The following is an 83,132-nucleotide window of genomic DNA, read 5'->3' on the forward strand; positions in this document are numbered from 1 at the left end:
TATTGATTTATAAAATCATTACCATCTAATATATTAATAGGCGGTTAGTCCTCCTGAAAAGGAGGGATTTGTATGCCCTCCAGAAAGGAGGGTGCTATGGTAACATATAGTGATTTGTTCCAACTGGGACTTTTAATTGTAGCTATCATCGGTCTTGTTTATAAGATTGCAAAAAAATAACCGCCCGAGCCTGGAAACTGAGCGGTTACTTTTTATAAACCATTAAGTTGAGGGCTAACCGTCTATCGGCATGCACCTTTTATGTCTTTATGATATCCCATATTCTAAATAATTTCAACTAGAAAGAATTTCTCCCATGTGCATTAACAGCCACCACTACAACTATTAGAGTACCAATTGCCTGAGAAGATCCTTGAACTAAAAAATGCCCTTATAAACTCTATAAACATTTTACACTTTGATTTCATTTCGAGAATGTTGAATTGATTACGTGATTTATTATCCTCAGTTCATAAGGTTTTTTAGGATATCAGGTTATTTGGGTCGCCTTAATTAAACCATAATTTTGTCGCTCTTGCTACGATTGCACTTCCAACAAAGTGTTTGCAAATTGTCTTCTACAGTATATCCGCCTTTGGCAACAGGGATGATATGATCTATCTCAAGCAAGAGATTTGGCTCTTTATGAGTGGAATTGCCACAGAACTTACAGGTGTAATTATCACGTTCCTTAATCTGCTGGCGTAGTTTGCTTGTCATTAAAGCTCGCTGTTCCTTTGCAAAAGATGCTGTTGTTAGTTTGCTTTACAGAGCATTTATCAATTCTATAATGGTTTCCTCGGTCATAGGAATGGTAAAGTTACGCTGTGCCATACCACCATTTGACGTATAGTTGAACTTATATTCAATGGTAAGTACGCTTTCGCTTATATTTGCAAATCCTAATCTTGAATAGAATCCATCCTCATCGTTTTGCATGACATATGAAGGGACATTTGTGATGTATTGCTGATAATCCTTCTTGTAGTTATTGATAATCTGTCTAGCATCCTTTAACGTTTCCAACTCTTCTATAAGCAACTGTAATTTCTGTATTTGCTCAGGATATTGGTCTTTATTGGGGTAAAAATACTTTATAACATACTCTATAGGGCTGTTTTCTGCACTTGCAAACACTTGTGCAGATACTTCAGCCGTGAATGGAGTGATGCTCTTCTTATAAGGTCGTAAATAGTTATATTCATCGTCTACAACTGTTTCGTTTCTTGTGATTCTTGAACCAAACAGTTTGGAGATGGACTGAGCTTTTTCATTGATGTAATCGTTAAATTCTCTTTGTGAATCCATCAAAGAGTCACAAGTTTGCTTGATTTTAGCAAAGTCAGAAGAGTTATAGTAATCTACAATCAGGTAATAATCAAGTCCCTGAAAACCGCAAAGGAACAGATCGATACCTGTCCTGATGACAGAGCAGAGCTTAAGCAGGAATATCAGTTCAGATATGACGTAATTAAGGAGTATGCTCCTGCCATGATGTCAGAGGATGAAATCAGAGCATTTATCAGCGAGAAATTTGCCGATGTAATCGCAACAAAGAATAAAGGTGCTATCATGAAGGAAATCATGCCGGTCTTGAAGAGCAAAGCTGATGGAAAGGCTATCAATATGATAGTTGCTGAGCTTTGCAAATAAAGAAAAGAATTTATTAGAGTCCTGCGAATTTCGCAGGACTCTTTTTTGAGTGCGCCTAGCGGCGCACGTTTCTAACGGGCATGGTGATCTAACCTTCTGGCCACAAAGGCAGAATCTATAAAGGTATTTATTGTTCCTCCAAGCACTGAACACATGACAGGAAGAAGAGCTTTATTATATTCTTTTGCAAGAAAACGGTTGTTTCGCTCCATAATAATATCAGCTTTTTCAAAAGTGACATCAAAGTCTGTTATTGGTGTATTCTTAATGCTGTAGCTTACTGAATGCACCATCTGAATCATAGGCGTCATCCTAAGCCACTATTTTCCATGCTTCCATTTTACCATCTGGCAAAAAAAACTGTTCCCAAAATGATAAACTTAATACTCCATTAACAATGATGAAGTGCAAGAAAATTTAAAGGACAAATATGATACAATAGTGATGCATCAAAATCATTATCGGCATTGATTGAAGGGAATTTTATCTAATGTATAGGCATATAAAATCTTTTCTTAAAATTGCGGGAATAACATTGATTTCTGCACCGGCAGTACTTATCGCATTATTCATTATTATGGAGGTCGTCGGAATTCACGTAAATCACTCAGCGACAGATAAGCAGACAGCTCAGTTAAAGGAATACGTTGAAACGCACATTGAGGATGCTGACATAATAGATGTCTATTCAGAAACCGGTAATACTACCGGTACCAGCAATCATGTTGACTGCTTATCACGTATCACCTTCGACACCGAGCTTCTGGAGCCGGCTCTTACCGAAATACTGGACGAGCAGTATAAGTATTATGAGCTTGACAGAACAGAGGATGCCTATACCCTTACTGTTGTCACAGAAGCACCCTTCTGGGATAATATAGAGGGTCATTGATAAAATATAACAGACGGCACACTCACGATACTCAGTGGAGGATAGAATAATATGAACAGAAAAGAAGATATCGTTGGCACATCCGGACCATATACAGAGATCCCTGTAACTGAAATAGGAGATATATGCATAGGCCAGACCGAGAATGCAGAAGCAGGGACAGGTCTTACTGTTTTTATCAGCAAAAATGGTATGCCCGCAGGACTTGATGTCCGTGGTGGCGGACCGGCTTCACGTGAATCTGAACTTCTGAAGCCCCTTGCAGTGGCGCAGGCGATCCATGCCATCGTACTGGCAGGAGGCAGTGCTTTCGGACTGGGGGCAGCCGATGGTGTCATGGAATATCTTGAGAAGAACGACATAGGCTATGATACCGTCTTCGCCAGGGTTCCTCTGGTGGTTCAGTCCGACTTATATGATCTCTCAGTAGGTGACAGTAAAGTGCGACCGGATTCCAAAATGGGCTATGAAGCTGCAAAGCTCGCATGTGAATCACCAAACTATAAAGACGGTAATTTCGGAGCAGGCTGCGGTGCCTCGGTAGGAAAGATGGCCGGCATGGACACCTCCATGAAATCCGGAATAGGAAGCTATGCGATTCAGATCGGAGAATTAAAGATAGGCGCTGTTGTCGCTGTCAATGCTCTTGGTGATATATATGACTGGAAGACCGGAGAAAAGCTTGCCGGACTTCTCACTGAAGACAAGAAGGGATTCCGGGATACTCTGGAATATATGGCTCAGGATATCTCATCGAAAGAAAATAAGTTCACAGGAAATACGACTATCGGTGTCGTGATCTGCAATGCCTCTTTCAATAAGACCCAACTCTGCAAAATTGCAGGAATGGCGCATGACGGTTATGCCCGTTCCATAAGACCGGTACACACAAGTGCAGATGGCGACAGTATCTATGCTGTTTCAGTAGGAAACCTATCAGCAGATCAGGATCTGGCAGGCTCCTTGGCCGCTTTAGTAATGAGCGAAGCTATAAAGAGAGCCGTAATGAATTCAGAATCCGCATATGGTCTGATCTCGGCAAGCGATCTCGAAAAGTAAAAAGTTTTGTGAAGCATATATAAGAACATAAAACATCAAAAAAGAGGTTAGTATATGAAAAAAATTCTCGGGATCATCTCGGCTATAGCGATGCTTTTAGTCTCCATTTTTGGCTACAGTTCAACTGTTATTGCTGAACCTGCTGCAAATGCGGAAACATTTCAGGCATCTGCCCCTTCTGCCAATGAAGGTGAGTTACGCGGAGTATGGTTTTCGTATCTTGACTGGACTGAGATGCCGGAAGTGCAGAAGGCATTCCAGGAGAAAACCGATGAAATCATGGAGGATATCGTAAAAAAAGGCATGAATGCGATTTTCTGTCATGTTCACAGTCATTCTGACAGTTACGGAAAAAAGCTCACTACATTTCCTGAGTCAAAATTCGTGAGCACCGGAAAATCCGCTCCTGAATTTGATGCTCTTTCATACATGATAGACAGCGCTCATAGACACGGTCTGTCTTTTCACGCATGGCTTAACCCGTACCGCGTAACAGGCTATATGAAAAAGTGGGAGGACGTACCTGACGGATCTTTCCTGAAGTCATGGCCGAATAACGGAAACATACTTCTTCACGATGGAGACTACTACCTGAATCCGTCCCGTAAAGAGGTTCAGGATCTTCTGGTGCAGGCGGTCACAGAAGTCGTGACAAACTATCCGGTGGACGGCGTACAGTTCGATGATTATTTCTATCCATCATTGACAGAGGGGCAGCCTTTCGACCTCGCAGATTACGAGGCATCCGGTTCTTCTCTTAGTCTCGTGAACTGGAGAAGGAATAATGTTTCCACCCTTATACATCGTGTTCACGAAGCAGTTCATGAAGCAGATCCATCTGCTGTTTTCGGAGTAAGTCCTGTGCCTCTTTTGTCCAGTCTGCGTCACGAAAGGGCATACTACGTAGATATCGATCTCTGGATGAGTTCAAACCAGTATGTGGACTACATACTGCCTCAGCTATACCATGGCTTTGAAGCGAGGACTGGAAAGGGCAATGTTTCGCCCAACGCATTTGCGGTCTGCCTTTCAGACTGGATAGAGCTGAAAAACCGACTGCAAAGCCCCGTGAAATTATATATCGGTCTTGCTCTATATAAATGCAGCACCGATACCTGGGACGGAAATCAGACACCGGAGTGGCTGCGCTACAACGATATCCTGGCACGTGAAGTCAGATATGCCCGGGCAACCGGTGCCGTAAGCGGATATGGCGTCTTTGCATACCAGAATTTCGACGATGAGGAAAAGCAGGAAGAACTGAACAATCTGACAAAGGCTTTTACAGCATAAAATTTTTTCAAAAATTTGTGACCTTCGAGACCTAAAGTCTGTCTATATGTATAGAGACAAATAAATGAAAAGGAGAAAACAATTATGAGAAAATTTAAAACCACAGTATTCGCAGGACTCGCAGCATTAACACTTACTTCAGCACTTCTTACCGGATGCGGAGATCAGTCCGTACCTGTCGCAGCAGGGCAGTCAAAGGACATCGCCAATGTTTCAGCTCCGGAAAACGGCAGCCAGATAACTGTAACCGAAAACGGAAATACAGTAACTGTATCCGCAGTTGGCAAGGTAAGCGTCGTTCCTGATATGGCAGAGATCTCCTTCGGTATAAGCACAGAGGATACGGATGTGAAGTCAGCACAGTCGAAAAACAGTCAGGACACGCAGAAGGTCATCGATAAGCTGAAGGAACTCGGCATCGACGAGAGCAGTATAAAGACTTCCTACTATGACATCTATCCGCAGTACGATTATGATGCCGACGGCGGAAACCAGATATCAGGTTACAATGTAAGCACAACCCTCACAGTAAGCGACCTGAAGATCTCCGATGCCGGAAATATCATCTCTCAGTGCGTAGACGCGGGCATCAATAACATGAACAACATAAGCTATTTTTGCTCTACCTATGATGATGCCTATAATGAAGCATTGACAGAAGCTGTAAAAGCAGCGGATAAAAAAGCTGAAATTCTCGCCGAAGCTTCAGGAAAAACTCTTGGCGGAACAAAGAGCATAACTGAGGGCTACCAGAACACTACATATGAGTACAGAAACACAAAATCAGCCTCTTTTGAAGCCGCAGCAGGAACTGATGCAGTTATCATGCCGGGAGAAACAGATGTTGAGGCAAATGTAACCGTAACATACACTTTAAACTAATGGATACTGATATGAATCTTAAATTATTTATGCCGAAATCAACCGATGCCGAAAAGATAGCCCCTTTTTACAGCATGAGACCCAACAAAGCTTGCGACAGCGGTGTTCTTGATACATTTCTATGGAGGGATTACTATGATATAAAGCTTTGTATAGCGGATGATAAAGCTCTGTTATTTCTGATGCAGAATAAGGGAGAATACTTTTCTGCCATGCCTTTTTGTAAAGAGGAAGACCTTCCGCACTACTTCGAAGTCATGGAAAAGTATTTTAACGATGTACTTAAGAAGCCATTTAAGATATATCTCGCTGATGAAGAAGCGGTAGAAGCATTGGCACTCAAAGAAAATCCGAGATATCTCGTAAAAGAGGAATTTGATCTCAAGGATTATCTCTATGATGGCGATGAACTAAGGACTCTTTCAGGCAAAAAGTTCCATAAGAAGAAAAATCTCGTAAACAAGTTCATGAGAGAATTCGAGGGAAGATGGGAATACAGAAGCCTCTGCTGCGGCGACAGGGAAGAAGTGCTTGGTTTTCTTGATGCATGGTACGAAAAGCGCAGTGATGAGGAAAAGGAGGCAGAAGATACCCTGGAATACGAAGTTATGGGTATCCACGAGATGCTGAAGGACTGTTTCCATCTTGATACTTTTAAATCAGGAGGAATATACATCGACGGAAAGCTGGAGGCTTTTACCATAGGTGCTCTGAATCCTCTTGAAGACATGGCCTGTATAGCTATCGAAAAGGGCAACTCGGAATTTCCCGGAATCTATCAGGTCATAAACCAGCAGTTCCTGATACATGAATTCCCTGATGCAAAGATCATAAACCGGGAGGATGACTGCGGACTTCCGGGACTGAGGAAAGCAAAAGAGAGCTATAATCCCATAGGTTACGAGCGAAAGTATATGGTTCTGCAGAAGGCTTTCGAAGGCTGGAAGGACGAGATCACTGACATATATGAAACTGAAATACAGCAGAAATCATGACGATGCAAGTGTAAAAACTATAAATCTTTCCTCTGTCCCTGACAGGGTACTGCTGAATGCGAAACAGAAAAGACCGGATCTTTATGAATGAACTTTATGTCTTAAACGAAATAAATCAAAAATGCGAAACCAAGGCTCTTTATGAGGAAGTATTTCCGGAGGATAAGGGGCCTTTCTCTGACTGGTACTATGAGGACCGATGCCGGGATAACATCATTGTATGCCTGAAAAAAGATGGTGAAGTTGCAGCCATGGCGCATCTTAATCCTTTTACAGTCTGTAACAGGAACGGACAATCAGCTGAAATATACTATATTTATGCTGTGGCAACCAGAAAAGAAGAGCGTAATAAAGGATATATGACTGAGGTTCTTAACAAAAGCTTTGAGATCATGAAGGATAAAGGTATTCCCTTTTGCTACCTTATTCCGGTGGATGAATCTATCTATACACCGTTCGGATTTCATACCGTTTCGAAGTTTACAATTAAACGGATCTTAGATTTTACTTTAGTCACTTCAAATTATGACATCTATCTCAGAGAAGATGAAAATTATATTAGGAGAGCTTTGATAGAGGATGAGTTATGTGAAAATATGGAAGAAGCCCTTCCGAAGGATCCCGTCATAATGGTCAAGCTCATTTCTCCTGATTCCTTTTCAAAGTTCAGCGGTCTTGCAGCAGATACCGAAGAATCTGAGAAGATCGAATGGCTTAAAAACCAGAGGATCTACATTTCAGAGTCCGTATAAATTCTATGTATGAGCCGGCTTCACCTCACATAGCCTGAGATTTGGAAAAATAATATGTTATTCACTTATTCCTTCTTCTAAGCTCGTCGAAAGTTTTTTTTAGAATCAAATTTTTTTATATGGAAGGAGTATTTAATATGAAAATCACAGGTTTTTGTCCACTGATCGTAACAAAGGACCCGGAAGCGGTAATGAAGGTTTTTGAAGAACTCGGCTTTGAAAGACGGCACACGAAGACGGATATCGAAGGCGGCACAGTCACCAATTTTTCCATGAAGGATGCAAATGGTTTCCGCATCAATATTGCAGCTTCACAAAACATGGAAAAAGACCTTACATCCATGAGTATGAATGTAGATAATTTCCAGGAGGCTTATGATTTTCTTATTTCCAAGGGCTACGTTAATCCTCGCGGAGATAAGGTAACAGATACAAGCTCCTCAAGAGCAACTATGCTTATTTCTCCTTCAGGCTTCCCGATCACGATTTCCGAGCACATAAAGAAGGATAAGGAATAATCGCCTTAAGAACATATGACTCCCTGCTGTTGAGACAGTAAAGTCATAAGATTTTTATAATAAAAACACTTCCCTGTATCATGCCATAACCGGCACGTTACAGGGATTTTTTTCACTATGGTTTACCGACGATGATATCAAATAATTTTTTATATTCATCGATGAGGTCATAGCTTCCGTCCTCGGAGGCCCATGAAATAGTGAGGCTTCTAAGAGCATGATAGAGTATAAATACAATTTCCTCAGGATCTTTCGGGTTCAGGATCTCCCCGGCTGACTGAGCCTTTTTCAGAAGCTGAACTGCCAGATCAAAAAGATACATTTGCTGCGGGAAGTGAACTCCCTGACTGTTCTGAATAGTCAGTATATAGACCTGCTTTACTATGTTAGGCCCATATTTCACGGCATTATCGCAGTATACCTTCATAAGCTGCCACAAAATACTTATATTCTTTTCTTCCGAAGCAAATGTATGGAGCAGGCGTTCCGCCTGAATGCCCCAATACTTTACAACTCCGCTCAGAAGTTCTGCTTTGGATTCATAATGATAGTAAAAGGTCCTCTTCGTGATCTCACATTTTCTGCAAATGTCCATGATAGTCACATTTTCATATCCCTGTTCCTTAAACAGATCTAGAGCAGTATCACGAATCAGATCTCTGGTTGATGTCATGTTTGGTGTCATATGTTTTTTCCTTTATATTCAGGTTCCTCCATAGTGTACCCATCCGAAGCAGAGATTTCAACGGTAGACATCCAATATCAGCTTTTGAAAAAAAATATCTGATCCGTAACTTCTTCTGACATATGATTCCGATTTATGTACTTCTATAGATACATACAGAAAAACATCTTTGATTCATATACGTTTACAGCATTTTGCACAAAACCAAGTGGATTCATTTGTGATTTATTGCGATTGACCACAAAAGCATACTTTGTTAAATTTTTGTTAAATGTGACCGCGGTAACACAAATATGTTGTACGAGTCACAATATTCATGTCTACATCAAAGAGGGGAGAAAAGAAATGAAAAAAGTTTTCAGAACATCTGCCGCACTTCTTATGGCGGCAACTCTGGCAGGTTGCGGAAGTACTGCAACACCTGAAGCAACCACCGCTGCATCTACAACAGCTGCTGCAACAGAAGCCGCAGCGGAAAATGGCGGTATCACAGGAGAATTCAGCGGCACAGGAAAGGGCTTTGAGGGTGATGTAACAGTTACTCTTAACTTAAAGGACAGTGCGCTTGAATCCGCAGAGATCACAGGAGACAAGGAAACTCCTAACGTGGGCGGTAAGGCCATCGAAAAGATTATGGCTGAGATGAATGAGCACCACACAGTCAATGTTGACTCTGTATCTGGTGCTACATACACAAGCAAGGGTATAGAAGAAGCTCTCGCAGCAGCACTTGCAGCTGCCGGTATGTCAAAGAGTGATTTCCCTGAGATCGAGAAAGCTGCAGCAACAACCATTGAAAAGGAGACCGATCTTCTTATCATCGGAGGCGGCGGAGCAGGTCTTACCTGTGGTAATGCAGCTCTTAATTCAGGACTCAAGAATGTAACTATACTTGAGAAGATGAGCTATACAGGCGGAGCCACATCAAACGCCGGAGGCATTGACGCAGGTCTCTCCAAGCTTCAGGAGGAGGTTGGTCTTACAGGGGACAGCGTACAGCTTATCCACGATGACATCATGGCTTCAGGCGAAGGCCACAATGAGGACCTTGTATGGATCATGGCTGAGAATCAGGGCAAGACCCTTGACTGGTTAAGAGATACAGAGAAGGTTCCGTTCAATGACCGTTACGGAAGTGACTTCCCTGAGCACACTGTTCAGAGATTCTTCGTATGTGACGGCGGTATGTCAAATGCCATGGAGATCCTCACAAACAACTTCACCAAAAAGGGCGGTGATCTGGAGCTTGAGACAAAGGCAGAAGAGCTCATCACTGACGATGAAGGCAAGGTCATCGGTGTTGTTGCCACAGACGCTGACGGTAACACCATTAACTGGAAGGCAGATGCTGTTGTCATCGCCACAGGCGGTTACGGTGCAAATGCCGAGATGATCTCAGAGAAGAAGGGTGACCTTCAGTACGCAGTATTCTACGGTGTTAAGTCTTCAATGGGTGACGGACAGAAGATGGGTGAAAAGGTCGGCGCAAAGATGCTCAACATGGGCTATGCAAAGATGTACCCTAACGGTATCTCAAAGGGTGAGGACACCATCGACGGTTACGCTACTCCGATGCCTACACTTACAACTGTAAATACAACAGGTGCTTTCTTCGTAAACAAGGATTCAAAGCGTTTTGTTGATGAGACACTTGCTTTCGCCGACATCAAGAATGCTACAACGAAGCAGCCTGACGAGATCATGTACATCGTTATGGATCAGACAGGCTATGACACATGGTCAGAGATGGTTTCAACAAACACTTCAGCAGTTGGTAATATCTCTATGGAGCAGCAGGAGGAGTTCTTCAACTCTGATTCAGACCATCCTACATTTGCAAGAGGCACACTTAAGGAAGCTGCTGAAAAGGCAGGTCTCGATCCTGAGGCACTTGAGGCTGAGCTTAAAAAGTGGAACGAGACTGTTGAATCAGGCAAGGATGCTGAATTCGGCCGTAAGGCTCTTACAAAGTTCGATGAGAACAGCACAGTTTACATCATCGAGCAGAGACTCCGTTTCGCAACAACACTTGGCGGTTTTGACATCACAAAGAACTTCGAGGCTCAGAAGGAAGACGGCACAGTTATCCCCGGTCTCTATGCTATAGGTGAGGTAACTGCCGGCTGCAACGGAACTGAGGCTATCCCGGGCTCTATGGCTGCATGGGCAGTAACATCAGGCTATACCTGCGGACAGTATCTCGGAGAGATGCTTGCTAAATAATGCTAATGTTTTAGGGAACCTTGTTTTTTCAGATATAACGTAATCCTATTTGACCATGCCTCATATTTTAATATAATGATGTGAGTATTTACATTTAACAAAACTAATTCGTACTTCGGAGGCAGTCATGAACAAGAAAATCCTGATAATAAATACAGGCGGAACCTTATCATCAGTTATGAAAGAAAGCGGGCTTGTTCCCGGCTTATCCATTCATGATATGCAGAAGGAACTCCACGTGGTTTCCGGCGATACCGAAATAGAAATAGAAGATTTCTGTTCTCTGGACAGTGCCAATATTTTTCCTGAGGACTGGAGTATTCTTGCACAGCATATAAGTGATAGAAGAAATGACTATGACGGTATCGTTGTGATACACGGAACAGATACCATGGCATACACTTCTTCCATGCTTTCCTTCATGCTTAGAAACATTAACATCCCTGTTGTCATAACCGGTTCCCAGCTTTCAATCACGAATCCTGTGGCTGATGCCATGGAGAACTGCCGCTGCGCTATACACATGGCTGCAAGTGGAATTCCTGGAGTCTTCGTTGCCTTCAACAGAAAGGTTATGCTTGGATGCAGAGTATCAAAGGTTCGTTCCCTTAGCTTTGATGCTTTCGAAAGCATTAATTATCCGAACATCGCCACCATCAGCTCTCTTGGCATGAAAATAGATAATTCCGCTGTTCCTGAAAGAAGCGGTATATTCCAGCTTTCCAACAAGTATTCAGATAAAGTGGCCATGATAAAGATGTTCCCGGGACTGCACAGAAGCCTGCTTGAGTCCATAGCAGAACAGGGCTACAAAGGGCTTTTCATAGAGGCATATGGTATCGGCGGCATGCCTTTTCTGAAGCACGACTTCATCAGTACCCTTGATAAGCTTATACAGGGCGGTATGACTGTTGTCGTTGGAACCCAGTGCAGATATGAGGGCTCAAAGATGGACGTATACGAGACCGGAAGAAAGACTCTGGAGATAGGTGCTCTTCAGGCCCATGATATGACCGCAGAGGCAGCATTGACAAAGCTCATGTGGATACTCGGCATAACTGAGAATCCTTCGGAGATAAGGGATTACTACTCCATGAGCATCGCAGGAGAGATAAGAAAAGCATAAAAAGATTTTTCATGTTAAAGGGGAATGAGTTCTGAAAGAATTCATTCCTCTTTTATTAATATTCACGCCCTCAGGACGAACACAAAAAAGGGAGCCGCCACACATGCGACAGCCCCATATAAATCAATCCACCTCAACACTATAATGCTGACCTCAGCAGCCTTTACCATCTATTCCGCAGGCGCCTGCATTTTCAACGACTTTTCCGCCATTGTCTACAACATATTTTTCCCAGTCAAGGATAACATCTCTGTCCTCGGTGACTAACGCCGGAATTCCGATCTTGCCTGTCCCCTTTATTTCATTGAAAACTTCATTGAGATCACGGATCTTCATAAAAACAGCAAGCTCCTTGAGAGATTCGCCGATGTCTCTGAAATCATATTCCAGACCGCTTTCATCGAAACTTTTCTTGCAGTGAACGCAGTCGATGCAGTCTTTTCTTCCGTATATCTTTATCATTTTAAGCTCCTTTCAAAAAAATTGTTTACAATCTATATAATGCTAGTATATGCATTATGAAATATATATCAAGTACAAATAGCGAGACAAAAAATCCCCCGTACCATATAATAATTTTAAGTATGCTCTTTACTGAACTTATCGTCCCGAATAAAGGAGGTTCTGATGCGACAGCTTCCCAAAAAAGGAAATATGAATGAACGTATCGATACAGTACTTCATAAATTCCGTTCAAGGATGACATCCTATCCACCGGGTATGTGTCCCCTTACCCTGTACCGTTCACTGCTTCATATCTCCATGAATCAGTCCTGCGGAAAGTGTATTCCCTGCAGAGACGGTCTCCATGAGGTGGACCGGCTTCTAAAAAGTATCATAAACGGCGAGGCTGCCCCGGATACCCTTAGTGAACTCGAAAAAAAGTGCCTCATGATAGAAGAGACATCAGATTGTGCTGTAGGGGCTTCCGGTGCAAGGCTTATACTTGATTCCCTGAAGGATTTTTCGGATGAATACGAAAGCCATATCAAAAATAAGCGCTGCATAGAAAATACAGTTCAGACCATCCCGTGTATCACTCTCTGTCCCGCCCATGTGGATGTGCCCGGCTATATCGCACACATAAAGGAAGGTCACCCTGAGGACGCCGTCAAAGTGATACGGGACCGGAATCCCTTTCCTACAGCCTGCGCCTACATCTGTGAACATCCCTGTGAAAACAAATGCAGAAGATCTCTGATAGATGCCCCCATAAACATAAGAGGGCTTAAAAAGTATGCTGTTGATAATGTCTCTGCCGACAGTGTCCCCACACCCCGAAGAAACGTAAGCACCGGAAAGAAGGTCGCCATCATAGGAGGCGGCCCCGGAGGACTTACTGCCGCATATTTTCTGGCTCTCATGGGTCATAAAGCTGACATCTACGAAGAACATGAAAAGCTGGGAGGGATGCTTAGATACGGAATTCCCGAATACAGACTTCCCAAGGAAATGCTGGACCGTGATATAAAGGCAATCCTTTCCTCCGGCGATATCGAAGTCTTCACAGACACCAAGATCGGAAGGGATATCCCCTTTTCCAAACTGAACAGTGAATATGATGCAGTCTATATAGGTATAGGAGCACAGCTTGGCAATCGCATGCCTATGGAAAACCATGATGCAGAGGGAGTCATACCGGCTGCTGATTTTCTCCAGAAAGTGGCAAGGGGAGAGTCAACGGATCTCAGTGGGAAAAAAGTGGTGATCATAGGCGGCGGAAATGTAGCTATGGACGCCGCAAGAACAGTTGTGAGACTACATGCGGAAACTGTACATGTATTTACCAGAAAAAGAGACGACTACACAGCACTTGAAAGTGAGCTGGAATCAGCCATGCAGGAAGGTGTCAGATTCCGTACTCTGCTGAGCTTCTTACATATAGAAACAAACAACGAAACAGGAACTGTTCAGGCTGTATGGCTGCAGCCTGAGATCGTTAATACCTATGATGACTTTGGATTTGTCACCACAGAACATTCCAGCAACTATCCTTATCGTTTTAAATGTGATCTCCTGATACTTGGAGTAGGGCAGAGAAGCGACAGCGAAGCCTTTTCGAAAGAGGGTGTCCCTGTGGAAAGAGGCAGGATACTGGCATCGGAAGCCTGCAGAGTAGATGGTATGGAGGGAGTATTCTCCGGAGGGGACTGTGTAACAGGTCCTTCCACAGCCATAAGAGCCATCGCAGCCGGTCAGGTTGCCGCCATAAACATTGACGAATATCTGGGATACCATCATAAGATAGCTCTTGAGACAGATATTCCTCCTGCGTATCCGAACCCATGTATTCCCACAGGAAGAGCAGAAATTGAAGAAAAAGATCCCTTTGAGAGAAGAACCAATTTTGATTTCGTAGAACTGCCTATGACTTATGAAGAAGCAATGAGAGAATCCGGAAGGTGTCTTCGATGCGATCATTATGGATGCGGTTCAATGGAAGGAGGCAGAGGCGATAAATGATCACTGTTACCATCAACGAAAAAATCTGCTCAGGTGCTGAAGGTTCAACCATACTTGAAATTGCCCGTGCCAACGGAATTTATATACCTACCCTTTGTTTCCTCGAAGGTGTAAGCGATATAGGCTCCTGCAGGATGTGCATGGTTGAATGCGAGGGCTACCAGATGCTCCTTGCCGCCTGCAGAACCAAAATAAAAGAGGGTATGATTATAAGGACCGAATCCGAAAAGCTCAGTTCCTACCGGAAAGCCATGCTTGAACTTATCCTGTCAAATCATAAGACAGAATGTATGAGCTGTCCTTCCAACGGAGCCTGTGAGCTTCAGACTCTGTGCAACAGATACGAGGTGTCTCATGGTCTTCCATATGGCACCAGGACTGAGATGGATCTGAAACTTCCTATACTCCATGACCATCCCTTCATAAGTTATGAACCGCAAAAGTGTATACACTGCCAGAGATGCATCAACGCCTGCCATCAGATCGCATGTAACGGAACCCTGAAAAGCGACAGGCTTGGAAGCTTCCATATTGTTAATGCTCCTTTCGGAAAAGCCTATAAGGAATCCGGCTGTGAATCCTGCGGAAATTGTGTGAGTGTATGTCCGACCGGCGCTCTTACTTTGAAAAAAGAAAATGCATATAGAAACTGGGAGATAAAAAGGGTTCTTTCCACCTGTCCTCACTGTGCCACAGGCTGTCAGTTATATCTCATAGTAAAGGACGGAAAGATCGTAAATGTAGAAGCCGCCTCGGGACCATCCAATCAGAAAAGGCTTTGCGTTAAGGGCAGAAGCGGAAGCATAGATTTTGTCCATTCAAAGGACAGACTCACTAAGCCGCTGATAAAGGCCCCTTCAACAGGAGCCTTCAGGGAGGTCTCATGGAAGGAGGCTATTTCCTATGTAGCTGAAAGATTCATGTCCATAAAGAAACAGTTTGGAAGCGAAGCCCTCGCCGGCTTTGCCTGCTCAAGATCTGCAAACGAAGACATTTACATGGTACAAAAGATGGTTCGTACCTGTTTTGGTACCAATAACACAGATAACTGTGCAAGAGTCTGTCATTCCGCCTCGGTCACCGGACTCGCCAGAACACTTGGATCAGGAGCCATGACAAATCCAATCGGAGATATCACTACTGACGTGGACTGCATCCTCCTTGTGGGTTCAAATCCCGAAGAAGCCCATCCTGTGGTGGGTATGCAGATAAGAAAAGCCGTTAAGAAGGGAACCAGACTTATAGTGGTGGATCCAAGAGATATAGGTCTTTCATCCCTTGCGGATATACATCTGAAGCTTCGTCCCGGCACAAATGTTGCCTTTGCCAATGGCATGATGCATGTGATGATAAAGGAAGACCTTATTGACCATGACTATATTAACGAGCATGTGGAGGGCTTCTCGGAGCTTAAGGCACTTGTGGAAAAATACACTCCTGAAAGGGTCGCTGAGATCTGCCATATAGATCCACACCAGCTCGTTGAAGCCGCAAGAATGTATGCCACCGCCGGAAAAGCCCCTATCATCTACTGTCTCGGAGTCACCGAACACTCCACCGGCACAGAAGGTGTCATGAGCATGTCAAATATGGCTGTTATCACAGGAAAGATAGGCCGAAGCGGCTGCGGTGTAAATCCTCTGAGAGGGCAGAACAATGTTCAGGGCGCCTGTGATATGGGTGCCATGCCAACAGACTATCCCGGTTATCAGAAGGTTGATAATGAAGATGTCCGGAAGAAATTTGAACATGCCTGGGGAGTGAGCCTTAATCCTGTTCCCGGTCTTAAGGCTACGGATGTTTTTCCTGCTGCCATCGAAGGAAGGATAAAGGGACTTTATATCTGCGGAGAAGATCCCGTGGTTTCAGATCCCGACACTCACCATATAGTAAAAGCTCTGGAGAGTCTTGATTTCCTGGTGGTTCAGGACCTCTTCATGACAAAGACCGCAGAGTACGCAGATGTGATACTTCCAGGAATAAGCTATGCAGAGAAGGAAGGAACATTTACAAACACTGAGCGCCGTGTACAGAGAATAAGAAAGGCCGTCACTCTTGATGGAGATATGCGCCCCGACACTGACATCATCATAGACCTTATGAATGCCATGGGATATAAGCAACCTTACCTTACTCCTAAAGAAATCATGGATGAAATAGCCTCTGTGACTCCCAGCTTCCATGGAATTTCCCATGAAAGACTGGACAGGGGTGAGAGCCTCCAGTGGCCATGCCCGGACAAGGACCACCCGGGAACTCCCATCATGCATGCAGGACATCCCGCAAGAGGAAAGGCCCTGCTTTACCCTGCGGAATTCAAGGAATCCCAGGAGCTTCCGGATGAGGAATATCCGTTTATACTCAGCACAGGCCGCATACTGTATCATTACAATGCTGCTGCCATGACCAAAAGGACCCCGGGTCTTATGGATATTTCCGGAGAAGGCTTCATAGAAGTAAACTACAAGGATGCCGAAAGGCTGGGAATAGGTAAAGGTGACAGGATAACCGTCAGGAGCAGAAGAGGCGAGATAACTGCTACAGCTCATGTGGGAAGAAAGGTTTCTGAAGGTGAGACCTGGATGCCATTCCATTTTCCGGACTCTCCGGTAAATATACTGACAAATGCCGCTCTTGACGAATTTGCAAGAATACCCGAATATAAGGTTTGTGCTATACAGCTTGTTCCAAATAAACACAAGGAGGTAAAAGTTTAATTTATGAAAGAAGGAATCATATTTCATGGAAAAGAGAAATTAAGAGCCTGCTTTAACCGTATTCAGGCTATAAAGCCCTTAGTATATGAATGCATATTTATGCTTCTTTTATGTGTTGCGGGAATTCTGGCAAAAAAAGCCATTAACCCGACAGCAAATATGATAACGGACTTTCTTCACATTCCCGGAGGAATCTCCACAGCTCTGTCACTGATGTTTCCGGTCATCGGCGCAGGAATCACAAAGGGCAGATGGAATGCGGGAATCATGGGACTCCTTCAGGGAATCAGTGCACTTATGATGGGGTCTGTAGGAAGCATGGGCGTTCTTATCCCTATGGCTTATTTCCTTCCGGGTGTTGCCATAGACTTAATGATGATGCTGCCATTTCATACTCCTTCAGGGATGAGAGTAAAGGCTTTCCTTGCAAATATCGCTTCTTCACTGACGGCTGCTGTATTTGCGGATATAATGGTCTTTCATCTGCCTGCAACGGTTCTTTCAGTCTATCTGCTTGTGGCAACTATGTCAGGAGCAATATGCGGTTATGCAGCAGGAGCAGTCATAAATCAAATTACAGGAAGTAAGGAAAATGAATAAAAAAGTAAAACTGATTCTTAGTGGGGTCATTCTTTGCCTCGCCCTTATAACATCAATCGTTTCAGCCACATATCTCAAGGGACGTAAAAGTACACCGGAGAATCAGATAGCTGTTTCCGTCAATGCTGAGGATAAGTTTATATCCCTTTCGGATTTCAAGCTTTCCAGTGTAAGTGAAGATATAAAAAACAAAAAGGGAGAAACTAAACACATAGAGGGTGACGGAGTACTCATCCGTGATATCATAGGTTCCGTTTCTTTCACTGAGATCACTGTCATATCAGATGACGAATACAGGGCAGCCCTCACTTCGGATGACATGGAAAATGCATGGCTTCTGTCGGATGAAGGAACTGCCAGACTGATCGTCAAAGGAGATGAGAATTCCAAACGGGATGTAAAGAATGTGGTAAGGATAGAAGTAAAATGATAGATTATTCCGCCATCATACTGGCAGGTGGAAAAAGCAGTCGAATGGGCAGAAAAAAGGCTGAGCTTTCTTTTTCGGGAAAAACCTTTCTGGAGATCCTTACAGATAAGCTGGAGGCTCTGGAAATAAGTGATATCCTTCTGTCAGGATACGAATGCAATGATAAAAGGTTAAGGAGTGTTAACGATATCTACAAAAACAAAGGTCCCCTTGGGGGCGTTCATGCCTGTCTCGGAGAAGTGAAATATCCTCATGCTCTGGTCCTTGCAGAGGATGCTCCTTTTATCCCTGATGAATTCCTGAAAGAGCTTATAAAGTGTCATAGTGAAGGACAACAGCAGATCACCGTTACTGTATGTAACGGAAATCTGCAGCCTCTTGTGGGAATTTACGACAAATCCCTTTACGAAGACTGTGAAAAGCTGCTTTCCGAAGAAAGAGCAAATCTCATGAAGCTGATCAAGTCGACCTGCCATGAAGAAGTCTCTTTTACCGGAGATGAACTGCTGATACGTGGCTGCAACACCCCGGAAGAGTTTGAGCGCATGTCAGGATCCTTTAAAATAATCTGAACTGTTTTCCGATAATTCATTTACGTTTTTTCTCAGTTAAATATCATGTCGAAAAATTGTCAATTTGGTGCTTTTTTACGTGAACTCACTATATTGTGACCTCGGTATATGTTAAAATTCACCTTGTATGGGTTTTGTTTGAGACTGTATGAAAGGAGACGTAATATATGAGTAATGAAAAGAAGATTTCAAGACGAGATTTTTTGAAGGGCGGTGCAGCACTGGCTGCAACCACAGCGATTCTCGATCTGGCTGCATGTGCCAACGGAGAGACACCACCTCCTGCCACAACAGCTGCTGCGGAGAAAGCTGCAGAGACTACTGCCGCTGTGACTGAGGCTGCAACAGAAGCCGCTAAGAGTGAGGAGGCTCCAAAGGCGGTTGAAACTGTAAAGGCCATAGTGTCAGAGCTCAATCCTCAGGACTATGATTTCAGAAGCACAGATTCTGATCTTTCTGCTGTATTCAGCCCATGGAAGTTCGGAGGTCTGAACCTCACACACCGTATGGTAAAGTCAGCCGCAGGTTCTGATACTCAGAGGGGCAGCGTAGAAGAGGCTGTTGAGTATTATTCAGCATTTGCAAAGGGCGGTGTTGAGATGGTATGGGTCGAGGATTTCCTTGCTTTCGGTGAGAACTTCCCAAGCGGAAGAGCTACAAAGATCGAGGATTCTCATGTAAAAGAGGTTATCGATGGTGTCCATGCAGCAGGCGGTTACATCGGCTACCAGCTCAGCTGTATGGGTAGATCCTTCAGCGGATTTGATGCTGCCACAGCACCTCAGTATGCATCTGCATTTGCCGAGCATCTTACTCTTGAGGAAGTAAAGAAGGTTCAGGAGGATTTCATCCAGGGTGCCAAGAAGATGAAGGATCTCGGTTTTGATGCCGTTGAGATCAACGCTGCCGGAAACAACATCGGTCAGGCTTTCTTCTCACGTCAGAGAAACCATCGTGATGATGAGTACGGTCCTCAGAGCTTTGAAAACCGCGCACGTTTCGTAGGTGAGATCATCAGTGGTATCAAGGAGCTCTGCGGAAAGGATTTCCCTGTTCAGATCCTTTTCAACGGTATCGAAGAGAACGATATCAACATCGGTGAGTCTGATCTTTCCACAACTGTTGAAGAGAACTGCAAGATCTGTAAGGCACTCGAGGATTTCGGAGCTGATGCTCTTCATGTAAGACTCGGAGTATTCCGTATGCATGTCTGCCAGTTCGCATCAGACCTTTACTTCACAGGAAACGGAATCATCGGTACTGCTGCAGACGGAACACGTTTCGACTTCTCACGTCATTTCGAAGGAAAGCTTCTTGCGAACCATGACGCTTACGGCATGATGCTTAACGTTGCAAAGGAGATCAAGCAGGCTGTATCTATCCCTGTAGGAACAGTTACATGTATGAATCCTGCGTATGCTCCTAAGTTCTTCAACGACGCCATCGCTGATGGAATGTGTGACTTCTTCATCATGAACCGTCCACTTACAGTTGATACAGAGTACGTTAACAAGCTCCGTGAGAAGCGTCTCGACGAGATCGCACCATGTACACGCTGTATGCATTGTCACTTCGATTATGATGAAGAGGGCAAGATGTACGAGCACTGTCGTGTCAATGCTGCAACCCAGAGAGCTTGGCACGAGGATATGCCTGAGGGCGCTATCCCTGTTATGGCATCCGAGAAAAAGAAGGTCATGGTCATCGGTGGAGGTCCTGCAGGACTCGAGGCCGCACGTATCGCAGCAGAGCGTGGTCATGATGTAACTCTTTACGAGAAGAACGGATTCCTCGGTGGACTTCTCATTTTTGCAGAAGCTATCAAGGGACCTCATGAGAACCTCGGAGATCTCAGAAATTACCTTATCCGCCAGCAGGAGCTCAAGGGCGTTACTGTCAAGACAGGAACTGAGGTTACAGCAGACCTCATCAAGTCAGAGGCTCCTGACTATGTGGTTCTCGCAGCAGGCGGCGCAAGACCTGAGCTTGAGCTGAGCTCTACAGGTGCTACCAATGTTATCTCCATCGACGATATCGCTTCCGCTGATATCGGTGACAAGGTAACCATCATCGGCGGCAATGCACAGGCTGTGGATGCTGCTCAGTATCTCATCGCTCTCGGAAAGCATGTAACCATGGTTTCTCCTGAAGGCAAGGATCGTCTCGATAAGGGACAGTCTGCATGGGTCAAGCAGTTCACCATCCCTATGCTTTACGCAAACGGTATGCGCTTATGGCCAAATGCTTCCATCAAGGAGGTTCAGGATGGCAAGGTAGTTATCGACGGCGAGACAGGATGCGACGTAGTCATCGACTGTAACACAGTTATCGATGCCCGTGATATGCTTCCTAACACATCACTCATCGACGGTCTCGACATCCCTTGCATCGCAGTTGGAGACTGCAACAAGCCTTTCAACATAGCTGAAGCTATAGCTGCAGGAAACATCGCTGCAAGAAAAATCTGATTTTTTATATACTCATGTGGGAGCTGCCGTACAGTGGCAGCTCCTTTTTATTTGTGATGAGATATAGAACTTTCATAGTTATTTAATTGAATACCGAAAGCCTTCATTGTATACTCTACTTGAATTTTACACCGTTGGTAATACCAGCGGTTTTATTACTGTATAAGTCTGTTGTCAGAGGCTTAAGGATGCCGGCATATGCTGCCGCCTTCATTTGAATCGACAAAACTAAACGATCTGACGATTCTATATTTGCCTTTGACACACAAATCATTTTATTATTTATCGGAATGGAAAATACACATATTACAGAAGAGATCCTGCCGGGAATATACAGAGTTGATCTGACAGACACTACTGTAGAGCAGGGCGTAAGCAGTATTCATATATTTATAATCAAGGGAAAGGAAGATGTTAATTCGGGAAGGAGCCTCATGATAGACACAGGCTTCAGAAATGACGACTGTCTCCGGAAGCTTTTATCCGCTCTGGAAGAGCTTCACATATCCACCGACTCCCTTGACATTTTTCTCACTCACAGGCATCATGACCACTGCGGTCTCGCAGGAACCTTTGCCGAAATGGGTGCCCGTCTTTTCATGAATCCGACAGAGGAACGCCATCCCTATGACTGTCTTGCCTACAGAGTAAGTAATGAGTCTCTTGATGCGCAGAAAAAGGTTCTGCATTCCGTTGGTATCACACCTGAGCGTACTCCCGAGGTATGGCATACCTTTATGAAGATATCCGACAAGGTACAGCACCACGGCGAATGGGTACTTGCCATCTGGGGATTCCCTTATACAGGGGTATATGAAGGCGACAGATTCTGTTACGGAGATTATGAATTTGAAGCCACCCCGCTGAAGGGGCACACATATGGCCAGATGGGACTGATGGATCATGAAAAGCAGATCTTCTTTACTGCCGACCAGATAATTCATGACATTTCACCCATAATTGCCACCACCTATCCTGACGAGGGCCTGCTGCTCAGCTTCTTTGATTCACTTCGCTATGTAAAGGAGCACTGTTCCACATGGACTGTCATCCCATCCCATGGGGAGATACTTTCCGATGTCCCTAAGGACGTTGATAAGACTGTTTTCAGCTATCTGAATAAAGCTACGGTGGTAAGGGATCTTTTGAAGGCGAAGGCTCTGAGAAAAAAAGAGACTGAAGCTTACGATCCTGACGCAACCTCAGAAATGACCATTCAGGAGGTTGCAGAGATAATTTACCATGTCAGCCACATGCCTGAAAATGAAGCTGAATTTTTCATCTATAAGATGTTTATGACAAAAACCTACAGCCTTCTCGAATATCTCTATGACCTCGGTTTTGTCAAAAGAGAAGAGAGAGAAGGTACATTCTATTGGAGTTACACTAACTGATTTATGGCACAGAACAATATCATAACTATCGAACATTTATCCAAGGTCTACACAGAAAGAAAGATCTTTGAGGATACGGATTTTTCCATGCTGGAGGGCGAGAAGGTAGCGCTCATAGGCATTAACGGAACAGGTAAATCAACCCTTTTAAGAATCGTTGCGGGGCTCGAGGAGCCTGACGAGGGAAGCATTGCCAAACGAAGGAATCTGGCGGTTCGTTTTCTTTCCCAGACCCCGGAATTTGATCCCGAGGATACCATAATTGAAGCTATCATACATGACAACGAGGGTCAGCAGCACGTCTGGGATCTGGAAGCAGAGGCTAAAAAGTTTCTTTCGAAGCTCGGGGAAGAGGATTTCACACAGAAGATAAAGAATCTTTCCGGCGGACAGAAAAAGAGAGTCGCTCTCGCCAGCACACTGCTTTCAACTGCGGATCTTCTCATTCTGGATGAGCCTACGAACCACCTGGACGGAGAAATGTCCGAGTGGCTTGAAGGATATCTCAAAAACTTCCGCGGTTCACTTCTCATGGTGACTCATGACAGATATTTCCTTGATTCTGTCTGCGACCGTATAGTGGAGCTGGATCAGGGGAAGCTTTACAGCTACAAGGCAAATTACGCCGGATATCTGGAGCTGAAGGCTGAGCGTATGGACATCGCGAGGGCTCAGGAACGCACCAGACAGAACATCCTCCGTAACGAGCTCAAGTGGGTAATGCGAGGCGCCAAGGCCCGTACCACCAAGCAGAAGGGACGTCTCCAGAGATACGAAAAGCTGTCGCAGATGCACGGTCCCACAGAGGAAGAGGAGCTTAAGTTAAGCTCCATAAAAACAAGGCTCGGTAAATCCACCATAGAGATCGATGATGTAAGCAAGGCCTATGATGAAAAAACTCTGATCCGGAATTTCAGCTACAATTTCCTCCGTAACGACCGCGTGGGAATCATCGGTCAGAACGGTGCAGGAAAGTCCACACTTATCAAGATGATAACCGGATGGGAGCAGCCTGACAGCGGTGAGATCCGCATCGGTCAGACAGTCCGTATAGGATATTTCTCTCAGGAGAACGAGGAACTGGATGGTAATCAGCGTGTAATCGATGCCATGACATCCATCGCGGAATATGTTCACACCACAGACGGTCTGGTCAGCGCCAGCAACATGCTGGACAAGTTCCTGTTCCCGCCTTCACAGCAGTTCATGAAGGTGGAAAAGCTGAGCGGAGGAGAAAAGCGAAGGCTCTATCTTCTTCGTGTCCTCATGTCAGCCCCCAATGTACTCATTCTGGACGAGCCTACCAACGATCTGGATATTCGCACCATGACCATACTCGAGAATTATCTGGATCATTTTGACGGAATCGTCATCGCGGTTTCTCATGACAGATATTTCCTTGACCGTGTGGTGAACCGTATTTTCTCTTTTGAAGGGAACGGAAGCATCTCACAGTATGAAGGCGGATACACCGACTATCAGGTAGAGTATCTTCGCCGCCATCCTGATATGGACAGTGTGTTCCAGAGTGCAGGCTCCATCTCGGGAGTCGGAAAGTCAGCTTCTTCCGGCAGCTCAGTTTCTTCAGGAAATACGGAGGAATCATCCGAAAATGAAGCTGTTGTCAAAAGCTCAGAGCTCACACGACGTGACCACAGTCGAAAGAGCCTCCGCATGAGCTACAAGGAAGCAAGAGAATGGGAGACCATTGAGTCCGATATCGAGACAGCGGAAAACAAGATCGCGGATATCGATGCTTCTATCCTCAAGTACTCCAACGATTTCATAAAGCTCAACGAGCTCACCAAGGAAAAGGAGGAGCTGGAAGCCTACCTTACAGAGAAGATGGAACGCTGGGAATACCTCTCAGACCTTAACGAGAGGATACAGGCTCAGGTGAAGTGAATATAGCTCGACTTCGGAGCGTGTTATTCAATAAACAAAAACCTCTTGACGAGCACCACTGCATTTGATATTATTATGAGGCTTTATGACGAGGTGTGATAATTGGTAGTCGGCCAGCCTGGAAAGTTGGTGCCCGTTTTACGGGTTGTGAGTTCGAGTCTCATCCTCGTCGCTCGAGAAACCGGTTCAAATGAACCGGTTTTTTTGTTATACTTAAATAGAATTTGAAGAAAGGAGGTTACGTTATGCTCGAACTTCTCAAACTCCGTATGGATGGATTCGGCGTAGGCGAGAGTTCCATCAACATATGGACTCAGAACGGCAAGTTACGCTACTCATATGACCGCTCTCCACTGGATACGGATCCGAGTATCATCGTAAAGGTTCCCAAACGCATAGCAGATGACTTTCTTTCCAAACTTCAGGATATTCATGTATATCGCTGGAAGGATCACTACGAAAAGACACAGGCGGATACAGGTAAACATTTTTCTCATATGAAAGCTCATTGGGGCCTCATTTATAAGGAAGTGGGTGGAGAAACCCTTTCCTTCAGCGGCAATGATGCTTATCCGAAAAACTGGAAGACCTTTATGGACCTCATCAACAATCTGGTGAATGAGTCCCAGTCAGTGCATCTCAACGGTCTCTCACACATGGACATAGATTTCCATGACACACATATTTTAGAGGGATATGATGCCATAAGCCAAAAGCCTGTAAAAAAAGCCGTACCCTACAAGGAGACACTTTCCCTTGACCGTAAAGAGGGCACACTCCTTTATGTACAGTTTCCGAACGATCACACTTCAGTGAAGCATGAGTATAGTGTACCTGAGATCATTGATTATCTATTGGGTAACTGTGAGAGATATTTTCATGATTTCGGAAAGCAGGCTTATGAGCATTCAGACCATCGGCATGCCTCCATTTCAGTACGATTATTCTATCGAAACGGAAGAAATGTGAGCTTCAAACGAAGCTATGACCGTTCGGGCATACCCGATGACTGGCGTGAGCTTCTGGATGACCTCCATGATACCATGGCGTTCTTCGGTCTTTACGGACCTCTTTTTGATGAGAACCTCTATAAGCATGGCGTAAAGAACGGCGAGTTCATCTACCTGTTCGTATCGGACACAAGAGGAAGAAACCATTATTTCCGTACCCTTGATGACACTCTCAATGTCGGAGACCTGGTCATCATCCCGGATCGGAATGTTTCGAAAAAAAAGATCGCCATGATTTCCGAAATCGTATATTGCACAGCGGAAAATGTTCCGAAACCTCTCGATGAGACGGGGTTTATCGTTGGCAGATACCGTCCGCGTGATTCCTTTGGATTCAACTACGAAGACGATGAATACGATCCATATGACGACATAGATGACGATGATTTCTAACCACTTCGAAAGTGCGGATACCGTACTTTCACAGATATACTAGTTAGAGGGCGTAAGCGCCCGGATTTACAGGAGAAATCTCGTGATTATTTTAGTTGATTTTGAAAACACCCATGTATCCGGTCTTGATGGATACGAGTACCTTAACGACAGTGACACCCTGGTGATGTATTACAGCGACGAGAACAGCGCAGTTACCAGGGGCATGGTCACAGACCTCAAAAAAAGAAATGTACATGTAAGCCTGGTCAAGCTTCTCAAGCAGCATAGCAATGCTCTCGATATGTACATTGCTTCCACCACCGGTATGTTCCTTGAGTCCGGTGAGAAGATATGCATAGTATCAAAGGACAAGGGCTATGCCGCAGTTCGTGATTTCTGGCACAGCCTGAGAGGTGCTGAGATACTGCTCGGCGAGACTATCAAGGAATGCTTCCTCAGCTCAGAAAAGAATGATGATGAGCGTATAAGCTTATGTAAGGAACGTGCCCAGAAGGCAACACTGGTGGAGTCCTTCGCCACTATGAACACTATCCCTACGAGACCTACACTCAGTAAGGCCAACCAGAGAAGAAGAAACAGAAACATTCACTTTACCGAGGTTTCAGAGCCGGCATCACTTATTCCGAATCCTTTGATGTTTGAAACACCTGCAGACCAGCTGGTGAAGCAGATGAAGGAGATGCCTTTCGGAAGAGTGCCTGAGGCACATTATTCAGAGGGACGCTTCCAGCAGAACAGAGATGCTGACAGAGCAGAGGCTTCCGAAGATTCAAAGAGAGAGAATAAAAAGGAACAGTCCGCAAGAGTCAGCGGTGATTCCGCTCAGACAGAAGACTCTCGTTCACAGGATAGAACCCGCCGTGAAGACCGCCGCAGAGACGGTTCCAGAAATCAGGGAGACAGAAACAGGAACAGACAGAGAAGAGATTTCGAGGATCCTTCCTCAGGAAATTCCCGTCAGGATATTTCAAAGGCAGAGAATGACCGTTCAGACAATCTCCGTAAGGATGCTAAGATCGAGAATTCCCGCTCGCTGAAAGCAAATCAGGAAAACTCCGGGAAAGAGGAAAAAGCAGTTTCAAAGAACTCTCTTGTAAAATCTGAACCTGAGAAAACAGCGATCATCATAAGACCCGAGCAAAAAACATCTTTGGCCAAGTCTGAACCTAAATACGATCCGAATCGTGTTCAGTTTGTATATGATCCTGTTTCACGTTCCATGAAGAAGGTAGGCGAGGATACAGATCCTGCAAAAATCAGGGTTGAAAACACAGAAAAAGCTGCTGCCGGTTCAGAGACTACAGTGAAGAATGACGAGGCTGCTGCAAAAATCCAAAAAGCTGAAAATACTGTCGCGGAAGAACTGAATGACCAAGCTTCAGCTCCGATTATAGATTCTGATCAGGAAATCGAAAAAGCTTCAGAAGCAGCTGCTTCAACCGGACAGTCAGTTGATGATACTGAGACTATAACATCAGACGTTACCGCTTCCTCTGAAATAGAAGCCGAAGCCGTTACAGAGGTTAACAGGTCTGAGATATCAGAGACAGAAGATGCGATATCTGAGGATACCGCACCAAGATCAGATGACGAAACTGCAACCGTAGAGAAAAGAACTGCAAGAAAGTCTGGTGCCAGAAAGAGTGCTTCAAAGAGAAAAACTGCGAGAAAGAGAGTAGCCAGAGAAGCTTCCGTTGAAGAAACAGCAGCTGAAACCACTGCTCAGGATGCAGAGACCTTGACATCTACTGCAGACTCAACCGAATCTGACGACAACGCAAAGAAGACTGCCGGAAAGACAAAAAGAAAAGGTGCGAAGAAAGCCGATGAAAAGGCTGATGCAGATGAAAATCAGTCAGCTGAAAAGAAGCCTAAGAGACAGCCAAGAACAAAGAAGACTGATGCAGAATCAGCGGAGGTGAAGTCTAAAAAGTCCCGTGCAGGCAGAAAGCCAAAGACTTCAGAGAACGCCGGTAGCGAATCATCTGATGCGGTTGAACAGACCAAAGCATCAGCAGTAGCTCCTCAGGAAGCCGTAGAAAAGTACGGTCTCACAGCCAACACCCTTCATACTTACTATGTACGTCTCGTGAAGGCATATGGAAAAGAAGAGGGTCGTGCGGTATATGACGCCAGCAAAAAGGCAGTACAGGAAGAAATAAAAAAGAGAAAAGCAGCTGAAAAGGCGGCTGAAAAAGCAGTAAGCGAATGATCAAAAAAGCTGAGTGCAATGCTATGAAAAGGCACTGCATTCAGCTTTTTCAGTTTTTATACCTGCATCATATCCTCCACTTTTGTGCAGGCACAAGTGGAGGAAGACTTTATGACACTTATATCAAAAAAAATAAATTTGTGCTTGCCAAACCATTTTCATCGTGCTAATATACTTCTTGTCGCGCGGAGGTGCTGAAATTGGCAGACAGGCAAGACTAAGGATCTTGTGTCCGGTAGGACGTGTGGGTTCAAGTCCCATCCTCCGCATGAATAACCCTTGAAAACTTTTGTTTTCGAGGGTTTTTTGTTTAACAGGAAATGTGAAAGGGAATATAATTATGTCAAATCAATTTTCCAGAACCCGGCTTTTATTGGGTGCTGATGCCATGGAAAAGCTGAAGAATTCGAGAGTTGCTGTATTCGGCATAGGCGGAGTAGGCGGCTATGTCTGCGAGGCTCTCGTCAGAAGCGGTGTGGGACATTTTGATCTGATCGACGATGACAAAGTGTGTCTTTCAAATCTTAACAGGCAGATAATAGCTACGAGAAAGACTATCGGAAAATATAAGACTGAGGTCATGAAGGAACGCATGCTGGATATCAATCCAGATGTGGAAGTGAATGTACATAATTGCTTTTTCCTGCCTGAAAACGCGGATGAATTCCCTTTTGAAGAGTACGACTATGTTGTGGATGCCGTTGATACAGTCACCGCAAAAATAGAGCTCGTAATGAAGTGCAGGGAAAAAGGTGTACCCATCATCAGTTCGATGGGCGCCGGAAACAAGCTGGATCCAAGTGCATTCAAGGTTGCAGACATATATAAGACAAATGTATGTCCCCTGGCTAAGGTCATGAGGCATGAACTCAAAAAACGTGGTGTCAGGAAGCTCAAGGTTGTATACTCTGAAGAAAAGGCACTTAAGCCTATGGTAGATCTGTCTGCAAATTGTGAAAGTGACAGCACCTTAGATCCTGCAGCAGAGTCAAAAGCCGCGAAGCGAAGAGCTATTCCCGGAAGCGTAGCTTTTGTTCCATCCGTAGCAGGTCTTATCATAGCAGGTGAGGTAGTGAAGGATCTGGTAAAAATCTGATTTAGGAGATTGAGATCGAAAAATATTTTTTACTAATGACCCTTGGAGGCAAAGTTTGAAAGTAAACTTTCAAACTTAATTGGTGGGTCATATACGAATCCGAGCAAGCTCGATTCTTGCATGACCCATGGAGGTAAAATCATGAAGGTAGCGGTAATTACAGGAGCAACTTCAGGAATGGGACGCCGTATGGCGATAGAGCTGAATGATCAGATTCCCAATATTCAGGAATTCTGGCTTTTCGGGCGTCGTATGGACAGACTATCGGAATTGGAGCGTATTCTCTCAAAACCATGCAGACTTTTTGCGGAGGATCTTCTCACAGATGATTTCCTTGCCAACTATGAAAAGACATTGTCCAAGGAAAGACCTGAGATAGTATTTCTGGTAAATGCTGCAGGCTTCGGAAAAATCGGTGCCATCAAGGCTCTGACTCTCGAAGATCAGCTCGGCATGGTCGACCTCAATGTAAGGGTCCTCACGGGCATCTGCAGGCTGAGTCTTCCTTATATGGCAGCTCACTCGAGAATCATCAATTTTGCTTCCGCCGCTGCATTTCTGGCTCAGCCTTCTTTTGCGGTTTATGCCGCAAGCAAGAGCTATGTGCTCAGTTTTTCCAGAAGTCTGAACGAAGAGCTTCTCGGCACAGATTGTTTCGCTACAGCAGTATGTCCCGGTCCTGTAAAGACCGAATTCTTTGACATAGCAGAGACCACAGGAAAGATACCTTTCTACAAGTATCTTTTTATGGCCGATCCTGAAAAAGTCTGTCATAAAGCACTGGTAGACAGCATCACAAAAAACGATATGTCGGTTTACGGTACAGGCATGAAGGTATTTATGATATTCGCAAAGCTGATGCCCACAAAGCTCATTTTCCTGATGATGCGTTGCTTGAACTTTTTCGGTAAACCCAATAACACTTAGGTAAATTCAACTCACTTTGAAAGCGAGATCAGATTTTGAAAGAATTAAACATTTCCATGAATGAAGCGGGTCAGCGTCTCGACAAGCTGCTCCATAAGTATCTTTCCAATGCCAGTACCATCTTCATTTATAAAATGCTGCGTAAGAAAAACATAGTTTTAAATGATAAAAAGGCTGAAGGAAAGGAAATGCTGAAGGACGGAGACATCGTAAAGATCTACTTTTCCGATGAGACTCTGGAAAAGATGACCGGTGGAGCTTCTTCCGGAAGTATTCATCAGGGCAGCTTAAATCAAAAAGCAGGTTCACTCTCAAAAGGTGATCCTTCACATAAAGCCACAGAAAAAAGAAGCGGAAACACAACTGAGAAAAAATCCGACAGAAAAAATGCTTCTCACGAAAAAAGTGAAAAGCTCCTGATTGATCTAAAGAAGCATATCATCCATGAGGATTCTCACCTTCTGGTCATCGATAAGCCATCAGGCTGGCTCAGTCAGCAGGACGAGCCCGGAAGCATCTCCGTTAACGAGCTCTGCCTCATGTATCTCATGGAAAAAGGAGAGCTCACAGAAGAGCAGCTTCGTACCTTTAAACCCGGGATCGCAAACCGCCTGGACAGAAACACCTCGGGACTGCTTCTTTTCGGAAAGACCTTGCCTGCTCTTCAGAGCCTCGCAGAGGTACTTCGTGAAAGAACCGTTGAGAAGTACTATATCGCCGTTGTCAGCGGAAGCATCCGGGAGTCAAAGACCATACAAGGCTATCTTTCAAAGGACTCAAAGCAAAATAAGGTCATAATCAGAAAAGAAAAGTTCGATGATGCCTCAGAGATCCACACAGCCTACACTCCACTAAAGAACGGTGACGGCTTCACTGTACTGAAGGTTCATCTCATCACCGGAAAAACCCATCAGATACGTGCTCATCTTGCGTCTATCGGTCATCCGATAATAGGAGATCCGAAGTACGGATCTGTGAAAGACAACAAACGCTATAAAACCACAGCCGGTGTGACACATCAGCTCCTTCATTCATGGCAGCTCACCTTCCCGGGGGATCTCGACGGAGTACTCAGTCCCCTTGCCGGAAAGACCATCACCGCAGAGCCGCCGAAAGAATTCAGCTTTTTCCTGAATTGATGTTTTATCTTCGTCTTATTCATCAAGCTATACAGTTTTTTTATCCAGTAAATAAAACCGATCCATAACCGCTGCCGGACATAATTCCTGATACTTCTCAGATCATTTCCGACAGCGGTATTTTTATGGTCGTTTTTAAGACCATACCATTTTTCTCCCCTTTATGATATGTTCTAAAGGGTTATAAACATTCCTCCGAGAGAGGTTATATGTTAGCAAAAATTCATAGTGCCGGTCTGTCCGGCATGGACGGCTTTCTCGTCACAGTGGAAGTGGACGAGAGCGACGGACTTCCGAAATCTGTCATTGTCGGCAATGTTTCCGCATCTGTGCGGGAATCTCTGGAACGCTGTCAGGTGGCGCTCCGCAATGTAAACATTAACATCCCCCCGAAAAGGCTCACCATAAACCTGGCTCCTGCGGATCGTCGTAAGGACGGGACCCACTATGATCTCGCCATAGTGACAGGGATACTTAGATCCATATTTCTGGATAATGCCTCCTTCATCGACGATTATGGCTTCGTTGGAGAGCTCGGACTCGACGGAAAAGTGCGTCACGTAAACGGGATCCTCCCCATGGTGACTGAAATGAAACGTGCCGGGCTCAGTGGGGCGGTGGTGCCTGAACCGGATATTCAGGAAGCACTGGTGGTGGAAGGAATGGACATCATAGGCGTCGAAGATCTTCCTGACCTCTGCCGCATCCTCGAAAATGAAGCTTCCTTCATGAGATTTCCCCGGGAACAGCCTGTGGTATCCGTCCATCACGAGTCTTACAATGTTGACTTTTCGGATATTCATGGCCAGTCCTTTTCTATACGGGCAGCTTTAATCGCTGCTGCAGGAGGTCACAACCTTCTTTTATCCGGCGTTGCAGGCTCAGGGAAGACCATGATAGCAAGGCGCATCCCCACTATACTTCCGGAGCTCTCAAGGGAAGAAAATATCGAGATCACCAAAATATATTCTATAGCAGGACTTCTTCCCGAAGGCTCGGCTCTTATGAACCGGCGTCCCTTCAGGACACCTCACCACACCATCACCACACCTGCTCTCGTCGGAGGTTCCTCCGGTTCAGGTGTGATCCCCGGAGAGATAGCATTGGCATCACGGGGAGTACTTTTTCTTGACGAATTACCCCTTTTTTCAAAAGCCTCCATAGAAGCACTGCGCCAGCCTCTGGAGGAAAAGCAGGTAACCATAAACAGACTGAACGGAAGCTTCAGATATCCTGCAAACTGTATGCTGGTAGCCGCAATGAACCCATGCCCCTGCGGATACTATCCCGACAGGAGCAAGTGCCATTGCACCGAAAGCCAGATACGGCATTATCAGCGGGGCATCTCGAAGCCCATACTCGAACGTATAGACCTTTGTGTCGAGGCGTCCCCCATCAGTTTCAGAGAAGCCACCGGCAGTGATGCGGGCACAAGCTCCGGGGAGCTGAGAAAAAAGGTACATAAAGCAAGGGAAGTCCAGCGGATGCGTTTTAAAGACTGCGGGCATCTTCTGGTGAATGCAGATATGAGCGCCAAAGACATCGAACATTTCTGTCCTTTGAGCGACAGAAGCAGAAGTTTCATCGAAAAGATCTTCGAGATGAAATCCATGTCCATGAGGACCTTTCATAAGGTTCTTAAAGTATCCCGTACCATAGCTGATCTGGAGGATGCGCAGGAGATAAACATTAGCCACCTAAGTGAAGCGGTGAGCTACAGAGGGCTCGAGGACCAGCTGTATGGAAACAGAGAAAATTTCACACCGGAAGGATACCACAGAAAATGCAATGGTCCCGAAGAAAAGCTGTGTAAAAATCAGGAGGATCTTGCCATATGACTATTCAGGATATAAGCCTCAGAAAAGAAATACGGGAGCTGACACCTCTTCATGAGGACTATCCTGAGAGGCTTAGGATGATCCCGAACCCTCCCTCCACACTTTATGTGAGAGGGAAACTCCCTCCCGATAATGTCCCCACCGTAGCCATCATCGGTTCCCGGGAGGCCACTCCCTACGGCACTGAGGTGGCTGAGACCTTCGGAAGGATGCTTGCCGAAAAGGGGATAGGCATCATCAGCGGCATGGCTGCAGGAGCGGACAGCGCCGGACAATGGGGCGCTATAAAAGGGGGAGGCAAGACCTATGCTGTCCTCGGATGCGGGTTAAACATCTGTTATCCCGCAAGAAACTACAGACTCTATGATGAGATACTGAGGAACGATGGTGGTCTCATATCTGAAGTTCCTCTGGATTCCCCGCCTCTTGCAAGGCAGTTCGCTTCGAGAAACAGGATAATCTCAGCTCTTTCCGACGCCGTAATAGTCATAGAAGCGAGGGAACGGTCAGGAACCTTCATAACCGTAAATGCAGCTCTGGATCAGGGAAAGCAGGTCTTTGCTGTCCCAGGGCGACTGAACGATCCTCTGTCCAAAGGCTGTCTTCAGCTCATAAAAGATGGTGCCGAGATACTCACATCCCCGGAGGATATACTTGAGTTTCTTCATCTAAAAGAAAACGGTGAACAGCTCATGATGGAGAAGGATAGTTCCATGCTCACTCCGGGTCAGAAAAGTGTATTACAGTCTCTCGAAAGCGATGCACTCCATCTCGATGTACTCACGAAAAAGACCGGACTTCCTGTGCAGGAGCTAACTGCCATGCTCCTTGAACTTGAGATACTGGGCTTTGCGGAATGCACGAAGACCGGCTTCTACCGGAGAAAAAGCTACTGACACGGCTTTGTCAACTTGCACATATCTGCTGTTTACACATTACGAACTTCACATATTCCGCTGTCGCATATTCCAAAACGTATTGACAAAACTTACGTAAGGAAATAGAATAATGCCGTCTAAAAATTTATGTCTTTTTTAAGACAGCTGTAAATCGTTGAAGAGGACAGTAGCTTTTTTATTTCACTTCAGAGAGGAGCCGGTAGGTGCGAGGCTTTGTGATGGTAAAAGTGAAGACCACCTCCGAGAGGTCCTTAATCGGATCCGTTGATCACGTTACAATCATCAAAAGTGGTTGCTGCACAAGTGCAGCAGCAATTTGGGTGGAACCGCGAGATATCGTCCCAATCTGTGACCTACGTCATGGATTGGGACTTTTTTAATGTATAAAGCCCAGTCGCAAAGAATATGTAAGCTGAATGCTTGCATTCAAGATTACATATTCTTTAGCGACGCTAACAAGTATGAGCAAAAAAGCTGCTCGAGCGAAGTGAGAGAAGCGATTTGCGAATGCTTGTAGGATTGCGAGAGTGTGCAACACGAAGCAATCCGTAGGGCTTTATACCCTCACATAACCAAAAAAGCTTCCCCAAAGGGCTTTTTACATTTTACAAAGGGAGAACCAAAATGGAAAAAGAAGAGATTTTAAAGGTTTATCGTCATTCTCTTGCTCACATCCTTGCAAAGGCTGTTATCGAGATCTACGGTAAGGAAGTACAGTATGCCATCGGACCTGAGATCGATGACGGAGCTTACTATGATTTTGCATTACCTGAGGGCAAGACCATAACAGACAAGGATTTCAAGCAGATCGAGAACAAGATGCGTGAGATCATCAAGAGAAGAGAAGACTGGACCCGTAAGGAAGTTTCAAAGGCAGAGGCACTCGAGATCTTCAAGGATCAGAAGTTCAAGACCGAGCTCATCAACGATCTTCCTGAATCAGAGATCATCACAATCTACTACACAGGTGAGGACTATGTAGATCTCTGCCGCGGACCTCACGTAGACAATTCACAGGAGCTTATGAGTGCAGCCTTCGAGCTTCACGCAGCTTCCATGGCTTACTGGAGAGGCGACGAAAAGAGAGACAAGCTTCAGCGTGTATACTTCTATGCTTTCCCAAGCAAGGATGAGTTAAAGCAGCATATCAAGATGATCGAAGAGGCAAGAGAGCGTGATCACAAGAAGATCGGTGCACAGCTTGAGCTCTTCATGTTCGATGAGACAGCTCCAGGTATGCCATACTGGCTCCCACGTGGATGGGTAATGTATCAGACTCTTCTCAAGTACAGCCGCGAGCTTCAGAAGGCACACGGATATACAGAGATCTCTGCTCCTCTCATCAACAACAAGAAGCTCTGGCTCATCAGCGGACACTGGGCTCATTATCTCAACAACATGTTTATCGTTCCGGGAATCGAGGGACACCTTTCAGCAGATGCCGACATCTCCGGTGTTATCGAGAATCCTAAGGATACATCAGCTGAGTCAAAGGCAGTAAAGATCATGGCAGGTTCTGTTGTATACAACCGCGAGAACCTCGACACCATGGCAGCAAAGCCTATGAACTGTCCTAACGCCATGATGACCTTCAAGCGTAAGAACCGTTCCTACAAGGAGCTTCCTATCCGTTACAGCGAGTACGACGTTCTTCACCGTAAGGAGAAGTCAGGTCAGATGAACGGTCTCTTCCGTGTACAGGAGTTCCGTCAGGATGATGACCATACATTCGTAATGGAATCTCAGATAAAGGACGAGATCAAGGATATCATCTCTATCGCAGATGAGATCTACACAACCTTCGGTGTTACATACCGTGCAGAGCTCTCAACACGTCCTGATGACTACATGGGAGACATCGAGGTATGGAACCAGGCAGAGGCCGACCTCAAGGAGATCCTTACAGAGCAGTACGGCGAGAACGGCTTCGAGATCAACGAGGGAGACGGTGCATTCTACGGTCCTAAGATCGACCTTCAGATCAAGGATGCCCTCGGAAGAGAATGGCAGTGCGGAACTATCCAGCTCGACTTCCAGCTTCCTCACAACTTCGGACTTACTTACATCAACGATCAGGGTGAGTCTGTGATGCCTGTAGTTATCCACCGTGCTATCTACGGTTCACTTGAGCGTTTCATCGGTATCGTTATCGAGAACTTCAAGGGTATGTTCCCGTTCTGGCTTAACCCATATCAGGTAGGTATCGTTCCTATCCGTGAAAGCCACAACGAGTACGCAAAGAAGGTAGAGGCTCTTCTCACAGAGAACGGCATTCGTGTTGAAGCTGACTACTCAGACAACAACATGAAGACAAAGATCAAGGGCTTCAAGAACTTCAAGGATCCTTATATCCTTGTACTCGGTGACAAGGAGGCTGAGGAGAACACTGTTTCCATCAACATCCGCGGAACCAACAAGCAGGTTCAGAACGTTCCTCTCGAGAAGTTCGTCGAGATCTGTAAGAAGCTCAACAAGGAGCACACTCTCGAGCTCCCTGAGAACTTTGACTGATCTTAATGCTTAAATCAAAAAACTTTATTCCTTCCGGACATTCCACCTGCATCGTAAAGTGCGGCCGGAATGCCGTGGAAGGCTTTAGAAAGCGCGGGTCATTCCTGCGCTTTTTAAATTCAAAAAAGTGTCGACATTGACATAGAAAACAGGAATCACCCGATAGTATCAGAACATTGTTTTCATAACTGTCCCTTGCAAAATAAAAAAGAGTGTTGTATATTGACCTCGATTTACGCTCAGCGTGATCTTATTTCTGATGTAGGCATTGTCCCACAGGAGCGTGAGGTCTCCATACATCAGCGAGTGCAGTATCCTGCACCCGATCCTTTATTTGAACACTAAAATGAAGTATATGTGCCCGAAAGAGCGAGTGCTTCCGGGTAAAAAGGTAAGAGTATAAATGGCAAACAGCTTAATCATCGTTGAGTCTCCTGCAAAGGTTAAGACTATCAAGAAATTTTTAGGAAAGACATACACAGTCGACGCGACCATGGGTCACCTCATCGACATGCCGAAGAGTTCTCTCGGTGTTGATGTGGAGCATGACTATGATCCGAAGTATATAACCATCCGCGGCAAGGGTGAGCTTCTTTCAAAACTCAAGAAGGAAGCCAAGAAGGCCGACAAGATCTATCTCGCGACCGACCCTGATCGTGAGGGAGAGGCTATCAGCTGGCATCTTAAAAACGAGCTTGATAAGGATGCTTCAAATCGCGAGAAGATTTCACGTATCACTTTTAACGAGATCACGAAAAACGCAGTAAAGAACGCCATCAAAAATCCAAGAGACATAGATATGGATCTGGTCAATGCCCAGCAGGCACGTCGTGTCATCGACAGACTGGTTGGTTACACCATAAGCCCTTTATTATGGAAGAAAATCCGTAAGGGTCTTTCAGCTGGACGAGTTCAGTCAGTAGCGCTCCGCATGATCTGTGACAGAGAAGCTGAGATCGCAGCTTTCACTCCGGAAGAGTACTGGTCATTGGACGCACACCTTCTTTACGGAAAGAAGAAACTCACCGCTTCCTTCTACGGTAAGGACAAGAAGCTGCCGCTTCCAGACGAGGCTTCTGTTGATGAAGTCATAAGGGCAATCGGTGATCATGACTTCACCATCACCGATGTGAAGAAGTCCGAGCGCCGCAAAAAAGCTCCGCTTCCTTTCACCACCAGTACCATGCAGCAGGAAGCAGCAAAGTCTCTCGGTTTTGCCACCAGCAAGACCATGAAGCTTGCACAGACCCTCTACGAGGACGGTTACATCACCTATCTTCGTACCGACAGTACACGTATTTCAGTTGAAGCTGATGCAGCAGCGAAGATCTATATCTCCGACAAGTTCGGCGAGGAGTACGTAAACGGCGGTTCCAAGGATGCAAGAAAGCCTCAGGAAACCGAAGTCAAGATCCAGGATGCACATGAAGCCATCAGACCTACCGATCTCGAAATGACACCGGAGGATGCAAAGGAGAAGCTTCAGCGTGACGAGTCACGTCTTTACACACTTATTTACAAGCGTTTCCTTGCAAGCCGCATGACAGCAGCTATTTACGATACTGAATCAGTCAAGCTAAGCTCAGAGGGATATACATTTACACTGAGCGGTTCAAAGCTTCGCTTCGACGGTTTCCTTTCAGTTTACATGTCTGAGGAGGATAAGGCCGAGAAGGATATTTCTCTTCCCGATATGAATATAGATGAAAAGCTCAGCCTCACGAAGTTTGAGAAGGAGCAGCATTTCACACAGCCGCCTGCACATTACACAGAAGCATCTCTGGTAAAGGCACTGGAAGAGGACGGTATCGGAAGACCTTCAACCTACGCGCCTACCATCGGAACACTTCTTGCCAGAAGATATATAACCAAGGAAAAGCGTAACATCTTCGTGACCGAGCTCGGACAGGCAGTTGATGATATGATGCAGAAGAATTTCCCGACCATCGTTGATACTGCATTTACCGCAAACATGGAATCACTCCTTGATACTGTGGCAAACGGAGACATTAACTGGAAAACCATAGTAGAGAATTTTTACCCTGATCTTTCAGAGGCAGTCGAGAAGGCTCAGCTTGAGGTTGAAAAGATCACCATAAGAGACGAAGAGACAGATATCGAGTGTGATAAGTGTGGACGTAAGATGGTCATCAAGTACGGTCCACACGGAAAGTTCCTGGCATGTCCCGGATTCCCTGAGTGCAGAAACACAAAGCCTCATGTAGAGTATGCCGGTTTTGTATGCCCTGACTGTGGTGCTGAATGCGTAAAGCGTCGTTCAAAGAAGGGCCGTATCTTCTACAGCTGTTCCAGATATCCTGATTGCAATTACATGACATGGAACAAGCCGAAGGAGCCTGTAACCGGTGAGAAAAAAGACGGCGAGATAATGGCATAAAATCAAAAAGATAATGCAACAAAAACCGTTGACAGCAATCAAAATACTATGTTATATTACAAGTCGCGTCCAAAGGGCGCGACTTTTGTGTTTATACAAAAGAGTAACTTAAAAAGCACATCTGACCGAAAACCGGAATGGTACCTTATTATAAGGCGACGCCGGTGAGCACACACGATCGGATGGAAGATTTTAACCAGGAGGTATTTGAAATGAGTGCAATTGGAATGAAGCAGCTCCTTGAGGCTGGCGTACATTTTGGTCATCAGACAAGAAGATGGAACCCTAAGATGGCTCCATACATCTACACAGAGCGTAACGGTATCCACATCATCGATCTTCAGCAGACAGTAAAGATGGTTGACGATGCTTACAATGCTATGGTTAAGCTTGTACAGGACGGTGGAACTGTTCTTTTCGTTGGTACAAAGAAGCAGGCTCAGGACGCAGTTAAGTCAGAGGCTCTTCGTTGCGGCGAGTTCTATGTAAATGAGAGATGGCTCGGCGGTATGCTTACAAACTTCAAGACAATCCAGACACGTATCGATCGTCTTAAGGAGATCGAGAAGATGGCTGAGGACGGAACATTCGATGTTCTTCCTAAGAAGGAAGTTGCTCTTATCAAGAAGGAGTGGGACAAGCTCGAGGCTAACATCGGTGGTATCAAGGATATGAAGCAGATTCCTGATGCAATCTTCGTTGTTGATCCTAAGAAGGAGAAGATCTGCGTTAAGGAAGCTCGCGCACTTGGAATCACACTTTTCGGTATCGCTGATACAAACGCTGATCCTGAGGAGCTTGATTATGTTATCCCAGGTAACGATGACGCTATCCGTGCTATCAAGCTTATCGTAGGCAAGATGGCTGACGCTGTTATCGAGGCTAAGCAGGGCGAGATGACTGAGGAAGAGGCAGCAGCTGCAACAGCTGGTGAGGACTTCGCTACAGAGGCTTAATAAAGTAAACGTAAAACCAGCATTAGACAATTTCATAGATTGCTCAATGCTGGTTTTTTTCAGATAAAGAAACATATATCTAGGAGGATATAACAATGGCAATTACAGCAGCTCAGGTTAAAGAATTACGTGATATGACTGGTGCAGGAATGATGGCTTGTAAGAAGGCTCTTGCTGCAACAGATGGAGATATGGACAAGGCAGTAGAGTTCCTCAGAGAGCAGGGTCTTGCAGGCGCAGAGAAGAAGGCCGGCAGAATCGCAGCTGAGGGTGTATCTTTCACAAAGCTTGCTGATGACATGCACACAGGTGTTGTTGTTGAGGTTAATGCTGAGACTGACTTCGTTGCAAAGAACGAGAAGTTCCAGACATACGTTTCAGAAGTAGCAGCTCAGGCTCTTAAGTCAGAGGCAGCTGATATCGATGCTTTCCTTGCTGAAAAGTGGGATCTTGATAACTCAAGAACAGTTGCTGAGCAGCTTTCAGAGGAGATTTCAATCATCGGTGAGAACATGCACATCCGTCGTTTCCAGAAGCTTACAGAGAACGATGGTTTCGTACAGGATTACGTACACGGCGGCGGACGTATCGGTGTTCTTCTTCAGGTTAAGTCAACAGTTGTTAACGAGGCTGTTTCAGAGATGGCAAAGAACATCGCTATGCAGGTAGCTGCTCTTAAGCCAAAGTACACATCACGTAAGGAAGTTGATCAGGATTACCTCGCAAGCGAGACTGAGATCCTTACAGCTGCTGCAAGAAACGAGAAGCCAAACGCTCCTGAGAAGGTTCTTGCAGGTATGGTTCAGGGTCGTCTTAACAAGGAGCTCAAGGAGATCTGCCTTCTTGATCAGACATACGTTAAGGCTGAGGACGGAAAGCAGACTGTTCAGCAGTATGTTGATTCTGTTGCTAAGGCTCAGAACGCTACTATCGAGGTTGTTACATTCATCCGTTTCGAGACAGGTGAAGGCCTTGAGAAGAAGAACGAGGATTTCGCTGCAGAGGTTGCTGCACAGCAGGCTGCTGCTAAGAAGGCTTAATTCTTCAGTTAAGAGTTTTCAAAAGACAGGTTCAGTGATGAACCTGTCTTTTTTATATTAAAACCACAATAAAAGATGAATGTTCATTTTACCGTACATGTACAGAAGGAAACCGTCTCATCTCATAAACGGGACAGATTCAATATTTTTTCTACTCTGATTTTATGCTACAATAAAGGTTATTAAAAAATGTGAGGTATCCCCATGATATTTGATTTTTTGAAAAAATATTCGGAACAATTTGACGGGGCATCACATAGAGACATCGAAAAAGGTATCTCTTCATCATCGCCATCATCGGCGGATGAAGATCACATTCATTCATCCACGAAAGAAACCGCTGACAGGATGACTCGTCGGCATTTTGTTTTTCATGGCTCCGTGCAGGGTGTAGGTTTCAGATACACTGCCCAGCATCTTGCAGATTCCCTCGGACTGACAGGATATGTACAAAATGAATATGATGGTTCTGTCACCTGTGAAGTACAGGGACCTCCTTATGTCATTGATGAGTTTTTACGTAGACTGGACAATCAGCGCTGGATACACATCACTGATATGGAATCCGAAACACTGAATGTGATATCTGACGAAACGAGTTTTCGTATCACATACTGATTTTCTGAGGCAAATCTGCCGGAAAGTCTCTATCACATATTATGATTTATCTGTTACAGTCGTTTTACTTCCGGAATTCTGTCTTACTGATGACGGGCGTATCGACTTCTTTGAAAGGTTTAAATGAAACATAACTACAAAATGATATTAAGCTATGATGGCTCCCGATACTACGGCTGGGAACATCAGCCCAATACAGAACTCACCATACAGGGAAAGCTCGAGCAGGTTCTGACCCGCATGGTTTACGGAGACAGCTACAAGGTTAAGGATTTTGCCTCCTTTCCCATCACAGTTATAGGTGCGGGTAGAACTGACGCAGGAGTGCACGCAAGAGCCATGACTGCCAATGTCATCCTCGATACTGACATGACAGAGGATGAGATCAGATCGTACATGAACCGATATCTCCCGGATGATATAAGCATCAACGAGCTGAAGCTCTGTGGAGATAAATTCCACAGCCGCTTCAAGGCCAGCGGAAAGACCTACAGATACAGTTGCTGGTACGGAGACCAGAAACCCGTATTTGAAAGAAAGTATGTAACTGTACTGGACCGCCATCCTGATATGGATGCCATGAGAAAGGCCGCAGCATTCATAATGGGAGAGCATGATTTCAAATGCTTCTGCGGAAACTCTCACATGAAGAAGTCCACTGTCAGGAATATCGACAACATTGAAATAACCGAGAACGGACCATATATCAGATTCTACTATCACGGAACAGGATTCCTTCAGAATCAGGTACGTATCATGACGGGAACTCTGCTAGAGGTGGGCTTCGGAAAGCGAACACCGGAATCCGTAAAGGAGGCCATAGAGAGCAGAAACAGGCAGAATGCCGGATATACAGCAGAGCCACAGGGGCTTTGTCTCATGAAGGTGGATTACGACTGATCACTTTCACTCAAATCTATAAAATGACCTTAATGTAGAACAGACTTCGATTTATTAAGTAAAGAATGTTCTCACACTTATGTCATCTAATAAACACTTTGCCAGAGGGGATGCAATTTTATGAGAAGCAAAGGTATCGCTATACTTTTAGGACTTACTATCGGAGTCACAGCGGGCTATCTTGCCAGCACTACATTTATGAGGGGCAGGATGATGCCCGGAACCATGATAAACGGAACCGATTTTTCCATGGTTCCGAGAGGAGAGTTGAATCAAAAATTATCTGATATAGAAAAGTATGCTTACGCCATCACCGTAAGAGACATTCATGGGAACGAAACCGTCATAAGCGGTTCCGATATAGATCTGAAGGCGGATTTCGCGGTATCAGATATACGTCTTCAGAACCAGCTTATCTATCCTTACTATATGCTTAATCCGGGAAACTATTATATCTTTCCTGAATCGGTTTCTTTCAATGAGGAAAAGCTTCAGTCCATCATAGACAGTTCTATCCTGCCTGATGCAGGCACCACTGTTAAACCGACCGATGCATTCCTTACTGCATACGTTCCCGGCGCCGGCTACACCATAGCTCAGGAGATAGACGGAGATACACCTGATCCCGAAACAGTAAGGGAGCTTATCAAGGACGCCATCTATGACAGATCTGTTTTTCTGGATCTGGCTTCCGAAGACTGCTACCTGAAGGCTTCGATCCGTTCCGATAACGATTCACTCAACAAGGAGGCCACAAGCCTGAATGAGGCTCTTCAGGCATCCATAACCTATGATATGGGAAACCAGAAGATAACATTGAACTCTGACACCTACTTCCCATGGCTCGTTACGGCAGAAGACGGCACCATCACTCTTGACGAAAAGATGGTCGGAGATTATGTATCCAAATTAAAGGAATCCACTGACACTGCTTATACCACCAGAAGCTTTATCACAGTTTCAGGACGTACCATCAATGTAAAAGGACCTTACGGCTTCAATATTTCCAAGAAAAAGGAGACTGAGCAGCTCACCGCCGATATTCTTTCAGGTCAGAAGGTGGAGCGTGAGCCTATATACACAACAACAGGTCATTCACGTTCCGGACAGGAGTATGGCGACAACTACCTTGAAGTAGATATGTCAAACCAGACCGTATACTACATCAAGGACGGACAGGTTGCATTTACTTCTGACTGTGTAACAGGAAATACCAGTCTCGGAAGAGGTACACCTACAGGTATCTTCAGTATCATGTACAAGGCAAAGAACGTTGTGCTTCGCGGTGCGAATTATGCTTCTCCCGTTACTTACTGGATGCCGTTCTACAATGGCTGCGGTTTCCATGATGCCTCCTGGAGAGGTTCCTTCGGCGGAACCATATACAGATACAGCGGTTCCCACGGCTGCGTAAACATGCCTATACCTAAGGCAAAGGAGCTCTACAGTCTCGTTGAGGCAGGACTTCCTGTTATTACTTATTACTAAATCCATTCAATATACGGTCATTTCTGAATCGGGTCCGGATATATGTTAAGATATAGGTGTAACCTGAGACACAATACGAAAGGAACTCTATGAAGAATTTCAGATCATCATTACATATTATCATCGCAGCTTTTACGCTTGCTCTTTGTACTGCATTTTCTGCATTTGCAGAATTCGGTCCCGGTGCAGACATTAACGGCTCTCTGATCTATACTGAACTTAAGGCTGATAAGGTGACTGATCCCATAGCAGAAAAGCTGAGTACCACCATGACCTCCCGGCTCACTGATCAGATCATCCTTGTCAACGATCATAACCTGACTCTCTGGAACAGGCAGTCAGACGGAAGCTGGGTAAAGGATATGGACGTCTACTGCGGATACGGCAGAAAGGGACTCAAGGCTTTTAACCAGAGAAAAGAAGGAGATGAGACCACACCTGTAGGTTCATTTCCCATACTTCATGCCTTTGGTTTCGGACAGAATCCCGGTACTGCCATGACATGGAGAGAGATCACCCAGAACTCCTACTGGTCAGGAGAGCAGTCCACCTACAACACATGGGTGGAGAGTGCCACACCTGTTGCCGGCGAGCACCTGAGTGAGTACACCATCTGCTACAAATACGCCATGGCTATAGGATTTAACATTAATCCTACAGTTTATAAGCGCGGATCAGCTATTTTCCTTCACTGTAAGAATCCTGCCGATTGGGGTTCTGCAGGATGCGTATCCGTAACAGAAGAGAACATGCTCACACTTTTAACCAAATGTCACGACGGCTGCTATATCATGATAGTTCCAAATGAGGACTATATTTCGAATTTCTAAGACAGGATATTTCTGCCTGAGAGGTTATTTTGCCTATGAGTTGGAATCTCGATTTTGAAATAGTGTCTCTGGTTCTGACAGTTATATTATTTCTGTCCTACCGCCCGGAGAAATATCTTCCTCTTCGGAGGAATCTTTACTTTTATCTCACCATAGCCTGCGAAATCTCAGTTATTGTATTTGATATAATAGCTTCTGTTACTACGGAAAATTTTGGTGATTATCCGTTGTGGTTTCTATACAGCATAAATATTCTTTTCTATATTTTACTGTGTCTGGAATATTTCCTGTTCTTTAACTACACTATTTCCATATCGAAACATTTTCTTCTTCATTCAGCGAGACGCAAGATTTTTATCGCGATTCCGCTCATACTCATAAGTATACTTATCATCACTACACCTTTTACAAGGGCTCTTTTCTCAATCGATGAATCTACAGGATATCAGAGACAGTGGGCATACTACTATATACTTGTCCCATATCTCTATTTCTATATCATTCTTTCGGTTGTCTATCTTTCATATTTTCACAAGGACATCATTCCGGTTCAGATGATGGCTGTTCTTTTTTCATACGCTCTTTTTATCACGGGAGCCTTTCTGCAGGCGATAATTATGGAGCGGACCCTGCTTATGAACTGCTTCGCAACCTTTGGACTTCTCATCGTATACATGTCGCTTCAAAATCCCGAATCCTATCTGAGTGTAAAAGCAGCCTGCTTTAACTCCAAAGCCTTCAGGGATTTCACAACCGACTATGCAGAAACAGACCATATCTTCTCCGTATTCAGTTTTGGAATCGATCATTATCCGATCCTGCTCAATGCTTACGGCGAAGAAACCATGAATGACATACTTCATCAGATAGTTCTTCTCTTGAGGGCAGCCTACAAAAATATACTGGTATTCTATCTGGAAGACGGCGTGTTTTCTGTGATCAGAAGAGAAGAAATAGATCCCGATGAACTGACTGATCTTCTTAAGAACCGATTCGATCACACATGGTCAACCATGATAGGAGAGCTCAGGATCAATGCTTACTATTCATATCTCCCTAAGGAGCTTGATAATCGCAAGGCAGTAAATCTTATATCCATAATCAGAAATTCCCTGATCTCTGCACAGCTCCACAACGAGAGCCGGTATGAGGTCATCGAATCCAGGATGTTCGACAAGCAGAAAAAAGATAATGAGATTCATCAGGCTTTACAAAAGGCTGTTGAACAGAATTCGGTCCAGATCTACTATCAGCCGATCTACGATACACATACCCATAAGATCATTTCCGCCGAAGCTCTGGCCAGACTTTTCGACGAAAAAATGGGCAGTATCTCGCCGGATGATTTCATAGTGACTGCAGAACAGGATGGTTCCATCATGAAGCTGGGACATCAGATATTTGTGAAGACACTGTCCTTTATCAGAGAACATAAATCCGAGTTCGGGGATATAAAATATCTGGAGATCAACCTGTCGCCTGTACAGTTCTCCAATCTGAATTTTGCCGAACAGTTCCTCGACCTCACCTTTGAACACAGGGTGGATCTCGCTATGATAAACCTGGAGATAACCGAGACAGCAACCTCCGATATCTCCATATTAAAGAAGCAGATGAAGATCCTGCGCAATATGGGTGTGCGCTTTTCTCTGGATGATTACGGAACAGGCTTTTCAAACCTGACCCTCATACTTCAGTTGCCGTTAGAGATCATAAAGATAGATAAGAGTCTGGTCTGGGCATATTTTGAAGGCTCTAACCTCATGCTGAAAAATATCGTAAAGATGTTCAAAGAGCAGAACTATAAGATACTTTGCGAAGGTATAGAGACAAAGGAGATGGTGGATACCCTCGCCGAAATGGGCGTGGACTATCTGCAGGGCTTCTACTTCTCCAAGCCTTTACCTGAAACCGAATTTCTGGAATTTATAAAGGAGTTTAATGCAGACTGAAAAGATACAAACAGGACTTATATGCGAAGGCGGCGCCATGCGTGGACTTTTTACCGCAGGCGTCCTTGATGTTCTTCTGGAAAATGAAGTGAGCTTTGATGGAATGGTAGGCGTTTCTGCCGGTGCCACTTTCGGCTGTAATTTCAAATCAAAGCAGATCGGGCGTACCATCCGATACAACCTCGAGTATGCCGAAGACAAGCGTTACGGCAGCTTCACTTCTCTCATTAAAACAGGAGACCTCTACGACACAGAGTTTTGCTATCACACACTTCCCAATGAGCTCTTCCCCTTTGACTGGGACACCTTTCTAGGTAATCCCATGAAATTCTACGTCGTAGCAACAGACGTAAAAACAGGAAAGCCGGTTTATCATGAGATGAAATCCCGGGGGGATTCTGAACTCGAGTGGCTGAGGGCAAGCGCTTCCATGCCGCTTGTTTCCAAGCCTGTTTCTGTTGACGGCTACGAGCTTCTGGACGGAGGCATTTCCAACTCCGTACCTCTCGAGTTTTTTGAGCACATAGGATATACGCGTAATGTTGTCATCCTTACTCAGGATGCAAATTACGTAAAAGAGCCTATACCATCCGGTTTTTTAACAAAACTTCTGCTAAAAAAACAACCCGCCATCTATACAGCCATGACTAAGCGTCATATAATGTACAATGCTCAAATTGACTATATCAAAAAGAAAGAAGCGTCAGGCGAGGTCTTTGTCATACGTCCGCCTGAGCCTCTCGGCATAAAGCGGGTGGAGCATGACCGTGTGGAACTCGAGCGTGTATACAAGCTCGGAAGAAACACAGCCCTTTCACTTCTTTCCGAATTAAAGGACTTTATAGATAAAAAATGAAATTTAGTTTTGCACCTATGGAAGGCATTACAGGATATCCGTTCCGTAATGCCTTCCAACAATGTTTTCCGGGGATAGACCGTTTCTATACCCCTTTTTTGTCTGCCAATGACACTTTTTCCTTCACAACAAGGGAGATAAGAGACACTGATCCTGAAAGAAACCATGTTCCGGATCTGGTTCCTCAGATAATCACCAACAACTCCGAGATGTTCATCTGGGCAATCGAAGAGATGATGAAGCTCGGTTACAACGAGGTAAATCTCAACGTGGGCTGTCCTTCAGGCACAGTAGTTGCCAAGGGAAAGGGCTCCGGCATGCTGAGATCCCCTGACAGACTTGATGAGTTTTTCGAAGAAAGCTTCGAGCTTCTTCATAAGCGCGGTATCCATTGCTGTGCCAATGCTTCTGACGAAGAAGCAGTCACTTCGCCTTCTGTCAGAATCTCCGTTAAAACAAGAATCGGTATTCACGATGCATCCGAGGTCGGAGACATTATCCCTATATACAACCGTTATCCTCTCAGTGAAGTCATCGTCCACGGAAGGGTACAGAAGGAATTTTACAAGGGCGGGATACACTATGATGTTTTCAGGAAATTTATAGAAGAATCCCGTCATCATCTCGTTTATAACGGAGATATCTGCACCAAAGCGGATTACGAAAGGATATCAGCGCTGTTCCCGGAAACAGATACGGTCATGATAGGTCGTGGACTTTTGATGAATCCATCTCTTGTGCGGGAGATAAAGGGAGGTGAAAAAGCCACTCTTGAAGAGATAAAGCATTTTCATGAGACCCTGATAGATAACTACATCCCTGAAATGGGCAGCGACAAGAACCTTCTTTTTAAGGTAAAGGAATACTGGAACTGGCTCAGCAAGTCATTTTCCGGTTCCGAAAGATATATGAAGGACATAAGAAAGGCACATAGCCTTGCCGAGTACAGGGCTGCTGTACGAAACCTCATGGCAAACTGCGAGCTTGCTATGAATCCATGATCTGGAGAAAATGAATGATAATTGAATATCCTGAATATTTTGAACGTTTCCGCTGCATAGGCGGAGCATGTCCCGACACCTGCTGCGCCGGCTGGGAGGTAGATGTAGACCCGGACTCCGCAGAATACTATAAATCAGTCAAAGGTGAGTTCGGGGATAGATTACGTAAACATATATGCGAAGAAAACGGGGAGTGCTATTTTCCACTTGCGGAAAAGCGCCGATGCCCGTTTCTGAATGATAAGAACCTTTGCGATATCTACTCCAATATAGGAGAAGAAAGTCTCTGCCAGACCTGTACCGAATATCCGCGTTATTTCATGGATATCGGAAATTACGAGCAGATGGACATGAGCCTGAGCTGTATGGAGCTGGGCAGGATCTTCTATACGGAAACAGATAAAATAGATTATATCCGTTCAGAGAACGATGTGGATGGCGACGCCCTTTCTCCTGATGATCAGGAAACTCTTATCGAGGTCCTGGCACTGAGAAATCAGTGTATCGCCATCATGCAGGAGGATTCCGAAAGCTCTTTAAATAAGATGGAAAAAGTTCGCGGACTTATATCTGAAGCCCAGGGAGAAGAGCCGGAAGAGAAGGACAACAGCCGTAACTTCCTAAAGGAAGATTACAGCGACCTCACCGGACTACTTGAGTCTATGGATTCCATAAGCGATGAGTGGTCAGAAAAGCTTGGCTTTTACAAAAAGATCGCCGGTTCACAGACCGAACTCGCAAAGCTCGAAGCATTTACATCAGAAAACAAGGAAGCTCTCGACCTCTGGATGTCCAAAACCGCGGTATATTTTATTTTCAGATACCTCATCGACACCTGTATAGATGGTGATATAGAAACAGAGCTCTGCCTCATCCACCGAAGCCTTAAGCTGATATTTTTCATGCTTTTTGCCGAGTGGATCAGCAAGGGCAGTGTCAATGTCTCTGACATGATCTACGTGTCCCACCTCTACTCTAAGCAGGTGGAACACGACGACAGTAACGTAGCAAAAATCAAGAACCTGTGTTAGACTTCAGGAAAGATGATCAGAAATTGTTTATCAGGAGGTAATGTATGTTTAGATCACTCAGGAAAAGCTCATATCCGGTAATCATATCCATGGCTCTTCTCATGCTAAGCTCCTGCGGTCAGCGGAAGATGCCTCATGAGACGATCTCCTCAGAGGAGCTTTCACAGCAGATCATCACAGGGCTCGCAGAGGGCTTCAAAAGCGGTGAGATCGACGTTACGACCAGAGAAAAGAAGATCATATCAAACCTCATAGACTACGCTCTGGAAAATCCCGAGTCCACCATGCTGTCACTTAAGCAGGCTGTGGAAAGAGCCGGCTTTGACGCCACATTCCCGGAGTCTCTCTCCGGAGTGGAGCCTTATTTCAGCGCAGTGGCAGATTCTGTTGTCCAGGCATCCTACAAGACATCAGACGGTAATGACATCATCATACGAAAAAGCAAGGACAGTGATACTCTGTCCCATGATGCCATCGATTCCAAAGCAAAGATCACCCAGAATATCGGTGGAAAAGACGTTACCATCATAATTGATCAGGACAAAATAATCGATGCCCTTTGGGAAAATGCAGGCAGCACTTACTCTGTATATTCTCAGGAAGGGATCGATGAAGAAACATTAAAATCACTTATAGATACAGTAAAGTAAAAGATAAAATGACAGATAAAGACACAAGAAATACTATAGATGAGACACTCTCACAGATGGATATCACTGCTGCAGCAAAGAGCCCTGACGGAAGCGAAGCTCCTCAGGTACATAAAAGAAGAAAACGCTACAGTGGAAAGTATCCTCGTAAATTCGAGGAGAAGTACAAGGAGCACCAGCCTGAAAAGTACAAGGATGACATCGAAAAGATCATCATGAAGGGAAAGACTCCTGCAGGTATGCATATTCCCATCATGGTTGCAGAGATCCTGGATGTGCTCAGAATACAGCCCGGCGAAACCGGTATGGACGCAACCCTCGGCTACGGAGGTCATACAGAAAAAATGCTGGAGAAGCTGGAGGGGCGTGGACATCTCTATGCAACTGATGTGGACCCCATAGAATCGGTAAAGACAGAGAAGCGTTTAAGAGACAAGGGCTACGGCGAAGATATCTTCACCATAAAGCGTACCAACTTCCGGAATGTGGATACCGTGGCAGATAACGGAGAAAAGTTTGACTTCGTACTTGCGGATCTCGGCGTGTCCTCCATGCAGATAGATGATCCTTCCCGGGGCTTCAGCTATAAGACAGAGGGCCCTCTGGATCTTCGTCTGAATCCTGAAAGCGGAAAGAGTGCCGCAGAACGCCTGAGAGAACTGGATTATGACTCCATGGTCAACATCTTTGTCGAAAACTCGGACGAGCCTTACGCGGAGAAGATAGCAAAGGAGATCATCCGTGCATATCACAAGGGTGCAAAAATCGAGACCACGGGAGAGCTCCGTGAGATCATAAAGAGTGCCCTCTCTTTTCTTCCGGAAAAAGACAGGGCTGAAGCCCAGAAGAAGTCCTGCATGAGAGTTTTTCAGGCACTTCGAATCGAGGTCAACAGCGAATTTGAAGTGCTGTATGATTTCCTGAGCAAGGTACCTGACTGCATGAATCCCGGAGGCAGGATAGCAGTTCTCACCTTCCACAGCGGAGAGGACCGTCTGGTCAAGCAGTTCTTCAAGGAAATGAAACGTTCCGGCATCTACAGTGACTGCTCACGTGATGTCATCCGTCCCGGTAAGGAAGAATGCTTCATCAATCCACGCGCCCACTCAACGAAGCTTCGCTGGGCGATAAAAGCTTAATAAACATTTTTTATAAAAGACATGGGACCTTCAGAGCTTATCGCTGCGATGGTCCTTATGTCGTTAAGGTGCGTTACATGTTAAACAATAGACCCGATTTAGATGACAAGAAAAGCGCTGTTTCTGAAACAGCACCTGTTTACAATACTATCACCCAGGGTGTGATGTGGAAGTCTCTGATCTTTTATGTCATGCCTTTAATTATGGGTACTTTTTTTCAGCAGCTCTACAACACTGTAGATGCTGTTGTGGTCGGAAGATTTGTGGGCAAGGAGGCATTATCCGCAGTCGGCGGAACCGCAGCCATCCTTGTCAATGTCTTCGTAGGCTTTTTCGTGGGCGTCTCCTCCGGTGCGGGAGTTGTGGTCGCCCAGTATTTCGGTGCCAAGGATGAGGAGAATGTGCATCATTCGGTGCATACTGCCATCATGCTTTCCATCGTAAGCGGGGCTATCCTTACCTTCATCGGCTTTTTCATGATGCCGGTCTTCACCGTATGGATGAAGACTCCCGGGGATGTCCTGAATCTCACCATCACATATCTCCGTATCTATTCCCTCGGCATGATCCCTAACCTCATATACAACATGGGCTCAGGCATACTTCGGGCAGTGGGAGATTCCAAGCGACCGCTTTATTTCCTCATAGTATCCTGCGTCACCAACATCATTCTGGATATACTGTTCGTTTTGAAGCTTAACCTCGGAGTCGTTGGCGTAGCCATAGCTACAGTACTCTGCCAGATCATAAGTGCCTTGCTGGTGATCTATACATTAACAAGGGTAAAAGAGAGCTATCATCTGACACCGTCCATGCTCAGCTTTAAAAAGCGTCAGCTCATGCGCATACTTTCCATCGGCATCCCGGCAGGCGTACAGTCACTTATGTACTCCCTGTCCAATGTCTTCATACAGACAGCCATCAACGAATTCGGCACTGATGCTGTTGCAGCCTGGGCGGCATATGCGAAGATCGACGCTCTCTACTGGATGGTCATAAGCTCCTTCGGAATAGGTGTCACCACCTTCGTAGGGCAGAACTACGGTGCCCGCATATACAAGCGCGTGCGTCAATGCGTACGTCAGAGTGCCGTCATCATGAGCATCATAACCATCGCATTTACAGTTATCTTTTACAAATGGGGAGCCCTTGCCTTCCATCTGTTCACCACTGACCTGAATGTCATGAAAATAGGCGAAGTTATGCTTCATTACCTCACGCCTTTCTATATAACCTACACCGCCATAGAGCTTCTCTCCGGATCTCTCCGTGGTATGGGAGACAGCCTAAGGCCGATGCTTATATCAGTGCTTGGTATCTGCGTTCTTCGTATCTCCTGGATAATGATCGCTGTTCCCATCTGGCACCGCATAGAGACCATCGAGGCAAGCTATCCGCTCACATGGATAACCACTTCACTTATGTTCATGGTCTATTATTTCTGGTATGTAAACAAGCGACATATACGGTGATGAATATTGCACAGAACTGTATGCCACGGGCACTTTAATCTAAAGTTGACATCTTATATAAGTAAAACTATACTTTTTTAGATTATGCAAGAACCATACAGGATATAACTGCTCATCCATGTGCTTTGAGCGGTTCAAAGGAATCCGTCAGGATTCGATCTTTATAAGGGAGTACACAACATATGTTTAAAAAAGGTTTTGACAATGACAAGTATCTGAAGATGCAATCTGAACATATCAGAGAGCGTATTTCAAAGTTCGGAGGAAAGCTTTATCTCGAGTTCGGAGGAAAGCTCTTCGATGATTATCACGCTTCCAGAGTTCTTCCGGGCTTCCAGCCTGACAGTAAGATCCGCATGCTCACCCAGTTAAAGGAGGATGTAGAGATCGTTGTTGTTATCAATGCCGGCGATATTGAGAAAAACAAGGTAAGAGGAGATCTGGGAATCACCTATGATATGGATGTTCTCCGTCTCATCGACGCCTTCAGAAGCTACGGTCTTTTCGTAGGCTCTGTTGTACTCACAAGATTTGACGGTCAGGAGAGTGCCATCGCATACCAGAAGAAGCTTGAGAGCCTCGGGGTAAAGGTATATCGTCATTATCCTATTCAGGGATATCCCGGAAACCTTCCTCTCATCATCAGTGATGAAGGCTTCGGAAAGAACGAATATATACAGACCAGCCATTCACTCGTTGTAGTTACAGCTCCCGGTCCGGGATCAGGAAAGATGGCTGTATGTCTTTCACAGCTCTATCAGGAGAACAAGCATGGTGTGAAGGCAGGATATGCGAAGTTCGAGACATTCCCTATCTGGAATATCCCTCTCAAGCACCCTGTAAACCTTGCATACGAGGCTGCCACCGCAGACCTTAACGATGTAAACATGATCGATCCTTACCACCTCGAGGCTTACGGCAAGACTACCGTAAACTACAACCGTGATGTGGAGGTATTCCCTGTACTTAATGCCATGTTCCAGCGCATCTACGGAGAGTCTCCGTATAAGTCACCTACAGACATGGGCGTAAACATGGCAGGCTACGGAATCGTTGATGATGACAACTGCTGTTATGCATCACGTCAGGAGATAATCCGCCGCTACTATACAGCCCTTTGCAATCACAGAAAGGGTGACGGTTCACAGCAGGTCATCGACAAGCTGCAGCTTCTCATGGAGCAGGCCGGGATCACCACAGACGCAAGACCTGTCATCGCCGCTGCAAAGCAGAAGGCTGAGCTTACAGGTGAACCTGCCGCAGCCATTGAGCTTTCAGACGGAACAGTAGTTACCGGAAAGACCTCAACTCTTCTCGGTGCATGCTCAGCCATGCTTTTAAATGCTCTCAAGGTTCTCGGCGGAATCGAGGATTCTGTGAACCTTATTTCCAGAGAGATCATCGAGCCTATACAGCACCTGAAGACAGAGCATCTCGGAAATCATAACCCTCGTCTTCACACAGATGAGATCCTTATCGCTCTTACCATCTGTGCAACCACAGATGAAAATGCCGAAAAGGCCATGCAGCAGCTTGAAAAGCTCAAGGGATGTGAGGTACACAGCTCAGTTATCATTTCAGAGGTAGATGCACGTACCTTCAAGAAGCTGGGTGTCAATGTTACATGCGAGCCGCAGTACCAGACATCAAAGCTTTTCCACAACTGATAAAACACCTTAAAAGCTATTACATTGCCCACGACTTTTACTTGTGATAGAATTAATTAAGCCGCAGGTTTTATCAGGCGGCGGAATGGAGATTTATATGTCAGAAAAACGTAGAGTTATGCTGAAGTTATCCGGCGAGGCTCTTGCCGGCGAGAAGCACTTCGGTTTTGACGATGACACCATAAGAGAGGTAGCTCAGGAGGTTAAGTCCGCAGTAGACGAAGGTGTAGAGATCGCCATCGTTATCGGCGGAGGTAATTTCTGGAGAGGTCGCCAGTCTGAGGCCGTAGACAGATACAAAGCCGATCAGGTGGGGATCCTCGCTACAGTTATGAACTGTATCTATGTATCAGAGATCTTCCGCACTCAGGGTATGAAGACCATGGTCATGTCATCCATACAGATCGGAGATATGGCAGAACTTTTCAATAAAGACAAGGCATTAAAGGCTATGTCAGAGGGAACTGTTGTATTCTGTGCAGGCGGAACAGGCCATCCTTATTTCTCAACCGATACAGGCGTCGTACTTCGTGCCGTAGAGCTTGAGTGTGCCGAGATCCTTCTTGCAAAGGCTATCGACGGAGTTTACGATTCAGATCCTAAGGTAAATCCTGATGCGAAAAAGTTCGACGAGCTTTCCATCCAGGAGGTTGTGGACAAGCGTCTCGGAGTCATCGACCTTGCAGCTTCTGTAATCTGTATGGAGAACCACATGCCGCTGGCTATTTTCTCACTTAACGAGAAGCACGGCATCGCAAACGCTCTTAAGGGCAGGATCACAGGAACCAGAGTTACAGCTTAAGGCGGATTTTAAAGTACGGATAGTTTTCTGCCCGTCATTCCGGATTTCATTTATATGAGCCCGGTCGGAAAATACAAAAACTTTTCAACATATATAACGGAGGACTATATTATGGATGATCAATTTACTATCTACATCGAAAAGATGCACAAGACTCACGACAATCTCATGTCTGAGCTCGCTACCATTCGTGCAGGCCGTGCGAACCCACACGTTCTTGACCGTATCATGGTAGATTACTACGGAACACCTACACCTATCCAGCAGGTAGGAAACGTTTCTGTTCCGGAGGCACGTCTTATCCAGATCCAGCCATGGGACAAGACCTTACTCAAGGAGATCGAGAAGGCTATCAACATGTCTGAACTCGGCATCAACCCTACAAATGACGGAACAGTTATCCGCCTTGTATTCCCAGAGCTTACAGAGGAAAGACGTAAAGAGCTTACAAAGGATGTTAAGAAGAAGGGTGAGGAAGCAAAGATCGCCATTCGTAATATCCGTCGTGACGCCATGGATCTCGCAAAGAAGCTCGAGAAGTCTTCAGAGATGACAGAGGATGACCTTACACGTGCTACAAAGGACATTCAGGAGCTCACAGATCATATGTGCGAGAAGATCGACAAGTCTGTTGAAGCAAAGAACAAGGAACTCATGACAGTCTGATATGGAAAACATTAACGATATCATAGATAACGAAGGGCGCAATATCCCTGACCACATTGCCATCATCCTTGACGGAAACGGCAGATGGGCGGAGCGCAAAGGACTCCCCAGAGCCCTCGGACACAAGCAGGGCTGTGAGACCCTTGAAGCTATAATAGGTGACTGCGCAAAGCTCGGAGTCAAGTATCTTACGGTCTACGGTTTTTCAACCGAGAACTGGAAGAGATCTGCAGAAGAGGTCGGAGCCCTCATGAAGCTTTTCCGTTTTTATATAACGAAGCTTCTTAAGGTAGCCAATGAGCACAATGTTCGTCTTCGTATGATAGGTGAACGCAGCAGATTTGATGCCGACATCCAGGAAGGCATCGAAACTCTCGAAGAAAAAACAAAAGACAACACCGGAATGACCTTCGTCTTTGCTGTAAACTACGGTTCCAGGGACGAGATCGTAAGAGCTGTCAGAAAATATACTTTGGAAGCTCTCAGATCCGGAAAGACAGAGGAAGAGATAGAAGCTCTTACCGAGCAGGAGTTTTCAGCTTATCTCGATACTGCGGGCATGCCTGATCCGGATCTCGTTATCAGATCTTCCGGAGAGTTCCGCATTTCCAATTATCTGCTCTGGCAGAGCGCATACACAGAGTACTATATAACTCCTGTGCTCTGGCCTGATTTCAACAAGGCAGAATTACTCAAGGCCATCGACGATTTCAACGGTCGTGAACGTCGTTTCGGCGGGAGATTAAAAAAATAATCATTGACACAGGCTTCTTTTACATATGAAAAAGAAGCCTGTCTTTAGTATAAAAAATTATAGTAGAAGGCAATCATGACTGTCCCGCCTATGTGCAGTTAAATAGACATTGCTGTATATGAAAGCTTAGAAAAATGACTGAGAATTTGAAAAAAGATCAAAATGAAAAAAAGATGAGTTCCTTCGTCACACGTCTTATCAGTGGCATCATACTGGTGCTGTGTGCTGTGGTGATAGTTCCCTTAGGAGGACTCCCTCTTTTTCTCCTTACATTTATCATTTCCATGATAGGGCTTTTTGAGCTCTACAGAGTATTCGGTATAGAAAAACGGTCCCTTGGTCTGGTCGGATACCTCACAACCATATCCTACTATGTGATAGTGTGGTTCAACAGAAACGAGTATTTCACTCTTATGGTGGTTCTGAGCCTGATGGCGCTCATGGCATTTTACGTGATCACATATCCTACCTACAAGATATCCACAGTAGCAAAGGCTTTTATGTCCGTATGCTACGCCGGAATCATGATGAGCTACCTTTATCAGACCAGAGTCATGCCTGACGGAGCTTATCTCGTCTGGCTTATTTTCCTTGCCAGCTGGGGTTCCGACACCTGTGCGTACTGTGCCGGCATGCTTTTCGGAAAGCATAAGATGACTCCTATACTGAGCCCTAAAAAGACCATTGAAGGCGCTATAGGCGGAGTTCTGGGGACAGCACTTTTAGGCTTCATATACGCCACCATATTCAGAAACCGTTTCACTTTTATCATGAACCCGGGAGCCACCTGCGCCATAGCCTGCAGTATCGGAGCCCTTATTTCCATGGTGGGTGACCTGACAGCATCAGGTATCAAAAGAGATTATTCAGTTAAGGATTACGGAACACTCATTCCCGGTCACGGCGGAATCATGGACAGATTCGATTCCCTGATCTTCACAGCCCCGGCAGTGTTCTTTGCTTTATCCTTCTTTAACATATCAGCTTAACAAATGGAGATTCACTAAAATGAGAAATTTAGTCATTCTTGGATCTACAGGTTCCATCGGTACACAGACCATCGATGTAATCAAGGATGATCCTGAGATAAAGGTCACAGGTCTCGCAGTTTACGGCTCTGTGGATAAACTTAAGGAGCAGGTTGAAAAGCTGCATCCGGAAGCTGTCTGTATCTACGATACGGAAAAGGCAGAGGCATTTAAAGCCTATGGACTTCCTGTCAGAGTCCTTTCCGGTATGGACGGTCTCATAGAGATCGCCACCATGGAAAGCTGTGATGAGGTTGTTGTTTCTGTAGTAGGTATGATAGGTATCAGACCTACCATCGCAGCCCTTAAGGCAAAGAAGAGAGTCGCCCTTGCCAACAAGGAAACTCTTGTATGTGCCGGGCACATCATCATGCCTCTCGCAGCAGAATGCGGTATCGAAATAAAGCCTATAGACTCTGAGCACAGTGCCATCTGGCAGTCACTCACAGGAGAACCTCACAATCGAATAGAGCAGATACTCCTTACCGCTTCAGGCGGACCCTTCAGAGGAAAGAAGAGAGAGGAGCTTCGCGGTAAGACCAAGGAGGATGCATTGAAACACCCTAACTGGGCAATGGGCAGAAAGATAACCATCGATTCCTCCACCATGGTCAACAAGGGGCTCGAAGTCCTTGAGGCTCACTGGCTCTTCGATGTTCCTGTGGACATGATAAAGGTTGTGGTCCAGCCACAGTCCATCGTTCATTCAGCCGTACAGTATGTTGACGGTTCTGTAAAGGCTCAGCTGGGGCTTCCGGATATGCGCATACCTATCGAGTACGCTCTCTACGCACCTGACCGTCATCCGCTTCCCGAGGACAGAAGACTTGACCTTGCAGAGCTTGCCAGACTGACATTTGAGGATCCTGACATGGATACCTTCAAGGGTCTCGCCCTCGGATACCGTGCAGGAAGAGCCGGCGGCTCCATGCCTACTGTTTACAATGCAGCAAACGAAGAGGCTGTTGCCATGTTCCTTGAGGACCGAATAGATTTCCTTGAGATCGCAGATGTCATAGAGGAAGCCATGGACGCCCACGAGAAAGACATTATCCCGGAGCCCACTCTGGAGGAGATCCTCTCCATAGAGCAGTGGGCAAGAAATTATGTAAAGACCAACTCGAAGATCGTGAGATAAAACCAAATTTATTTTCCATTTCTTAGAGCAGGAATTGAGGCGACTCCAGGCCGCCTTTATAGAGGAGTGATAATTTGAGTATAATCGTAGCCATACTTGGATTAAGTTTTTTAATATTCTTTCATGAGCTTGGACACTTTCTGGCAGCAAAGATCTGCCACGTGGGTGTCCTTGAGTTTTCAATCGGAATGGGACCCAGACTAATAAGCCGTGTATGGAAAAACACACGCTATTCCCTGAAGCTCCTCCCCATAGGAGGAAGCTGCGCCATGCTTGGAGAGGATGCCGCAGGCTCCGGGGATTTCTCAACCGCTGAGGGAAAGGAGCTTTCAGAGCTCGAGGGGGATCCAATCATAGATTATGATGGCGTCCGCTTCCGAAAATCCGAGATAGAAAAATACAATTTCCAGAAAAAGCCCGCACCGCAGAGATTCTTTATCTGTATAGCCGGTGTTCTGAACAACTTCATCCTTGCTGTGATCCTTGCGGGAGTAATAGTTTTTTTCTGCGGATATGACAACCTGTACGTGGCTGTTCCATCAGAGGGAAATATCGCCTCGGAGAACGGCTTCGAGAACGGAGATGCCTTCAGATCCATAGGCTTCCACGGTAAAGGACAGTCCTTCACCCCGGGATACAGAGATCTCTATATCTGGAGCTATGTGAATTCAGAGGACTTCGATGACTCCACAATGCTTGATGCGGTAGTCATCCGAAACGGAGAGAAGAAGACTGTTACCTTCAAGCCTCATTTTGATGAAACTAAAGAAAAATACGTGCTGGGACTAAGCTTCTACAATGGAAGATATGCCGCCGGTAATCTTTATGAGTTTTTAACAGATACATTTTACGAAGTAAGATATAATGTAAACATTGTCATACAGAGCCTTAGGCTGATCGCGAAAGGCAGGGTGCAGCGGCATGAGGTCATGGGTCCTGTCGGTACCGTCACTGTTATGGGTAACACAGTGGAGCGCTCAACGAAGTATGGTATGTTCAATGCTTTCCTCGTGCTTCTGGAGCTCCTCGTCATGATCTCATCAAATCTCGGCATCATGAACCTGCTCCCCATACCTGCACTGGACGGCGGAAGGCTTATATTCATTTCCGTCGAGATGCTTTGCAGAAGGAAGCTTGATCCTTCGATCGAGGACCGCATAAATCAGGCCGGAATGATGGCTCTTCTGGTGCTTATGGCACTTATCATGTCAAATGACATATGGAATATATTCTCAGGCGCCTACGCGTCTTTCATTGGAGGTTAGAAAATTGTCAGTTAGAGAAAATACAAAGGTCGTTTCCATAGGAAACGTCAAGATCGGCGGTGAGAATCCCATCGCCATCCAATCTATGTGTAATACAAAGACCGAAGACGTAAAGGCTACAGTGGAGCAGATCCTGCGACTTGAAAAGGCGGGCTGCCAGATCATCCGCTGCACTGTTCCTACCGCTGAAGCCGCAAAGGCTTTTAAGGAGATAAAATCCCAGATCCATATCCCTCTTGTTGCGGATATCCACTTCGACTACCGTATGGCCATCGCAGCCATCGAGAACGGCGCCGATAAGATCCGTATCAATCCCGGAAACATCGGTTCAAACGAAAAAATACAGGCGGTCGTTGACTGCGCAAAGGAGCATAATATCCCTATCCGCGTGGGCGTTAACTCAGGTTCTCTCGAGAAGGAGCTCATCGAGAAGTACGGCGGACATGTTACTGCCGAGGGAATCGTTGATTCCGCCCTTGATAAGGTTCAGCTCATAGAAAGCATGGGCTATGACAATCTGGTGATCTCCATCAAGTCATCGGATGTACTTATGTGCGCGAAAGCTCATGAGCTCATAGCTCCGAAGACCCGTCATCCTCTTCATGTAGGTATCACAGAATCCGGTACCGCATGGTCAGGAAATATCAAGTCCTCCATAGGTCTCGGCATCATCCTCGGTCAGGGAATCGGAAACACCATCAGAGTTTCATTGAGTGCCGATCCTGTAGAGGAGATCAAGTCCGCAAAGCTCATCCTCCGCACCCTCGGACTCCGAAAGGGAGGCATAGAGGTTGTTTCCTGCCCGACCTGCGGAAGGACCAACATTGACCTTATCTCTCTTGCCAACGAGGTTCAGACCCTTGTGGAAGAATATGATGACAAGAAGAACCTGAAGGTGGCCGTTATGGGCTGCGTGGTAAACGGACCGGGCGAGGCTAAGGAAGCTGATATCGGAATCGCCGGCGGAAAGGGCGAGGGTCTCCTCATAAAGAAGGGTGAGATCATCCGAAAAGTCCCTGAGGCAGAGCTTCTCAATACATTGAGAGAAGAGATAGCAAAGATGTAATTACAGCGTAACAATATCTGTTATGATTTCGTGCTTGCACGAAAAACATAACAGATATTGATTACGCGCCCCTGCATGAGCAAGTAGTGGGGCAGGGCCCCCATGGATTGCGAATGCAGGAGCGCGTGAGCGCGAAGCGCGGAGCGATCCGTAATTAAAGAATATATATATTTATTTTTCATTCAATTTTCAGAGAGGGGATGTACCGCAGAGACCGCGGAATGCGAGGGCGGTACGCCAAAACAATGAAGAAATTTTTCGAAGTATTTGACTCACTTGAGCTCGACTCAGAGCTCACGGGTCTCTTTCGTGATACATTTGTGACCCGTGTCACTCTTACAAAGGACCGAAAACTCATCCATATCTATATTCTCAGTCCTCATCTCATCGATAAAAGCGCTATATTCCGTCTTGAGCAGATCATAAAGACAAAGATCTTCGGCAAGAAGCAGATCACAGTAAAGATCTCGGAGCGCTTCCACTTAAGTTCCCAGTATAACGCAAGAACTCTTTATGACATGTATAAGGACAGTATCCTTATAGAGCTCAAAAACTACAATGTAATACTCTACAACATGATGACAAAGGGCAGGATCTCATGGCATGACGATGATACCCTTGAGCTTACTGTGCCCAATTCCCATCTGTATCAGGAAGCAAGCAAGGAGCTGCTCCATGTTATGAAGCGTCTTTTTGAGGACCGCTGCTCCATAGAGTTTAACCTCAATATGCTCTATGAGGAGAAGAAGCGCGAAACTGTTCCCGAGCTTGACAGAAATTATATTCCTCCTGAGTTCAGAGGGGATACCGATGAATCAAGAAGGAAAAGAGATGAAATCAGAAAAGCGGAAGGCTTCATGAAGTCCTCCGGCAGAGACATTGACGGAATGGATATGTCCGGCAGCAACAGTGACGCAGAGCGTGCAGCACTCGAGGCGCAGAATGCCCGTATGGCGGCAGACCTCGCAGGCATCAGCGCAAACTCACAGCCTAAGGATGCATCACAGAACTCCGGTGCTTCCCAGCCGCCTAAGACAGGTAGCCGTTTCGGAGGAGATACCGGTCAGTACCAGCGTAAGAAGAGAGCCTTCAAGATGTCTGAAAATGCAGAGGTTCTCTACGGCAAATACTTCGAAGGTGACACAGTCCCTCTCAAGGATATCGATGCAGGCTCCGGCAATATCATCATCGCCGGAAACATTTTCCTCGTACACGATCCTGTTCATACGAAGACAGGAAAGAATATCGTGAAATTCGATATCACAGACTATACAGATTCCATCACCTGCAAGATCTTCGTGGAAGACGATGACATGGAGCAGGCGAACGAATTTATAAAGGCCGGAACAGGTCTCATGATCAAGGGCTCCGTTTCCTTCGACACCTTCGACAAGCAGGTGGAGATGAGCTTCATCGACGGAATCCTGAAGCACGATATGAAACGTGCGAAGCGAACAGACAACTCTCCCGAAAAGCGTGTGGAGCTTCACCTCCATACAAAGATGTCTGATATGGACGCTGTTTCCGACGTTACCGATTACATAAATACAGCCATTTCCTTCGGCATGAAGGCAATGGCTATCACCGATCACGGCGTGGTTCAGGCATTCCCGGATGCGAATCTCCATCTCCAGAAGATCGGTCATGATAAGGATTTCAAGCTTATCTACGGATGCGAAGGATATCTCGTTGATGATCAGGAGACCATAGTTCAGAACGAAAAGGGACAGGATCTCGATACAGAGACCGTTGTTTTCGATATCGAGACCACCGGCTTCAGCGCAGAAACCGACCATATCATAGAGATCGGTGCAGTAAAGCTCGTGAATAACGAAATAGTGGATCGTATGGACGTTTTCGTTAACCCGAAGGTGCCCATTCCTTTCCGTATCACCCAGCTCACCTCCATCGACGATTCCATGGTCATGGGAGCCGATCCTATCGAAGTGGTACTCCCTAAATTCCTCGAGTGGTGCGGCGATGCGGTTATCGTAGCCCACAACGCATCCTTCGATACGGGCTTCATTGCGAAGAATGCAAAGCGCCTCGGTCTCCACTATGACCCGACCATCATCGACACCGTGAGCCTGAGCCGCCTGCTGCTTCCGAAGCTCAACCGTTTCAAGCTGGATACAGTTGCCAAGGAGCTCAATGTCTCTCTGGAGCATCATCACAGAGCCGTGGATGATGCAGGCTGCACTGCCGAGATCTACATCAAGGAGATCGAGATGGTGAGACAGCGCGGATGTACAAAGCTTTCAGAGATCGACACTCTGGAGTTTGACCATGCTGCAAATGTCATGAAGCTGCCAACCTTCCATATCATACTTCTGGCAAAGAACGACATAGGCCGTATAAACCTGTACCGCCTTATTTCAGAGAGTCACCTTCACTACTTCAAGTCAAGACCTCGTATACCGAAGTCTCTGCTGAAGGAGTATCGTGAAGGACTCATTATCGGAAGTGCCTGCATACAGGGCGAGGTATTCCAGGGCATGCTTAGAGGAATGGATGAAGTACAGCTTCTAAACACAGCCTCCTTCTACGACTACCTGGAGATACAGCCTCTCGGAAACAACAGCTTCCTTCTTTCAAAGGAGGATTCCACAGCCCAAACGAAACAGGATCTGATAGATTACAACTTAAAGATCATTTCTCTGGCTGACCAGCTCGGTAAGCCTGTTTGCGCTACCTGTGATTCACATTATCTCAACGAGGACGATGATATCTACCGTAAGATCATTCAGGCCGGTCGCGGATTTGATGAGGAGGAGAGCGACGCAAAGCTCTATTTCCGTTCCACGGAGGAAATGCTCCGGGAATTCGATTATCTGGAGCCACAGAGAGCTAAAGAGGTAGTCATTGACAATCCGAACATGATAGCGGACATGTGTGACCCCATAAAGCCGGTACGTCCCGACAAGTGCCCTCCTGTCATCGAGAACTCAGATGAGACCCTTCGTGAGATATGCTATGAGACAGCCCACCGTATGTACGGACCGGAGCTTCCGAAGATCGTTTCCGACAGACTGGAAAAGGAGCTTAACTCCATCATCTCAAACGGCTACTCCGTTATGTACATCATAGCCCAGAAGCTGGTTGACAAGTCAAACGAGGATGGCTATCTCGTAGGATCCCGTGGTTCCGTAGGTTCATCCTTCGCAGCCACCATGTCACATATCACCGAGGTTAATCCTCTGAGCCCTCACTACGTTTGCCCTGACTGCTTCTGGTACGATTTTGATTCACCTGAGGTAAAACAGTACTCAGGTATGGCGGGCTGTGATATGCCGCCCAAGAAATGCCCCCAGTGCGGAGCAGAGCTTAACCGCTGGGGATATGATATCCCGTTTGAGACCTTCCTCGGATTTAAGGGAGACAAGGAGCCGGATATCGACCTTAACTTCTCGGGAGAATATCAGGCAAAGGCCCATGCCTATACCGGAGTCATCTTCGGTGAAGGTCATACCTTCAAGGCCGGAACCATCGGTACCCTTGCCGACAAGACAGCCTATGGAATGGTGAAGAAATACTATGAGGAAAGAGGAATCGAAAAGCGTTCCGCTGAGATAGACAGACTGGTTCAGGGATGTGTAGGCATTCGCCGAACCACGGGACAGCACCCGGGAGGAATCGTCGTTCTGCCTCACGGAGAGGAAATCAATACCTTCACTCCGGTACAGCACCCGGCGAACGATATGGCGAGCCCTATCATAACCACTCATTTCGATTATCATAAGATCGACCATAACCTGCTGAAGCTTGATATCCTCGGACACGACGATCCTACCATGATACGACGTCTTCAGGACCTCATCGGAATCGACCCTGTAAAGGATATCCCTCTCGACTGTAAGGAGGTCATGAGCCTCTTCCAGTCAACGGAGGTTCTCGGCATAAAACCTGATGACATCCACGGAGTAAAGCTCGGATGCCTCGGAATCCCCGAGTTCGGTACCTCCTTCGCCATGCAGATGGTTGAGGATACGAAGCCGAAGTATTTCTCCGACCTTATCAGGATCTCAGGTCTTTCTCATGGTACGGACGTATACCTTAACAATGCCCAGGACCTCATCAAGGATGGCATAACCACTCTTCAGCAGGCTATCTGCTGTCGAGACGATATCATGGTTTACCTGATGCACAAGGGTATGGATCCGGGAGAGTCCTTCAGCATCATGGAGGCCACCAGAAAGCACAAGCCTCTGAAGGACAGCTGGTGTCAGGACATGCTGGATCACGACGTTCCTCAGTGGTACATAGACGCATGTAAAAAGATCAAGTACATGTTCCCGAAGGCCCATGCCGCAGCCTACGTAATGATGGCATGGCGTGTTGCCTGGTGTAAGGTGTTCCACCCGATAGAATATTACACAGCCTATTACAGTATCCGTGCCGACGGCTTCGACTATGACAAGATGTGCGGAGGTCTGGACAAGCTTCGTTACTACATCGATCAGTACATGAACATTCCGAAACCCACCAACACAGAGGCCGTGTGTCTTCGTGACATGCGTATCTGCGAGGAGATGTACGCGAGAGGCATAGAATTCGCGCCTCTTGATGTCTATAAGGCAAAGGCGAAGGACTTCACCATCACACCGGATAAGAAGATCATGCCGAGCTTCACCTCCATGGCAGGTCTCGGTGAAGCCGTTGCCCAGGGCATAGAAGATGGAGGAAAGAGTGGAATCAAATACTTAAGTAAGGACGATTTCATCAACCGTACCCACTGTCCAAAGGCATTCGTCGATAAATTCAGCGAGCTGGGACTCCTCGGAGACATACCTGAATCCAACCAGATGAGTATTTTTGACTTGATGAACTAAGGGGCAAAAAGTCACACATGATGTGCTTGCACATTGATGTGTGACCTCTTGCCCCAAACAAACATGAGGAAGTAGCCATTTTTCGAAGAAAAATGAGCGGATTCCGAATGTTTGCAGCGGGTTTGAAGCGCAAAGCGCGTAAAAGCCGCGTATAGTTCATCAGATGTAAATCATTCCAACAGTATATTTTTCGGGACCGGCAAGTGACGTTCTCCGAAACCAGGTCGCTTGCGGCAGAAAAATCTAAAAGCGAACCCCAAAGATGCAGTAGTCCCTCGTCAATCGCCGAGTTTTCTTTATGAAAACTCTGGCGTTTCCGAGGGAGCCTAGGAAAAGGAACAACTGCATCTAAGGGGTTCGCTTTTGATTTTTTCATGTCCTCAGCTTTATGGTTTCATGAGACCGTCATCTGCCCGGTCCATGAATTTACCTATCCGGTCTTAATTCTTTCAAACTCATTCCACTTATTATTCTTTCAGATTTTTTAAGGTCTTATGTCTTGCTGTGATATACTATTGTTGAATGAAATGTTGAATTATCTGATTGTTTGGTTGACTTTTACACTTAAACGCGTTAAAGTGTGTAAGTGCTTTAAAAATATTACGAGAAGAGGAAGATGATTATGAAAACAGCAGCATTTTTAGGCTTCGGTCTCATCGGCGGTTCCATAGCGAAAGGACTCAAGAAAAAAGATCCATCCATGCGCATCATGGCATACGCCAGAAACAAGTCAAATCTTGAGGTAGCTCAGGAAGACGGTATCATCAACGTGGTCCTGGATGCTCCCGACAGCGAACGTCTTTCAGAGGCAGACATCGTCTTTCTCTGTGCACCGGTAGAGACCAACATTTCCTACATGGAAAGCATCGGCAAGCTCCTTAAGGAAGGCGCTGTACTTACAGATGTCGGTTCAACAAAGACCGCTGTATGCGAGAAAGCAAAGGAGCTTCATCTCGAAGACAAGTTCATCGGAGGCCACCCCATGGCAGGCTCCGAGCAGACAGGATACAAAGCAGCTACAGATTATCTTTTCTCCAATGCCTATTATATAATCACACCTGTTTCAGATCAGAATCCGAGACTCACAGATACTCTTCGTGAAGTGGCAACAGATCTCGGAGCCATCCCCATCATCGTGGATGCAGAAAAGCATGACAGAGCGGTTGCGGCAGTTTCGCATCTCCCTCATATCATCGCAAGCTCACTTGTAAATATCGTCAAGGATTCAGACGACGAGAACAAGCTCATGAAGACTCTGGCAGCAGGCGGATTCAGAGACATTACACGTATCGCAAGCTCCAGCCCGGAGATGTGGGAGCAGATATGCGACACAAATTCCGTACCTCTGGTACAGCTTCTCGACAGCTATATCGAGTCTCTTAAGGATATCTCTACCTCACTCAAAAAGGAGGTTTCCGACAAGAAGATACTCCATATGTTCGAGAGCTCAAGAGAGTACAGAAACTCTATCAATGTCAAGAACAAGGGTGCCCTCACTCCGGATTACAGCTTCTCTGTTGACATCGCAGACGAAGTCGGTGCCATATCCACCATTTCAGTCATCCTGGCATCAAAGGGTATCTCTATAAAGAATATCGGTATCAATAACGCAAGAGACCATGGCGAAGGCGCTCTCCGCATCTCCTTCTACGAGGAGGAAGCAAAGGAAAAGGCGCTCTCCATTCTTAAGCGCTACATGTACGATATAAGATAATTTAATTACAGACAGTCCTGTCGGGAGATCGACAGGACTGTTTTTTTTCGTGGGATTGCGATAAGACCGTCATGCGGGCGCATGATCGCGCCGAACTTTTTGTACAAAAATCACAGCTTGTACAATTCTTACTTCTGATTTTAATTATCAGCCCATATATTAGTTTATTTTATCTGAATAATTTTTATTTAAATTTTACATTCATTGGTGATATTTTCTTATAAATCTTGTATTCATATGGCATTTTTAGTAAAATACTTACATATTACATACTTCGTATGACAGGAGGTAAGACTTATGAAGGTATATGACACCGGCAACATACGTAATGTTGTTCTCTTGGGACATGGCGGCGCAGGTAAAACAACCGTAGCCGAGGCGCTTGCTTACGTAACCGGCACTACAAGCCGTATGGGCAGCATCCCTGAGGGCAACACAGTTTCGGATTTCGACAAAGAGGAAATCAAGAGAAAGTTTTCCATTTCCACATCTACCATTCCTTTGGAGTACAAGGGCGAAAGTGGAGAATTAAAGATCAATATACTTGATACTCCGGGATACTTCGATTTCGTGGGCGAAGTAGAAGAGGCCATATCAGTTGCCGACGCAGCTATCATCGTTGTGAACTGCAAGGCAGGTATCGAACCGGGTACCGTTAAGGCATGGGATATATGCGAGAAGTTCCACATTCCTCGTCTTTTCTTCGTGACAAACATGGATGACGATCATGCATCCTTCCGCCAGCTGGTTCTCGACCTCGAGAAGCGCTTCGGCAGATCTGTCGCACCATTCCAGATTCCTATTCGTGAAAATGAAAAATTCGTAGGCTTCGTTAACGTAGTTAAGATGGAAGGTCGTAAATTTACAAATCTTAACCAGTACGAAGCATCAGAGATCCCTGACTACGTTCAGAAGAACCTGGGCATCGCGAGAAACGCACTTCTGGAGGCGGTTGCCGAAACTTCAGACGAGTTCATGGAAAAGTATTTCGGCGGAGAAGAGTTTACTGTTGAGGAGATTCAGGCTGCTCTCAGAAGCTGTGTAAGAACCTGCGAGATGGTTCCTGTTCTTATGGGATCCGGCATTAACATCCAGGGCTTCAACGTTCTTCTTCAGGTAATCGACAAATACTTCCCTGCACCGGACGAATTCGAGACAGTAGGTGTGGATGCATCAAACGGTGAACGTTTCACTGCCAAGTACAATTCAGATGCGACCCTTACCGCAAAGGTATGGAAGACCATAGCAGATCCTTTCATGGGCAAGTACTCCATGCTGAAGGTATGCACAGGAACATTAACTCCTAACAGCGAAGTTTATAATGTAAACAAGGAAACAGTTGAGAAGATCGGAAAGATCTATATCCTCCGCGGAAAAGAGAATATAGAAGTCACAGAGCTTAAGGCCGGAGACATCGGCGCAGTTGCGAAGCTCACAGTCACAGAGACAGGTGACACCATGGCTGACAGAAATGCGCCTATCATCTATCACGGACCGCAGATCTCAAAGCCATACACCTACAAGGCATACCGCACAGAAAACAAGGCGGATGAGGATAAGCTTTCAACAGCTCTTTCACGTATGATGGATGAGCACAGAACCATAAAGACAGTTGCAGATCCGGGAAACCGTCAGTCTCTTATCTACGGTATCGGCGATCAGGAGCTGGAGGTCGTGGCATCCATGATCAAGGAGCGTTACAATGTTTCCATCATCCTTGAGAAGCCAAGATTTGCATACCGTGAGACCATCAAGAAGGTGGCAAAGGTTCAGGGCAGATATAAGAAGCAGTCCGGTGGACACGGTCAGTTCGGTGACGTTATCATGCAGTTCGAGCCATCAGGTGATCTCGATACTCCATACATCTTTGAAGAGAAGGTATTCGGAGGAGCAGTTCCTAAGAATTACTTCCCTGCAGTAGAAAAGGGTGTTCAGGAAGGAACTGAGAAGGGACCTCTCGCTGGTTACCCTGTTGTAGGTATCAAGGCAACACTACTTGACGGATCATACCATCCTGTAGATTCTTCCGATATGGCATTTAAAACTGCTGCAAACATGGCATTCAAGGATGCCTTCATGAAGTGCCAGCCTGTTATCCTCGAGCCTATAGCATCTATAAAGATCACTGTTCCGGATGCAAACACCGGTGATATCATGGGCGATATGACTAAGCGCCGCGGAAGAGTTCTCGGCATGGAGTCTATCGGAAACGGAAAGCAGGTCATCCAGGCTGAGGTACCTATGTCAAGTCTCTACGGCTACAGCACAGATCTCAGATCCATGACAGGCGGTGCCGGAGATTTCGAGTACGAGTTCGCAAGATACGAGCAGGCTCCCGGCGATGTTCAGAAGCTTATCGTTGAAGAGAACGCTCAAGAGGCAGAAAAGTGATATTCCCCTGAGAAATAAGCTTTCACCAGATTAATTATGCAAAATTCATATCCCCCTGAAGGTGTCTGTAAGGTCCCCTCAGGGGGATATTCTTGACAGGAGCTCGATATACAAAGCAACATTTAAATATTGCCGATATCGGATCAGGCATGCCTATAAGAACTTGACTCGAAACTTTTGCCATATTAGAATAGCGAAGTATGTATAAGGCAGGACTATGCCTGTCAGAATGGAGAATCATGGTTAGAATAGCTATAGATTGTATGGGCGGAGACAATGCGCCTTCCGCTATTGTAAAGGGTGCATTGGAGTCACTCAAAACCACAGCTGATACAAAGCTTTTTTTATTTGGTCCTGAAGAGAAGATAAAGCAGGAAATGTCTTACGCAAAGGCGCTGGGAATCGAAGACACCGAGCTTTCAGAACGAGTTGTGATAGTAGATGCGCAGGAAGTCATCTCTCTTCATGAGGCTCCTGTACTGGCCATCCGCAGAAAGAAGGATTCCAGCATCGTAAAGGCACTTCATTATATCAAGGATGGAGAAGCAGACGCATTTATCTCTGCAGGTTCAAGCGGTGCCGTACTGGCAGGCGGACAGCTCATAGTCGGCCGTGCCAAGGGCGTACCACGTCCTCCATTCGGTGCACTGCTTCCCACAAGAACAGGCGTCACACTGCTTCTCGACAGTGGTGCCAATGTTGACTCAAAGCCTGACTGGCTGGTACAGTACGCTAAGATGGGCACCATCTATATGCGTGAAGTCGTAGGTATCAAAAATCCTAAGGTAGGTCTCGTAAATGTCGGTGCCGAGGAAGAAAAGGGCAACCAGCTCGTAAAGGAGACCATGCCTCTTCTTAAGGAAGTTAAGGACATCAATTTCATCGGTTCCTGCGAGGCAAGAGACATTGCCCTCGGAGCATGTGATGTTGTCATCTGCGACGCTTTCGTAGGAAACTGCGTACTCAAGATGTATGAGGGTGTTGGCAAGATGTTCATGAGCGAGCTCAAAACAGCCATCAAGTCAGGACCTCTGACTCTTATCGGCGGTGCGCTCTTAAAAGGCGCTCTCAAAAAGACTCTCGGACGCTTTGATGCAAAGCAGTACGGCGGTGCACCGGTACTCGGTCTCAAAGGACTCGTAGTAAAGGTTCACGGAAACACAGACGGCCGTGAGATCAAGCATGCGGTTCAGCAGTGCTATGATTTCGTAAAGGCTGACGCGGTAAACAAGATCGCAGAGAGCATCGAGGCAGAACAGGCAAAAGAAGCTGCAGAATGATCAGCCACTTCAGCTGAAGGGCTTTATATGAAAAGAGGAAAAACAATGGAATTTGAAAAGTTAAAGCAGATTATCACAAACGAGGTTTCCCATGTGGATGCCGACAAGATCACACCGGACGCAAAGTTCGTAGATGATCTCGAGATGGATTCCCTCGACGTCGTTCAGGTAGTTATGGCTATCGAGAGCGAGTTCGGAATCGAGGTTCCTGATGATGCCGCAGAGCATCTCGTAACTGTTCAGGATGCAGTTGACGCCATCAAAAAGGCAGTAAACTAAAATCATACCGATACATATCTTTTCAAAATATAGCTGGGTCAAGAAGTCTGAAGATATTGATTGTATAGGTCCCATTATATGAATCCCGGGGACAAATCACAAATATAAAGGGTAGTTGATGTAAACTCTCAACACACTGTAATTCAGACCTTTTGACCCTTGTACTATCTTTTACAGGAGGACAAATGGAAGAAAATTTAGACAAGCTGCAGGATGCTTTAGGTTATCACTTCAACGATGTTGGACTTTTGAGACATGCTCTCACTCATCCATCCTTCAGCAATGAAAACGGTGAACCAAAGGAAGCCTCTAACCAGAGACTCGAGTTTTTAGGAGACGCGGTTCTGGAGCTCATCTCAAGCGTATTTCTTTTTAATCGCACACCTGTACTTCAGGAGGGTGTCATGACCAAGGTTCGCGCCGCGCTGGTATGTGAGCCAACATTGGCAGAAGCTGCCCGCAAGGTAAATCTTGGTGATTACATCATTTTAGGTAAGGGTGAAGCAAGAGAAGGCATAAACAATCGCGATTCTGTTATTTCGGATGCATTTGAGTCTGTAATAGGCGCCATGTATCTGGACGGCGGACTGGAGCCGGCAGAGAGGTTCGTAAAGACCTTCGTGCTCTCGGATATCGAGAACACAGGACTTTACAGAGATGCGAAGACTGTTCTTCAGGAATATGTTTCACAGAATAAGATGGAACTTGAGTACAGAGTCATAGAGGAATCAGGTCCATGTCACGACAGATTCTACCGTGTACAGGCCATACTCAACGACAAGGAGTACGGTATCGGTGAAGGTTCCAGCAAGAAAAAGAGTGAGCAGGGTGCTGCTTACCAGACATTAAAGCAGATTAAGGCGGAAACCGGATATGTATTTAAAATCTATTGAAATTCAGGGCTTTAAGTCCTTTGCCAACAAGACTGTCCTTGATTTCAGTAAGGGAGTCACCGGCATAGTAGGACCTAACGGTTCCGGAAAATCCAATATCTCCGATGCGGTTCGCTGGGTTCTCGGTGAGCAGAAGGTAAAGCAGCTTCGTGGATCCTCCATGCAGGACGTTATCTTCGCAGGTACACAGCTGAGACGTCCTCAAAGCTCTGCCTTCGTAGCCATAACTCTCGACAACTCAGACAGACTTCTGAATATCGATTACGACACAGTTACTGTCTCCAGACGTTTGTACCGTTCCGGAGAATCAGAATACATGCTGAACGGCACAGAATGCCGACTTAAAGACGTTAACGAGCTCTTCTATGATACCGGTATCGGTAAAGACGGATACAGTATCATCGGTCAGGGTCAGGTCGAAAAGATCCTTTCCGGAAAGCCTGAGGAGCGCCGTGACCTTTTCGACGAAGCCGTTGGTATCGTAAAATTCAAGCGCCGTAAGGCTCTCGCCGAAAAGAAGCTCTCTGATGAGCAGGCAAACCTCACCCGTGTAACCGATATCCTGAACGAGCTGGAACGTCAGGTTGGACCTCTCAAAAAGCAATCCGACGAGGCGAGACAGTATCTCTCCATACGTGATGAGCTCGTCAATGCTGACTCAAATCTCTTCATCCGCGACATGGACGAAACCTTCAAGGGTCTCGATTCTGTCAATGAAAACCAAAGCACCGTGAACGACGAGCTGGACGCTGTTAAAAAGGAATCTGAAGAGCTGAACGGAAAGTACACCGAGATCGAAGAGAAGATAAGAGCTCTCGATTCTGAACTCAGCAAGGCTAAGGACGACATCAACAAATCAGACCTCCTGAAGACAAATCTCCAGGGTCAGATCGGCGTTTTAAACGAGCAGATAAACACAGAAAAGAACAATGCCCTTCATTATACCCAGCGTATCAATGCTTTACAGAAGGACATGTTCGACCGTATCTCACAGATCGAGGATAACTTAAGCCTCCTCAAGTGGATCAAGGAACAGATAAGCTTCATAAAGAACAACAAGGCCGGCACAGACGAGATGATGGAGAACATCGAGCTGGATCTCGAGATGATAAACTCCACCATGGATGAGACAGAACTCACGGTTTCTTCCTGCATGGGCCCGGATTTCCAGCTTGAGGACCGCCCCGTAAAGGAGTCTGAAAAGGCGACCAACATAAAGAGCGACGATTTCCTCGGAAATATCGAGGTACAGCGTAAAGAACTGGAAAGGATCAATGCACGTCTCGAAGAGGTAAAGCAGCTTATAGCATCGGATTCTGAACTTGTCACGAAGCTTTCTGATGTGAATCAGCAGCTTCGTGATCAGATAACCCACAAGACCCGTGAGCACGATAATCAGAAGAACCGTCTCGAGACCCTCCGTAACCTTGCAGAACGTTATGAGGGATATGGAAATGCCATCAAGATGGTCATGGACAGACGTGATCAGGAGCATGGGATCCTCGGAGTTGTTGCAGACCTTATCGAAGTACCCAAGGATTATGAAACCGCCATCGAGACAGCTCTCGGCGGCTCCATACAGAACGTGGTTACCGAGGACGAGATCACTGCGAAGAACATGGTTCAGTACCTGAAGCAGCACCGTTACGGACGTGCAACCTTCCTCCCGCTCACAAACATTCGCGGAAAGCGTGATGAAAACTGCGAACGTGCAGTTTCCGAGAAGGGTGCCATCGGTCTCGGCTGTGACCTAATTAAATTTGACGTGAAGTACAAGACTCTTTCAGAGTACCTTCTCGGTCGTGTTCTTGTGGTCAACAACATTGAGACAGCATTGCAGATTCAGAGAAAATACCATCAGAGTCTCCGTATAGTCACTCTGGAAGGTGACCTCTTGAATCCGGGAGGATCCATCTCCGGTGGTTCTTTCAGGAACAACTCAAACCTCATGGGACGTAAGCGAGAGCTGGAAGAGATAGAGGAGCACATCCTTTCTTCACAGAAGGCTATAGAAGAGCTGAAGAGAAAGCTTTCAGATTCGGAAAGCAAGCGCGCCATCGCAAAGGCATCTGTAGAATCACACCGTCAGGAGATAGAAAAGCTCACTCTGGAGCAGAACACTCAGACCATGGCTATAGCTTCACAGATCAATGTTGAGTATTCATCTCTTTCGACCCGTACGGATTTCGTTACCGAGAATCTTCACAGACTGAATTCCGAACTCGAGACCATCACCACAGAAAAGGGTGAGATGGAAGACTCTCAGCAGAACTCAGACAGTGTTCTCCAGGGCAAGGCCGACAAGATCAGTGAACTCGAGGCCCTCATCCGGAATGCCGATGCCGCTTCTCAGGAGCTTAACGAGAAAATGGCGAGAGACGAGGAGAGTAAGGCAAAGCTCCTCGAGGAACGTAAGTCCTTCTTCCAGAAGAAGGATGAGATCTCTGTACGACTTCTCGATATGGAGAAGGAGTCCATGCGTGTACAGAACAAGAGGGAGAAGCTTGATGAGAAGATCGACAAGCTCACCACCTATATGTACGACGAGTACGGTCTCACCTACGAAGAAGCAAAAAAACGTTATTCTGACGAATATAAGAATACAAACGAGGTTCGTACCCTGGTCAACCAGTTGAAGGGACAGTTAAAGGCTCTTGGTCCCGTCAACCTCGATGCTATCGAGCAGTACAAGGAAGTATCTGAAAGATACGAATTCCTGAACAACCAGTATCTGGATCTCACAGAGTCCGAGAAATCCCTCAACGAGATCATCGAAGAGCTGGATCAGGGTATGCGTAAGCAGTTCAATGAGAACTTCAAGCTTATTCAGGAGCAGTTCAACAAGACCTTCAAGATCCTTTTCGGAGGCGGTCAGGGAAGACTCGAGCTCGACACCGAGGACCCGGATGTACTTACTACATCCATTTCCATCATCGCAGAGCCACCGGGAAAGAAGCTTCAGAATATGATGCAGCTGTCCGGTGGAGAAAAGGCTCTTACAGCCATCGCCCTGCTTTTTGCCATCCAGAACCTGAAGCCTTCACCATTCTGTCTTCTGGACGAGATCGAGGCGGCACTTGATGACTCGAACGTTACCCGTTTTGCAGAGTATCTCCATACTCTCATCCAGACTCAGTTCATAGTCATCACTCACCGTAGAGGCACCATGGAGAATGCTGACAGACTGTTCGGTATCACCATGCAGGAAAAGGGTGTATCCACCCTGGTTTCAGTTGATCTCGTACAGGATCAGCTTGATGCATAAGGACGCTTTAGCGGCCTGATAGTGCGGAATGGGGGCGAATCGCGTAAAGCGATTCCATATCGACTTTTGATACTCATATCTCAAAATAAAGGAGTGCCCTATATGGCAAATTTCTTTTCCAAACTTATAAACAACATCTTCCAGTCCAACGAAGTGGCAGACGATGCCTTCTATGAGGATCTGGAGGATGCCATGATCATGTCCGATGTGGGTGTCACCACCACACTTAAGGTCATCGATGCAGTAAAAACAGAAGCTGCCCGTCAGGGCGTAAACACCACCAGGGAGATAAAGAAGATCCTGAGAGATTATCTTTACGAGCTCATGCGTGTGGATGATTCCTACTACGATTTCGAAAAGCAGAAAAGCATCATTTCCGTCATCGGTGTAAACGGTGTCGGAAAGACCACTTCCATCGGAAAGATGGCTAAGAACTTCAAGGATCAGGGAAAGCGCGTCATCCTCGCTGCCGCCGACACCTTCAGAGCAGGTGCCATAGAGCAGCTTAAGGAATGGGGAAACCGCACAGACGTTGACGTCATAGCACAGAAGGAGGGTTCCGACCCTGCGGCTGTAGTATTCGACGCCCTTCAGTCCTTCAAGTCAAAGAACGCCGACCTTCTCATCATCGATACAGCAGGAAGACTTCATAATAAGAAGAATCTCATGAACGAGCTGGGTAAGATAAACCGTATCATCGACAAGGAATTTGCCGAGGGATACAGAGAGACTCTCGTGGTCCTCGATGCCACAACCGGTCAGAACGCCATGTCTCAGGCACAGATCTTCAAGGATGCCTGCGAAGTCACCGGAATCATCCTCACAAAGATGGACGGAACCGCAAAGGGCGGAATAGCTCTCGCAGTACAGTCAGAGCTGGGACTCCCTGTAAAATACATCGGCGTCGGTGAAAAGGCTTCGGATCTGAGACGCTTTGACTCAAAGGAATACGTAGATTCTATTTTCGAGAGTTGACAAAACTACTAAAATACAGACAATGTCAGGACGTGCGCCGGACTGTCAACAAAAAGTGTTGACAGTCCGGTTTTTTATGTTATACTAGCAAAGGTTTGAGGGAGAACTCTATGGATGATTTTGTAGTACGCGGCAATCTTTATGAGCTTTACGGCGGATTGCTTAATGAAAACCAAAGAAAAGTTTATGAGTACCACGTAATAGACGACATGAGTTTCACTGAGATCGGCGAAGAGATGGGCACCTCCAGACAGGCTGCTCAGGAGCTTTTCCGAAGAGCTGACAAAAAGCTCAAGGATACAGAAGACACTCTTGGACTTCAATCGAAGCTTATCAATATACGCGAGAGAGCCGTAAAGATTCTCGAGCACACAGAAGATAATGTAATCCAGAAACTTGCAGGAGAAATCATAGATGGCGTTTGAAAATCTGACAGACAGATTAACCAATATATTTTCCAATCTCGGACATAAGGGAAAACTTACTGAGGACGATGTAACCCAGGCTCTCCGTGAAGTACGTATGGCACTTCTTGAAGCCGATGTTAACTTCAAGCTCGTGAAGGACTTCATTGCCAGAGTTAAGGAAAAGGCGATCGGAGAAGAGATCCTCAACAGTCTTACTCCGGCTCAGACCGTTGTAAAGATAGTAAACGAAGAGCTCACTGCTATGATGGGTTCCGAGACCACTGAGATCGTACTTAAACCGGCAGGCGAGATCAGCATCATCATGATGGTAGGTCTTCAGGGTGCCGGTAAAACAACCACCGCAGCAAAGCTTGCAGGAAAGTTCAAGTCAAAGGGACGTACACCTGTGCTTGTAGCCTGTGATATCTACAGACCGGCTGCCATTGACCAGTTAAGAGTCAATGCTGAAAAGGTGGGAGTTCCTTTCTTCTCACTGGGTGACAAGATCAGTCCTGTAGAGATCGCAAGAAAAGCTATCGAAGAGGCTAAAGAGAAACATTACAATGTTGTTATCCTCGATACTGCAGGTCGTTTACAGATAGATGAAAAGCTCATGGACGAGCTTGAAAACATCAAAAAGACAGTTCCGGTTCAGTGGACAGTACTTACCGTTGACGCCATGACAGGTCAGGAAGCTGTCAATGTGGCAGAGACATTTGCAGACAAGGTCGGTATCGACGGAGTCATCCTCACCAAGTGTGACGGTGATACCAGAGGCGGTGCTGCACTTTCCATAAAGGCCATGACCGGAAAGCCTATCCTTTACTTAGGTATGGGCGAAAAGCTGGATGATCTCGAGCAGTTCTATCCGGACCGTATGGCAGGACGTATCCTCGGAATGGGTGATGTACTTTCTCTTATCGAGAAGGTCGAGAAGAACATGGATCAGGAGAAGAGCCGTGAATCCATGGGCAAGCTCACCAGAGGAAAGTTCGATTATAACGACTTCATGGATCAGATGGATCAGATGTCAAAGCTCGGCGGCTTGGGCGGAATCCTGAAGATGCTTCCGGGTCTTTCCGGTCTCGGTGACATCGACATGGACGACACCGAAAAGCAGCTCAAAAAGGTTCGCGCCATGATCCAGTCCATGACTGCGAAGGAACGCGCCAATCCGGATCTCATCAATCCGTCCAGAAAACGTCGTATCGCTAACGGCGCAGGAGTTGACATAGCTGAAGTAAATCGTCTTGTTAAGCAGTTTGAACAGATGCGCAAGATGATGAAGCAGTTCGGCGGTGCTATGCGAAGCAAGCATGGTCGCGGCGCTTTCGGAGGCTTAGGCGGCTTCGGAGGACTGGGAAATCTCGGCGGTTTAGGCCGCGGCGGAAGATTCCCGTTTTAACAGAAACACACCGGATTAATCAGTAATCAAACTGTTAATCATATATAATTATTATTTTTAGAAAATAGGAGAAAACACCATGTTAAAGATCAGATTAAGAAGAATGGGTCAGATTCACGCACCATACTACAGAGTAATCGTTGCTGATTCAAGAGCACCAAGAAACGGAAGATTCATCGAGGAGATCGGTACATACAACCCATGTGTTGAGCCATCAGAGATCAAGATCGATGCTGAGAAGGCAAAGCAGTGGATTTCAAACGGTGCTCAGCCAACTGAGTCTGTAGCAAAGCTTCTTAAGAGAGCCGGAATCAACTAATCCGCCGAGAGGAGACCTTATGAAGGAATTACTCGAAACTATTGCCAGGGCCCTTGTTCAGAATCCTGATGACGTTCAGGTCACCGAGGAGAACAGGGATGGTGAGATCGTCCTGACCCTTTCTGTGAATGAGCAGGATATGGGTAAAGTCATCGGACGTTCAGGTCGTATCGCAAAGGCAATCCGTTCTGTTATGTCTGCTGCCGCAAGCAAGGCATCGGTCAAGGTATCCGTAGATATTAAGTAAGAGTAATTACTCAGTATAGTTTCTACTATGCTGAGTATTTATTTATAGTAAGGAAAAAATATGCAGGAAAAACTTAGAGTCGGTACAGTAGTTACCACCCATGGTCTGAAAGGCGAAGTAAAGGTTTATCCTACAACTGATGATCCGGACAGATTTTACGATTTGAAGAAAGTCTGGCTGGATCGTTCCGGTTCAATGGAAAACATGCTTCAGCTCGAGGTTCAGAATGTAAGATTTTTCAAGAATCTTGCGATAGTAAAATTCAAAGATTATGACAACATCGATGATGTTATCCCATTCCGTAAGGGTGAGCTCTATGTTGACAGAAAAGACGCCATTCCTCTCGGTGAGGGAGAATATTTCATCGGCGACATCATCGGCTGCAAGGTACTGGACGAGGAAGACAAAGAACTGGGTACAGTTAAGGAATTCCTGGAGACAGGCGCCAACGATGTTATGCTCGTCAAAACAGAGGGTAAGGATCTCATGATCCCTTACTGTGATCCGTTTATTCTTGAGAAAGCACCGGAAGAGGGCTATATCAGAGTACACCTCATCCCGGGTCTTTTAGATCTATGAAAAATTATTACGTAATGACGCTTTTCCCGGAGCTTATCGAAAATGTTACAAAGGAAAGCATTTCCGGAAGAGCCATAAAGTCAGGTCTCATGAATGTTGAAGCCTTTGACATTCGTGATTATACGAAGGATGCCCACAACCACGTGGATGATTATCCATATGGCGGCGGAGCAGGTATGCTCATGCAGGTACAGCCTATAGTTGACTGCTACAGACACATAGTTGACAAGATCGGACACAGACCCGCGCGTGTCCTCTTTATGTCACCTCAGGGCCGGAGATTCGACCAGAAGATGGCGGAGGAGCTTGCGGAGGAGGAAGATATCCTTTTCCTCTGCGGTCACTATGAAGGCGTCGATGAGCGTGCTCTGGAGATCCTCGATGTTGAAAATGTCTCCATCGGAGATTATGTCCTCACAGGAGGTGAGCTTCCTGCTCTCAGCATGATAGATTCCATTTCCAGACTCGTACATGGTGTCCTCAACAAAGATGAATCACATGAAATAGAGAGCTTCTCCGACGGTCTTCTGGAATATCCGCAGTATACACGTCCTGAGAATTTTGAAGATCATACAGTTCCGAAGATACTTTTATCCGGGGACCACAAAAAGGTTGATGAATGGCGTCATCAGATGAGCCTCGAACGCACTAAGGAACGTCGTCCTGATCTCTATGAGAAGTATGTAGCAGAGCATCCTGAAGAGTTTGCACCTAAAAAACCGAAAAGGCGTAGAAGAAAGTCTGCTGATTCGCAGGAGTTTACAGAGTTTTTATAAAAAGAGTGGCATTATGCCGCGAAAACGCCCTTGCAATATAGGGCAATATATGTTAAATTACATGAGTTGTGACTAAAAGAGATATTCCTCTGACGGTTCCATCTGCTTGGAATAGAGGATTCCGGATAGATAAGGCCGGACGATAAATCCGTGAATGAATGTCAAATAGTATTAGGAGGTAGCACAATGGCAAACAGCGATATCATTAAGAGCATTGAGCAGGGCCAGCTTAAGGCTGAGGTTCCTCAGTTCAACACTGGTGACACAGTTAAGGTTTACAACAAGATCAAAGAGGGTAACCGTGAGAGATTACAGATCTTCGAGGGTACAGTTCTTAAGATCCAGGGTGGTTCAAACAGAATCACATTCACAGTTAGAAAGACTTCTAACGGTGTAGGTGTTGAGAAGACATGGCCACTTCACAGCCCAATGGTTGAGAAGGTAGAGGTTGTTAGAGCTGGTAAGGTTAGAAGAGCTAAGCTTACATATCTCAGACAGCGTACAGGTAAGGCTGCCAAGGTTAAGGCACTTTAATCTGTGGTTGATTAAGATCTTTGGGGGTGTTCCGTTTACGGGATGCCCCTTTCTTATTATCCATAGCCTGTATTCGCAGATCGCATTACAGAACATAAATCAGACACATCAAAAGCAGGAGAACCACTATGCGTGAAAAGAGTTTCATTCAGATTGTTGTACATACACTGACCAATATTTTCGTTCTGATAGCATTGGCATGGTTCATAGTCCACAGCTTTCTCACAACAGTGGAGATATCCGGTCACAGTATGGAGCCCGGATTGTCATCAGGTGATCTGGTGATGGTGGACACCCTGAAATATAAATTTTTAAATCCCGACCGTCTGGATGTGGTCATATTCCAGAAAAACAATTCAACGGAAAACATCAAGCGTGTAGTCGGACTTCCCGGCGAGACCGTTGTGATCCAGAACGGACGTATATATATAAACGGTACGCTCCTCGAAAGCGACAAGATTTCCAATATTTCCCTCGCAGGTATCGCGGAAAAGCCCGTCCAGCTTATGGAGGACGAGTATTTTCTCATAGGTGATAATGCTGACTCATCTGAGGACAGCCGTTTCATCAACGTGGGAAATGTTCATAAATCTCAGATAATCGGCAAGATCTGGTTCAAGCTTTTGCCGATCGCTAAAATGAGCTTAGTAGACTAAAGGAGAATCAAATGAATATTCAATGGTATCCCGGTCATATGGCGAAGGCCAAGCGAAACATTCGTGATGACCTGAAACTCGTAGATCTGGTAATCGAAGTTGTTGATGCCCGCTGTCCGGAATCCTCCAGAAATCCGGATGTAGACAGTTTTGCAAAAGAAAAATCCCGTATACTTCTTCTCAACAAGGCCGACCTTGCAGATAAGCGCATTACTCAGAAATTCGCTGATTATTATGCAAAAAAGGGCTTCTATACCATGGAGATCGATGCCAGAAACAAGGGCTCTCTGAAGAAGCTTCCTAATCTTATAGAAGAAGCCTGCAAACCTGTCATCGAGAAGAATCTCAAAAAGGGTATAAAGACTCCGACCATCAGAGCCATGGTACTGGGTATCCCGAATGTAGGAAAGTCTACCTTCATAAATTCCTATGTGGGAAGATCCATGGCGAAGACCGGAAACAAGCCCGGTGTCACCAGAGGAAACCAGTGGATCAATGTAGGAAAAAGGCTTCAGCTCCTGGATACTCCGGGTATCACATGGCCTAAATTCGAGCGTGAGATCGTAGGTCTCAATCTCGCCCTCATCGGATCCATCAACGACCAGATCATAAACATTGACGAGCTGGTATTTTATCTTCTCAAGTATCTGGTGAGATATTATCCTTCCGCACTTATCGAGAGATACGGTGACAGTCTCTCCGGCATTGAGGAGGCCATCAAGGTTTTCGATGAGATCGGCAGAAAGCGCGGCTGCATCAAGAAGGGCGGAGATATCGACTATTCCAGAACCGCCAAGATAGTTCTGGATGATTTCAGAAACGGACGCCTCGGAAATATCACCCTTGAGCATACACCGGGCTCTACAGACGACGTAGTCGCATCTGTTGCTGATGCGCTCAAATAAGTTTTAGGCAACTTTTAAATATTGCCGACTTGCGACATTTTTCAGAAAGGACATCCGGCTTATCCGGAATAAGATATGCGTGAATTAAAAGGAGAACGTCTCGAAAAGGAACTTGAGAGACTTAAGCTGATGCATGAATATGAAAATGCTCATGCTGAATATGCATTTATCGCAGGCGTTGATGAAGCCGGAAGAGGTCCCCTTGCGGGTCCTGTTGTGGCCGCCTGCTGCATACTTCCGAAGGATGCCGAGATACTTTATCTCAATGACTCAAAGAAGCTCAGCGAGAAGCGACGTGAGGCTCTT

General features: G+C 45.8%; 71 protein-coding genes, 2 tRNA genes, 1 pseudogene and 1 other annotated feature. Of the genes and pseudogenes, 69 read left to right on the forward strand and 5 right to left on the reverse strand.

Features of this window, described 5'->3' with window-relative positions:
• Positions 1 to 72 precede the first annotated feature (72 nt).
• Positions 73 to 180, forward strand: coding sequence for a putative holin-like toxin (locus BXO88_RS17085; protein ID WP_330395153.1), 108 nt, complete (start codon positions 73 to 75; stop codon positions 178 to 180).
• Positions 181 to 513: 333 nt separating this feature from the next.
• On the opposite strand, the gene BXO88_RS17265 is transcribed toward BXO88_RS17085, so the two are convergent.
• Entirely contained in the window at positions 514 to 720 is a 207-nt protein-coding gene (locus tag BXO88_RS17265) for an HNH endonuclease (protein WP_078038004.1), read from the reverse strand.
• 45 nt (positions 721 to 765) lie between these two features.
• The gene (locus BXO88_RS12170; RefSeq protein ID WP_078038005.1) at positions 766 to 1,308 is read right to left on the reverse strand and encodes a hypothetical protein; all 543 of its coding nucleotides are present in this window, start codon (positions 1,306 to 1,308) and stop codon (positions 766 to 768) included.
• Positions 1,309 to 1,323: 15 nt separating this feature from the next.
• Between BXO88_RS12170 and BXO88_RS12175 the strand changes: the two genes are divergently transcribed.
• Positions 1,324 to 1,653, forward strand: a complete 330-nt coding sequence (locus BXO88_RS12175) for a GatB/YqeY domain-containing protein (RefSeq protein WP_330395154.1) — start codon at positions 1,324 to 1,326, stop codon at positions 1,651 to 1,653.
• Positions 1,654 to 1,724: 71 nt separating this feature from the next.
• Here the strand turns inward: BXO88_RS12175 and BXO88_RS12180 are convergent, their stop codons facing one another.
• Positions 1,725 to 1,955, reverse strand: coding sequence for a hypothetical protein (locus BXO88_RS12180; RefSeq protein WP_078038007.1), 231 nt, complete (start codon positions 1,953 to 1,955; stop codon positions 1,725 to 1,727).
• A 188-nt stretch (positions 1,956 to 2,143) separates the two neighbouring features.
• Between BXO88_RS12180 and BXO88_RS12185 the strand changes: the two genes are divergently transcribed.
• From BXO88_RS12185 to BXO88_RS12215, 7 genes are all read left to right on the forward strand, one after another.
• On the forward strand, positions 2,144 to 2,545 hold the full coding sequence (locus tag BXO88_RS12185) for a hypothetical protein (RefSeq protein WP_078038008.1): 402 nt from the start codon (positions 2,144 to 2,146) through the stop codon (positions 2,543 to 2,545).
• A gap of 51 nt (positions 2,546 to 2,596) precedes the next feature.
• Positions 2,597 to 3,604: a P1 family peptidase gene (locus tag BXO88_RS12190; protein ID WP_078038009.1), complete on the forward strand. Its 1,008-nt coding sequence runs from the start codon at positions 2,597 to 2,599 to the stop codon at positions 3,602 to 3,604.
• A 54-nt stretch (positions 3,605 to 3,658) separates the two neighbouring features.
• A complete protein-coding gene (locus BXO88_RS12195) occupies positions 3,659 to 4,897 on the forward strand; it encodes a glycoside hydrolase family 10 protein (RefSeq protein WP_078038010.1) in 1,239 nt (412 codons plus the stop codon).
• An 84-nt stretch (positions 4,898 to 4,981) separates the two neighbouring features.
• The gene (locus BXO88_RS12200) at positions 4,982 to 5,779 is read left to right on the forward strand and encodes an SIMPL domain-containing protein (RefSeq protein WP_078038011.1); all 798 of its coding nucleotides are present in this window, start codon (positions 4,982 to 4,984) and stop codon (positions 5,777 to 5,779) included.
• An 11-nt stretch (positions 5,780 to 5,790) separates the two neighbouring features.
• Complete coding sequence (locus BXO88_RS12205; RefSeq protein WP_139355587.1) at positions 5,791 to 6,774, forward strand: DUF2156 domain-containing protein; 984 nt, start codon at positions 5,791 to 5,793, stop codon at positions 6,772 to 6,774.
• Positions 6,775 to 6,857: 83 nt separating this feature from the next.
• Positions 6,858 to 7,526 carry a GNAT family N-acetyltransferase gene (locus BXO88_RS12210; RefSeq protein ID WP_168171699.1) on the forward strand — a complete coding sequence of 223 codons (669 nt, stop codon included), beginning with the start codon at positions 6,858 to 6,860 and terminating at the stop codon, positions 7,524 to 7,526.
• A 137-nt stretch (positions 7,527 to 7,663) separates the two neighbouring features.
• Positions 7,664 to 8,044, forward strand: a complete 381-nt coding sequence (locus tag BXO88_RS12215) for a VOC family protein (RefSeq protein WP_078038014.1) — start codon at positions 7,664 to 7,666, stop codon at positions 8,042 to 8,044.
• Between the two features lie 115 nt (positions 8,045 to 8,159).
• On the opposite strand, the gene BXO88_RS12220 is transcribed toward BXO88_RS12215, so the two are convergent.
• Complete coding sequence (locus BXO88_RS12220) at positions 8,160 to 8,729, reverse strand: TetR/AcrR family transcriptional regulator (protein ID WP_078038015.1); 570 nt, start codon at positions 8,727 to 8,729, stop codon at positions 8,160 to 8,162.
• A gap of 345 nt (positions 8,730 to 9,074) precedes the next feature.
• On the opposite strand from BXO88_RS12220, the gene BXO88_RS12225 reads away from it, so the two are divergent.
• A complete protein-coding gene (locus BXO88_RS12225) occupies positions 9,075 to 10,952 on the forward strand; it encodes an FAD-dependent oxidoreductase (RefSeq protein ID WP_168171700.1) in 1,878 nt (625 codons plus the stop codon).
• Between the two features lie 127 nt (positions 10,953 to 11,079).
• Positions 11,080 to 12,078 (forward strand): asparaginase, encoded by a 999-nt coding sequence (locus BXO88_RS12230; RefSeq protein ID WP_078038017.1) that lies wholly within the window; start codon positions 11,080 to 11,082, stop codon positions 12,076 to 12,078.
• Positions 12,079 to 12,231: 153 nt separating this feature from the next.
• On the opposite strand, the gene BXO88_RS12235 is transcribed toward BXO88_RS12230, so the two are convergent.
• Complete coding sequence (locus tag BXO88_RS12235; RefSeq protein WP_078038018.1) at positions 12,232 to 12,540, reverse strand: hypothetical protein; 309 nt, start codon at positions 12,538 to 12,540, stop codon at positions 12,232 to 12,234.
• A 165-nt stretch (positions 12,541 to 12,705) separates the two neighbouring features.
• Here BXO88_RS12235 and BXO88_RS12240 point away from each other — a divergent pair, with 165 nt between their 5' ends.
• From BXO88_RS12240 to BXO88_RS12525, 58 genes and pseudogenes are all read left to right on the forward strand, one after another.
• A complete protein-coding gene (locus tag BXO88_RS12240; protein ID WP_078038019.1) occupies positions 12,706 to 14,541 on the forward strand; it encodes an NAD(P)-binding protein in 1,836 nt (611 codons plus the stop codon).
• Entirely contained in the window at positions 14,538 to 17,258 is a 2,721-nt protein-coding gene (fdhF, locus tag BXO88_RS12245) for a formate dehydrogenase subunit alpha (protein ID WP_078038020.1), read from the forward strand. The genes BXO88_RS12240 and fdhF overlap by 4 nt, the downstream gene beginning before the upstream one ends.
• Before the next feature lie 3 nt (positions 17,259 to 17,261).
• A complete protein-coding gene (locus tag BXO88_RS12250; RefSeq protein WP_078038021.1) occupies positions 17,262 to 17,858 on the forward strand; it encodes a hypothetical protein in 597 nt (198 codons plus the stop codon).
• Positions 17,851 to 18,288, forward strand: coding sequence for a hypothetical protein (locus BXO88_RS12255; protein ID WP_078038022.1), 438 nt, complete (start codon positions 17,851 to 17,853; stop codon positions 18,286 to 18,288). The genes BXO88_RS12250 and BXO88_RS12255 overlap by 8 nt, the downstream gene beginning before the upstream one ends.
• On the forward strand, positions 18,285 to 18,860 hold the full coding sequence (mobA, locus tag BXO88_RS12260) for a molybdenum cofactor guanylyltransferase (RefSeq protein WP_078038023.1): 576 nt from the start codon (positions 18,285 to 18,287) through the stop codon (positions 18,858 to 18,860). The genes BXO88_RS12255 and mobA overlap by 4 nt, the downstream gene beginning before the upstream one ends.
• A gap of 167 nt (positions 18,861 to 19,027) precedes the next feature.
• Positions 19,028 to 21,328, forward strand: a complete 2,301-nt coding sequence (locus BXO88_RS12265) for an oxidoreductase (RefSeq protein ID WP_078038024.1) — start codon at positions 19,028 to 19,030, stop codon at positions 21,326 to 21,328.
• A gap of 290 nt (positions 21,329 to 21,618) precedes the next feature.
• Entirely contained in the window at positions 21,619 to 22,722 is a 1,104-nt protein-coding gene (locus BXO88_RS12270; protein ID WP_078038025.1) for a hypothetical protein, read from the forward strand.
• A 3-nt stretch (positions 22,723 to 22,725) separates the two neighbouring features.
• Positions 22,726 to 24,627 (forward strand): ABC-F family ATP-binding cassette domain-containing protein, encoded by a 1,902-nt coding sequence (locus BXO88_RS12275; protein ID WP_078038026.1) that lies wholly within the window; start codon positions 22,726 to 22,728, stop codon positions 24,625 to 24,627.
• Positions 24,628 to 24,714: 87 nt separating this feature from the next.
• A tRNA-Ser gene (locus tag BXO88_RS12280) sits at positions 24,715 to 24,799 on the forward strand.
• Between the two features lie 73 nt (positions 24,800 to 24,872).
• On the forward strand, positions 24,873 to 26,030 hold the full coding sequence (locus BXO88_RS12285; protein ID WP_078038027.1) for a hypothetical protein: 1,158 nt from the start codon (positions 24,873 to 24,875) through the stop codon (positions 26,028 to 26,030).
• Between the two features lie 82 nt (positions 26,031 to 26,112).
• Positions 26,113 to 28,245 carry a PIN domain-containing protein gene (locus BXO88_RS12290; RefSeq protein ID WP_078038028.1) on the forward strand — a complete coding sequence of 711 codons (2,133 nt, stop codon included), beginning with the start codon at positions 26,113 to 26,115 and terminating at the stop codon, positions 28,243 to 28,245.
• Positions 28,246 to 28,430: 185 nt separating this feature from the next.
• Positions 28,431 to 28,514: transfer RNA gene (locus BXO88_RS12295), tRNA-Leu, on the forward strand.
• A gap of 71 nt (positions 28,515 to 28,585) precedes the next feature.
• Positions 28,586 to 29,341, forward strand: a complete 756-nt coding sequence (locus BXO88_RS12300) for a tRNA threonylcarbamoyladenosine dehydratase (RefSeq protein ID WP_078038029.1) — start codon at positions 28,586 to 28,588, stop codon at positions 29,339 to 29,341.
• Between the two features lie 141 nt (positions 29,342 to 29,482).
• A complete protein-coding gene (locus tag BXO88_RS12305) occupies positions 29,483 to 30,268 on the forward strand; it encodes an SDR family NAD(P)-dependent oxidoreductase (protein WP_078038030.1) in 786 nt (261 codons plus the stop codon).
• A 35-nt stretch (positions 30,269 to 30,303) separates the two neighbouring features.
• Positions 30,304 to 31,407: an RluA family pseudouridine synthase gene (locus tag BXO88_RS16570; protein WP_078038031.1), complete on the forward strand. Its 1,104-nt coding sequence runs from the start codon at positions 30,304 to 30,306 to the stop codon at positions 31,405 to 31,407.
• A 209-nt stretch (positions 31,408 to 31,616) separates the two neighbouring features.
• A complete protein-coding gene (locus BXO88_RS12315; protein WP_078038032.1) occupies positions 31,617 to 33,245 on the forward strand; it encodes a YifB family Mg chelatase-like AAA ATPase in 1,629 nt (542 codons plus the stop codon).
• Positions 33,242 to 34,141: a DNA-processing protein DprA gene (gene dprA / locus BXO88_RS12320; protein WP_242945222.1), complete on the forward strand. Its 900-nt coding sequence runs from the start codon at positions 33,242 to 33,244 to the stop codon at positions 34,139 to 34,141. The genes BXO88_RS12315 and dprA overlap by 4 nt, the downstream gene beginning before the upstream one ends.
• Before the next feature lie 148 nt (positions 34,142 to 34,289).
• Positions 34,290 to 34,491 (forward strand) — a binding site (T-box leader).
• 277 nt (positions 34,492 to 34,768) lie between these two features.
• The gene (locus tag BXO88_RS12325) at positions 34,769 to 36,655 is read left to right on the forward strand and encodes a threonine--tRNA ligase (protein WP_078038033.1); all 1,887 of its coding nucleotides are present in this window, start codon (positions 34,769 to 34,771) and stop codon (positions 36,653 to 36,655) included.
• A 403-nt stretch (positions 36,656 to 37,058) separates the two neighbouring features.
• On the forward strand, positions 37,059 to 39,053 hold the full coding sequence (gene topA, locus BXO88_RS12330; RefSeq protein WP_078038034.1) for a type I DNA topoisomerase: 1,995 nt from the start codon (positions 37,059 to 37,061) through the stop codon (positions 39,051 to 39,053).
• 212 nt (positions 39,054 to 39,265) lie between these two features.
• Entirely contained in the window at positions 39,266 to 40,009 is a 744-nt protein-coding gene (gene rpsB / locus BXO88_RS12335) for a 30S ribosomal protein S2 (RefSeq protein ID WP_044993276.1), read from the forward strand.
• Between the two features lie 95 nt (positions 40,010 to 40,104).
• A complete protein-coding gene (tsf, locus tag BXO88_RS12340; protein ID WP_078038035.1) occupies positions 40,105 to 41,049 on the forward strand; it encodes a translation elongation factor Ts in 945 nt (314 codons plus the stop codon).
• 348 nt (positions 41,050 to 41,397) lie between these two features.
• Positions 41,398 to 41,667: an acylphosphatase gene (locus tag BXO88_RS12345; RefSeq protein ID WP_078038066.1), complete on the forward strand. Its 270-nt coding sequence runs from the start codon at positions 41,398 to 41,400 to the stop codon at positions 41,665 to 41,667.
• A gap of 123 nt (positions 41,668 to 41,790) precedes the next feature.
• Entirely contained in the window at positions 41,791 to 42,567 is a 777-nt protein-coding gene (truA, locus tag BXO88_RS12350; protein ID WP_078038036.1) for a tRNA pseudouridine(38-40) synthase TruA, read from the forward strand.
• A 120-nt stretch (positions 42,568 to 42,687) separates the two neighbouring features.
• Positions 42,688 to 44,055: a L,D-transpeptidase family protein gene (locus tag BXO88_RS12355; protein ID WP_078038037.1), complete on the forward strand. Its 1,368-nt coding sequence runs from the start codon at positions 42,688 to 42,690 to the stop codon at positions 44,053 to 44,055.
• A gap of 89 nt (positions 44,056 to 44,144) precedes the next feature.
• The gene (locus BXO88_RS12360) at positions 44,145 to 44,885 is read left to right on the forward strand and encodes a L,D-transpeptidase family protein (protein WP_078038038.1); all 741 of its coding nucleotides are present in this window, start codon (positions 44,145 to 44,147) and stop codon (positions 44,883 to 44,885) included.
• Positions 44,886 to 44,920: 35 nt separating this feature from the next.
• Positions 44,921 to 46,837 (forward strand): EAL domain-containing protein, encoded by a 1,917-nt coding sequence (locus tag BXO88_RS12365; RefSeq protein ID WP_078038039.1) that lies wholly within the window; start codon positions 44,921 to 44,923, stop codon positions 46,835 to 46,837.
• The gene (locus BXO88_RS12370) at positions 46,827 to 47,693 is read left to right on the forward strand and encodes a patatin-like phospholipase family protein (protein ID WP_242945223.1); all 867 of its coding nucleotides are present in this window, start codon (positions 46,827 to 46,829) and stop codon (positions 47,691 to 47,693) included. Before BXO88_RS12365 ends, BXO88_RS12370 begins: the two co-directional genes overlap by 11 nt.
• A complete protein-coding gene (locus BXO88_RS12375) occupies positions 47,690 to 48,694 on the forward strand; it encodes a tRNA dihydrouridine synthase (protein WP_078038040.1) in 1,005 nt (334 codons plus the stop codon). The genes BXO88_RS12370 and BXO88_RS12375 overlap by 4 nt, the downstream gene beginning before the upstream one ends.
• Positions 48,695 to 48,708: 14 nt before the next feature.
• The gene (gene fliB, locus BXO88_RS12380) at positions 48,709 to 49,725 is read left to right on the forward strand and encodes a flagellin lysine-N-methylase (RefSeq protein WP_078038041.1); all 1,017 of its coding nucleotides are present in this window, start codon (positions 48,709 to 48,711) and stop codon (positions 49,723 to 49,725) included.
• Between the two features lie 44 nt (positions 49,726 to 49,769).
• Positions 49,770 to 50,375, forward strand: coding sequence for a hypothetical protein (locus tag BXO88_RS12385; RefSeq protein WP_078038042.1), 606 nt, complete (start codon positions 49,770 to 49,772; stop codon positions 50,373 to 50,375).
• A gap of 56 nt (positions 50,376 to 50,431) precedes the next feature.
• Entirely contained in the window at positions 50,432 to 51,514 is a 1,083-nt protein-coding gene (gene rsmH / locus BXO88_RS12390) for a 16S rRNA (cytosine(1402)-N(4))-methyltransferase RsmH (RefSeq protein WP_078038068.1), read from the forward strand.
• A gap of 77 nt (positions 51,515 to 51,591) precedes the next feature.
• Positions 51,592 to 52,986 (forward strand): MATE family efflux transporter, encoded by a 1,395-nt coding sequence (locus BXO88_RS12395; protein WP_078038043.1) that lies wholly within the window; start codon positions 51,592 to 51,594, stop codon positions 52,984 to 52,986.
• A gap of 182 nt (positions 52,987 to 53,168) precedes the next feature.
• Positions 53,169 to 54,653: a DUF1846 domain-containing protein gene (locus BXO88_RS12400; protein ID WP_078038044.1), complete on the forward strand. Its 1,485-nt coding sequence runs from the start codon at positions 53,169 to 53,171 to the stop codon at positions 54,651 to 54,653.
• Between the two features lie 97 nt (positions 54,654 to 54,750).
• The gene (pyrH, locus tag BXO88_RS12405) at positions 54,751 to 55,455 is read left to right on the forward strand and encodes a UMP kinase (protein ID WP_078038045.1); all 705 of its coding nucleotides are present in this window, start codon (positions 54,751 to 54,753) and stop codon (positions 55,453 to 55,455) included.
• A gap of 111 nt (positions 55,456 to 55,566) precedes the next feature.
• Positions 55,567 to 56,121 (forward strand): ribosome recycling factor, encoded by a 555-nt coding sequence (gene frr / locus BXO88_RS12410; protein WP_036610781.1) that lies wholly within the window; start codon positions 55,567 to 55,569, stop codon positions 56,119 to 56,121.
• A gap of 1 nt (position 56,122) precedes the next feature.
• Positions 56,123 to 56,875, forward strand: coding sequence for an isoprenyl transferase (locus BXO88_RS12415; RefSeq protein ID WP_078038046.1), 753 nt, complete (start codon positions 56,123 to 56,125; stop codon positions 56,873 to 56,875).
• 134 nt (positions 56,876 to 57,009) lie between these two features.
• Positions 57,010 to 57,864 (forward strand): phosphatidate cytidylyltransferase, encoded by an 855-nt coding sequence (locus BXO88_RS12420; RefSeq protein ID WP_242945224.1) that lies wholly within the window; start codon positions 57,010 to 57,012, stop codon positions 57,862 to 57,864.
• Positions 57,865 to 57,883: 19 nt separating this feature from the next.
• Positions 57,884 to 59,041 carry a 1-deoxy-D-xylulose-5-phosphate reductoisomerase gene (locus tag BXO88_RS12425; protein WP_078038047.1) on the forward strand — a complete coding sequence of 386 codons (1,158 nt, stop codon included), beginning with the start codon at positions 57,884 to 57,886 and terminating at the stop codon, positions 59,039 to 59,041.
• 74 nt (positions 59,042 to 59,115) lie between these two features.
• Complete coding sequence (locus tag BXO88_RS12430; protein WP_078038048.1) at positions 59,116 to 60,306, forward strand: M50 family metallopeptidase; 1,191 nt, start codon at positions 59,116 to 59,118, stop codon at positions 60,304 to 60,306.
• Between the two features lie 4 nt (positions 60,307 to 60,310).
• Entirely contained in the window at positions 60,311 to 61,372 is a 1,062-nt protein-coding gene (gene ispG / locus BXO88_RS12435; RefSeq protein ID WP_242945225.1) for a flavodoxin-dependent (E)-4-hydroxy-3-methylbut-2-enyl-diphosphate synthase, read from the forward strand.
• A 245-nt stretch (positions 61,373 to 61,617) separates the two neighbouring features.
• The gene (locus BXO88_RS12440) at positions 61,618 to 66,201 is read left to right on the forward strand and encodes a PolC-type DNA polymerase III (protein ID WP_078038050.1); all 4,584 of its coding nucleotides are present in this window, start codon (positions 61,618 to 61,620) and stop codon (positions 66,199 to 66,201) included.
• Positions 66,202 to 66,817: 616 nt separating this feature from the next.
• Complete coding sequence (locus tag BXO88_RS12445) at positions 66,818 to 67,915, forward strand: prephenate dehydrogenase (protein ID WP_168171701.1); 1,098 nt, start codon at positions 66,818 to 66,820, stop codon at positions 67,913 to 67,915.
• 297 nt (positions 67,916 to 68,212) lie between these two features.
• The gene (locus BXO88_RS12450; RefSeq protein ID WP_078038052.1) at positions 68,213 to 70,306 is read left to right on the forward strand and encodes an elongation factor G; all 2,094 of its coding nucleotides are present in this window, start codon (positions 68,213 to 68,215) and stop codon (positions 70,304 to 70,306) included.
• 239 nt (positions 70,307 to 70,545) lie between these two features.
• A complete protein-coding gene (gene plsX, locus BXO88_RS12455; protein WP_078038053.1) occupies positions 70,546 to 71,586 on the forward strand; it encodes a phosphate acyltransferase PlsX in 1,041 nt (346 codons plus the stop codon).
• Between the two features lie 45 nt (positions 71,587 to 71,631).
• The gene (gene acpP / locus BXO88_RS12460; protein ID WP_078038054.1) at positions 71,632 to 71,865 is read left to right on the forward strand and encodes an acyl carrier protein; all 234 of its coding nucleotides are present in this window, start codon (positions 71,632 to 71,634) and stop codon (positions 71,863 to 71,865) included.
• A gap of 185 nt (positions 71,866 to 72,050) precedes the next feature.
• Complete coding sequence (gene rnc, locus BXO88_RS12465) at positions 72,051 to 72,758, forward strand: ribonuclease III (protein ID WP_078038055.1); 708 nt, start codon at positions 72,051 to 72,053, stop codon at positions 72,756 to 72,758.
• Positions 72,739 to 76,023: a chromosome segregation protein SMC gene (gene smc, locus BXO88_RS12470; protein ID WP_078038056.1), complete on the forward strand. Its 3,285-nt coding sequence runs from the start codon at positions 72,739 to 72,741 to the stop codon at positions 76,021 to 76,023. The genes rnc and smc overlap by 20 nt, the downstream gene beginning before the upstream one ends.
• Before the next feature lie 102 nt (positions 76,024 to 76,125).
• Positions 76,126 to 76,998: a signal recognition particle-docking protein FtsY gene (gene ftsY, locus BXO88_RS12475; RefSeq protein ID WP_078038057.1), complete on the forward strand. Its 873-nt coding sequence runs from the start codon at positions 76,126 to 76,128 to the stop codon at positions 76,996 to 76,998.
• Positions 76,999 to 77,108: 110 nt separating this feature from the next.
• A complete protein-coding gene (locus BXO88_RS12480) occupies positions 77,109 to 77,423 on the forward strand; it encodes a sigma factor-like helix-turn-helix DNA-binding protein (RefSeq protein ID WP_044993239.1) in 315 nt (104 codons plus the stop codon).
• Complete coding sequence (gene ffh, locus BXO88_RS12485; protein WP_078038058.1) at positions 77,413 to 78,810, forward strand: signal recognition particle protein; 1,398 nt, start codon at positions 77,413 to 77,415, stop codon at positions 78,808 to 78,810. The genes BXO88_RS12480 and ffh overlap by 11 nt, the downstream gene beginning before the upstream one ends.
• Positions 78,811 to 78,889: 79 nt before the next feature.
• A complete protein-coding gene (rpsP, locus tag BXO88_RS12490) occupies positions 78,890 to 79,129 on the forward strand; it encodes a 30S ribosomal protein S16 (RefSeq protein WP_078038059.1) in 240 nt (79 codons plus the stop codon).
• A gap of 19 nt (positions 79,130 to 79,148) precedes the next feature.
• Positions 79,149 to 79,376 (forward strand): KH domain-containing protein, encoded by a 228-nt coding sequence (locus BXO88_RS12495; protein ID WP_078038060.1) that lies wholly within the window; start codon positions 79,149 to 79,151, stop codon positions 79,374 to 79,376.
• A gap of 60 nt (positions 79,377 to 79,436) precedes the next feature.
• Entirely contained in the window at positions 79,437 to 79,955 is a 519-nt protein-coding gene (gene rimM, locus BXO88_RS12500) for a ribosome maturation factor RimM (RefSeq protein ID WP_078038061.1), read from the forward strand.
• On the forward strand, positions 79,952 to 80,731 hold the full coding sequence (gene trmD, locus BXO88_RS12505) for a tRNA (guanosine(37)-N1)-methyltransferase TrmD (protein ID WP_078038062.1): 780 nt from the start codon (positions 79,952 to 79,954) through the stop codon (positions 80,729 to 80,731). Before rimM ends, trmD begins: the two co-directional genes overlap by 4 nt.
• A gap of 186 nt (positions 80,732 to 80,917) precedes the next feature.
• Complete coding sequence (gene rplS / locus BXO88_RS12510; protein ID WP_036609050.1) at positions 80,918 to 81,265, forward strand: 50S ribosomal protein L19; 348 nt, start codon at positions 80,918 to 80,920, stop codon at positions 81,263 to 81,265.
• Positions 81,266 to 81,393: 128 nt separating this feature from the next.
• Positions 81,394 to 81,921 carry a signal peptidase I gene (lepB, locus tag BXO88_RS12515; RefSeq protein WP_078038063.1) on the forward strand — a complete coding sequence of 176 codons (528 nt, stop codon included), beginning with the start codon at positions 81,394 to 81,396 and terminating at the stop codon, positions 81,919 to 81,921.
• A gap of 11 nt (positions 81,922 to 81,932) precedes the next feature.
• On the forward strand, positions 81,933 to 82,826 hold the full coding sequence (ylqF, locus tag BXO88_RS12520) for a ribosome biogenesis GTPase YlqF (protein WP_078038064.1): 894 nt from the start codon (positions 81,933 to 81,935) through the stop codon (positions 82,824 to 82,826).
• Between the two features lie 75 nt (positions 82,827 to 82,901).
• Positions 82,902 to 83,132 (forward strand): annotated as a pseudogene (locus tag BXO88_RS12525) (ribonuclease HII); the annotation flags it as partial.

Source organism: Oribacterium sp. C9, assembly GCF_002007235.1.
Taxonomy (GTDB): Bacteria; Bacillota; Clostridia; order Lachnospirales; family Lachnospiraceae; genus Oribacterium.

Excerpts from the sequence above, each read along its gene's own strand:
- BXO88_RS12230 (WP_078038017.1), top strand. The coding sequence starts at position 11,080 with ATGAACAAGAAAATCCTGATAATAAATACAGGCGGAACCTTATCATCA.
- BXO88_RS12205 (WP_139355587.1), top strand. The coding sequence starts at position 5,791 with ATGAATCTTAAATTATTTATGCCGAAATCAACCGATGCCGAAAAGATA.
- BXO88_RS12250 (WP_078038021.1), top strand. The coding sequence starts at position 17,262 with ATGAAAGAAGGAATCATATTTCATGGAAAAGAGAAATTAAGAGCCTGC.
- lepB (WP_078038063.1), top strand. The coding sequence starts at position 81,394 with ATGCGTGAAAAGAGTTTCATTCAGATTGTTGTACATACACTGACCAAT.
- BXO88_RS12360 (WP_078038038.1), top strand. The coding sequence starts at position 44,145 with ATGAAGAATTTCAGATCATCATTACATATTATCATCGCAGCTTTTACG.
- frr (WP_036610781.1), top strand. The coding sequence starts at position 55,567 with ATGGATGATCAATTTACTATCTACATCGAAAAGATGCACAAGACTCAC.
- BXO88_RS12210 (WP_168171699.1), top strand. The coding sequence starts at position 6,858 with ATGAATGAACTTTATGTCTTAAACGAAATAAATCAAAAATGCGAAACC.
- acpP (WP_078038054.1), top strand. The coding sequence starts at position 71,632 with ATGGAATTTGAAAAGTTAAAGCAGATTATCACAAACGAGGTTTCCCAT.
- BXO88_RS12185 (WP_078038008.1), top strand. The coding sequence starts at position 2,144 with ATGTATAGGCATATAAAATCTTTTCTTAAAATTGCGGGAATAACATTG.
- BXO88_RS12450 (WP_078038052.1), top strand. The coding sequence starts at position 68,213 with ATGAAGGTATATGACACCGGCAACATACGTAATGTTGTTCTCTTGGGA.
- rpsP (WP_078038059.1), top strand. The coding sequence starts at position 78,890 with ATGTTAAAGATCAGATTAAGAAGAATGGGTCAGATTCACGCACCATAC.
- BXO88_RS17085 (WP_330395153.1), top strand. The coding sequence starts at position 73 with ATGCCCTCCAGAAAGGAGGGTGCTATGGTAACATATAGTGATTTGTTC.
- ftsY (WP_078038057.1), top strand. The coding sequence starts at position 76,126 with ATGGCAAATTTCTTTTCCAAACTTATAAACAACATCTTCCAGTCCAAC.
- BXO88_RS12420 (WP_242945224.1), top strand. The coding sequence starts at position 57,010 with ATGACTGAGAATTTGAAAAAAGATCAAAATGAAAAAAAGATGAGTTCC.
- BXO88_RS12315 (WP_078038032.1), top strand. The coding sequence starts at position 31,617 with ATGTTAGCAAAAATTCATAGTGCCGGTCTGTCCGGCATGGACGGCTTT.
- trmD (WP_078038062.1), top strand. The coding sequence starts at position 79,952 with ATGAAAAATTATTACGTAATGACGCTTTTCCCGGAGCTTATCGAAAAT.
- plsX (WP_078038053.1), top strand. The coding sequence starts at position 70,546 with ATGGTTAGAATAGCTATAGATTGTATGGGCGGAGACAATGCGCCTTCC.
- rplS (WP_036609050.1), top strand. The coding sequence starts at position 80,918 with ATGGCAAACAGCGATATCATTAAGAGCATTGAGCAGGGCCAGCTTAAG.
- BXO88_RS12215 (WP_078038014.1), top strand. The coding sequence starts at position 7,664 with ATGAAAATCACAGGTTTTTGTCCACTGATCGTAACAAAGGACCCGGAA.
- BXO88_RS12220 (WP_078038015.1), bottom strand. The coding sequence starts at position 8,729 with ATGACACCAAACATGACATCAACCAGAGATCTGATTCGTGATACTGCT.
- BXO88_RS12375 (WP_078038040.1), top strand. The coding sequence starts at position 47,690 with ATGAAATTTAGTTTTGCACCTATGGAAGGCATTACAGGATATCCGTTC.
- BXO88_RS12300 (WP_078038029.1), top strand. The coding sequence starts at position 28,586 with ATGTCAAATCAATTTTCCAGAACCCGGCTTTTATTGGGTGCTGATGCC.
- BXO88_RS17265 (WP_078038004.1), bottom strand. The coding sequence starts at position 720 with ATGACAAGCAAACTACGCCAGCAGATTAAGGAACGTGATAATTACACC.
- smc (WP_078038056.1), top strand. The coding sequence starts at position 72,739 with ATGTATTTAAAATCTATTGAAATTCAGGGCTTTAAGTCCTTTGCCAAC.
- rsmH (WP_078038068.1), top strand. The coding sequence starts at position 50,432 with ATGGATATCACTGCTGCAGCAAAGAGCCCTGACGGAAGCGAAGCTCCT.
- BXO88_RS12385 (WP_078038042.1), top strand. The coding sequence starts at position 49,770 with ATGTTTAGATCACTCAGGAAAAGCTCATATCCGGTAATCATATCCATG.
- tsf (WP_078038035.1), top strand. The coding sequence starts at position 40,105 with ATGGCAATTACAGCAGCTCAGGTTAAAGAATTACGTGATATGACTGGT.
- BXO88_RS12225 (WP_168171700.1), top strand. The coding sequence starts at position 9,075 with ATGAAAAAAGTTTTCAGAACATCTGCCGCACTTCTTATGGCGGCAACT.
- truA (WP_078038036.1), top strand. The coding sequence starts at position 41,791 with ATGAAACATAACTACAAAATGATATTAAGCTATGATGGCTCCCGATAC.
- BXO88_RS12305 (WP_078038030.1), top strand. The coding sequence starts at position 29,483 with ATGAAGGTAGCGGTAATTACAGGAGCAACTTCAGGAATGGGACGCCGT.
- BXO88_RS12495 (WP_078038060.1), top strand. The coding sequence starts at position 79,149 with ATGAAGGAATTACTCGAAACTATTGCCAGGGCCCTTGTTCAGAATCCT.
- pyrH (WP_078038045.1), top strand. The coding sequence starts at position 54,751 with ATGTCAGAAAAACGTAGAGTTATGCTGAAGTTATCCGGCGAGGCTCTT.
- BXO88_RS12400 (WP_078038044.1), top strand. The coding sequence starts at position 53,169 with ATGTTTAAAAAAGGTTTTGACAATGACAAGTATCTGAAGATGCAATCT.
- BXO88_RS12180 (WP_078038007.1), bottom strand. The coding sequence starts at position 1,955 with ATGATTCAGATGGTGCATTCAGTAAGCTACAGCATTAAGAATACACCA.
- BXO88_RS12365 (WP_078038039.1), top strand. The coding sequence starts at position 44,921 with ATGAGTTGGAATCTCGATTTTGAAATAGTGTCTCTGGTTCTGACAGTT.
- rnc (WP_078038055.1), top strand. The coding sequence starts at position 72,051 with ATGGAAGAAAATTTAGACAAGCTGCAGGATGCTTTAGGTTATCACTTC.
- fliB (WP_078038041.1), top strand. The coding sequence starts at position 48,709 with ATGATAATTGAATATCCTGAATATTTTGAACGTTTCCGCTGCATAGGC.
- rimM (WP_078038061.1), top strand. The coding sequence starts at position 79,437 with ATGCAGGAAAAACTTAGAGTCGGTACAGTAGTTACCACCCATGGTCTG.
- BXO88_RS12395 (WP_078038043.1), top strand. The coding sequence starts at position 51,592 with ATGTTAAACAATAGACCCGATTTAGATGACAAGAAAAGCGCTGTTTCT.
- ffh (WP_078038058.1), top strand. The coding sequence starts at position 77,413 with ATGGCGTTTGAAAATCTGACAGACAGATTAACCAATATATTTTCCAAT.
- BXO88_RS12285 (WP_078038027.1), top strand. The coding sequence starts at position 24,873 with ATGCTCGAACTTCTCAAACTCCGTATGGATGGATTCGGCGTAGGCGAG.
- BXO88_RS12480 (WP_044993239.1), top strand. The coding sequence starts at position 77,109 with ATGGATGATTTTGTAGTACGCGGCAATCTTTATGAGCTTTACGGCGGA.
- topA (WP_078038034.1), top strand. The coding sequence starts at position 37,059 with ATGGCAAACAGCTTAATCATCGTTGAGTCTCCTGCAAAGGTTAAGACT.
- BXO88_RS12275 (WP_078038026.1), top strand. The coding sequence starts at position 22,726 with ATGGCACAGAACAATATCATAACTATCGAACATTTATCCAAGGTCTAC.
- BXO88_RS12355 (WP_078038037.1), top strand. The coding sequence starts at position 42,688 with ATGAGAAGCAAAGGTATCGCTATACTTTTAGGACTTACTATCGGAGTC.
- BXO88_RS12345 (WP_078038066.1), top strand. The coding sequence starts at position 41,398 with ATGACTCGTCGGCATTTTGTTTTTCATGGCTCCGTGCAGGGTGTAGGT.
- rpsB (WP_044993276.1), top strand. The coding sequence starts at position 39,266 with ATGAGTGCAATTGGAATGAAGCAGCTCCTTGAGGCTGGCGTACATTTT.
- BXO88_RS12255 (WP_078038022.1), top strand. The coding sequence starts at position 17,851 with ATGAATAAAAAAGTAAAACTGATTCTTAGTGGGGTCATTCTTTGCCTC.
- BXO88_RS12270 (WP_078038025.1), top strand. The coding sequence starts at position 21,619 with ATGGAAAATACACATATTACAGAAGAGATCCTGCCGGGAATATACAGA.
- BXO88_RS12370 (WP_242945223.1), top strand. The coding sequence starts at position 46,827 with ATGCAGACTGAAAAGATACAAACAGGACTTATATGCGAAGGCGGCGCC.
- BXO88_RS12440 (WP_078038050.1), top strand. The coding sequence starts at position 61,618 with ATGAAGAAATTTTTCGAAGTATTTGACTCACTTGAGCTCGACTCAGAG.
- fdhF (WP_078038020.1), top strand. The coding sequence starts at position 14,538 with ATGATCACTGTTACCATCAACGAAAAAATCTGCTCAGGTGCTGAAGGT.
- BXO88_RS12265 (WP_078038024.1), top strand. The coding sequence starts at position 19,028 with ATGAGTAATGAAAAGAAGATTTCAAGACGAGATTTTTTGAAGGGCGGT.
- BXO88_RS12445 (WP_168171701.1), top strand. The coding sequence starts at position 66,818 with ATGATTATGAAAACAGCAGCATTTTTAGGCTTCGGTCTCATCGGCGGT.
- mobA (WP_078038023.1), top strand. The coding sequence starts at position 18,285 with ATGATAGATTATTCCGCCATCATACTGGCAGGTGGAAAAAGCAGTCGA.
- BXO88_RS12240 (WP_078038019.1), top strand. The coding sequence starts at position 12,706 with ATGCGACAGCTTCCCAAAAAAGGAAATATGAATGAACGTATCGATACA.
- BXO88_RS12195 (WP_078038010.1), top strand. The coding sequence starts at position 3,659 with ATGAAAAAAATTCTCGGGATCATCTCGGCTATAGCGATGCTTTTAGTC.
- BXO88_RS12325 (WP_078038033.1), top strand. The coding sequence starts at position 34,769 with ATGGAAAAAGAAGAGATTTTAAAGGTTTATCGTCATTCTCTTGCTCAC.
- dprA (WP_242945222.1), top strand. The coding sequence starts at position 33,242 with ATGACTATTCAGGATATAAGCCTCAGAAAAGAAATACGGGAGCTGACA.
- BXO88_RS12415 (WP_078038046.1), top strand. The coding sequence starts at position 56,123 with ATGGAAAACATTAACGATATCATAGATAACGAAGGGCGCAATATCCCT.
- BXO88_RS12425 (WP_078038047.1), top strand. The coding sequence starts at position 57,884 with ATGAGAAATTTAGTCATTCTTGGATCTACAGGTTCCATCGGTACACAG.
- ylqF (WP_078038064.1), top strand. The coding sequence starts at position 81,933 with ATGAATATTCAATGGTATCCCGGTCATATGGCGAAGGCCAAGCGAAAC.
- BXO88_RS12235 (WP_078038018.1), bottom strand. The coding sequence starts at position 12,540 with ATGATAAAGATATACGGAAGAAAAGACTGCATCGACTGCGTTCACTGC.
- BXO88_RS12170 (WP_078038005.1), bottom strand. The coding sequence starts at position 1,308 with ATGGATTCACAAAGAGAATTTAACGATTACATCAATGAAAAAGCTCAG.
- BXO88_RS12200 (WP_078038011.1), top strand. The coding sequence starts at position 4,982 with ATGAGAAAATTTAAAACCACAGTATTCGCAGGACTCGCAGCATTAACA.
- BXO88_RS12190 (WP_078038009.1), top strand. The coding sequence starts at position 2,597 with ATGAACAGAAAAGAAGATATCGTTGGCACATCCGGACCATATACAGAG.